This is a genomic window from Nocardia acidivorans NBRC 108247, from assembly GCF_001625085.1.
GTDB classification, from domain to species: domain Bacteria; phylum Actinomycetota; class Actinomycetes; order Mycobacteriales; family Mycobacteriaceae; genus Nocardia; species Nocardia acidivorans.
This window is the reverse complement of the sequence record NZ_BDAW01000034.1, coordinates 1-101,382: the sequence shown is the minus strand read 5'-3', so window position 1 is coordinate 101,382 and position 101,382 is coordinate 1. Positions and strand designations below refer to the sequence as shown.

Below are 101,382 nucleotides of genomic sequence, written 5' to 3'. Positions count from 1 at the left end.
AACAGATCCGCAGGTCGATGACCTACGGATCTGTAATGAAGTGGACCTGACGGACCAGCATACGAACCGTGCGGTGCTGGTGGACGGGCCGGACGTGATCATCCGGGCCGTGGGTGCCCGGCCGGTCGCGGGCGGTGGTGCCCGATGACCGGCCCCGATGACCGCAGGGCCGCGTTTGGGTCGGCGGATGGTGGTGCGGGTGGGTCGGCGTCTGCTCGGCGTCCTATAACCGCTACCCCAAACGCCGAACACGATGTCAGCATCCGCGCCGCTCGAATCCGGGGGTGGGGGCGAAATCCCAACTCAGTATCAATACTGGGACATACTCGCGCGCGGGGCGGCGCGGCGGCCGTGCCGTGCACTCCGGCGGGCATCCGGACGCGGGTCCGTGGTTTCGTCTGCTCGATCGTGACCGTCGTCTTCTCTCACTCCTGGCCGAACACAAGGTGTTCACTACCGACCAGATCGCCGCCCTGGAGTTCACCTCGATCCGCCGCGCACAAGACCGGCTGGCCAAACTACGGGAGATGGGCATGCTGTTCGCCTTCCGTGAATCGCTCTACGGCGGCGGCACCAGCCAAACCCGCCACGCCCTCGGCTATCTCGGCGCACGCCTGATCGCGGCCCAGCGCGCCGAACGGCCACCGACCCCGGCCGCGCACGCACTGATGCTCGAACGCCTGGCCTGCTCCCCGACCCTCGAGCATCGATTGGGCATCAACGGGTTTTTCGCCGCGCTGGCCGCGCACCGCAACCCAGCCCGATACCCAGACACGGCGGCACTGGAGGGCCTGACGCAGTGGTGGTCGGAACGCAAATGCGCCGACCAGTTCTGGACGTCAGTAGTGCCCGATCGCGATCCCCAGATCCGCCCGGACGGATACGGCTGCTGGGAGCACGATCGCCACACCGTGCGGTTCTTCCTCGAGTACGACACCGGCACCGAAACCTTGTCCACCGTCGCCGCCAAACTCGCCGACTACCAGGGCTTCCCGACCGACAGCTTCGGCATCCTGCTGTTCTCGCTGCACTCGTCCCGCCGCGAAACCGGGCTACGGACCGCACGCTGAGCTGTTCGGCTCCCGGCCTTCGATGGGAACCCGCACTGCGACGGCTGTTTAGCGCTGATACCTTTCTGGCTATGAGTGAAGAGGGGGGTTCGGGGAGCCTGTTCGTCGTTCCCGAGGATGTGCAAGCACTGGGTAGATCCGCCCTGGACATCGCCGAGACAATGCGTTCGGCGCTGAAATCGGCAGGGCGGGAGGTTGATTCGCTCACGACCACCGGCTGGACCGGAACGGCGGCCACGTCCTTCGGTACTGGCTGGGGCGAATGCTCCGACGGTGGGCATCGCATCATCGACGCTTTGACCACGATGGCCGACCAGCTCGGGGTGACCGCCGAGACCTACGTCGGCCACGACCTGCTGTCCGCGGACCAGTTCACCAACCTGGATCTGTCGTGAGCGACGAATACTCAGTAGACCTCACCGAGCTGGACTCGATCGTGACACGCCTCTCGAACCTCGCGAAATTCCTCGGTGACCATCTCACCGCCCTGGATCAACAGGTCACCACGCTGCGCGCCGACAGCTGGGACAGCGCGGGAGCAGCCGCCTATGAGGACGCGCACCGCCAATGGCTTTCCGGGGCACAGGAATTCGCGCAGGGCGTCACCGATATGAGCGTCGCCGCCCGCAACGCGCACGGCCAGTACACCGCGGCAATCGGAGCCAATACCCAGATGTTCGGCGGCAGGTGAACCCGTGGTCAGCGTCAACCCACAGGTGTTCTACGACAATTCCAAGAAACTCACCGATCTCGGTGTCGATATCGATGCCGCCACCACCACACTCGACAAAGCGCTCAACGGCACCGGGTCGATGGCCGGGTCCAGTAATGCAGCCAAGCAGTGGGCCACCAGTTACGACACTCGCGCCGGCGACACCATCGACAATGCCCGCAAACTCGCACAGACACTGAAGTACTTCGCCAGTCTGGTGAGCCTGGCGGGCTACAACCACGCCCTGGCCAACTATCATGCCGACACCAACCCCAGCAAGGGTGCCGGTCCCACCAAACCCGCCTCGGCGGACGTGCCGGTGGAATTGTGCTGGGTGGGTCCGCCGGCCTCCGGCGGTCCCGGCTCGGGATTACTGTGCGGGATCGCCCAGGTGATGGAGCAGATCCACATCCATATCCCCGACGGTGATACCGACAAACTCGGTAAGGCGGCCAGCGCCTGGAAGGACTTCGCCGGGACCGAGGCCATCGCCCACGCGGCTTCTGACATCAGCATCGTCAACAACACCCTGGCCAAGATCGATTCACCCGAGATCTACGACCTGATGGACCAGCTCGGAAAACTCAAGCGAGCCGGGCACAACCTGTACAAGTCCGCCGATCAACTGGCCACCGCCTGCGAGAACCTCAAAAAGCCCCTCGTCGAGCTGCGCAAAACCATCAAGACCGCGTTCGAAGAGCTCGAGAAGGCCATTATCATCTACCTGGCCATCGATCTCCTCGCCACCCTGGTCACCGCTGGCGCCGGTGTGGTCCTCACCGCTGTCACAGCCATGAAATTCGCGAAGAACATCGACACCTGCGCCACGACAGTCACCGAAGCCGTGACCGCCGCAAAAATCGACGACGCCCTCACCACTGCGGCCAAAGCAGAACGCATCCTCGCAAATACAGTTAAAGAACTCGACGAAGTCGCCAGCCTCGAAGCCAAAACGATCGAGCAAGAAGCCACACAGTTCTACTCTCGTGGTGGTGCGCTGTCCAGTAGCGAGGTCATGGCGGGCAATATCGGCTTGCCTCGAACCATGGAGACGGTGGAGTATTACGCCCGCCTGGCCGGTGTAGATTTCAAGGGAGCGAAGATCGAGATTATCGCCGATAGTGACGCCGATACGATCTCCTACATGGATTATCAACAGGCAGTCGCACGAACTGATGCGGACGGAGTAATGCTCGCACCGTCGGCGTTCCAGGACCCGGAGACTCTTGTGCGTACGCTAGGTCACGAGAGCGTGCACGTTGATCAATACCTGGACGGTGCAATCAACTCGCAGACGAAGGCGCTGGAAGAAGCGGCTTACGGAGCCGAGGATGATTTCGTGGCTACATGGCGGAGGAATGCAGAATGAGTCAGCCTGTTTCGCGGATGGTTGTCGAACGAGTCGATTACCTTCCGAGTCGTGCCAAATGGATATTTGTCACGGGAGAACTCTCCGGGGAACCAGTCAGCATCGGAGATGCGGTGTCGGTTCAGACTGGTGATCAGCTTACAACCACGACAATTCAATCCATCGAGATCCACAGTCCACCCGGAAAAACGACGATCATGTTGGATTCCGCCCTTCGGTCGGTTGTCATGACAGGAACTGTCATAAGCCGCTAACCTCGATCTCCTCAAGCGGGCGACTATCGCCCGGTTGCAGTTACCGAGTTATAGCCGCTAGCGTTCGTGTCCGAGGCTCGCAAGATATCGGATCGAGCTTCATGACCAAGGGGTTACCGATGAATACTGAACAGCAGGCTGCGCGACGTCAGCGTATCCAGAGTACGATATCGCAGGTTCGAGGTCACGCCCAAACATCCGGCGGCGAAGTGCTCGTTGAAGCCGATATGAATGGAACGATCACCAATCTCTAAATCTCACAGTCCGCAATGTCCGTCGATCCCGGACGACTGGCGAAGGTCATCTCGCAATGCCACGAAACTGCCAGGGAGCGAGCCCAGGCTGAGGCCACTAGGGTATTCGCGGAACTGGTAGATTCGCCTGAGCCGGCGACACCGAAAACCGAATCGAACTCGGCGGGCTGGGAGGATCTCACTCCGACCCGCATTACGCATACGATGTAACGTCAGTAAGCTGCTATACCACCGACTATCGCCGCGTGCGTCGGCGCATCCGCTGACTTGGCTCGTTCTCCGAGGGGTTCAAATCTGCCCCTCGATCAATCCGAATTCCTTGGTCATCGCCATGGCAGAGTCCGCGACACACGATCTGGTATGGCGCCGATTTGGTGAACGCTCGCTCTGAGGTTTCTACGGGGCTTACCCATGGTTGAGGTCGCCGTGAGCGAAGCCAGAGGGCAACGGGCTCGTAGGTTACGGGAGTCTCGGCGGCGTCAGACTTCGAGTCCGAGCACCGAGGCGAGTCGTTCGGCGTCTGCGCGGACCGTTGCACCACCGCCCTCGACGAGATCAGGCACCGCGGAGCGGGCGAACAAGGAGAACTCGAAGGTGTCCGGCGATTCCCGATTTGCCTTCGACAGCAGCGTCACCGTGGCGAGTGATTCATCGCGCATGTGGTGCGCGCGTGCGGTTTCGGAGGTGTGGAAGCTGCGGCGTGTGGCTGAGGGCATCTTGTTCAGGTCGACCCTGGCGGCCTGCTGTATCGCGTAGCCGCTGTGCATGAGGTCGGCTTGGATGGTGATCATGTAGGCGTCGACCATCGCGCGACCGAAGATGAGCCGCGGGTGCACGTGGTCCTCGCCGAGTGCTCGTGCGGCGCGGTCGGCCTCGTCCCAATGGCGAAGGGCGTCGCCTTCTCGGCCGATCTTCGCGTACGACAGCGCCATGGCCAGGTGCAGCAGTCCTCACAGCGCGAGGTCCGGGCCTGCTTTGTCGGGGCGCAGTAGCGCACACATCTGGTGTGCCAGCCCGACGCGCGCTTCGTGTTCCTCGCCCGCGTCGCGGTAGACGTGGTTGACGTACCAGGCCGCAGCGGCCATCGCGTGGGGGTCGTCGGCGTCCTGCGCGGCCGTCATGGCGCGGTCGCCGGACATCAGAACCAGTGCCGCTGGCGGTTGAAACGACAGATACAGCTGGGAGAGGTGGTAGACCTGCGCGAGGAGCGCCTGAGCCCTGCGGCGGTCCTTGCCCTCGAGCTGTCGCACAGCAACGCGCGTGTCGCACAACAGATTCGGCAGCAAGGTCGCGACGGCCGAGGGCTGGTGGGCCGCACCGTGCCACAACACCCACGCCTGTCGCACCCGCGCGGCGAGCGCTTCGGGCGACAGGTCGGCGTCTTCGGTGCCGGGCGTGACCGGATACGAGGCGAGTGCCTCGGTAACCTTGGGCAGGGCGGGGTGTGTTGCCTTCGCGTAGACCGAGCGGGCCAGTGGCTGTTCGCCGGTCAGCTCGGCCACCACGTCCTGCGCATCCTGCCCAACCGAACCTACCTTGGCGAGTTGACCTTCCGAGGTGCCACCGTCACCGACACCCACCCCGCGATCGTCGACACCGCCACCTTCGACCACGCCCAACAAGTCCTCGACGCGCGCGGGGAATCCCACGCCCACCGCGCTGCCAACTCCTCGGACTACCTCTTGACCGGGCGGTTGCGCTGCCCGCGCTGCGGACGCGCCATGGTCGGCACCCGCGCCACCGAACGCCACCGCACCTACCGGTACTAGACCTGCTTCACCCGCGTGCGCTATGACAGCACCAAAATGCGACTTCACCCGCCTCGACGCCGACGCCGTCGACACCGCTGCTGCACGCGCTCGCCCAGTTCTACCGCACCCGCCACGACCTCGTCGCCGCAGCGATCACCGCCGCCCAACAACGCCACCACGACACCAGCAGCGACACCCGCACCGAACTGGCCACCGTGACAGCCGAACTCACCAAAACCTAGCAATCAGTCGACCGCTACCTCACCGCCTTCGAAACCGGCACCCTCGCTCCCGAACTCGTCGGCCCCCGCCTCACCGAACTGCGCTCCAAGACAACACAACTCATGACCCGCCGCGACGAACTCACCCAAACACTGGCCAACGCCCCCACCACACCCCGCCCCGCTGCCCTGGACCGGATCGCCGATCACATCGCCGACATCATCACCAGCGGCAGCCACACCCAATCCAAAGCGCTGATCGAAACCCTGGTCGCCCACGCCAAGATCGCCGGACCCGACCGGCTCATTCCCACCTTCCGCATCCCCCAACCCGGAAACGACAACGGGGCCGGTACCGCAGACGCGGTACCGGCCCCGTTGGGATCGGTTCGTGCAATGACACGATTGGTGGAGCTAAGGGGAATCGAACCCCTGACCTTCTCGATGCGAACGAGACGCGCTACCAACTGCGCTATAGCCCCAGCCGCTGACCGTTACCGGCCTGCGGTGGAAAACTTTAGCAGGTGGGGGGCGGAGTCAACGAATCGGCTGGTTGGGGTGGGTTTCTAGGATGGGTGGGTGGATATGAGTGCGCATTCGGACCTGGTGACGGATTGGGAAGGGAGGGTTCGGGGGGCGCTTCGGGGGTCGGCTCGGCCGGGGTTGGCGGGGATGGGGATGCGGGTGTTGGGGGAGGGGCAGGAGAATGTGGCCGTTTTGGTGGGGGACGCCTATGTCGTACGACTGCCCAAGGATGAGGACGGGGCCGACGGGGTGGCGCGGGAGGGGCGATTGCTCGCGGAGTTGGCGGAGACCTTGACGATCAGGGTGCCTCGGTACGAGTTCACGATGCCGAATCCGCTCGGGCCTGGAGAGTGTGCCGGATATCCGCTGGTGCCGGGGGAGGTGCTGCCGACTCGGGAGTGGTATGCGCGGGGCCTACTCGAGAAGGATGAGACGGCGCGGGTGATTGCCGAGTTCATCGATGGGGTGCAGCGGTTTTCGGTGGATCGGGCTCGGGGGTTCGGGATCGAGGAGCCGGACTTTCGGGCGGATTTCGCGGCGGACTTGAAACGGGTTCGGGCACAGGTGATTCCATTGCTGCCCGGGGCGGCGGGGCGCGAGTTGGTGCGGCGGTGGGAGGGATATCTGGGTAGGGACGGCAACTTCGAATATTCGCCGGCGTTGATTCACGCCGATGTGAGCCTCGATCATCTGCTCGTGACGGGGGATCGGATTACCGGCGTCATCGACTTCGGTGATGCGCAGATCGGCGATCCGGACTACGACCTCAGCTACTTGTGGGCGGAGGCGGGGGCGGAATTCGTTCGGCGGGTACAGGATTGCCGCGGACTACCCCTCGATGAAAGGTTGATCAGGAAACTGAATTTCTGGGCGGTATCCGATGCCGCCGTCGATGTCCTGCACGCCATCGAACACGACATGCCGGAATTCCGGGATGACCGGGTGCGCGCGGTATGCGCCGCGCTGGAAACCTACGACGGATCGGTATAGGACTCGAGCACGCGCATAAACAGATCGACACGGTATTCGCGGACATCCGCGCTGTCCGGTTCGAGCAGACATTGCGCCATGGTGCCGTCATGCGCCGCGATCAATGCCCGGCCCAGCGCCACCGGATCGGGAACATCGCGGCCCACGCGCGCCAGCAGGCGCAGCAATACCGGGGTGAGCGCCGCGCGAATCGCCTCCTCGCGCGCCACCATCATTCGGCGCAGGTCCGGGTTGCGCAGCGCGTGCGCGGTGAACTCCGAGGTGATGCGAAACCATTTGTCGTCCACCGGAACCGCGCTCAGCACGAACTCGACCGCCTCGCGCTGATCCGGAATCGCGACATCGTTCTCCAGTACCGCGGACACTTCGGCCAGCATTGCCGCGGACCGCTGCTCCCACATGGCCAGGAACAACTCCTCCAGTGAGGTGAAGTTCGAATAGAATGCCCCGCGGGTGAATCCGGCCCGTTCGCAGATCTGCTCGACCGTGCACCGCCCCAGCCCGTCCTCCGCGAACGCCTCGAACGCCGCGTCCAACAGCCGCGCCCGCGTCTGTGCCCGCCGCCGCTTCATCGGCTGCGCGGTCTCGGCGCTCTCCGAAGCGCTATCGGCCCTGCTCACGCCCCGCATCGTAACTCGGACCGGGACCGGGACCGGGCACCCGTGCCGCTCCCCGCCGATCCGCTCAGCTCGCGGGCGGCGTGAGCCCGGCGGTGGTCGCGGCGTCGCGCAGCACCCGGGTGAGCATGGCGGGGGTGAGGCGGCCGGTGAAGGTGTTCTGCTGACTGGGGTGATAGGTCCCGAACAGGTGCAGCGGCGCGCGATCGGAACGGGCGGGGGCCAGTTCGTAGTGGGCGGCGTGCGTGAAGCGGGGTTTGGGTTTCGGTACGGCCCAGCCGGATTCGGCCAGGGCGGGCAGCAGCGCCTGCCAGCCCCAGCCGCCCAGCACGACGATCGACCGCAGGGTCGGGGCGAGCAGCCCCAATTCGGTGATCAGCCAGTGTCGGCAGTTATCGCGTTCCTCGGGGGCGGGCTTGTTGCCGGGCGGTGCGCAGTGCACGGGCGCGGTGAGCCGGGAGCCGATGAGGCGCAAGCCATCTCCCGGGTGCGTGCTGGTCGGCTGGTTGGCCAGACCCGCCTCGAACATGCAGGCAATCAGCACATACCCCGCACGATCCCCGGTGAACATCCGCCCGGTGCGATTGCCGCCGTGCGCGGCCGGGGCCAGGCCGACGATGAGCACCCGGGCATCGTCCGGCCCCAATCCGGGAACCGGTTTCCCCCAGTAATTTTCGTCACGAAACGCTGCCCGCTTGTCATGAGCCACCTGTTCCCGCCAGGCGACCAGTCGCGGGCACGCTCTACACCCCGTGAGCTGCGCATCCAGCTCAGCAATTGTGCGGCACACAAGGGAGATTCAACCGTATCCGGGGCACGACCGGGGCGCGTCGGTCCGGCGTGGCGGCGAGGCATACAGTGCCCCGGTAGCCGAGTGTTTGCGACAGAGAGGTGAACCGGCCCATGAGTAATCTCGTCGAGCTCGGCAACGCGGTCGGCACCGCCCAAAGGATCGGAAATATGGTGGGCGTGTTCGCATTCGGCGTCTCCGGTGCGCTGCTCGCGGTGCGGCGGGACTTCGACGTGGTCGGCATCGCGGTCCTGGCCGTCTGCACCGCCACGGGCGGCGGCATCATGCGCGACCTCATTATCGGCCAGACGCCCCCGACGGCGTTCGTGCACATCAGCTACGCGGGCACGGCCCTGCTGGCCGCCGCGCTCATCTTCTTCTGGCATCCGCCCAATCGCCTGATCCGCACGCCACTGCTGCTCGCGGACGGGGTGGGCCTGGGCATCTTCTGTGTCACCGGCACGGTTACCGCGTTCCAGCACGGACTTTCGGCCACCTCGGCCGCGGCGCTCGGCGTGGTCACCGCGGTCGGCGGCGGCGTGGTCCGCGATGTGCTCGCCGGCATCACCCCGAGCGTGCTGAGCGACGGCGAGCTCTATGCCGTCCCCGCGCTGCTGGGCTCCGCGGTGACCGCGGCGCTGCTCGCGCACGGCCAATACACCTACTGGACGGGCGGTTTGGCGGGCGCGGGTGCGGTGGCCCTCCGCTTCCTCGCGCTCTGGCGGCATTGGCGCGCACCCTTGGCGCGATCGCACCGGCGCCGAGATCGGACTTAGCCGAACCTCAGTCGTGTTGCCCGAGCACGTCTAGCTTGGTTGATAGCATGGCGAAGGTTGGCCAGCGGGCTGTGCGTCACACCCAGAGAGAGTTCCTACCAATGCAGTTTGAGATCGTCGAGCGGGACGAGACGTGGGTCGCCGGGCTGCCGGTGCGCAGCCCGAAACGCGCTCTCGGGGAGCTGCGCGACCATGATCTGGAGGTGGCCTGGGCCGCCGTCCTGCATCAGGAGCTCGGCGGTCCGCTCGCCTCGGCGTATACCGATTTCTCCGCCGAGCTCGGCACCTTCAACACCCAGATCGTCGGATACCAGTGCGAGTCCTTCGACGAGGTCACCCGCGGCCATATCGTGGCCCGGCTACCGCGCGGGACCTACGCCAGATTCTCCTCGGTCGGCAGCTTCCCGCAGGTGATGACCGACCTGTGGACGCAGATCGCGTACGCGGAGGAGCACAACCAGATCAAGCGCACGCACAGCGGCGACTTCGAGTGCTATCCCCACGCGTACAAGATCGAGCTGTACCTGGCGGTCGAGGCCTCATGACCTACTCGATTGTGGTGCGCCCGGGCGGGGTGTACGGCGGTCTCGTGGTGCCGCGGGTACGGCCCAGCTTCAAGGTCTCCAACAGTGAGCTCATCGAGTTCCTGCGCGATCGGCTCCGCGATCGCGGCGCGGAGAAACCGCTGGCCACGGTGTATGTCCCCGATCCGGCGGGCAACTACAACGTGCTCGTTTCCTATGAGTACTCCTCGCCCTACGACGCCCCGGTCGGCGATGTGCTGATCCGCGTCCCCAAGGGTGTGTACGCCCGCTTCCAGCCGAATGGGGATTATCACGATCCCGCGGAGGATGTGTGGGCGCAGGTGGACGATGCGACCGCCTCGGCCGAGATCACCCGGGCGTATCGAGAGGAGATCGAGATCTGGTCCGGCCCGTCGGAACTGGAACTTTTCATCTCCATCCTAATCTGATAGCCAAATGTTAACTAAATGAGAACCAACCAGTCTTGTGGTTGTGTTTCATGACTGATAGCAATGGTTTGACCAGGGGGGATTTCTAGACGTCCATTCGGGTTTCGGAAGATTTGCCGGACGCCTGGACAATTTCTCACGGCTGGCGGATACTCCCCTAGGTGCCTGTACCGGGCGCGGTTGATACATGACCGTATCGGACGGGGGCTTCGGTAGTCGCGCGGATCACGCGCAGCAACGGAGTAGGAACTGTATGGCTGTGGAAGTAGTCGCAGTCGTCCCGTCGGATTCGGCTGATGAGGACTTACTGCGATTCCAGGATGCGTCGTCGGGGTGCACCTTCTGGGTCGGCACACCGCACGCGCACCCGGGCCTGTGGCGCCGGAACATCATGGGTGCGTTGCGTGCGTATCGGCGCTATGGCGTGGATCCCGCTCTGGAATACGACAAGACGGTGGACGGACATTCGAGCGCGCTGTTCGTGGCCGCCATCGATCCCTTCGGTGATGTGGTGGCCGGACTGCGCGTGCAGGGACCCTACGCGCATGTCGACGAGGTCAACGCCCTGCGCGCCTGGGCGGGCCGGCCCGGTGAATCGGCCCTGCGCAAGCGGGTCGTCGACCGAATTCCCGAGGGTGTCGTCGAGGTCAAGGCGGTCTGGGCCGATCGCGGTCTGGACCGGGCGCAACGCCGTGCGCTGGGCGCGGCCCTGGATCGCTGCGTCGTGCACGTCACCACCCTGCTCGGTGCCCGCTACGGTTTCGTCACCGCGGGTGAGCATGCCGCGGAGGGTTATCGCACCAGTGGCGCGCGCTCGGATTGGTGGATTCCAGCCGTGCCGTTCCCCGATGATCGCTACCGGACCATTCCGCTCTGGTGGGATATGCGGACCTTTCGATCGGTCGCCGCGGAATCGCAGCTGGCCCTGATCGACTTGGAACAGAAGGCACTCTCGGAGGGCCGCAGCGCGCTGCCGGCCGACCTGACCGGCACCGGAGGACTCGGCTGACAATGAATTCCGACCATAACGCGGCCGCGGAATATCGACCGCTTTTTCTCGATGAATCCGATCCGGAGGATGCGCGCCGGATATCAGAATTGCGCGCGCAGAATGGTATTGAATTCACCGATCTTCGGGATTTGCTGCGCGCCGAATTCAATGATCTCGTAGCCCCGCCGGAATTGTCCGAAGGACCGGAATCTGACCGCTGGATTTATTATCCGTGGCGGAAATCCGCGGTAGCGCTGCCCGGACCGGAATTGCTGCGAACTGTCCGGCTGGACCGGAACCGCAACAAGCTCACCCGCGCCGAGCAAGAAAAACTGACAAATCAGACAATCGGGGTGGTCGGGCAGAGCGTCGGCCACGCTATCGCGCACACCCTCGCCATGGAGGGCATCTGCGGGCGGATAAAGCTCGCGGATTTCGACACCATCGAACTCGCCAACCTCAATCGCATTCCCGGCTCGCTCTTCGATATCGGCGTCAACAAGGCCGTGGTCACCGCCCGCCGCATTGCCGAGATCGACCCCTACCTACCGGTGGAGATCTACACCGCCGGACTCACCGACGAGAACGTCGACGACTTCTTCGCGGACCTCACCCTGGTGGTCGAGGAGTGCGATTCGCTCGATATCAAACTCGCCGTGCGCGAGGCCGCCAAGAAGTACGGCATCCCGTTGCTCATGGAGACCAGCGATCGTGGTCTGCTCGATATCGAACGCTATGACCTGGAACCGGCGCGGGAGCCCTTCCACGGCCTACTGGGCGGGGCCACGCGCGCCGATCTTCGCGGCCTCACCACCCGTGAGAAGGCGCCCTACGTGGTCCGAATCCTGGACGCGCACGGCCTTTCCGATCGTTTTGCCGCCAGCCTGGTGGAGATCGATCAGACCCTGGACAGCTGGCCGCAACTCGCCGGAGACGTGCAGCTCGGCGGTGCCACGGTGGCCGCCGCGGTGCGCCGCATCGGCCTCGGCGGTGCGCTGCCGTCCGGCCGCACCCGCGTCGATCTGACCGCCTGCCTGGACGCCGTCACCGAACCCGATCCGGTCGTCGAGCTGGCGTGGCCGGCCGATGTCGAGGTCGAGGCGCGGCAGAGCACCGAGGCGCGGGCGGTGCTGGCCGCCGCGCAGCTCGCACCCTCGGGCGGCAATGTGCAGCCCTGGTCGCTGCGCGAGGAGAACTCCGCGATCGTCATCGAGCTGGATATCGCGCGCAGTTCCGGAATGGATATCGGCTATCGCGGCAGTGCGGTGGCCGTCGGCGCGGCGCTGTACAACGCGCGGGCAGCCGCGGCCGCGCACGGTGTGCTCGGCGAGGCCGACCTCTATACCGGCGGCACCGGACGGCACAGTCGCACCGCGCCCCTCACCGCCGTGTTGCAGCTGAGTGATTGGAGCGAGCCGGAATTGGCTCGCGACTATCCGGATCTGCTCGATCGCGTCACCAATCGCAATCTCGGCACCGGCGAACCCATCGACCCGGCCGTCCTGGATATCCTGGCCACCACCGCGGCCAAGGCGGGCGGCGGTCTGCGCTGGATCACCGACGCCGAGGATCTGGCGACCGCCGCGACCCTGCTGGCCGCCTCCGACACCGCCCGCTATCTGACCCCGGTGCTGCACGCGGAGATGTTCTCCGAATTGCGCTGGCCCACAGACGATCTGCGCGCCGGTCTGGATCTGCGCACCATGGAGTTGGCCCCGGACGAACTCGCCAAACTCGATATCGGCGGCCGCGCCGATGTCATGGATCGCATTCGCGAATGGCACGGCGGTGTCGCGCTCGGTGAGTACACCCGGGACCGCGTGCTGTCCGCCTCCGCGGTGGTCGCGGTGACCTTCGCCGCCCCGCCCGCCGGCGACTCCGAGGAGTTGGCCGCCTACGCGCGCGGCGGTGAGACCCTGCAGCGGGTGTGGATCGAGGCGCAGCGGCACGGGCTCGCGGTGCAGCCGGTCTCCCCGGTGTTCCTCTACGCCCGACAGACCGGTGACTTGAACACGGTTTCCCCGGAGTTCGCCGATACACTAACGTCACTTCAAGGCCGTTTCCTGGACCTGTTGGGAGTGCCCGAGCACGAGACCGTGGCGTTGGTACTTCGCCTGAGCTATGCGGCGGAGGTCACGGCGAGAAGTCGGCGGCTTCCGATACCGGGTGCGGGAACCCGCTGATGGGATCGGAGACAAGGTGCCTCGGCAGACGCTCGACTCACTGGTAACCCAGGTTGCCTCCGAGTTGATGGGTGTCGACGCCACCACGATGGTGGCGGCGAGTGAGCGCGTGCTGTCCTGGCTCGTCGATCACTTCGACGTGGACTTCAGCTATCTGCGCCATACCGATCGGGAGCGGCGCGCCTCGGTGCTCATCGCGGAGTGGCCGCGGCGCGCGGTCACCATCGCACCGGATCCGCTGCGGGTCACCTACTTCGATCGCGCGGATTCGGTCTTCGCCAAGTTGGAGAACGCCACCGAACCGCTCATCGTGCGCCCGATTCCCGAGCACGCGGATTATCAGCACACGATTCATCTGTCCTCCGGGATTCCGACGGTCTCCATGGCGGCGGTGCCGCTGGTGTCGCGCGGGGAGTCGACCGGGGTGCTCGGTTTCGTCAAAGAGGGCGATCGTGAGTGGAGTACCCGAGAGCTGAATGTGCTCAAGGCGATTGCCGCGCTCTTCGCCCAGTTGCAGGCGCGCGTGGTCGCCGAGGAGCGGCTGCGCTATATCGCCATGCATGACGATCTGACCGGATTGGCCAACCGGCGCGCGCTGCTCGAGCATATGGAGGAGCGGCTGCGCGCGGGCAGTCCCGGACCGGTGGCGGCGTTCTTCCTGGATCTGGATCGGCTCAAGGCGCTCAATGATTTCCTCGGGCATACCGCCGGGGACAACTTCATTCGCACGCTGGCCACCCGCCTGCGCGATCATCTCGACCCCAATGATGTGATCGCCCGGCTCGGCGGTGACGAGTTCGTCATCGTTCCGGCCAAGCCGATGGATGCCAGCGCGGCCGATCTCGAGGCGACCAGGATTCAACAGCTCATCGCGCGGCGGGTCACCGTCGGCGGCGAGACCGTCAGTCGTGGCGCGAGTGTCGGTGTGGCCGTTGGCATTCCGGGTGAGACCACGGTCGCCGATGTGCTACGCAGGGCCGATCACGCACTGCTGTCGGCCAAATCGAGCGGCGGCAACGGCGTCGCGGTCTTCACCGATGCCATGCGCGCGCAGTTCGAACTCCAGGACGATGTCGAGCTGAATCTGCGCGGCGCGGTCTCGGATGGCTCACTGCTGCTGCACTATCAGCCCGAGGTGGATCTGCGCACCGGCCGGGTGGTGGCCCTGGAAGCGCTGGTGCGCTGGCAGCATCCGACGCGCGGATTGCTACCGCCCGGCGCCTTCGTCGGCGTCGCGGAGGCCACCAATCTCGCGGGTGAGCTGGGGCGCTGGGTGATTCGCTCGGCGTGTGAGCAGTTCGCGCAGTGGCGCAGGCGCGGATTGGCCTCGAGTGTGGTGATCCGGATCAATGTGTCCCCGGTGCAGTTGGTGAGCCTGGATTTCGTGGAGACCATGGAGGGGATTCTGCGCCGCTTCGGCATCGACGGCTCCTCGGTGTGTCTGGAGATCACCGAACATGTGGTGGTCCAGGATCTGGCCCGCACCCAGGTGACATTGCGCGGGCTCAAGCGCATGGGCGTGCAGATCGCCATCGACGATTTCGGCACCGGTTACTCCTCGCTCTCGCATTTGAAGGCGCTGCCGGTGGACGCGGTGAAGATCGACCGCGGTTTCGTGCAGCGCCTGGGCGCCAGCGCGGACGATCTCGCGATTGTGAAATCGATTGTGGGACTCGCCGGTTCATTCGGTCTCGGCGTGGTCGGCGAGGGTGTCGAAACGACCGTCGCGGCCCGTACCCTGGTGGCGTTGGGATGCTATCGCGCACAGGGATTCCTGATCGCGCGGCCGATGCCCGCCGAAGAGGTGGAGACGCATCTGGCGGCCGGGCGGATAGCCCTCGACCTGGACCTACCCGGAACCGGGCGGTCTGTAACCCCCTAGAAGTATGGGGCGGATTGGGGGGTTGCATTGCTCGCGATGGAGTTTGACCGCGTAGTAGGTTCGGTGGACAAATGGGGCAATCAAAGGGATGTGGACCGGCGTGCGAACCTTCAGCAGTAGGAAGACTCTGATCACCGGAGCCGCCAGCGGTATCGGGCGCGCCACCGCGCTGGCCGCGGCCCGCAGAGGCGCGCGACTGGTGCTCACCGATGTGAACTCCGACGGCCTGGACGCGACGGTCGCCGATATCCGCGCCGCGGGCGGGGTGGTGGAGTACGCCCAGGCCATGGATGTCAGCGATTACGACGCCGTCACCGCTTTCGCCGAGCAGGTGCACCAGCGGGTCGGTCCGCTCGATGTGGTGATGAACGTGGCCGGTATCTCCACCTGGGGCACGGTCGAGAATCTGGAGCACAAACACTGGAAGCGCCTGGTGGATGTGAACCTGATGGGCCCCATCCACATCATCGAGAATTTCATCCCGCCGATGATCGCGGCCGGCAACGGTGGCGCGCTGGTGAACGTCTCCTCGGCGGCCGGGCTGATGGCCTTCCCGTGGCATGCGGCCTACAGCGCCAGCAAGTTCGGATTGCGCGGGGTGTCGGAGGTGCTGCGCTTCGATTTGGAGCGGCACCGGATCGCGGTGCACCTGGTGGTGCCGGGTGCGGTGGACACGCCGCTGGTGCAGACCGTCGACGTGGTCGGCGTGGATCGGGAGGATCCGCGAATTCAGGCGTGGATCAAGCGATTCCGGCGGCATGCCAAGAAGCCGGAGGAGGTGGCGGAGTCGATCCTGCGCGGGGTCGAGAAGGGCCGCTACCTGATTCACACCCAATTCGACATCCGCTTCGGCTACTGGTGGGTGCGCAAGTTCGCGTGGCCGTACGAGTTCGCCATGCGCCGCGCCAACGACCTGTTCACCACCTTCCTGCCGCGTGAGCAGCCGCAGGTGAGGATCGAGACGCCCGCACCGGAGCCCGAGCTCGAGGCGGTTCGGCCGGTGGAACTCAAGACGTCTCGGCCAGAGGCATAGCGCAGCCCGTTTCGGGTTTGGCGCAGTTCTCCGCGGCATGCACGTCCAGGACGCGTGCGCCCGGCCCCGCATCGCCGAGATGGTCGTGCGCGTTCACGATTTTGCAGGTGCCCAGCGACAGGCAGCCGCAGCCGATGCATCCGGTCAGGCTGTCGCGCAGGCGAATCAGCTGTTCGATGCGCTCGTCCAGGTCCGAGCGCCAGGCGGTGGACAGCGCCTCCCAGTCGCGGCGGGTGGGGTTGCGGCCGTCGGGCAGATTGTCCAGGGCCTGGCGGATCTCGCCGAGTGGAATTCCGACACGCTGTGAGATGCGGATGAAGGCCACTCGGCGCAGGGTTTCCCGGGGATAGCGGCGCTGGTTGCCGCTGGTTCGGCGGGCTGTGATCAAGCCCTCACGTTCGTAGAAATGCAAGGCGGACACCGAAACTCCGGCACGTTGTGCCAGCTGGCCGGGTGTCAGTTCCTTGGCCTGCCAGGGCGCGGTCTGCATACCTGAAGGTTAGTCGAGGTTTTTCCCGGGCGCGAATTGCATGCCATCTCCGCTGCGGGCAACTACCGTCAGGATATGGGAATCAAGGCTGCGCCTCCGGCGCGACCGTTCTCCGTCACCTCGGAAGTCGGCGCATTGCGCACGGTGCTGCTGCACCGCCCGGGCGACGAACTGCGCCGGTTGACCCCGCGCAACAATGACCAACTGCTCTTCGACGCCATCCCGTGGGTGGAGCGTGCCCAGCAGGAGCACGATCTCTTCGCCGGAGTGTTGCGCGAGCGCGGGGTGGAGGTGTTGCTGCTGTCGGATCTGCTCACCGAGACCATCGGGGTGAGCGGGGCGGCGCGGATACAGGGCATCTCCGGTGCGGTGGACGCGCGGCGGCTCGGGCACGCGCTCGCCGATGAGCTGGCGGCGTATCTGCGTACCATGCCCGCCGCCGATCTGGCGCAGATTCTCATGGCGGGCATGACCTTCGACGAACTGCCGTTCGGGCCGGACCACACCTCGCTGGTGGTGCGCATGCACCACGGGCACGATTTCGTCATCGATCCGCTGCCGAATCTGCTGTTCACCAGGGATTCCTCGTTCTGGGTCGGGCCGCGGGTGGCGATCACCTCGCTCGCGCTGCCCGCGCGGGCGCGCGAGACCTCGCTGACCGATCTCATCTACGCCTTCCACCCGCGCTTCCTCGGGGTGCGGCGGGCCTACGAGTCGCATACCGCGCCGATCGAGGGCGGGGATGTGCTGCTGCTGGCCAAGGGCGTGGTGGCGGTCGGGGTCGGTGAGCGCACCACCCCGGCGGGCGCGGAAGCGTTGGCGCGCAGTCTCTTCGAGGACGATCTGGCGCATACCGTGCTGGCGGTGCCGATCGCGCAGAATCGCGCCACCATGCATCTGGACACCGTCTGCACCATGGTCGACGTCGATGCCATGGTGATGTACCCGAATATGCAGGATTCGCTGTGCGCGTTCACCATTCGCAAGGAAGTGGACGGCACCGTGACCATGCTCGGCCCGGATCCGTTCCTGCCCGCCGCGGCCAAGGCCATGGGCATCGGTGAGCTCCGCGTCATCGATACCGGATTGGACGGTGTGGCCGCCGAGCGGGAGCAGTGGGACGATGGCAACAACACGCTCGCGCTCGCGCCGGGCGTGGTCGTCGCCTACGAACGCAATGAGATGACCAATGCGCGGCTCGTCGACGCCGGAATCGAGGTGCTACCCATCCCCGGTTCCGAATTGGGTTCCGGCCGAGGCGGTCCGCGCTGCCTGTCCTGCCCGCTGTCGCGTGACGAGGTGTGAACAAACCATGCTCGACATCCCGGTCGACCACCACTCGGCGGTGCCGCCCTATGAACAACTGCGGCAGGGCATCGTGGCGCGCGTGCGCTCCGGTGAACTGGCCGCCGGAACCAAGATCCCGACCGTTCGAGCCCTCGCCGCCCAACTCAAACTCGCACCCAATACGGTGGCCCGTGCCTACCGCGAACTCGAACAGGATGGCGTCCTGGAAACCCGGGGCCGCCTGGGCTCCTTCATCGCCTCCTCCGGCGATCCCACCCGGGATGTGGCGGGCCGCGCCGCCACCGAGTACGTGGCGGTGATCAGACGACTGGGCTTGGACGACGAAGCCGCCGTTCGCTACCTCCGCGCGGCGCTGGGCGAAGCGCGACCCTGAACAGGCGAAGTCGGTGCCGATCGGGTTTGGGGCCGGAACCCCCCAAGACCTCGCGTCAGCGACCCCCTACCTCCAGCTGGGCAACCAGAGATGGTCGTGCCAGCTGCCCGGGGTGATGGGCATCCCCGTCAGAATCGGCCACAGCCAGATGAAGTTCGCGATCACCAGCGCCAGGTAGAGGCAGACCAGCATCAGGCCGAGACCTTGGCGTTCGCTCGGCGGCGCGACATGCTGCCAGCCCGGCGCCCCGGACAATCGCCGCCCGACCGCCGGCGCGTGCCCGAGCACATCGCCGAGCACCAGCGCCACCGCCATCATCAGGAAGGGCGCGAGCGGTACCGCGTAGAAGTAGTACATCTGCCGATCCAGTTGCAGGAACCACGGCAGCAGCCCGGCCCCGTACGCCACCAGCACCGCCGCGTACCGCCAGTCGCGGCGCACGAAACTGCGCCACAGCGCCCACCCGAGCACCGGGAGCGCCAGCCACCAGATGGCGGGCGTGCCGATCAGCATGACAGCCTTCACGCACTGGTTCCGCCCGCAATCGCCGGTGCCGCTGTCGGAGTAGTAATAAAGCATGGGCCGCAACCCCATCGGCCAGGTCCACGGTTTGGATTCCCAGGGATGGTGATTACCCGCCGAATTGGTGAGCCCCTCGTGGAAGGTGAGTACCTCGCCGCCGTAGTACCAGAGCGAGCGCAGCGCGTCCGGCACCCAGGAGAAATCGCCCCCGCGCCCGACGCGCACCCCGACCGCGTACCGGTCGTAGCTGGTCTCCCCGGCGAACCAGGCCCAGAAGCTGGCCAGATAGACCAGGACCGGCACCACGCCGAGCGCCCAGGCGGTGGGTCCGAGATCGCGGACCGCGGTCCCCGCCCACGGCCGCCGCACCCGGTATCCGCGCCTGGCCGCGAGGTCGAAGCCGAGCGAGAGCGCCGCGAACGCGACCACGAAATACATTCCGGACCATTTGGTTCCGCAGGCCAGGCCGAGCAGGACGCCCGCGCCGAACCGCCACCAGCGCACCCCGAATCGGGGTCCGTACTCACTGTCGTCGAGTCTGCCCTCGGCGGCGACGAGGGCGATGCGCGCGCGCATCTCATCGCGGTCGACAATGAGACAGCCGAACGCGGAGACCACGAACAGCGCCTGGAAGATATCGAGCATGCCGAGCCGGGACGAGACGAAGGTGAGTCCGTCCGCGATGAGCAGAATGCCCGCGAACGCCCCGATCAGCGTGGATCCGGCCATTCGCCGGGTTATCCGAATCACCAAGAGCACCAGCAGGGTTCCCGAGACCGCGGCCATGAACCGCCATCCCCACGGCCCGTACCCGAAGAGGGCCTCGCCGATGGCGATCATCTGCTTGCCGACCGGTGGATGCACCACCAGCCCGTAGCCGGGATTGTCCTCGACCCCGCCGTTGGTGAGCGCCTGCCAGCCCTGCGGTGCGTAATGCTTCTCGTCGAAGACCGGGGTGTGCCCGTCGGTCGGATATCCGAGCCGAATGAATCGCGTCAGCCCGGCCACCACCGTCAGGAACAGCGTGACCACCCACCCGCGCGCCCAATCGGTGGGCCCGAAATCCGGTGAGGGTCGCAGAGGCGCGGGACTGGACAGCGCCACCCCGGCCCCCACAGCCGGCGGTCGCGTCTCGGTCACCTGGGTCACGCCCCCGATGTTATGCGGTGCGGCCCCATCCGTCCCGCCCCGGTTGACCCCTGCCCGCCGAGAATCGGCCCCCACCGCGACGGCCTTCGCCATCAGGGCGCTCTCACCCTTCGTCATCCCGGCATGTTTTCGGCCGGGATACACACCGCCGGCACCCACCTATTTTCTCGGTGCATCCCAGCCGAAAACGCGCCGGAATGTCGAGCGCTCGTCCACCACCGCGGTGGCATTCGGCGCGCCCGTATGCTGGCACGGGTGCCGGACCGCCGAGGTGGTGCGGCGGCGATCAGTGTGAAACGCGCGGTGCGACCGCCGATGCCCCGGCGGCGATGCGAGGGCCGATGTCGCGGGGCGGAGTGCGGCGACGACAAGGAGTGGAATGAGCGGCGAGCCGGGGTCGATCGGACGATTGGTGCTCGCGGCTACGCCGATGGGCGATATCGGGGACGCGTCGCAGCGGTTGCGCGATGCGCTGGGGTCGGCCGATATCGTCGCCGCGGAGGACACGCGGCGGACGCGGTCGCTGGCCAAGGCCCTGAACGTGGAGATCACCGGGCGGGTGGTGAGTTTCTACGATCACGTCGAAACGGCGCGAATTCCCATGCTGCTGACGGAGATCGAGGGCGGGCGCACGGTGCTGCTGGTCACCGATGCCGGTATGCCGTCGGTGAGTGATCCCGGATACCGCATGGTCGCGGCCTGTGTGGAGCGCGATCTGCCGATCACCTGCCTACCCGGTCCCTCGGCCGTGACCACCGCGCTGGCACTGTCCGGTCTGCCGGTGGAGCGTTTCTGCTTCGACGGTTTCGCCCCGCGCAAATCCGGTCAGCGCAAGGAGTGGTTCCGCACCCTGGCCACCGAGCCGCGCGCGGTGGCGTTCTTCGAAGCCCCGCACCGGCTCGCCGACTGCCTCGCCGACGCGGTGCGGATCCTCGGCCCGGACCGTCGCGCCGCGGTCTGCCGGGAACTCACCAAGACCTACGAAGAGGTGGTGCGCGGTTCACTGGCCGAGCTCGCCGCCTGGGCCGTCGAGGGTGCTCGCGGTGAGATCACCGTGGTTCTCGAGGGCGCGCAGAAGGTTTCGGCCGATCCCGCCGATCTGGTGGACCGGGTGGAGGGTCTGGCGGCGGCGGGTCTGCGCCTCAAGGACGCCTGTGCAGAAGTGGCCGCCACCGGTGGCGTCTCCCGTCGCGAGCTGTACGACGCAGTCCTGGCCGCGCGCGCCGCCGCCGCCGAATAGTCTTCCGACTCGGCGTAATTGCCGACTACTCGATGGGAACCTTTGCCTCGGCCGGGGTTTCGCGCACCGTGGTGACGATCGCGCGCGACCGGAACGGCGTCCACCAGTTGGCGGGACCCATGAGTTTCACCAGTGCCGGGACCAGCAGCATGCGGACCAGGGTGGCGTCGATGATCAGTGCGATCACCATGCCCAGGCCCAGGAACCGCATGGGGGTCAGCGGCGAGAGCGTGAACGCGCCGGTGATGAGCACGAGAAGTGCCGCGGCGGCGGTGATTACGCGTGCGGTCCGCACCGTTCCGGTGCGCACGGACTCCTCGGTGTCGGCTCCGGCCTCGTGGGCTTCGACCATGCGGGAGAGCAGGAAGACCTCGTAGTCGGTGGAGAGTCCGAAGACCACCGCGATGATGAGCACCATCATGCTGGCCGAGATCGGACCCACGCTCACGCTCACAACGCTTGCCAGATGGCCCCTGTCGAATATCCACGTGAGGACCCCGAAGGTGGCGGCCAGACTGAGGAAGGCCATGAACACCGCTTTGAGCGGGAGTACCACCGAGCGGAAGGCCGCGCCCAGCATGAGCAGGGTGGCCAGCACCATGACGCTCAGCATGAGCGGCAGATTGTGCAGCACGGCGGTGACACTGTCCGCGGTGGCGGCGCTCTGCCCGCCGACTTCCAGGGTGAGGCCGTCGATGCGCAGCTCGCGCAGGTCACGCACGGTGTCCTGGGCGGCGGGGGAGCGATCCGGCGCGGTCAGCACGGCGTGTATGACGGCGGTGTTGTCCCGGGTGTCCAGTTGCAGAGCCTGTTTGACGCCGTGCACCGCCCCGAGTTCCCGCAGTGCGCCGGTAATGGCGGCGGAAGTCGGTGCGCTGCCGTCCGATTCGCGCACCAGGATGGTCGCCCCGCTGTTGGCGGCGGGGAATCGAACAGCCAATTCATCCACGGTGGAACGTATTTCATTGCCCACCGGCAATGCGGTGTGGTCGATATCGCCGAGTCGGACGCCGGTGAGCGGTGCGGCGAGCACCAGTAGTAGTGCGCCGACGGCGATCGCGACCGCACCCGGACGGCGCATGACGGCGGTGACCACCCGCCCCCAGAAGCGTTGCGCCCGCGCCTCGGATCGCTCGAAAGCGTCCGCCCGCCAACTCCATTTACCGATGCGCGGGCCGAGCAGGGTCAGTGCCGCCGGGAGCGCGGTCATCGACAGCAGGGCCGCGAGGCCGACCGCGGCGATGGCGCCGAAGCCGAGCGACCGCAGCACCGGTTGCGGGAAGACGAAGGTGCCCGCGAACGCGCACATGAGCAGCAGCGCGGAGAAGAGCACGGTGCGCCCGGCGGTATCGAGTGCGCGGCTGATCGCGGCGGCGGTGGATTGCCCGGCGGCGAGTTCCTCGCGGAAGCGCCCGACCACGAAAAGCCCGTAGTCGATGGCCAATCCGAGCCCGAGCAGGGACACCACATTCATGGCGAACACGCTCACTTCGGTGAACCGGGCGATGACGCCGACCGCGCCCAGCGCGCCGACCACCGCGAGACTGCCGACGAGCACGGGCAGCGACGCGGCCACCACACCGCCGAACACCAGCACCAGCACCACTGCGGTGAGCGGAATCGAAATCGATTCGGCCACCACGAGATCGTGCCGGGACTGCTCGCTGATCTCCTGGGCCAATGCGCTGTACCCGGTGAGCCTGGTCTCGACCCCCGGCACGCGCAAGTCCCGCGCCAGCTCGGGATACACGGCGATACGCCGATTGTCGTCCCCGGCGGCGAACACCACGGCCACCGCCGACCGGCCGTCCGCCGACCGCAAATACTGTGATCGCGCACTGTGCCAATAGCTTTCGACCGGCCGGTCCAGTAACGCCGGATCGATCTTCCCCACGGCCGCCAGCACCTGCGGCCCGATATCGGCCAGCGATCGACCCTCCGGCGCGGTGTAGATGGCGATCACATCCGGATTCTGCGACCCCAGCTGATCATGCACCCACTGATCGACCGCACCGGACTCACTTCCCGGATCGGTATACCCGGCCGCACTGACCTTCTGCGCCAGCCCGGTCGCGAACAACCCGCACGCCAGCGCGAACAGCACCGCCACCGCCAGCACGGTCTTCGGCCGCGCCACCACGACCCGCGCCCACGCCGTCATCATGCGCGCGGTCCTTTCGCCGAGGTACGGCCGCGCCCGGTCATCGGCCGACCGAATCCGTCCGGGGGAGTTCGCTTTCCAGGATCTTCACAATGCGATCCAGGAGGGCTTCCAGGCGGTCCGGAATACCGCGACCGCTGCGCGCGGAGACGGTGAGTTCGGTGCGACCGCCGCCCTCGGTGAGGCCCATGAGCAGCGGCATGGCGACGCTGTGCTGGGGCAGCACGCGGATGGAAGTGGGGGTGAAACCGGGGACCGCGAGTTCGTCGAAGTTGTAGCGGCCCATATGGGAGACGGTGGCGGAGGCCAGGTTTCGGCCCAGGCGCGCGCCCGCCCAGTTGAGGGAGCGGAGCAGGATCCGGCCGGGGGCCTGCGGCAGATTGGACATGCGCGCGGCCTGCATCTGATTGAGTTCGCGACGTTCCCGCAGGCCGATGCGCTTGTCCGCGTTGAGCTGTTCCCAGTCCACGCCGGGTCGCGCGTCGAGGAAGAGCGGGAGCGCGAGGTTGGCGGTCGAGCGCAGTTCGGGATCGTGACGGCGCAGATCGACCGGGATCATGATGCGCGAGAGCGGTCCGCCCTCCTCGGCGAGGATGGCCGCGACTCGCACCATCGCGCCGGGTCCGGTGGCGTGAATAGTGCGGTGGCGCAACAGATGTCGTGGCTCACCCGGATCCTGGCGACCGGGGCCGAGGGCGGAGCGGAAGCGCGGCACCATGAGCGCCGGGCGGCCGGGTGCGCCGACCTTGCGCACCAGTTCCTCATCGGCGATGGGATCCGCCGCACCGATCGGCTCCTGCCCGCGCAGCACCCGCAGCACATCGGTGGCCCACATGACCATGCCCATACCGTCCATGACACCGTGGAACACCCGGAACACCAGGGTGAACGGTGCGGCGGTGAGCATCAGCACCTCGAGGGTGGATTCCGGGGTCGGCCCGATCGGGCTGGTGAGCACCGGATCCGATTCCAGCTCCGGGTATCGCAGCGCATGATCCACCACCCGCACGGCGGGCGCGACCCCGCTGTCCACCCAGTACTTACCGTCCCGGACCAGTCGAGCACCCGGATTCGCCTCGGCCGCAATGGTTACCGCGCGCCGCAATTCCTCGGCGTCGATGCTGCCGGCGCCTTCGACAGCCAGCTGCATGAGGAACGGCGGCGCCAGATCCCGCATCGGGAAGTACATGAATTCGGTGGGGGAGATGGGTCGGCGAAAGGTGCTCATGCCTGCCTCTTATGCGCGGGTGACTGCGTTATCGCAGGTCTTTGGTCAATTCGACAATGCCGCCCTGGGTTTGCAGCCAGGTCAGGAATTCGCTGAGTCCGGCATCGCGGCCGACGACCGGTCGATAGCCGAAATCCCTTGCGGCGGCGCCGGTATCGTAGGTGGCGGTGCGGGTCATCAGAGCCACCACATACCGGGACAGCGGCGGTGACCAGCGGGTGGCGATGAACGGCACCCGCCACACGGTGTCGATGATCGCGACCGCGGCGTTCAGCACCCGGCGATTCGGCTGACGGCTGGGCGCGGCGTAACCGAGCCCGGTAGCGACCTCGCCGAGGAAGCCCCACACATCGGTCTGCTCCGCGTCGGCGACGAAATACGCCTTCCCGCCGACCTTTTCGGATCGGTCCGCCTGGACGCAGGCCGCGGCGATATTCTCGACGTGGCAGAGCGAGGCGTACACCTGCTTACCGAACGACAGGTCCGGCAGGCTGCCCGCGGCGGCGCGGCTCAGCAGTCGCACGATCGGCCCGGAGCGGTCGCCCGCACCCCAGATGGCCCGCGGTCGCAGCGCGCAGGTGCTGAACCCGTCAGCGTTCGCGGCCAGGACCGCGCGTTCGGCCGCGGCCTTGGTCTCGGAATACAGGTTCAGGTATCGGCGCGGGTACGGCACCGATTCGTCGATCTCGACCTGATCGCCGCCGTCCCGGTCCATGAGCGCGCTCGGGCTCGAGATGAAGACGAACCGCTGCGCGCCGTTGCTCCGCGCCGACCGCAGCAAATGCTCTGTCGCGGTGAGGTTCTCGGCAACAAACTGCACACGCGTGCCGCGCTCTTCGACCCGGGCCGCGCTGTGGAAGACCACATCGACGCCCATGGTGGCGCGTTCGAGCGAGACCTGATCGGTGAGGTCGCCGTGGCGCACCTCCACCTGGTCGATGACATCGGCCAGATCACGCAGATTACTGGTGGGGCGCACCAGAATCGCGACCTCATACCCGCCCTCGCGGATCAGGCGGCGCGCGATGGCGCCGCCCAGGAAGCCGGACGCGCCCGTGACCAGAGCCTTCTTTGTGCCTTCGGTCATCAGGCCGCCTCCTGTGTCTTCCACCAGGTGGCTCCGAAAACCTGGGTCAGCACGGCGGTTTCGATGGGCGAACGGTCACTGGACTCCGCCGCGCGCAAGGCGGCCGGAATCTGCGCCGCGTGCACCACGATGCTCAGGAAGGCGTCGATCCACCAGATGGCCCGCAACAGGCGATTTCCCGGCGCGCGGTCCATCAGTGCGGCGAGCAGTCCGACGGCCAGGTACAGCCAGCCGAGTATCGGAATCGCCCGCAGGGCCGCGGTCTTCAACGACATATCGCTCACCCGTCCTCTCCGAGCCGCTGTGCCGCCCAGACGGCGAGCTGCTCGCGACCGATCTTGGCATTGTGCCGAATGTCTACCGGAAACCTCGGATGGAAAAGGAATGTCGAGACCGTCGAGGTGACCTCGAATTCGACCGCCCGGCTGCGCAATTCGGCCGCCAGCAGCACGGTGTCGGTCCCGGGTTCGGCTTCCACGCACAGCACCGGCCGCTGCGACCCGCGTGCGCCCACGCCCACGAGGGCGGTGCGGACCACCCCGGGCAGGGTATTGAAGACCTGTTCCACCTGCACCGAGAACATGGGACCGGCCGCGGTGTGCACGCGCTGACTCTTGCGCCCGCAGAACCAGATTCGACCCTGTTCGTCGATCCAGGCCAGATCGCCGGTGCGATGCCAGACGGTATCGCCGTCGGCGATCTTGCCCGCTAGATTGGCTTCGCGCGGCCAGTAGTACCGGGTGCTCACATTCGGCCCGGCCACCACGAGTTCGCCGATACCGCGCGTGCTCACCAGTTCCGCTTCGCGCGCCTGCGCGTCGGCCCAGGTGGGCAGCGGGTCATCGGTAATGGCGACGAGCCGGGCGCGCACATTCTCGGCAGGGCGTCCGATACAGGTGCCCTCACCGTGATGCGCCCGTTCCACGAGTCCGCCGAGCAGTTCGCGGGATTCGATGGTCGACATGGGCAGCGCCTCGGTCGATCCGTAGCCCGCGTGCACCTCGGCATCGGCGGCGAGCACCTCGCGCAGACCGGCGATACACCAGTCCGGTACGGGTGCGCCGCCGGAGTAGATGCTGTGCAGCGTAGGAACTTTCGTCCCGGTTCGCTCCAGATGCCGCAGCAGCGGAATCAGCACGGCCGGTGAGGCGAACATGGTGCGCACCCCGAACCGATTCACCGCATCGGCGACGAAGGCCGGATCGGTGGACCCCACCTGACTGGGCACCAGCGGCGGCAGTACACACCGCGCCCCCAGCAGCATGTCCAGAATCCCGACCAGCGGCAGCGTGATCAGCGAGGTGTCGGGGGCGACCCGCCCGCGCGCCGCATCCACCTGGTCGACCATGGACGACAGATTCCCGTGCGTCATCTCCACGGCCTTGGCCGGGCCGGTACTGCCCGTGGTGTACGCGATCAGCAGCAGCTCATCCGCGGGTGCGGGCACCCGCTCCGCATGTGAGGCCGAATTGTCCACGGGGACAGCAGATCCCCCGGCGAACTGCTCCCACCGCCCACGTGCCCCGACCACGGTCTGCCGCAGTGTGCGCAGGCGCGAACCCGCGATCGGCCGCATGCGCTTCGGGCTGAATCCGCCTGCGCGAGCTTGCCCTTCGTCATCCCGGCATGCTTTCGGCCGGGATCGAGGCCGGGTCTGCTCCAGCGGGTCGCGATGGATCCCGGCCGAAGGCGCGCTGGGATGACGGGGAGACCTTTCGGCCTCACTCTCGTCAGTCGGTTGGGCGGCAAAGCCTGTCACCGCGGCGGGCGTACCCCAGCTCTGCAGCGTCTGCCCGCCCCAGAGCCAGCGCGGTCCCACGGTGATCTTCACCCGCACATCGCGGAAGTACTTGCGGAACAGCACGCGCGCGGCATGCGCCTGCGGAATGCCGATGAACGCCTGGGCATCGGCGGCGCGCAGGCAGTTGAGCATCTTGCGCAGTCCCATACCGGGATCGATGACGACCGGCACCGCGCCGATCTTCAACAGCCCCAGCATGATCGCGTACAGCTCCGGACTGGGCAGCACCAGCACGATGGTGCGGGTGCCGCGGCCGACACCGGCCGCGGTGAGATGCGCGGCGATGGTGTCGGACCAGGCGTCGAGCTCCCGGTAGGTCAGGTGCCGATACTCCGGGAGCCCGGCGTCGGTCCGCCCGTGCGGGAAGATGACGGCCTCCCGATCGGGCTGGTCGGCCACGACCGCGCGGAAGCGGTCGATGGCCTGCCAGTAGGTAGCGGTCGTCACGCCGCGGCCCCGACGGTGGCGGGGAGCCGGTAGAGGACGGCGGCGGCCGAGGGACCGGCGCCGGCGGCGACGAACAGCACATGGGTGAACGCGTCCAGCGCCCGATTCGCTACGGCCGCGTCGTAGGCGAGCGGCAGCGCCGCGGTATGCGGATCACCCTGGGACAGATCGGGTCCGAAGACCGCGTTGGGCGCGATGCCCAGGGTGGCGGCGAGCTGCTCCGGGAAGTCCGCGCTCGGGGTGGAGGCGATCAGCGCGGTGGTGGCCTGCTCCGGATCGGCCTCCGAGAGCGCCATCCGGGCCGCGTCGGCGGCGAGTTCGAGCAGTCGCTGCTCGGCATCGGGTTCACGAATGACGGTCATGAGCTCGCGACCGCGCGTGCCCATGGTCGCCACATCCACATACGATTCGATTCCGGGAGTGCCGCCACCGGCCACGGTGTGCACCCGCCCGAAACCCTCGTCCGCATCGGTGTGCTCCAGCAGCAGCGCGGCACCCGAAGTGGCATAGGGGAATTCGGCATCGGCCGCACCGCGCTTCAGCGACGGGTGGGTGTCACCGGAGACGATGACCACGTGTTCGGCGCTGCCGGTGACCAGGATCGACTGGGCCACCTGCACCGCGTTGAGCACGCCGACGCCGGCGTTCATCAGATCGAAGGAGAACGACCGCGGGTCCTGCTTGGTGTAGTCCAGCCCGATCCCGGCTTCCTTCTGAATCAGCGCCGACACAGCGGGTTCCACGGTGTTGGAATCGCGGAAGATGCCCGCGTTGATGAGTACGCCGACCTGATCGGGCCGCACCTCCGCCCGCTCCAGGGCATGCCGCGCGGCCGCACCGCTGAGCTCGACAATGCTGAAAGTGTCTCCGGCCCGGCTGATTCCGGTGGATTTGATACGTACGCCCATGTCAGACCTTCAGGGATGAAATCGTGGTGGACAGGAAGCCCCCGACGACGCCGGAGGCGGCCGGGACCATCAAGACCTTGGATCCCGATGCGATGTTCTGCTGGCTGAGCTGATCGTGCAGCACGATGAAATGCGAAGTGGTGGAGGTGTTTCCGTACTTCTCGATGACATTGAGATCCGGCGGCATCGGGCTGCCGAACTCGCGTGCGGCGATCGCGTTCATGAACGGAATCGCGCCCGCTCCGAACTGGTGGTGAATGATGTAGTCGAAGCCCTCGTCCTCGAACGTGGTGCCGCGATCCGCCATGAAGTTGCCCTGGGTGTCGGTCCAGAGCAGGAAGCGGGATTCGTTGTGCATCTTGCGGTTGTCGGTGTACAGCGACACCCCCTGTGACTTCTCACTGGGCATGCCCAGGCACAGGTGCGAGAACTCCGAGGCGGTCACCAGTTCGATGTAGTGGATCCGGTCGTCCTCGTCCACGGATTCATCGAGAACGACGGCCGCGCCGGAATCGCCGACGGTCAGTGACGCGAATTGCAGATCGTATTTCTCGGTGATCTCGTTCACCGCGGTTTCGGCAATGGGAGTAATGGCTTCACCACTGACCACCATGCCGCGTTTCACCGCGCCCGAGCGAATCATGCGATCGAGAATGTACGTGCCCGTCATCATTCCGGCGCAGGCATTGGAGAGATCGAATGAAATGGTGTCCGGACGCGCGCCGAGTTCACGAGCGAGGGAGCCGGCGAAAGAGGGCTCCATATACATCCGGGTGCCCTTGCTGCGCGTGATCGAGGTGGAGATGATCACGTCGAGATCCGAGGCCGCATACTGTGACCTGGACAGACAGTCCTGGGCCGCATTCATTGCGAGAATGTAAGAGTCTTCATGGTTTTCGGGGGAAGTGTCGCGGAAGCGCCGTTCCTTGACGCCCGTGATTTTTTCGAGATCGAAGCCCGGAGTCTCCTTCAATTGCGCGAGGAGCTCTTCGGTGGTGACGCGTTTGGATGGCAGATAGGCGCCTATCGACTCGAATCGAGAATGCGGCACGGGGACTCCTGGAAGTACGATGAAATGCAATCTGAATCGGTAACGGTCCTGACGCTACCCGACGGTAACTATGGCGGCGACCGGACGAGGTCCCGGTAGAGTGTCTGAGACATGGTGTTCGGCAAAGGTTTTCGCCGGTGAGAGCATCGTCCTATGAATGATCGCGAAGCCGCGCTGTGAGGGACTTCACGCCCGCTGCTGTGACCCTGTGATGTAACCCGAAGTAACACCTACTTCCAGATGAAACTGTCTGGGCGACAGTGGATTTCGCCGGGCGTGTACCGCTAGGTTGGGGCGATGCGCATAAGGAAAGCCCTGGTCGGCGGTCTCGTCACCGCACAGCTCGGCGCCGGGTTCGCCCTCGGCGCACCCGGAATAGCAACCGCCGCACCGGAATCCGCGTTCTGTACGGGCTGGGTCAAGTCCACCGTCGCCGCCGGCTTCGGCAGTCTGGAGAACCTCGCCTTCGACGGCCGAGGTGGCCTGCTGCTCTCGGAGATCTCCCTCGCCGGCAGCGGTGGCGGTCTGCGACGGCTCACCGCCGACGGCACGCGTTCGCTCGCCGCGGCGGTGGAATCGCCGGGTGGAATCATCGTCAACGGTGGCCACGCGTATGTGAACTCCGGTAATACATTCGCCAGCGGTGTGACGAATACCGCAGACGGCAAGATTGTCTCGGTCGATCTGGCCACCGGATCGACCGCCACCGTCGTCTCCGGCCTGCATATGCCCAATGGATTGGCGCAGCTACCGGACGGCGGCTTCGTGGTCAGCCGCGATCTCGGACCCGACGCCGTGCTCACCCGGGTGGCCGCGGACGGCTCCGGCGCACACACCCTGGCCCCGGAACTCACCTACACCAATGGCGTCGCCTATGACCCCGCGCGCCGCGAACTATTCGTCTCCACCACTTTCGACGCCACCACGACAATCGGGGTGATCGATATCGATCACCCCGATGCCGCGCCGCGCCGCATTTCCCTGCCGGGATTCGGCCCGTTCAATTCCGCCGACGATGTGACCGTGGGTCCGGACGGCGCGGTCTATGTCGCGCTCAATACCGCCGGTCAGGTCGTCCGCGTCGAACCGGTTACCGGCGCCTGGTGCACCATTGCCGACGGTCTCCCCTTCGTGACCTCGGTGCGTTTCGGCGCGGGACCCGGCTGGGATCCGAATTCCCTGTACGCCACCAGCTTTCTGGGAACCGTCACCCGGCTGACGCGATAAAGCCTGCCGGACAACGACGGCGGCACCGGAACCGATCGGTTCCGGTGCCGCCGTGGTATTTCGAGGCGTTCCCCGTTATGCCTTGGGCTCCACGTATTTCGGGAAGACGACCTCCGGCTCGGGCAGGGCGGTGCCCGGCACGATCGGGGTGGCCACGGCGGCGAAGTCACGATCGGCCTGGCCCAGTAGATCCAGGATCTTGGCGGCCGAACCCGGAATCACCGGCTGTACCAGCAGCGTCACGATTCGTACGACCTCCATGGTCACGTAGAGGATGGTGCCCTCGCGCGCCACATCCTCGGGCGTGCCCGCCTTGGCCAGGGTCCACGGGGCCTGCGCGGAGAAGTAGCGGTTCGCCTCGCGCAGCGTGTTCCACAGGTGTTCGAGGCCCAAATGGATTTGCTGCTGGTCGAATTCGGCGCGCACCTGATCGGGCAGCGCGCGGGCGAGCGCCAGCATGGCCTCGTCCTCCTCGGTGAAGTCACCGGGAGTCGGTACCGCACTGCCGAAATCGCGCGCGACCATCTTCAGGCAGCGCTGCGCCAGATTGCCGTACTCGTTCGCCAGATCGGTATTGATCCGGCTGACAATGCCCTCGTGGCTGTACGCGCCGTCCTGTCCGTACGAGATCTCGCGCAGCAGGAAGAAACGCACCGGATCCAGGCCGTAGGTGTCCACGAGTTCGGTCGGCGACACCACATTGCCGGTCGACTTGGACATCTTCTCGCCCTTGTGGAAGACGAAGCCGTGCGCGAAAACCCGCTTGGGCAGCTCGATTCCGGCCGACATCAGGAATGCGGGCCAGTACACCGCGTGGAATCGGGTGATGTCCTTGCCGATGATGTGCACATCGGCGGGCCAGAACTTCTTGAACCGATCCGATTCGACATTCGGGAAGCCGACGCCGGTGAGGTAATTGGTGAGCGCGTCCACCCACACGTACATGACATGCGCCGGATCGCCCGGCACCGGCACACCCCAGTCGAAGGTGGTGCGGGAGATGGACAGATCCTTCAGCCCGGCCTTCACATAGGAGACGATCTCATTGCGCCGGGTCGCCGGACCCATGAATTCAGGCTTGGTCTCATACAGTTCGAGCAGCTTGTCCTGGTACTTGGAGAGCCGGAAGAAGTAGTTCGACTCCTCGGTCCACTCGACCGGGGTCCGCGTTTCGGTGGAGACGCGGGTGCCGTCCGCGAGCAGCGTGGTCTCGTCCTCGTTGTAGAACGCCTCATCGCGCACCGAGTACCACCCGGCGTAGGTGTCCAGGTAGATATCGTCATTCGCGGCCATCAGCTTCCAGATGGCGACTGACGCGGCCTGATGATCCTCATCGGTGGTTCGGATGAACCGGTCGAAGGAGACGTCGAGGGCCTTGTCCATATTCTCGAAGACGTCCGAATTGCGCGCGGCGTACTCGGCTTCGGACTCCCCGGCGGCCTTGGCGGCCTGCTGCACCTTCTGGCCGTGCTCATCGGTGCCCGTCATGAAGAACACGTCGAATCCGTCGAGCCGCTTGAAGCGGGCCAGCGCATCGGTGGAGATGTACTCGTAGGCGTGCCCGATGTGCGGGACACCATTCGGGTACGCGATGGCCGTGGTGACATAGAAGGCGGGGCGGTCGGATGCGCTCATGGTGTGTCTACTCTATCTGCGTGCCAGAACAAGCTCGCGTGAATATCCCCGTGGCGGTGCTCGCCCATGGGTAGCCGCCGACCCGCGCCCGCACCGCCGGAGCCGCTGTTCCCGCTCATCGACGCGCACACCCATCTGGACGCGTGCGGCGCCACCGACGCGGAATCGGTTGCCGCCATTGTGGATCGGGCCGCCGCGGTGGGCGTGCGCGAGGTGGTGACGGTCGCCGACGATCTGGCCGCCGCGCGCTTCGCCGTGCGGGCCGCGCACTGGGATCACCGGGTGTACGCGGCGGTCGCACTGCATCCGACCCGCGCCAATGCCCTCGATGACGCCGCCAAGGCCGAGCTGGAGCGGCTGGCGGCGGATCCGCGCGTGGTCGCGGTCGGCGAGACCGGACTCGACTACTACTGGCCCGGCAAACTCGACGGCTGTGCCGATATCGAAGAGCAGGTGGAGGGTTTCCGCTGGCATATCGAGCTGGCCAAGCGGCTCGGCAAACCGCTGATGATCCACAATCGCGAGGCCGATCACGATCTGCTGACCGTCCTGCTGGACGAGGGCGCGCCGGAGACGGTGATCTTCCACTGTTTCTCCTCCGACGCCGTCATGGCGCAGGCGTGCGTGGACGAGGGTTATGTGCTGAGTTTCTCGGGCACCGTGAGCTTCAAGAATGCGCATGAATTGCGGGAGGCCGCGAAACTCGTTCCGCAGGATCAGATTCTGGTCGAGACCGACGCACCGTTCCTGACTCCGCATCCGTTCCGCGGCGCCCCGAACGAGTCGTACATGCTGCCCTACACTTTGCGAGCACTGGCCGATCTCCGGGAACAGGATCCGGTGACGCTGGCCAAGATCACCACGGCGAACGCACGGCGCGTCTACGGAATTTGATGCGTAGCGGTTGTCATTCCCAGACCCCCTCGTTATCGTACTGTGACCATGCCGGGATATCCGATGAAAGCCATGACGAAGATCAACTCGTCGCGGTCGCCGCTGCTGTACGGCGCCATCGCGGCGATGCTCGTCACGCTGATTGTCGGCGCGGGCCTGGCCATTGTGAACAAGAAGACCATCACCGTCGTGGTCGACGGCCAGAAGATGGTGCGCAACAGCATGTATCTGGATGTGCGCGGCGTACTCAAGGATGCCGGGTTCACCGTCGGCGCCCGCGATGACGTATCCCCTTCGCCCGGTTCACGAATCGGCGACGGCGCAACCATCACCCTCAATCGCGCGCGCGAGGTCTCGCTGATCGTGGACGGTTCGCCGAGCAAGGCGTGGACCACCGCGCTCACCGTGGCCGAGGCCATTGTGAAGCTGAATCTGCCCGGCGATGTGTACACCTCGCCCGCACGCCCCTCCCCGCTGCCGCTCGAGGGCGCGACGCTGCTCATCACCAATCCGCGCACCGTCGAACTCGCCGACAACGGCGGCGCGCCCGCGCTGGTCCGGTTGGCCGCGCCGACGGTCGGGGAACTGCTCCAGGCGCAGGGTCGCCCGCTGATCAATCAGGACACCGTGGAACCGGCCGCGAACACCGCCCTGCGCGACGGGATGAGGATCGTGGTCACCCGCCGGGTCGTACAGCAGCGCACCGAGCGGATACCGCTGGATCCGCCGGAGAACATCATCGAGGACGCCTCGCTCAATATGAGCCGGACCATTGTCGAGAATCCGGGCGTCCCGGGCACCCAGGACGTCACCTTCGCGGTCTCGATCGTGAACGGCCAAGAGGCGGGCAAGGATCCGATCAACTCGAAGGTGATCGTCCCCGCCGCGCCCAAGACCATCCGCAAGGGCGCCAAGCCCGGCACCGAGGTGCCCGAGGTCAAGGATGGCAATACCTGGGACGCCCTGGCCAAATGCGAATCCGGCGGCAACTGGGCCATCAACACCGGCAACGGGTACTACGGCGGCATCCAGTTCGACGCGGGCACCTGGGAACGCCAGGGCGGCACCCGCTACGCCCCGCGCGCGGACCTGGCCACCCGCGAGGAGCAGATCGCCATTGCCGAGGTGACCCGCGCCCGACAGGGCTGGGGCGCCTGGCCCGCATGCACCAGCCGCCTGGGCATCGGCTGAGAACGAACACCCGGTGTGGTGATCGCGTACCCCATGCGGATGGGGTGCGCGGTCACCAGACCGGGTACGCGACAGGTCTTTTCGAGACCTACATGAGTGCTCCGCCGTCGACCCGGAGTTCGGTGCCGGTCATATAGCGACCGTCGTCGGAGGCGGCCATGGCGACCACACCCGCGATGTCCTCCGGTTTGCCGAGCTGACCGCCGTCGATCCAGCCGGGCAGCCGGGCCATCAGGGACCAGTCGGCGTCGGCGGGCAGCGACAGGCCCGAGGTGATGCCCGTGCTGATACCGCCGGGCACGATATTCACCGCGCGCAGACCCTTTTTCACGTATTCCAGCGCGATGGCATGGGTGAGTGCGTTGACCCCGGCCTTCGACGCGGCGTAGGCGGCCATATACGGGTTGGAGCCGAAGGCGGCGGTGGAGGAGAAGTTCACGATGACGCCGCCGTGCTTGGATTCGATCAGCTGCGGAATGGCGGACTGGATCATCAGGAAGGTGCCGGTGAGGTTCACCGCGAGCACCTCGTTCCAGGTTTCCAAGGGCATCTCGTGGGTGTGCCCGGCGCGCATGATGCCCGCGGCGTTCACGAGAACGTCCAGGCCGCCGAGGGTTTCGAAGGCTTGGGCGCTGACGGTGCGTACCGAATCCCGGTCGGCCACATTCAGCACGACGGTGGTGAGCCGGTCGCGCTGATCGGCGGGCGCGGCCGCGCGGGTGGCGGCAAGGCCGGATTCGCTGATATCCGCGGCGACCAGTTGGGCGCCTTCGGCGAGCAGGCGCAGGGCAATGCCCTGGCCGATTCCGGAGCCCGCTCCGGTGACGATTACGCGGCGTCCGTCGTATCTCAACATGGCGAGAAATTAGAACAAGTTTCACTGGGCGTCAATGGTGGATTCCGCGGCGTCGGTCCACAGAGTTTTCTCATACTGGTCGGTTGATCTAATAGCTAAGCTCATTTCGCGTTCGGAATTGTTCGCGGGTCGGGTACTGATGGAGGATTGATGCGGTTGTTCGGTTGGCGCGCACGGATTTTCGCCGCCGTGATGATGTCGTCCGCTGCGCTGCTGGTGCTGCCGGGAGTGTCGGCCCGAGCGGACGCGCCGGGCGAATTGATCGCCGCGGCGGCCGCTCCCGACGGTTTTCGCGGGATGTCCGGCGGCGCCATCGTGGACTACTGGACCACCCGCTCCAATGGCGAACCGGTCAAGGCCAGCGGTGCGCTCTTCGTCCCGCCGGGGCCCGCGCCCGCCGGGGGCTGGCCGATCATGGCCTACGACCACGGCACCGCCGGGCTCGGGCCCGCGTGCGGCGGCCAGACCGATACCACGCACCTGAGTCGGCCCATGGAAGACAATGTGCTGCAGTACTTTCTGGGCAAAGGTTTCGCCGTCGTCGCCCCCGATTACCTGGGCAGCGGCCGCTTCGACACCGGTCCGCATCCCTACCTGGAATTGCGCACCGAGGCGACCGCCACCATCGATCTGGTCAAGGCCGCGCGCCAGGCCCGCCCCGAACTATCGCGCACCTGGGCTGTGACCGGCTTCTCACAGGGCGGTCACTCTGCCCTGGGCACCGGTTATATCCAGCGGACCGAAGCGCCCGACCTGGACTTCCGCGGCACCATCGCCCTCGACCCCGCTTCCGATATCGAGAAGGTCGCTCCGCTGGTCGGTCCCTACGTACCCGCGATTGCGGGGCAGGCGGGTGATGCCGTCGACGGCTTCGTGATCAGCATGCTCGCGGGCCTGCGCGCCACGCATCCGGAGATCGACCTCGACGCCAACTACCTGAGCCCGCGCGGTCGCGAAATCCTGGATCAGGCGTCGAGCCTGTGCTTCAAGGACATTATGAAAATCGCCGGCGGCAGTTCGATCGGCGAGCTGCTGTCCCGTCCGCTGAACGATGACCGCTTCACCACCGCGTTCAATGACTATCTGGCGGTACCCACCAGCGGCTATGACGCGCCGATCCTCCTGTTGCTCAACACCAATGACATCACCGTCCCCTCACCGTTGCACGCCGCGCTGGCCGCCCAGTTCGCCGCCAATGGCGTCGACTTCCAGACCGTGGTCGGCACCGGCTCGCACACCCAGCTGAATCCGCAGATGTGGTCGGCCATCGACGCCTTCAGCGCGCGGATACTGGCCACCCCGACCAAGTCCTGAGTGCGCCGCCGGTTTGTCTGGCAACCCGATGGCAAATAGGTCTTCGGCAACCGCGTGCTGGACACTCCGGTCCGGTCCCGACCGCTGCCCGCCCGGTGCGGTCCGAGCGGATCGCATCGCGCGGGTGCGTGTCGGGCGCGGGGCGAGGCCGGACCGGCGCGCACGAGTTGATAGGTTTCGCAGAGTGTCCGAACCTGAAAACGCTGGTCGTGGAGAAGCCGCCCTGCTGGGCCCCGCCGAAGTGCGGGTGCTCGCCGAGCGGTTCGGGGTGCGCCCGACCAAGCAGCTCGGACAGAACTTCGTCCACGATGCCAATACCGTGCGCCGCATTGTCGCGGCGGCGGGTGTCACCCGTGATGACGTGGTGCTCGAGGTCGGTCCGGGTCTCGGGTCGCTGACCCTGGCCATTCTCGACGTCGCCGATCGAACCATCGCGGTCGAGATCGATCCGAATCTGGCGGGGCACCTGCCCAATACGGTGCGGGACCGGGCTCCCGGCCTGGCCGACCGGCTGACCGTCGTACTCGCCGACGCCTTGCGCGTGCAGGCCGCCGACCTGCCCGCCGCCCCGACGGCGCTGGTCGCGAACCTGCCCTACAACGTGGCCGTGCCCGTACTGTTGCATCTGCTGGCCGAATTGCCAAGCATCCGAACGACTCTCGTCATGGTGCAGCTCGAGGTCGCGGACCGGCTGGCCGCCACCCCCGGCGGCCGTATCTACGGCGTCCCCAGCGTGAAAGCGGGCTTCTTCGGCACCGTCCGCCGCACCGGCACCGTGGGCCGCCAAATCTTCTGGCCGGTACCGCAGGTCGAGTCCGGTCTGGTTCGCATCGACCGCTATACCGAAGCGCCGTGGTCCATGGACGAGGATCACCGCAAGAAGGTTTTCGAGGTGATCGACGCGGCCTTCGCCCAGCGCCGCAAGACGCTGCGCGCCGCGCTCTCGGGTTGGGCGGGTTCACCCGTCGAGGCCGAAAGGCGTTTGGTGGCAGCGGGAATCGCCCCGACGGCGCGCGGGGAAACCCTGGATACCGCCGCCTTCGTTCGTTTGGCCGCCCAAGCCTGACGGCGGGCCCGGTGCCGCCCCGGGAACAAGGGCGATTAGACGCGGATCTCCAGGCCCTCCAGCAGCCCGGCCTCGATGCCGTCACCGTCGGCGCGCGCGGTCACGGTGAGCTGGACCAGGTACTCGTAGTCGCCGATGGCGACGATCACATAGCGGGTGTGCACCCACAGGATCAGGGCGTCTACGGAGTAGGTGCCGGTGACGGCCGCCGACGGAAAGCCTTGGTAGTCACCGATTTCCGCGTTCAGCTCACGCCAATCCGGCAGCTGCCGCGCATCGGCGAAGGCGGACTCCAGCAGTTCGGCCGGATTGCAGGGCTTGGACAGCCGCCCCACCAGCAGCACCACATTGTCGGCCCACCCGTTCTCCGGCGGGCGGGTGTACACCCCGTACGCGCCGGGGAACATGGCGGCGTCCACCGCCTGCCACCCCTGCGCCAGCGGCAGCGAAACCTCGGGCGCACCGGCCTCTCCCGGCTGCACCGGCGTGATCTCGATCTCCGCCGCGACCAGGTACTCGGCAATAGTCGTCACGAACTCTGCTCCTCCGGCATAACGGGCGAGGCGGTCCCCACCGCTCGCCAGACATTGAACACGACCCGCCGCTACGACGACCGACCGCACCCCGTCGGGGTGCGGTCGGAGCGGGGATCCGCCGAGACGGTGCCTCAGCCGCGGAAGCGGCGCAGGCGCAGGCTGTTGCTGACCACGAAGACGCTGGACAGGGCCATGGCGGCACCGGCGAGCATGGGGTTCAGCAGGCCCGCGGCGGCCAGGGGGATGGCTGCCACGTTGTAGCCGAAGGCCCAGAACAGGTTGCTCTTGATGGTGCGCAGGGTGGCCCGGGACAGTTTGATCGCGGTGGGGACCGAGCGTAGGTCGTCGCGGACCAGGGTGAGGTCCGCGGCCTGGATGGCGACATCGGTGCCGGTGCCCATGGCCAGGCCGAGATCGGCTTGGGCGAGGGCCGCCGCGTCATTGACGCCGTCGCCGACCATGGCGACCACTTTGCCCTGCGCCTGCAACTTCTTCACCACGTCCAGCTTGTCGCTCGGCAGCACCTGCGCGATGACCTGCTCGATGCCGACCTGATCCGCCACGGTGCGGGCGGTGGCGGCATTGTCACCGGTCAGCAGTACGGGGGTGAGTCCGAGTGCCCGCATCTCCGAGATCGCCTGTGCGCTGGTGGGTTTGACGGCATCGGCAATGACCAGCACGCCGCGCGCCACCCCGTCCCAGGCCACCACGATGGCGGTTTTGCCCGCCTCCTCTGCCTGGATCTTGGCCTCCGCCAAGGCATCCGGCAGGGTGATCGACCAATCCTCGAGCAGTTCGGTGCGTCCGATGATCACCGCCCGCTCACCGACCAGACCCTGCACGCCCTTACCGCCGTGGCTGACGAACTGCTCCACCTGCTCGGCGTACTTCGAAGGCGCAGTCAGTCCGCGATCGGCGGCACCCTTGACCACTGCCTTGGCGACCGGGTGTTCGGAGCCGTGCTCCACCGCCGCCGCCACCGCGAGCAGTTCATCCGCATCCACATCGGCGGCCGGAATCGCTTCGGCGAGCGTCATTTTGCCGGTGGTGACGGTGCCGGTCTTGTCCAGCACCACGGTATCGATGCGTCGCGTCGACTCCAGTATCTGCGGACCCTTGATCAGAATCCCGAGCTGCGCACCGCGGCCGGTACCCACCAATAGCGCGGTGGGCGTGGCCAATCCGAGGGCGCACGGGCAGGCGATGATCAGCACCGCCACCGCCGCGCCGAACGCGGTCGACACGGCCGCACCGGTGCCGAGCCAGAAGCCCAGCGCCGCGACGGCGATCCCGATGACGATCGGCACGAAGATTCCGGCCACCTTATCGGCGAGCCGCTGCACGGGAGCCTTCCCGTTCTGCGCCTCCTCGACCAGGGCGGCCATCTGCGCCAGTTGGGTATCCGCGCCGACCCGGGTGGCGCGCACGGTCAGCAGACCGCCCGCGTTCACCGTCGCACCCACCACGGCATCGCCGAGGCCGACCTCGACCGGCACCGATTCACCGGTGAGCATGCTCATGTCCAGCGCCGAATTACCCTTGACCACAACACCATCGGTGGCGATCTTCTCGCCGGGCCGGACCAGGAATTCCTCGTCGACCCGCAGTTCGCCCACGGGGATGCGGGTTTCCACCCCGCCGCGCAGTACCGCCACATCCTTCGCGCCCAATTCCAGCAGGGCCCGCAGCGCGGATCCGGCCTTCTCCTTGGATCGCGTCTCGAAGTAGCGGCCCGCCAGAATCGCGGTGATCAGCGTCGCCGCCACCTCGAAGTAGAGCGCCGAGGACGAGTCACCCCGCGAAATCGCAAGGCTGAACGGATGTTTCATCCCCGCCATACCGGCATCGCCGAAGAACAGCGCGTACACCGACCAGCCGAAGGCCGCGAGGGTGCCCAGTGAGATGAGCGTATCCATGGTCGCCGCACCGTGTTTGGCGTTCACCCAGGCGGCGCGGTGGAATTGCGCGCCGCTCCACACCACGATGGGTGCGGTCAGCGTCAGCGAAAGCCACTGCCAGTTGGTGAATTGCAGCGCCGGAATCATGGCCATGGCGACCACCGGCACGGCCAGCGCGAGGGTGACCAGCAGGCGATGGCGCAGCAGCCGGGTCGCGCTAGGGGCCGAATCATTCTCGGTGTCAGCCGATTTCGCCGGTTCGGTGCTGTGCACGGCGGCGGTGTATCCGGTGTCGACGACCTTGGCGATCAGATCATCGGTGGTCACCGACTCCGGGAAGCTGACCTTCGCCTTCTCGGTGGCGTAGTTCACCGTGGCGGTGACGCCGTCGATCCGATTGAGCTTCTTCTCGATGCGGGATGCGCAGGAGGCGCAGGTCATACCGCCGATTTCCAGCTCGATGGACCGCTCCTGCGTGGGGGCGCTCATCAGTGACCTCCTCCGTGCTGCGAGTGCGCGTCCGAAGCGGATGCGGCGGTGGTTGTCTCATTGGTGAATTCGGCGGTGTGCACCGTGCCACCGTGCTGGAAGTCCAGGTACAGCCGATAGGCGCCGTCACTGGGCGCCTGGGCGTGGAAGGCGACTTCCGGGCCGGGAGCGGTCTTTCCGACCTCGCCCTCGGGGTGCACGTGCAGGTAGGCCAGATCATTGGCCCGCAGTGCGACCAGGTGTGCGTATGCGCCCAGGTAGGGCTGCAGATCGGTGACGGGCTTACCGTCGCGGGTGACGGTGAACTTCAATTCGCTTCCGGCGGTGGACAAATCACCGGTCAGCGTGACCTGGTAGCCATCCACCTGCGCGGTGTTGGACACCGGCGGCAACGGCTTGGCCGCCGCATTGCCCTCCACCTGAACGGTTCGGCTGAGCGTCAGTTCGCCCGGGCCGTCGGTGGGGGAGAAGTCGGTGAAGACCCGGTAGTTACCGGGCTCGGCCCACTTCCAGTCGATGGACCAGCTGCCGTCCGCGGTGAGGGTGGGATGCACATGCCGGAACTGGCTCGCATCCGACCGCACCACGATCAGGTGCAGATTCTGCTCGTGCAAAGTGTTGTATCGGGTGACGGTGCCCTGCGGTCCGGTGATCCGGAAGCGCAGTGCCCCTTGCTGATTCGCGGCGGTCGGGGCGGTGACATCGGTGAGGGCGTAACCCTTTTCGCTGTCCGCGAGCCCGGGGGCCGCTTCGGTGGGATGGGCGGAGTGTGCGGAGGTCGTGCCGGAGGCCGACTCGGTCGGATCGCCCACCAGGGCGCCGATGCCGAGTGCGGCCCCGAACAGTACGACCAGTCCACCGCCGAAGGCGGCGAACTTTCCTCGATCGTTCATTCAGCTCGCCACCTCGTACCCGGCTTCGTCGACGGCGGCCACGACAGCGGCGTCGGCGATCGGAGCGGCGGATTCGACCTTGACCAGACCCGAGGCCAGATCGACATCGACGCTGGTGACACCGTCGATCTTGCCGATCTCCTTCTGGACCGATCCGACGCAGTGGCCGCAGGTCATGCCGGTGACGGTGTAGGTGCTGGTGGCCATTTCGACTCCTCGACTCGCGCTATACGGTGTGGGGGTATCCCCGAACACCTCTGAAACATACCCCCCATGGGTACCTGACGCAAGCGGTTCGACCGGGAGAATTCAGCCTTTCGCGGGCCTCGGGTTCGGCCATGCCTGTAGCGCCAGCTCGGCGACCTGTTGCAACTCCGCCCGGCTCGCGCCATCGCGTGCGGACTGTGACATGCCCTGCATGACCACGCCGATATAGCGTGCCAGCACCCGAGCATCGGTCTTCGCGGGCAGTCGCCCCGCGGTGATATCGGCCTCGATGCGCTCGGCGAAGGCGGTCACATTCGCGGTGCGCATAGCCTCGAGCATGGCCGCGACCTCGGTGTTCGTGGTGTTGATCCCGGCGCTGATCACCATGCAGCCGTTCGGAAGTCCCGGTTCGGTGTATTCCACCGCCGCCTCGCGCAGGGTCCGGGCGACCGCGTCCCAGGCCGTCGGCTCCTCGGCGAGCGCGCGCGCCGCGAAGCCCGCGTACTGGTTCACATACACCCCGATGGACTCGTTGAACAGCTGCTGTTTATCGCCGAAGGCCGCGTACAGGCTGGGTGCGCCGATGCCGAGTTCGCCGGTGAGGTCGCTGATCGAAGTGGCCTCGTAGCCCTGTCGCCAGAACAGCCGCAGCGCCTTGTCCAGCGCGGCGTCGCGATCGAATTTGCGGGGTCGGCCCCGGGTGGGTGTGGCCATATCCGCATTTTATAGCGCTCGCTAGATAATGTGCTACGGTCCCATTCTGTAACGATCGCTAGATAAAAGGAGCCCAGCTCATGAGCACCCTCGCAGGCAAGACGGCACTGGTCACCGGTAGTGGACGCGGTATCGGACGCGCTATCGCACTTCGGCTGGCGCACGACGGCGCCCGGGTGGCCGTGCACTACAACGGCAATACCGCCGCCGCCAAGGAGACCGTCGCCGCCATCGAGAGCGCGGGCGGTTCGGCCTTCGCCATCCAGACCACGCTCGGCGTTCCCGGCGATGCGCAAGCCCTGTGGAGCGCCTTCGACGCGCACGCCGACGGGCTCGACATCCTGGTCAACAACGCGGGCACCGACGGCATCCGCGAACCGATCACCGGCACCGATGAGCAATCCTTCGACCGCGTCTTCGCCGTCAACACCAAATCGCCGTTCTTCGTGACCAAGCTCGGCCTGGATCGCCTGCGGGACAACGGCCGCATCGTCAATGTCTCCACCGGCCTGACCCGAGGCGCGTATCAGCCGCAGCTGCTCGCCTACACCATGACCAAGGCCGCCATCGACGCGCTGACCAGCATCCTGGCCAAAGACCTTGCCTCCCGGGGTATTACGGTCAATGCCGTCGCCCCCGGCGCGATCGACACCGATATGAACGCCGATTGGCTCCGTACGCCCGAGGGGCAGGCCGCCACCGCCGCCCGCTCCCCGCTGAACCGCGTCGGCCAGCCCGCCGACGTCGCGGATATCGTCGGCTTCCTGGCATCGGAGGATTCGCGCTGGGTGACCGGCCAGTGGATCGACGCCACCGGTGGCGCGCTGCTGTAGGGAACTGCAACTAGGCTGTCCCGCGTGCTGTCTGTTGTGCCCAGCCCCGTCGTCGTGCGCGCGCCCTCGAAGGTGAACCTGCACCTCGGGGTGGGCGATCTTCGCGAGGACGGATATCACGACCTCACCACGGTTTTCCAAGCCCTGTCGCTGAGTGACGATCTGGAGATCTCGCCCGCCGCCGCCCTCACCGTGCGGGTGACGGGCGAGAGCGCCGATCAGGTGCCCACCGATCGCGGAAACCTGGTGTGGCAGGCCGCGGTCCGCCTGGCACCGCTCGGCGGGCGCGCGCCCCTGGTCGAAATCGCCATTGCCAAGGGCATTCCGGTGGCGGGCGGTATGGCGGGCGGCAGCGCCGATGCCGCCGCCGCCCTGCTCGGCCTGAACGATCTGTGGGAGCTGGGGCTCTCGCGCGGTGAATTGTCCGATATCGCAGCCGAACTCGGCAGCGATATCCCCTTCGCCCTGCACGGTCAGACCGCGCTGGGCCGAGGTCGCGGCGAGGAACTCCTTCCGGTGTTGTGCCGCAACACCTTCCACTGGGTCCTCGCCCTGGCCAAGGGCGGGCTGTCCACCCCGGCGGTCTTCGGTGAACTCGACCGCCTGCGCGAGGTCGGCGAACCGCCCCGCCTCGGCAGCCCCGAAGCCCTGCTGCAGGCCCTGGCCTCCGGCGACCCGCAACAGCTCGCACCCCTGCTCGGCAATGATCTGCAAGCCGCCGCGCTCTCCCTCAAGCCCGAACTCCGCCGCACTCTGCGCGCGGGCGTCACCGCGGGCGCGCTGGCGGGCATAGTCTCCGGCTCCGGCCCCACCTGCGCCTTCCTCTGCGAATCCGAGGACGCCGCGGTCGCGGTCGCCGCCGAACTCTCCGGCGCGGGCGTCTGCCGCAGCGTCCGCACCGCCTACGGCCCGGTCCCCGGCGCCCGCATTCTCAGCAGCCCGGCCGATACCGCGAAGCGGTGACGCGACGACTGATTTCGCGGGGTCGGGGTAACTCCTCGGGGACGGGCGCGGGTGCCCAGGTACGTGGCCGCCGGTCCTCGACGCGAGGTGAGTAGGCTCTTACAGTTCGGCTGAAGGCGCGGAGAGGCGGCACAGATTTCATGGCCAACCTGATCAATCTGGAACAGGTCAACAAGAGTTTCGGGATCAACCCTCTGCTCGAGAACGTCTCCCTCGGCGTGCAGGAGGGGGAGCGGATCGGGGTCGTGGGTCTGAACGGCGGCGGTAAGACCACGCTGCTGGAGGTGTTGACGGGGCTCGAGCCACCGGACAGCGGGCGGGTCAGCCGAGTGGGCGGCCTGCGGATGGCCGTGGTCACCCAGCGCGGTGTGCTGCCCGAGGGCGCGACCGTCGGCGAGGTGGTGCTGGCCGGACTCGCCGAAGACCAGATGACCGATGGTGTCGCCGAGCACGAATGGGCCTCCAACACCCGCATTCGCACCGTGGTGGAGGGCATCGGTATCGCCGACCTCGGGATGGATTCGCTGGTCGGCAATCTCTCCGGTGGTGAGCGCCGCCGTACCGCGCTGGCCGCCGCGCTGGTTCGCGATCTGGATCTGCTGGTCCTGGACGAGCCCACCAACCACCTCGATGTCGAGGGTGTGCAGTGGCTCGCCGAACACCTGGTCGCCCGGCGCAGCGCGCTGATCGTCGTCACCCACGATCGCTGGTTCCTCGACACCGTCGCCACCCGCACCTGGGAGGTGCAGGGCGGCAAGGTGGAGACCTACGAGGGCGGCTACAACGATTGGATCTTCGCCCGCGCCGAGCGTTCCCGGCAGGCCGACGCCAGTGAGGCGCGCCGCCAGAATCTGGCCCGCAAAGAGCTGGCCTGGCTGCGCCGCGGCGCACCGGCGCGCACCTCCAAGCCGCGCTATCGCATCGAGGCCGCCGAGGCCCTGATCGCCAATGTGCCCGCCCCGCGCGACAGCGTCGCGCTGGCCTCGTTCGCGCGTAAACGCCTGGGCCGCGTGGTGATCGAACTCGAGGACGCCACCCTGGCCACCCCGGACGGCCGGGAGCTGGTGCGGGACTTGACCTGGCGGCTCGCACCCGGTGAGCGCGTGGGCCTGGTCGGTGTGAACGGCTCCGGTAAGACCACGCTGCTGCGCGCCCTCGCGGGTGAGCAGGAGTTGAAGTCCGGCAGGCGGATCGAGGGCCAGACCATCCAGATCGGCTGGCTGCGCCAGGAACTCGACGATCTGCCCCTGGATATGCGTGTGCTGGAAGCGGTTCAGGACGTCGCCATGCGAACCATGCTGGGCGATAAGGAGATCAGCGCCAGTCAGCTGGCCGAGCGGCTGGGCTTCACCCCCGCCAAACAGCGCACCCCGGTCGGCGATCTCTCCGGTGGTGAGCGCCGCCGCCTGCAACTCACCCGAATCCTGATGAGCGAGCCCAATGTGCTGCTCCTGGACGAGCCCACCAATGACCTGGATATCGACACCCTCCAGCAGTTGGAGGACCTCCTGGACAATTGGGCGGGCACCATGGTCGTCATCTCGCACGACCGGTACCTGGTGGAGCGCATCTGCGACACCACCTGGGCGCTGTTCGGCGACGGCAAGCTCACCAATCTGCCGGGCGGTATCACCGAATACCTGAAGAAGCGCGCCGTCATCGCGTCCGCCGCCGCGCCGAAGTCCGCCACCGCGAATTCCTCGGCCGCCGCGACGGATTCGGCCACCTATCGCGCTGCCCGCAAGGAGCTCTCCAAGCTGGAACGCTCCATCCAGAAGCTCGACGAGCGCGAAGCGAAGCTGCACGCCGCCCTGGCGGACGCCGCCGCCACCCCGGACGAGCTCATCGCCCTGGGCACCGAACTCGAGCAGGTCCAAGCCGAAAAGGAAGCCGCCGAGGAGCGCTGGCTCGAACTCGCCGACCTCTGACCGGCCCGGCCCGTCATCCCGGCGCGTTGGCCGGAATCCACACCCGCAGCGCGGCAACGTCTCTCGGTGGATCCCGGCCAATATCATGCCGGGATGACGAGAGGGCTATTTACCCGTGCTGCTCCATGCGAGCGGGGTGGTCCAGCGATGGAATCGGCAGACAGGTGCGGACGAATCCCGCGCCGAACGAGGTGAGTTCGATGGTGCGGTACAGGACTTTGGTGCCGAAGCCCGCGCGCTTCAACAGGCGCCGCACCTCGGGCTGCGCTTCCAGCAGCTGATAGCGGTTGGGATTGCCGAGCGGCTCCCGGGTCACATCGGCCAGCCCGAGCCGGTCGAGATTGGTGAGGTACTCCTCGACCCGATTCGGGTAGCGCAGTCCCGCGTCCTCGCCGAGCAGGTTGAACTGGCCGCCGTTGGCGCCACGCCCGCCGCGCACTTCGAGCAGCGGCTGCGGTCCGTCGAGGTACAGGTATCGGATGATGCGGGCCTCATCGGGCGCCAGCTCGCCCAGGATCCGGGCGTAGGCGGGATGTCGATGGGCGTCGTCGTCATGGTGGAATTCGGCTGAGCGGCGCAGCAATTCGGCGCCGCGCGCCCGCAGCACCGTACCGGAGGAGGGTTCGGCGGCGGTCTCGGCCGACACGGGCGCGGGTACGCCCAGCGCCTGCCGCACCGAATGCCGTACCTGCGCACCGGCTTCGGAGAGAATCTCGCGCGGGACCTGACCGGCCATACTGCCGCGCACCACCACCGAGGTAACCCCGAGCGCGGTGCTCACACCCCACACCCCGGCCTCGACCGCGGCCGACATGGCAACGCGCATCACACCCGTGGCCGCGCGCACCGGTCCGGCCGAACCCCTCGGCGCGACCACCGGAACCGGCAGCGGTGCGGCGGGCCGACGCACCAGCTCGGCGGAGGTATCGGCGGGTTCCCCTTCGCCCGAATCGGTTTCGGTCATATCCATGAGGTAGCCACTCCTGTTCCGAAGATCAGGAGGTGAGCGTAACCGGCTATGAGCCCCAGCACACCGCCATGGACAAACAAGAGCCATTCATCTTGTTTGATGGCCGAACGCAGCATGTCCACGAACTCCGGCGGCGGCAGTGCCGACATTTGTTTGGCGATGTACTCCTGCACCTGCTTGCCCTGGCGCACGTTGAACGCCGGGTCCGCGAAGGCGATCGGGGCGATCTTCATGGACTCGGCGGTGAAACTGTCCTGCAGCGAGTCGTATTCGCGATCTCCCAGGAAGAACTTCACCGCCCCGCGGGCGGGTCCGAGCGCCTGGTCCGCGGCGGGCTTGAGGGTGTCCGCGAGCATCTGCATGGTGCGGTCCGAGCGCGGACCGTTCAGCAGCTCGTCACCGATATTGGCGACGGTCATGATCTGGCTGGCCACCATGTCCGCGTAGCCCTCGGTGATCTCGGGCTGCCGTTTGACCAGCAGCCCCTGCCGCCACGGCGCCCACCACTTCGGATAGGCGGGCGCGAAGATCATATTGATGCCGACCCAGTTCACCACCCAGCCGATGACGATCCCGCCGATCGGCAGCACCGCCAGCGCGGACCATCCGGTCCAGTGCAGAATCCCGACCAGCACCAGGCCCATGGGCGCGCCGAAGTAGAAACCGAAGTTCTGCATGAATCGGAGTTCTTTGGCGCCGAGCACCTGGAACAGGCTGTTGAGCAACTGCGGTCGCGCCTGGAAGTAGCGAATCACCATCTGCTTGACGTCCAGCAGTTGATCGATGTTGTTGCCGAGTTCATCGGTGAGTTCGCGCAGAATTGTCGGCAGCTGTTCGGCGACGCGGGCGTGCACCATCTCCCGAACGCCATTGGGCAGGTTGTACCAAAGTTGCGGATGTTCGCGCCGCAGGATGTCTTCCACGATGTCGCGTATCTGGAGTTCCGCTATTTCAGTCAGATGTTCCGCGAGCTTGTCGGGTTCGAGTTCGCGATAGAAGTCCGCGACACTGCCCAGTTTCGCCAATCCTTTGTCGACCGCGATACTCGCCATCTTGTCCGCCCGCGAGGGAACAATGCCCTGCCAGCCCATCCGCCCGTCGTACTGGAGCAGCGGCAGCACCTGAATTCGCTTGGGCAGGAAGGGAAACAGGGCCGCGAGACCGGGCATGCGAAACCCGTGGAAGGCGATCGGCTTGAACAGCATGAGCACGCCGGTCCAGTTGGTGATGTAACCGATAACCCCTGTGAACAACGGAATCGTGATCAGTTCCAGCAAAATTGTCGGGTGGACTCCGAAGACACTCTCTAGCAACGTCACCCTCCTGCCGACCACGCACCGGTACCACCGCCGGCGTCAACCCCATCGGCATCCCGGACCTTACTTCGGATTCCGGAAGCGAGTCCAGTGAGAGAGTGTCTGGGTCGGAGATCTGTGTCACAGTGGTTGCCCCGGTGTTCCACTCATTCGAGTTCACCAACGAGAATGGCGGGGGTTCGCCGAACCCGTAGGTCTGTCGGGGGCAATAATCTGTGGACGAATCAGTTCACCTGGCAATATTCGGAGATGGACGTGACAGACGACAGGACCGGGCAGTCGCAGGGGGGTGCAGGCGAGGTGGTCCGTCCGGGTCCCCGTGCCGTGGAACGCAGTTCGGACGTCGAGCAGCGCCAGATCAGCAATGAGGCCCGACTGATTCGCGGCGTCTTCCGGGCGGCGGGGCTCGCGGTCGGCACCGCGGCGCGCTCGGGCCAGTGGGCGGTCGAGACGAGCTTCGATATCACCAAGCAATTGACGCAGGCGGCCCTGGACGGGGAATCCTCGGCCGATATCGCCGAGCGGACGGGGGCCGCGCTGCGGTCCATCGCGCGCAGCGCACTCGGCGTCACCGAGGGGTCGGTGCGCGAAATCGTCAGTTACGTACCGACTCCGGTGGGCGGGCCGAGTCAGCAGGCCATCGGCGTCGGGGGACTGCTGCGTTCGGCCTCCAGCGAGGAACTGCGTCGCCGCGGTGACGCACTGCTCGCGCGCTCGGCCGATGTCTACTTCAACGAGGATGTGCACCCGGCGTACGACCGCATTCTCGATCAGCTCGCCCCGGATGAGGCGCGCATCCTGCGTTTCATGGCCCTGAACGGCCCGCAGCCCACCGTCGACGTGCGGACCAATCGCCCGCTGGGCATCGGCTCGGAGCTGGTCCAGGGCGATCTCACCTCGGTGCCCGAGCAGGCGGGCGTGCGCTATCCGGACCGCGCCCGCCACTATCTGATCAACCTCAACCGCCTGGGCCTGACCACCACCTCCGACGATCCGGTGGTGCTGTCGCGCTATATGGTGCTGGAGGTGCAGCCGGTGGTGGAGTCGGCCCTCAAGAAGGCGGGCCGCGCGCCCAAGATCGTCCGAAAGAGCCTGCGCCTCACCGAGTTCGGCGAGGACTTCTGCACCACCTGCTTCAGCATCGGAAATTAGCGGCGCTCGCACCCCGGTGCGGACCGGGGTGCCCAGTGGCGGAACGGTAGCGATACGGTACAGATCTGCTCTAAATGCCGCAGTATCCCGCACCTCTGATGGGATTGTGGGTGTTATGGATTCCGATGCGGTCGCCGCGATAAGCCGGTTGAAGTTCCGGTATCTGCGTGCCCTCGACACCAAGTCGTGGGAGGAGTTCGCCGACACCATGATCCCGGAGGCGACCGCCACCTACAGCGAGTACCTCCAGTTCGAATCCCGTGACGCGTTCCTGGCGTTCATGCGCAACACCCTCGGCCCGCACGTGATCACCGAACACCGCTGCGACCACCCGGAGATCGATATCACCGGCGATACCGCCGTCGGCACCTGGTACCTCGCCGATACGGTCCTGATCCCGGGCCACAATATGCTGCTGCGCGGCGCGGCCTTCTACTCCGACCAGTACGTGAAGTGCGAGGACGGCAACTGGCGCATCGCGCACACCGGCTATGAGCGCACCTACGAGGTGGTGCTCTCGCTCTCGGATCTCCCCAGCCTGCGCCTGACCTCCAGCCGCTGGGGGCTCATCGCCCGCGATCCGGCGGACACCCCGCGCACCGACCCCATGCCCCCCGACGCGACGGGGACCATGGGCTGATTCGACCCCCGTCATCCCGGCATGCTTTCGGCCGGGATCCACCCCGCCGGTGAGCATGCGCCCGGCTGCTAGTCCGCGGTGGCGACCAGCGGTTCCAGCGTCAGATCCGGGTGTTCCTTCTGCACATACGCCAGCTTCCACTTGTCACCGAAGAGCGCGAGCATGACACCGTCGGTGCGGGTGAAGACCTCCACGCCGCGCTGGCGTCCGAGCTCGACCGCGGATTCGGCATCGGTGCGGCGGGCCAACTGGTACGGAAGGAAGTCGAGCTGGGTCTCGACGTTGTACTCACCGAGCATGCGCGCGGTGACCACCTCGAACTGCATGGGACCGACGGCGGCCAGCACCGGTGACGCGTCACCGCGAATGTCATTGCGCAGCACCTGCACAACGCCTTCGGAGTCCAGCTGGTCGATGGCCTTTCGAAACTGCTTGTACTTACCGGCGCTCTGCGCGCGCAGGGTGGCGAAATGCTCCGGCGCGAAGGACGGGATCGGCGGGAACTGCACCTTCTTCTCGGCGTACAGCGTGTGACCGGGAGCCAGGGCGGTCGCGTTGACCAGGCCCACCACATCGCCCGGGTACGCGGTATCGACGGTGGAGCGCTCGCGGCCGAAGATGGTCAGCGCGTATTTGGTGGCGAACGGGCGACCGGTCTGCGCGTGCGTCACCACCATGCCGCGCTCGAATTCCCCCGAGACGATGCGCATGAATGCCAGCCGGTCGCGATGCGCGGTGTCCATCCCCGCCTGCACCTTGAAGATGACGGCGCTGAACGGGTCCTCGGTCTCGCGCGGGCGGTCATTGATGTCGATGCGGGCGCGCGGTGCGGGCGCGAGCTCGATGAGCGTCTCGAGGAGTTGGCGCACACCGAAATTCAGCATGGCGGAGCCGTAGATCACCGGCGAGGTGTGCCCGGCCAGGAACAGTTCCTGATCATGATCCTGGCCCGCGGCGGAGAGCAGTTCGCTCTCCTCGACGGCGGTGATCCAGGCTTCGCCCTCGCGTTCGGCGGCCTGTTCGGGGGTGAGGTGTTCCTCGGGCGCGATGGTCGCGCCACCGGCGGTGCGGGTGAAGTGGATGTACTCGGCCGGTGCGCCCTCTTCGCCGCGGCGCAGCAGTCCGCGGAAATCACCCGCGATGCCGACGGGCAGGAAGAGCGGGGTCGGGGTGAGGCCGATGCGATCGGTGATCTCATCGAGGAGTTCCAGCGGCGCCTGGCCCGGCCGGTCCCACTTGTTGATGACGGTGATGACCGGAATTCCGCGATCGCGCGCGACCTGAAAGAGCTTGAGCGTCTGCGGTTCCAGGCCTTTGGCGGCGTCGATCAGCATGACCGCGGCGTCGACCGCGGTGAGCACGCGGTAGGTGTCCTCGGAGAAGTCGGAGTGACCGGGGGTGTCGACCAGGTTGATGACGCAGTCGCCGTATTCGAATTGCAGGGCCGTGGAGCTGACGGAGATACCGCGCGCCTTCTCCATCTCCATCCAGTCCGAGACGGTGGATTTGCGGCCGGCCTTGCCGTGGATCGCGCCCGCCTCGGAGATCACCTTGGCGTGCAGCGCCAGCGCTTCGGTCAGCGTCGACTTACCGGCGTCGGGATGGGAGATCACCGCGAAGGTGCGCCGCCGGGCCACCTCGTCGGCCAACCGCCCGGTCCGGGGCGTGGTCGCACTGGTAGTCGGGGAACTCACGGGGGACTCCTTCACAGACGAGGCAACCGAACCAGGGTACGCGAACACCCTCACCTGGGCAGGTGGTGGGTGATGGCGGCGGTGACCGTCGGTCGGCGTCGAAGCCGGGGGCCATGGCCTCGCGGCTGCGATTGGCCACCGGGGTCGCCACCCCGTGCAGGCTGGTCCAGCGGCTGAGCGCGATTTCGTCGGCGTCAGGGGGGTGCCGCCGGCGGCCTGGGGAGTGCTCGCGGTGGCGACGAGATCGCGCCAGCGCCGGAACATGGGCGGTGTGGTGGTGGCCCGCAGGTTCTCGCCCGCGCCCTCGAGGAGGTCGTGCCGGAACATCAGGGTGAACACCTCCGGGCGCTCGACGGCGAATTGCGGCGGAAGTTGGGCATGCCCGCACCCGGCAACTGTGCGACGGGCACGTTGGACAAGCCGGGCGGCGGGCGGCCACATTCGCCGCGCGGGCCGAGGCCGCCTAGTTCGCCCGCGACGCGCGTATAGCTCGAGGTGGGGGCGGTGTGGGGCATCTATGACCGCGTGTTAGAGTCTTCAGGTTGTCTCGGCGAGGGTGCGGCACCCCAAAAATGTCCACCGTGATCGACGGGTTTCGGCTTCCGGCCGTCCCTGTTGGTCTTCGCCAGGCGAATCGACCAACATCGCGCCAGGGCGGCAAGTTCCCCTGGCCGGCACACTGACATCAGCCCGGACGAGCCGTAGGAGTAGACAGTCATGTCCGACGCCAACCTTCTCGAAGCCACCGTACGCACCGAGTTCGGCAAGGGCGCGGCCCGCCGCACCCGCCGCGACGGCAACGTCCCCGCCGTGCTCTACGGCCACAACACCGAGCCGCAGCACCTCGCCGTGAACGCGCGTGACTTCGCCGCCATCCTGCGTGAGCACGGCACCAATGCCGTGCTGAACCTGAACATCGCGGGCGAGAAGCACCTGGCGCTCACCAAGTCGGTTGTCGTGCACCCGATCCGTCGCTACATCGAGCATGCCGACCTGCTGGTCATCCGTCGCGGTGAGCGCGTCGTCGCCGATGTGCACGTGAACCTGGTCGGCGAGGCCGCCTCCGGCACCCTGGTCACCTCCGATGTCACCGTGATCTCCATCGAGGCCGACGTCATGAACCTGCCCGAGTCCATCGATGTCTCCATCGAGGGCGTCGAGGCCGGCACCCAGATCAACGCGGGCGACATCACCCTGCCCGAGGGCGTCACCCTGGCCGGTGACCCGGAGTCGCTGATCGTCAACATCATCGCCGCCCCGGCCTCCGCACAGGAGACCGAAGAGGCCGCCGAGGCCGCTGCCGCCGGCGAAGCCGCCGCCGAGTAATACCGCCCCCCAACGGTTCTCGTGACCGAGGCGTCGGCCGGGCCCGCGCTCGTTGTCGGACTGGGCAATTCCGGAACCGAATACGAGCGCACCCGGCACAATGTCGGATTCATGGTCGCCGATGTGCTCGCGGAGCGCGTCGGCGGCCGTTTCACCGTGCACAAGAAATCGGGTGCGGATCTGCTCGAGGCGCGCCTGGACGGGCGCAAGGTGCTGATCGCGAAACCGCGCAGCTTCATGAACCTGTCCGGTCGCCCGGTCGCGGCGCTGGCGAAATTCTTCTCGGTGCCCGCCACCGAGGTGATCGCCATCCACGACGAACTGGATCTGCCGTTCGGCGTGATCCGGTTGAAGCAGGGCGGCGGTGAGGGCGGGCACAACGGGCTGCGCTCGATGTCGCAGGCGTTGACCACCAAGGATTATCTGCGCGTGCGGTTCGGCATCGGCCGTCCGCCGGGCCGCCAGGATCCCGCCGACTATGTGCTCAAGCCGTTCTCGGCGGCCGAGCGCAAAGAGGTTCCGGTGATCGTGGAGCAGGCCGCGGACGCGGTGGAGATGCTGCTGCGCGTGGGCCTCGAGCCCGCCCAGAACCAGCTGCACTGAGCTGTCCAACGGAGAGTCTCACGCCCCGTTCGGAATTTCCGGACGGGGCGTTCTCGTCTCAGCCCAACTGCGCCGTGGTCGCCGAGCGCCGCAGCTTGCCCGAGGAGGTCTTCGGCAGCGCGCCCGGACCCAGGATGGTCACACTGCGCGGGCGGACGCCCACCTCGGAGAAGACCGCGTGCACGATATCGTGCTCGATGCGTTTGACCTCGCCCGGATTCTGAAAGTCGTTGCTCTCCACCACCACCGCGAAACTCTCGCGTTTCTGGCCCGCGTCCAGCCGCACCGCCACCGCATTGCCGGGGCGAACCCCCTTGATGCGCAGGGCCGCTCGCTCGATATCGGTGGGGAAGATATTGCGGCCGCCCATGATGATGACGTCCTTGATGCGGCCGCAGACCACCACCAGACCGTCCTCGGTGAAATAGCCGATATCGCCGGTATCGAGCCAGCCGTCGGCGTCCTGGGCGGGGCGGAAGCCCTCGACCGTCACATAGCCGGAAGTCACTGCGGGACCGCGTAATTCGATCACACCGACACTGCGGACCGGCAGCGGCTGTCGATCCGCGTCCACCACCCGGCCCTCCAGATTGTCGACCAGGTAGCCCAGGGTGGGCAGACGGCGTACCGCGCTGTGATGGTGTTCGGGATCGCGCACCGGTACCGCCTTGCCGATCGCCTCCAGCAGATCGGCGTCGACCACATCGAGGATCTGGCCGAGCCCGGGATCGGGAATCGAGACGGCGAGCGTGGTTTCGGCCATGCCGTAGACCGGGGTGAGCGCCATCGGGTTGAGCCCGAAGCGTTTTCCGGCTTCGGCGAGCGTGTCCATGGTGTCGGCGTCCACCGGCTCCGCGCCATTCCACATATAGCGGACACTGCTCAGATCGAAAGCGCCGTCATCGGCATTGCGAAGTCTGCGAGCGAGCAGGGAATAGGCGAAGTTCGGTGCGGCGGTGACGGTTCCGCGATATTTGGAGATGAGCTCGGCCCACAGAATCGGGCGCACCAGGAAGTCCAGCGGGGTCACGCAGACCACCTCGGCGCCGAACTGCATTGGCACGCTCAGGAATCCGACCATGCCCATATCGTGGAAGAGCGGTAGCCAGCTGATCATCACGTCGTCGTCGAGGTGGAATTTCACCCGATCGAACATGGCGTAGGCGTTCACGAAGAAGTTGCCGTGCGTGATCCGCACCGCCTTCGGGGAGCCGGTGGAGCCGGATGTCAACTGCTGCAGGGCGATATCGTCCTCACCCGTCGGCAGCGGATCGATCGCCGTGCCCCGGCGCATCTGCTCGATGGTCACCACGGCGATTCCGCGCTCGGCGAGCAGGGGAGCGGCGGCCTCGAACGGCGCGCCCAAAACCACTGCGCGCGCCTCGATCATGCGCAGCACCGTCTCGGTGTCATGCGCCCACATCTGTAGGTCGGTGCGCGGGGTGGGCTGGTGCAGCATGGTGATCGACCCACCGCGCATCCAGACGGCTTGGCAGGCCGGGGCGATATCGACCGGCATACCCGCCAATACGCCCACGGCATCGCCGTGCCCGATTCCGGCGTCGGCGAGGCCACCCGCCATTTGCCTTGCGATGCGGTGGATCTCGCCCCACGACTGCCGCATCGGGGCTTCGGGTTCCCCCGTCACCAGCCCATGCGTGGATGTGCGCGCGGTGGCATACATTTCCTCGGTGAAGCGGCTCACGATCGACTCCTCAAACGCTGGCCAACTCCTCAACTATCCCGCCGCCACCCACCCCGCGTTAACCGTTTCGGAATAGTTGCCGGGGTGCACAACCTTCGCAACAAGATCGTCAGGGCAGTGCCGTCACCGCGTCGGCCAGGCGGTCGAGATCCTCGAAGGTGAGGAAGGCGTGCGGGGAGGCGCGCACCACCGAATCGAGGTCGCGGTCGGTCATATCGAGCAGTGTGGAGGAGCGGTGGCTCACCGTCACCGTGATGCGGTCGCGGGCGAGCAGGTCGCGGACGTCCACTGGGGCGAGGCCGTCGACGGTGAAGGAGACGATGCCGGCGTGCTGGGTGCCGCGGTCGCGAACGGTCACCCGGGGGATCTCCTGGAGGGTTTTGCGGAGGTATTCGGCGCGCTCGGCAATGGCCTGATAGATCTGCGCGGGGCCCTGCTCCAGCAGGTACCGCACGGCCGCGCCCAGGCCGAGGCGGCCCGCGATGTCGCACTCCCAGAATTCGAAGCGCCCGGCATCGGGGGCGAGGGTGTATTCGGCGGGGCCGGTCCAGGCGGCGCCGTGCAGATCCAGCCGGGTCGGCTCCATGGTGGCGGCCAATTCCGGGCGCACGTAGAGGAAGCCGGTGCCGCGCGGGCCGCGCAGCCATTTGCGGCCGGTCGCCGAGAGCGCGTCCACACCCAGTTCGGCGATGTCCAGGGGTAACTGGCCCGCGGATTGGCAGGCGTCCAGCAGCACCAGCGCACCGGCGCGGCGGGCGATGCGGGCGGCCTCGGCCACCGGATTCACCAGCCCGCCATTGGTCGGAACATGTACCAGTGAAACCAGTTTCACGCGTTCGTCGACCATGGATTCCAGGGCGTCGAGATCGAGTTGCCCGCTGCTGTCGCTGGGAATCGTCTCCACCACGGCCCCGGTGTGCCGGGCGCGTTGCAGGGCGGCGATGGCATTGCTGGCGTAGTCCGCGCCGGAGATGAGAATGCGGTCGCCGGGGGCCAGCGGGACCGAGTAGAAGAAGTCGCTCCACGAGCGGCTGGCGCTGTCGCTGAGCGCGATGGCCTCGGCGGGGGCGTTGATGAGCTGGCCGATCGCGGTCTTGACGGCGTACAGATCATCGAGGCGTTCGTTGGCGGCGCGATAGCCACCGATCTCGGCTTCGCGGCGCAGGTGAGCGATCGCGGTCTCCACGACGATACTCGGGGGCAGTGAGGAACCGGCGCTGTCCAGGAAGACCTGGCCCTCGCAACCCGGGGTATCGGCACGCAAACGGGCAATATTCACCATGGGATCGACCATATCGGTTGGGGTGTTCCCCAATTCGTAAGTTTTGTTGTCGGTGTTCCTCGCTACCCTGGATTGATCGCCCGGTGCGCCGGGCGGTCGAAGTTCACTCGAGCGGAGGTTGGCATGGCGGTTTCGACATCCCTCACCGATTTGCCGCGAGTTGCCGGGCATGCGGGGCAGACCACCGCCGTGCAGACCGGGCGGGTCGCGCGGGCTCCGGGGAGTGAGTTCTCCAGCCGGGCCGCGGCGGAGGCCTATATCGGTAAGGTCTGTTTCAAGCAGGGTCCACCCGCGCTCATCGGCGCCGAATTGGAGTGGCTCACCGCGCAGGGGGAGCCTTCGGCGTCGGCCCCGCGTCCACAGTTGACTGTGCTGGCGGACGCACTGGGGCCCTATGCGCCGCAGTCCATTTCACCAGATTCCCCGGCGCATCCACTGCCGGGAGGTAGCCGGGTCACCATCGAACCCGGCGGCCAGATCGAACTCTCCAGTGCCCCGTTCGGCTCCGCCGCCGAACTGTGTGAGCGCCTGCGCACCGATACGGTGCGCCTGCGGGAACTCCTGGAATCCCGCGATATCCACACCTTCTCCGCCTCCGCCGATCCGGCCCGCGGACCCCAGCGCCTGCTCCAACTCCCGCGCTATCGCGCCATGGAGCGCTCCTTCGCCGGAATCGGTCCCTTCGGCGCACTCATGATGTGCAATACGGCGGCCACCCAGGTCAGCATCGACGCCGGAGCGGACGATGCGGACATCACCGCCCGCCTCACCGCCCTCTACGCCATCGGCCCCGCCCTGCTGGCCGCCTTCGCCTGTTCACCCACCCTGAGCGGTGCGCCCCCGGGCGCCTGGGCCTCCCAGCGCATGCGCACCTGGCTCCGCCTGGACCACCTCCGCACCCGCCCACCCGTCCACGACTGGCCCGATCCGGTCGCCGGTTACGCCCGCTGGGTCCTGGACGTACCCCTGCTCTGCGTACGGCCGGACGCGCACGGCAATGGCTCCGGTGTGCCCGCGTCCACCGCGGATTGGTCGGCTCCCCCCGGTGCGACCTTCGCCGACTGGCTGTGCGGTGCGCTGGACGACGAAATCGGTCGCCGCCCAGACCAATCCGACCTGGACTACCACCTGACCACGGTCTTCCCTCCGGTCCGGGCCTCCGGCCATCTGGAAGTCCGCTACCTGGACGCCCAGCCGGGCGACAGTTGGACGGTCCCGGTGCACGCCATCGACGCCCTGGTCTCCGCACCGGCGGTGGTGGCCGAAGCGACCGCACTCGCCGCTTCGACCGCCGGACTCTGGTCCGAGGCGGCCCGCTACGGCCTCGCCGACCCCGAAATCCGTGCCGCCGCGGTAGCTCTCCTGGACCTGGCCACCGCCCACGCCGCATCTCCCACCGCCGCGGCGGAATTGGCGGCCGCTGCCGACCGATGTCGCCGGGGCTCACCACCCACCACCGATCCAGAATCCGGGCCCGGCGTATGAGCGCGCCCACGGCGGCGCGCATCAGCAGCGGCCGCCGGGCTTCGGCGCGCGGTGACAAGGGCCGGGCGCTTTTCATTCTCGAATCGAATTCGGAGTTTTCTCATGACTATTCAGCTACCGGGCACTGATCGGGGCGAGACGGAACGGCTGCGGGAGCGGATCGCGCGGGTGTTGGAGCGGTCTCGGGCGCGGACCGCGGGGTTGACCGATTGCCTGGATGAGGCCGAGTTGGTGGCGCAGCATTCGCGGATCATGAGTCCGCTGGTGTGGGATCTGGCGCATATCGGCAATCAGGAAGAGCTGTGGCTGGTGCGGGACGTGGGTGGGCGGGAAGCCGTGCGCTCGGATATCGACGAGCTGTATGACGCGTTCAAGCACGCCCGGGCGCATCGGCCCGCGCTGCCGCTGTTGAATCCGGGGCAGGCGCGGGAGTATGTCGGGCAGGTGCGCGCGAAGGTGTGGGATGTGCTGGAGCACAGTCCATTACGCGGTGCGGAGCTGGTCACCGACGGGTTCGCGTTCGGGATGATCGCCCAGCATGAGCAGCAGCACGACGAGACCATGCTCGCCACGCACCAACTGCGGCAGGGGGAGGCGGTGCTCGGCGCACCCGCCCCGCCGACCGGGACGCATCCGGTGCGCGGCGAAGTCGTCATTCCCGCAGGCGAATTCGTCATGGGCACCGATAGCGATCCGTGGGCGCTGGACAATGAACGGCCCGCGCACCCGGTGCACGTGCCGGGTTTCGCCATCGATATCGCGCCCATCACCAATGCGCAGTATCTGGAATTCATGGCGGACGGCGGTTACGACCGTCCCGAACTCTGGTCCGAGCGCGGTTGGGCGCATCGCACCGAGGCCGGTCTGATCTCCCCGCAATTCTGGGAGCGGGACGGCGGCGGCCATTGGTGGCGCAGGGTTTTCGGCACCATGGGGCCGCTGCGCCCGCACCAGCCGGTCCTGCACGTCTGCTATTTCGAGGCCGAGGCGTACGCCGCCTGGGCGGGCAAACGCCTTCCCACGGAAGCGGAATGGGAGAAGGCCGCCCGCTTCGACCCCGCCACCGGCCGTTCCCGCCGCTACCCCTGGGGCGATGCCGACCCCACCCCGGAAACCGCGAATCTCGGTCAGCGCCACCTGGAACCGGCCGACGCCGGGGCCTATCCGGCGGGCGTGTCCCCGCACGGCGTGCACCAGTTGATCGGCGACGTCTGGGAGTGGACCTCCTCGGACTTCACCCCCTACCCCGGCTTCCGCCCCTTCCCATACCGCGAATACTCCGAGGTCTTCTTCGGCGGCGACTACCGAGTCCTGCGCGGTGGCTCCTTCGGCGCGGACGAGGTCGCAGTCCGCGGCACCTTCCGCAACTGGGACCACCCCATCCGCCGCCAGATCTTCGCCGGCTTCCGCCTGGCCCGAGACCTCACCCCGGCGGACCTCTGATGTGCCGCCACCTCGCCTACCTCGGCCCGCCCGCCCCCGTAGCCGACCTCCTCACCCGAGGCCCCCACTCCCTCCGCACCCAATCCTGGGCTCCCCGCGATATGCGCGGCGGCGGCACCATCAACGCCGACGGCTTCGGCATAGCCTGGTGGACCCCCACACCCCCCACCGAAGCCACAATCCGGCCCGCCCCCACCGATCAAAGCCCGCCGCCCCCGGACCCGGCCGCCGCCGACCCCCGACCGGAATCAACCGGCAGGCGGAATTCCGCATCGAACCTCGGTACGCGGGAGGCCGGGCCGACCCGCTATCGCAATGCGGCTCCGATCTGGACCGATCCGGCCGTGGATGAGGTTCTCCCACAGATCCATTCACCCGCGGTGTTGGCCGCGATCCGCTCGGCGACGGTAGGCATGCCGGTGGAGCGCACCGCGTGCGCCCCATTCACCCACGGCCGCTGGGCTTTCAGCCATAACGGCGTGATTCCCGACTGGCGCGGCACCCTCACCGCCGTCGCAACGAAGTTCGACTCACCGTCTCTCCTGGAGGCCGAGTCGATGACGGATTCCGCCGCCCTCTGGGTGATCCTGCGCGGTCGGCTGGAGAGCGAATCGTCGCCGGAGGCCGCACTGCGCGAGGTTGTTCGGGCGGTGGCGGGGTTGTCGCCGGGGGCTCGGCTGAATTTGCTGGTGGGGGATGGGGAGACGGTGTGGGCCACTACGTGGCGGCATGCGCTGTCGGTGCTGGTGGGGGATGAGTTCGTGGTGGTCGCCTCGGAGCCCTATGACGACGATCCGCGGTGGCAGGCCGTCGGGGATCGGCAGATCGTCGTGGCGCGGCCGGGGTGGCTGTCGGTGCAGGACCTGGATATCGAAATCGGAAGGGCTGGTTCATGAGTGCCGCATCGCTGGACATTCATTTGACGGACGAGGATTTGACCGCCGCCCTGCGCGCGGATGTGCGCGCGGGGCTGACGGCGGAACCGAAGTGGTTGCCGCCCAAGTGGTTCTACGATGCACGCGGGAGCGAACTGTTCGAGCTCATTACCGAACTCCCGGAGTATTACCCGACCCGCACCGAGCGGGCCCTGCTGGAGCGGGTGGTGGGGGAGATCGCCCGGCTGGCGCAGGCCGAGGTGCTGGTGGAGCTCGGCGCGGGTTCGGCGGCCAAGACCCGGCTGCTGCTCGACGCGCTCACCACCGAGGGACCGCTGAAGACCTATGTGCCGCAGGATGTCTCGGTCTCGGCGCTGACCGCAGCGGCCGATCAGGTCGCGGCCGAATTCCCGGGGCTGAGCGTGCACGGTGTGGTCAGTGACTTCACCGCCACCCTGGACAATCTGCCGCGCGGCGGGCGGCGCATGATCGCCTTCCTGGGCGGCACCATCGGCAATCTGGCGCCGCGCGAGCGCGCGGAATTCCTGGCCGGTGTGCACGATGTGCTGGAGCCGGGCGAACAACTGCTGCTCGGTGCGGGACTGGTGATCGATCCCGCGATTCTGGTGCCCGCCTACGATGATGCCGCCGGGGTGACCGCCGAATTCAATCGCAATGTGCTGCACGTGCTCAATTCCCGGCTGGACGCGAATTTCGAGCCGGAGAAATTCGCGCATATCGCGCTCTGGGATGCCGAGCACGAGTGGATCGAAATGCGTTTGGAGGCAACCGAAGCGGTCACCGTCACCATCGCCGAACTGGATCTGACGGTGGACTTCGCGAAGGGCGAGCAACTGCGCACCGAGATCTCCGCCAAATTCCGCCGCGCGGGTCTGGAAAAGGAGCTGGCCGCGGCGGGATTCGCGACCGAGCGCATTTGGACCGATCCGGACGGCCGATTCGCGCTGGTGCTGGCCGAACGCCGCTGACTCAACCCGTCACGGCGGCAAGCCATTCCATGGTCGGGCGCATGGCTTCCCACGCGGCGCGAATCTCCTTCGCCGCGCGGGGAGTCTCCAACCAGGGGGGAGCCCCGAAATCCTTACTGATGACCAGGGATTTGTGCCGGAGCAGTTCGATCCGCGGATGGTCGGCGGCGTACCCCTTGGGTTTGGTGGCGAGTTTGTCCCCGCCGATCGTGTACCCCGCCTTGACCATTCCGGCCAGCAGCCGCTCCAGTTCCGGCCCGCGCACCTCATTGTCGATGGTGCTGCGCAACTGAGCGAGCTGCGCCGGTGAGGGCCCGTAGATCCCCGCGGCGACGAATAACCCGCCCGCCCCGATCTGCACATACCACCCGCCCCCGGAGGTGGCGTGCACCGTCGCGCCCTGATGATTCTTATAGGGCGTCTTATCCTTGGAGAACCGGATATCGCGATACGGCCGAAAGAATTTGGCCGTCCCGAAATCCGGTTCCAATTCGGCGAGCAGGGCCTGCATGGGATCCCGCACCGCCGTCTCCCACACCTTCTTGTTCGCGGTCCAGAAGGCTTTGGAGTTGTCGGCCTCGAGGTCATCGTAGAAGTCGAGTCCGGCGAGCGGGAATCCGGTGAACGTGGTCATGGCTCAGTTCAGGCTCGAGCCGTAGATGGCGAGTCCGATAATGAAGCCGAGCACCATGCATACGCCCGCGGCGATGGCGGCCCACTTGCCGAGCGGCTCACCCTTGTTGTTGCCGATAATGCCGAGCACGATTCCGGCGATGCCGAATCCGGGCGGGCAGAACAGCAAAGCGATTGCGGCGCAGACGAATCCGATAATGGAGAAGACCTGCGTGCCGGAGCGCGGCGGCGGTGCGCCGTACGGCTGCGCGGGAAACGGCTGATATCCCGGCTGCCCGTACGGCTGTTGTCCGTAAGGCTGCTGCTGCCCGTACTGCTGCTGACCATAGGGCTGCTGCGGATACGGCTGCTGCGGATACGCCGGATACCCGGCCTGCTCACCCTGCGGCTGTCCGCCCATCGGCGGATAGTTGTACATCCCACCCGCCGGATATTCGCCCTGCGGCGGCTGCGATCCCGGAGCGCCCGGGTTGTACTGCGTGGTCGGCGCGTCCTGCCACTGCCCGGCCGCGGGCTGCGCCGGATCGCTCCACTGCCCCGCGGCGGGCGCATCCTGCGGCTGACCCGAAGGCGCGGGCGTCGAGCTTTCCGGAGCCGAGCCTTCCGGTGTGGCGTCGGGCTTCTTCTTGAACATGTCGCCCGGATCGGACTGGGGTTCGTGCGGCGGCGTGCTCATGTCGCGCCTTCCTTGGAGGTCGGTGTGAACGCTTTCCATGGGTATCACACTGCGGGCCGTCCCGCGTAACAGCGCGGCCCCCGCAAAATGCGCTAGTCGCCCAATTCGTCGACGATTTCCATGGCGGCGAGCTCCGCGGGCCGGTCATCCTCGGCCTTGTTCTCATCGCGCCGGCGGCGGCGGGTCCACTCCTGGTCGAGTTCGGCTTCGATGCCGAGCCTGCCGTTATCCTCGTTCTCGCGGTTGCGGATGACGAGTTCGTCCGGTGGGTCGGCGATATAGCGCTCGTATTCGCGCACCTCGTCGGCCTGGTCGTCATCGCCCATGTCGTAGTCGAGGTCTTCGATGTCCTCGGTGTCGAGCACCTCGTCGATGAGCTGATCCTCGTCATCATTGCGCCGGTCGTCCATACGGAACCACACCTCTCCGCGCGTCAGCGCACCCGTAGCAAGTGGCATACGGGTGCAACGCTACCGCCGCCGCGCCTTGGAACGCGACAACTGATTTCGTGAGGGCGGATAACTCGCCGGGTACGCCCAAAACTTGGGGCGCACCCGACGGTGGGCACGCGAATGGGACTTCAGGGGCTCTTGGCCGTGCGCTGAAGATCCGGGGAGGCGGTCAAGCGTTGCCGTTGAAAAGCCCTGTCACAGAGCCGTTTTCGAAGACCTCGCGGATGGTCTGCGCCAGCAGCGGCGCGATCGAGAGCACCGTCAGCGTCGGGAACTTCTTGTCCTCGTCGATGGGCAGCGTATTGGTGACCACGACCTCTTTCGCGCCGCAATTGGCCAGGCGCTCGGCGGCCGGATGGCTCAGGATGCCGTGCGTGGCGGCGATGACGACATCGCCCGCGCCAGCCTCCTTCAGCACCTTGACCGCACCGGCGATGGTGCCACCGGTATCGATCATGTCGTCGATCAGGATGCAGGTGCGGCCCTCGACCTCGCCGACCACGCGGTTGGCCACGACCTGATTGGCCACCAGCGGATCACGGGTCTTGTGGATGAACGCCAGCGGCGCATCCGAGAGCGAGTTGGCCCACTTCTCGGCGACCTTCACGCGGCCCGCGTCCGGGGAGACCACGGCGATATTGTCCAGCGCGTAGTTATTCCGAATGTGCTCGGCCAGCTGCACCTGCGCGTGCATGTGATCGACCGGGCCGTCGAAGAAGCCCTGGATCTGATCGGTGTGCAGGTCGACGGTGATGATGCGGTCGACGCCCGCGGTCTTGAGCAGATCGGCGATCAGGCGGGCCGAGATGGGCTCGCGACCGCGGTGCTTCTTGTCCTGGCGGGCGTACGGGTAGAACGGCAGCACCGAGGTGATGCGCTTGGCCGAACCACGCTTGAGGGCGTCGATCATGATGAGGTGCTCCATGACCCACTGGTTCAGCGGGGCCGGGAAGCTTTGCAGCACGAAGGCGTCGGAGCCGCGAACCGATTCCTCGAACCGGACGAAGGTCTCGCCGTTCGCGAAATCGCGCGCGGTCTGCGGGGTCACATGGACGTTGAGTTCCTTGGCCACCGCCTCGGCGAGCTCGGGATGAGCGCGTCCCGAGAACAGCATCAGGTTCTTGTGGTTTTCGGTAGAGAACGCGGTCACGGACGTTCGCCATCCTTTTGCTCGTTGGATATCTCGGTCTTGCTCGGTTCGTCCGAGTTGCCCGCGAGAGCCGACTCGGCCGCGCGGGCGGCATCGGTGCCGGGGCGATTGCGCTGCACCCAGCCGTCGATATTGCGTTGCGCTCCGCCCGACACCGCCAGAGCCCCCGGTGGAACGCTTCTGCGCAGTACAGTACCTGCCGCCGTATAGGAGCCGTCACCCACGGTGATCGGTGCGACGAACATGGTGTCGCTGCCCGTGCGGACATGCGATCCGACCACGGTGTGATGCTTGCGCACGCCGTCGTAGTTGACGAAGACGCTGGACGCACCGATGTTGCTGTGCTCGCCGATGGTGGCGTCGCCCACATAGGTCAGATGCGGAACCTTGGAGTGCGCGCCGATTTTCGCGTTCTTGGTCTCCACGAACGCGCCCAGCTTTCCGGCCTCGCCGACCGAGGTGCCGGGGCGCAGATAGGCGAACGGGCCGATATTCGCGCCCGGGCCGATATTGGCCTTCTCGCCGTGCGTGCGCACCACCTTCGCACCCTCGCCGACGACCACATCGGTGAGCGTGGAATCGGGTCCGACCTCGGCGTCCTCGCCGATGATGGTGTCGCCCAGCAGTTGTACGCCCGGTTTGATCACCGCATCGCGGCCGATGACCACGCTGCCGTCGATCCAGGTGGTGGCCGGATCGATGATGGTGACCCCGGCGCGCATATGCCGCTCCACGATGTACCGGTTCAGCGTGCGCGCGGCATCGGCCAATTGCACGCGGTCATTGACCCCGGTCACCTTGGCGGAGTCCAGAAGTCGCGCACCGTGCACCGGATGTCCGGCCTCGCGAGCGAGTTTCAGCACATCGGTGAGGTACAGCTCGTAGCGCGCGTTGTCGGTGTCGATGCGGGTGATCATCACGCGCAGCACCGCGGCGTCGAAAACGTATACGCCGGAGTTGACCTCGCCGATGGCGGCCTGGGCCGGGGTGGCGTCGGCGTGCTCGACGATCTCGAGCAGATGGCCCTCGGCATCGCGCACGATGCGGCCGTAGCCGTTCGGATCCTCGGGTGCGAAGGTCAGCACCGTGACCGCGGAGCGCTCGGTATAACTGCGATGCTCGTCCAGGAGCGCGTTCAGGGTGTGCCCGTCCAGCAGCGGCACATCCGCGTAGGTGACCAGGACGTCCCCGGTGAAATCCTCCGGCAGCGCGGTGAGCGCGCACTGGACGGCGTGCCCGGTGCCGCGCTGTTCCTCCTGTACCGCCAGGATGATCTGGCGGCCGAGCTCTGCGCCCACCTTGCCCACCGCGTCGCCGACCTGTTCGCGGTCGTGGCCGATCACGGTGATGAGGTACGTCGGGTCGATCTCGTTCGCCGCATGCAGCGCGTGCGCGAGCATGCTGCGGCCGGACATCCGGTGCAACACCTTGGGGGTCTTGGACCGCATTCGGGTTCCGGCTCCGGCGGCGAGAACGACGACGGCGGTCTGCTGTGGCATGGATCTCCCTCGGCTGCGCGTCATCGTGCTGAGTTCTTTGTTGCGCTGGGCCACAGTTGTGCTGCGTCAGCGATGTGCGGGGCCAACCATAGTGACCCCGTTCGCGAGCTCCGCCGCCAGGACTCGAACCTGAACTAACTGAACCAAAATCAGTGGTGCTGCCATTACACTACGGCGGATTGCAACCCGGCGGACCGTTCGGTTCGCCGAACCTGCGTTTCTATGGCATGCGCGTAGATACTCGCACATGCCCCCGCCTTCACGCGATTTTTGCTGGACCGCCTCCGCGAATCTTTTGCCGAGCACTGGGTGAACAGGGATTTTTCCGGCGGGTCGTCGGTGGGGACCTGGTCGATTTCGGATGTCCCCGCCGGGTTACCCCGATCTCACGGGAGCAGTCGTGACGTTCGCATCGGCGGGTGTTCCAGCCGACAGATGACGGCGGGGCGCTCTGAGACAGTTTGTTTCTCATCTGGTTGAGTTGTAGGACGTTCGTACGGCATACAGGGAGGCGGGGCGATGACTTCGGGTGATGGCAGCCGGGTGTCGCGTCCGCGGATGACGGGGACGCAGCGGCGGCAGCAGCTCATCGAGATCGGCCGGGCGCTGTTCGCCGAGCGGGGGTACGACGCGACATCGGTGGAGGAGATCGCGCAGCGGGCGCAGGTGTCCAAACCCGTGGTGTACGAACACTTCGGCGGCAAGGAGGGTTTGTATGCCGTCGTGGTGGATCGGGAGATGTCCACGCTGCTGGAGATGATCACCGCGTCGCTGTCGCAGAACCGGTCGCGGGTGCGGCTCGAGCAGGTGGCGCTGGCGTTGCTCACCTATATGGAGGAGCGCACCGACGGGTTCCGCATCCTGGTGCGAGATCAACCGGCCTCCGCCGCCGAGGGCACCTACTCCAGTCTGTTGAACGAAGCGGTAAATCAGGTGGCGCACATACTCGCCGGTGATTTCGAGCGTCGCGGTTTGGATATGAGTCTGGCGACGCTGTACGCACAAGCGCTGGTGGGGATGGTCGCAACGGCGGCGTCGTGGTGGCTGGACGTGCGATCACCCTCGAAGGAAGTGGTCGCCGCGCACCTGGTGAACCTGTGCTGGAACGGCCTCACGCATCTGGAGGCCGACCCCAAGCTGGCGTCGGAATGGCCCAGTGGCAAAGGCGTACGAGACCTATAGGTCTGAAAATGGTGTGGCACAGCGGCGGAACTGGAGAGTTAACCAGTGAATTGCGATGGAGGACGGGTCGAATGCTCGAATCGACTGGCATACGGCAGCCGGGTGGTACGGTTCACCCATCCTTCGAGTGCTGTTCGAACTGTGATGTCGGTCAACTTCGGGATGTCGGTCTACTTCAGGATGGCTGGTTTGATGACAGGCGGATCTGATGGCTAGGCAAGCGCGTGCGGAGATCACTCGCGATTCCGTGCTCGCGGGCGCGGCCGATGTCTTTCTCCGATTGGGGTACGCGAACGCGTCCCTGTCCGAGATCATCGCACAATCGAATGTGACCAAGGGCGCCTTGTACTTTCACTTCGGCTCCAAGGAGGAGCTGGCCCGCGCCGTGGTCGATCAGGGCAATGAGCGACTGATCAGCGCGTGTCAGGGCTTCTTCGATCCGCGCGTGCCCGCGCTGGAGGCGTGCATCGGAATCACCTATGTGGTGGCCGATTTGACGATGAACGATCCGATGGTCGGGGCGATGCTCAAGCTGACCCATCAGATCGGCGACTACCGCGGGGCCACCGGTGAGAACATCGCCAAGACCTGGGGTGAGACGCATCGGCTGCTCGCGGAACGCGCTATCGCACAGGGCGATTTGCAGCCCGACCTGGATCCGGAGACCATCGGCCTGCTGCTGCAGGAGGTGACCACCGGCGTCCATATGGTCGCGGTCAGCACCGAGACCATCGATCAGATGGCGACGTGAATGGAACGGGCCTGGTACTTCCTGCTCCCGTCCATCGTCCCGGACGAAAAGGTCGCGTACTTCAGGGAATTCGCCGCCAGGCGTCTCCGCCGCTACGTGCAGTGACAGCGGCGGTTACCGGGGGATATCCGGATTCTCGCGTTTGAGTCGTCGCCAGCCACCCGCGCGGTTGTTGGCGACGATCTGTTTGAACATGGCGAGAAGGGCTGGGGCGTTGAGCGTTTCGCCCTCCTGGACGGCGATCATGCGGGCGGTCTTGTTCTCGTGGCCGCCGGTGATGATGCCGTGCGGGTCGGGAACTATGCCGCCGTCGTAGAGGAAGATGTCCACGGCCTTCCTGGCGCCCAGCAGGGCGCAGATATTTCCGTCGAGGACGAAATACGGTTGGACCGTCCGCTTGATCGTCTCCTGGACCGCCGGGTCCGCCGCGTGCACCAGCTCGCGCACTTCTTGGCAGATGGTGCGCTGCCATTCGGGTAGCCCCTCTATATAGGCGTCCACCCGAGGGTCGGCCAAATAGGACATACAGCCATGAAAGCACGTGGAGACAGCGTCTGTGTGAAAGCCGTCAGTCCCCGTGATTAAACTCGGGTGGTTGTCCGAACCGCTGATCTGCGTCCAGGAGTCTGCCTCATGTCGAGCCAACGTCCACCTCTCGCGGGACTGGCCGCAGTGGCCGCTGCCGACACTTCGTTGCAGCAGGTCAAGGGCCTGATCGGGCGGGAGTCGGCCATGCTGGTCGCGCCCTCGGCGGTACGGCCGTTCGTGGCGGCGACCATCGCGGGGGAGCGACCGCTGGTGGTGGTCACGGCCACCGGGCGCGAGGCCGACGATCTCACCGCCGAGCTCACCGAGATGCTCGGCGCGGGGGTGGCGGTCTTCCCGTCCTGGGAGACGCTGCCGCATGAGCGGTTGTCCCCGGGCGCGGATACCGTCGGCAAGCGGTTGCAGGTGCTGCGACGGCTCGCCCATCCCGAGGATCCGGTGTACGCGGAGCCGCTGCGCGTGGTGGTGACCACGGTGCGCTCGCTCATGCAGCCGATGGCGCGCGGGCTCGGCGATCTGGAACCCATTGTGCTGCGTGTCGGCGCGGAGTTCGATTTCGACGAATTGCTCGCCCGGCTGGTGGAATTCGCGTACGAGCGCGTCGATATGGTCGGCAAGCGCGGTGAGTTCGCGGTGCGCGGCGGCATTCTCGATCTCTTCCCGCCGACGGCGGATCATCCGGTGCGCGTGGAGTTCTGGGGCGACGAGATCAGCGAACTGCGCGCCTTCGCGGTCGCCGATCAGCGCTCCATCCACGATGTGCCGATCGAACTGGCGGTGGCCCAACCCTGCCGGGAACTGTTGCTCACCAATGAACTTCGCGACCGCGCCGCCGAGGTGGCCGCCGAGAATCCCGCCGACGCGGCCCTGGTGGAGATGCTGGAGAAGATCTCCCAGGGCATTCCGGTGGAGGGTATGGAGGCGCTGCTGCCGGTGCTGCAACCGGGTGAGCTACAGCTGCTCACCGAGGTGCTGCCCGCGCATACCCATGTGCTGCTGTGCGATCCGGAGAAGGTCCGCACCCGCGCCGCCGATCTGGTGCGCACCGGGCAGGAATTCCTGGAGGCGTCCTGGACCGCGGCCTCGTTCGGCGGCGCCGCACCGCTGGGCGCGCACGGTCTGGACCTGGCGGCTTCGGCCTATCGCGGCCTGGACGTGGTGCACGCCGATGCGGAAAAGCACGGCCTGCCCTGGTGGACGCTGAGCCCGCTGATCGCCGATCATCCGGACGAGATCGTGCTGCCGGTGCAGTCCGCGCCCTCGGCGCGCGGCTCGGAGGAGTTGATCGCCACCATCTTCGCCTCGCTGCGCGCGCACGTGTCCACCGGTGGCCGCGCGGTCATCGTGGTGGCGGGACACGGTACGGCACAGCGCATTCTGGAGCGCCTGGCCGATGCCGAGGTGCCCGCGGCCGCGCTGGAGGCCGGGGCCGAACCGGTGCGCGGACTGGTCGGGGTGCTCTGCGGTTCGCTGCACGACGGCATCATGTTCGACGATGCCGGACTGGTGGTGATCGCCGAATCCGATCTCACCGGCAATCGCGTCACCGCACCCGGCGAAGGTAAGAAACTCGCGGCCAAGCGGCGCAATCAGGTCGACCCGCTGGCGCTGCGCGCCGGGGATATGGTCGTGCACGATCAGCACGGCATCGGCCGCTTCGTAGAGATGATCGAGCGCACGGTCGGCGGCGCGCGCCGCGAGTACCTGGTCATCGAGTACGCGCCGAGTAAGCGCGGTCAGCCGGGCGATCGCCTGTTCGTCCCGATGGATTCGCTCGATCAGCTCTCCCGCTATGTCGGCGGTGAGATGCCGAGCCTGTCCAAGATGGGCGGTTCGGATTGGCAGAACACCAAACGCAAGGCGCGCAAGGCCGTTCGCGAGATCGCCACCGAACTGGTCCAGCTGTACGCCGCCCGCCAGGCCGCGCCCGGGCACGCCTTCGGCCCGGACACCCCGTGGCAGGTGGAGATGGAGGACGCCTTCGCCTTCACCGAGACGGTCGATCAGCTCACCGCCATCGCCGAGGTGAAGGCCGATATGGAGAAGGCGGTCCCGATGGACCGCGTCATCTGCGGCGACGTCGGCTACGGCAAGACCGAGATCGCGGTGCGCGCGGCGTTCAAGGCGGTGCAGGACGGTAAGCAGGTCGCCGTGCTGGTGCCGACAACCCTGCTGGCGCAACAGCACTTGCAGACCTTCACCGAACGACTCGCCGGCTTCCCGGTCACCGTGAAGGGGCTGTCCCGCTTCACCGATGCCGCCGAATCGCGCGAGATCATGGAGGGGATGGCCTCGGGCGAGGTCGATATCGTGGTCGGCACGCACCGGCTGTTGCAGACCGGTATCCGCTGGAAAGACCTGGGCCTCACCATTATCGACGAGGAGCAGCGCTTCGGCGTCGAGCACAAGGAGCACATCAAGGCGCTGCGCACGCACGTGGACATGCTCACCATGTCCGCCACGCCGATTCCGCGCACGCTGGAGATGAGCCTGGCGGGCATTCGCGAGATGTCGACCATCCTCACCCCGCCCGAGGAGCGGCATCCGGTGCTGACCTATGTCGGCGCGTACAACGACAAGCAGGTCGCCGCCGCCATTCGCCGTGAGCTGCTCCGGGACGGCCAGATTTTCTATGTCCACAATCGGGTGTCCTCGATCGAGAAGGCCGCCAAGCGGATTCGCGATCTGGTGCCCGAGGCGCGGGTGGCGATCGCGCACGGGCAGATGAACGAGGACACGCTCGAGAAGACCGTGCAGGGTTTCTGGGAGCGCGAATTCGACGTGCTGATCTCCACCACCATCATCGAAACCGGTTTGGACATCTCCAATGCCAATACGCTGATCGTGGAACGCGCTGACGCGCTGGGCCTTTCGCAGCTGCATCAGCTGCGCGGGCGCGTGGGCCGCAGTCGCGAGCGCGGCTACGCGTACTTCCTGTACCCGCCGGAGAAGCCGCTCACCGAGACCGCCTACGACCGCCTGGCCACCATTTCGCAGAACTCGGATCTGGGCGCGGGTATGGCGGTGGCCATGAAGGACTTGGAGATTCGCGGTGCGGGCAATGTGCTCGGCGCGGAACAGTCCGGACATGTCGCGGGCGTCGGTTTCGATCTGTACGTACGCCTGGTCGGCGAGGCGGTGGAGGCCTATCGCGCCGCCGCCGACGGTCGCCCCATCACCGTCGATGAGGAGATCCGCGAGGTACGGATCGACCTTCCGGTGGACGCGCACATTCCGCCGGACTACATCGCCTCGGATCGGCTGCGGCTGGAGGGCTACCGCAAATTGGCCGCCGCCCAGGATGATTCGGGCCTGGCGGCCGTCGTAGAGGAGCTCGTGGACCGCTACGGCCCGCTGCCGGTGGAGGTCGGCCGCCTGGTCTCGGTCGCCAAACTGCGGCTGCTGGCGCGCGAGTACAAGATCGCCGAGATCGGGGTCACCGGCACCACGTTGAAGGTCGCGCCGCTGCAACTGCCGGACTCGAAACAGTTGCGGCTCAAGCGGCTCTACCCGAACGCGACCTACCGCCCCGCCACCGGCATCGTGCAGTTGCCGCTGCCGCGGGTGGAGGACAGTGTCGGCGCGGCCCGCGTCCGCGATGTGCAGGTACTCCAGTTCGTCGCCGATCTGCTGCTGGCCCTGGATGGAAAGGCCCCCGGTGCGGTCGATGTCAGGATCGCGCCCGAGGCGGCCGCGGCCCGATGAGCCCGTCGGACAGCAACGGCGGTGGCCGGTTCGCGTCGGGGTATCGAGCCGCCGGTTCGTCGGGAGGGAACCTGGGAGCCGATACCGCTCGCATGGCGGAGGCGCTCGGGGAAGCTGTCGAGGTCATGGATCGGCTGTGGAAATTCGGCGGCTGGGAGGTCACCCAAACCCACGATTCGCTGCGGCCGTATCTGCTGGAGGAGACCTATGAACTCCTCGACGCGATCCAGGCCGGTGATGCCGGAACCATTCGCGAGGAGCTCGGCGATCTGCTCCTGCAGGTGCTGTTCCACTCCCGAATCGCCGAGGCCGCAGGCGAATTCACCGTTGCCGAGGTGGCGGCCGCGCTGGTCGCCAAGCTGACCCATCGCAGTCCGCACCTGCTCGACGACGGTATCGATCCGGCCGCCGATATCGAATCCAAGATCGCCGCGCAGGAGGCGGCGTGGGAGGAGCGCAAGACCTCCGAGAAGTCGCGCCGCTCCTGTCTGGACGGTATCGCCATGGCGCAGCCCGCATTGGCGCTGGCGGAGAAGGTGCGCTCGCGCAGCGGTAAGGCCGGGCTGCCGGACGAGTTGATTCCGATGGCGCTGCGCGTGGTCGACCTCGGCGGTCCGGGGAGCGCCGAGGAGCGCCTGCGCAAGGCCACCCTCGCCTTCGCCGCCGATATTCGCGCCGCCGAGGATGCGGCGGAAGTCGCTCGCGGCGAACGTCTTCCTCTCACCGCGGCGCAGTGGCGCGAGTTCTGGCCGGGGGCCTGACGCACCGACCGCCCGGCACTTCGCCGTAACCCGATCGCCGCCTATCGGCCGGGCGGTTCGTGGTCGCCGCCCGCTATGCTTCTGCTGTTTCGGGTTCAGAGGAGGGGCAATGCGGGGGCGTGCGGTCGCCATCGGTCTGGCGCTGTTGTTCACGGTGACGGGCTGCGGCAAAGTCGTGAGCGGTGTGGCGTCCCCCGATCCGGTGGTGGTGAAAATGGCCCGCCTGACGCCGGACAAGATCTCCGACGTCATGCTCTCGCTCGACGATGTCGGCAAGATCGTCGCCTCCACCGCCCTCACCCAGCGGTTCGAGAACACGGTCCCGACCGTTCCGAACTTCACCTATTCGCCCGCCGAGTGCGCCCCCATGATGTACACCGCCGATCTGGACACCTACGGCGAGAAGTGGAATGGCTTCCGGCTGCGCTCATTCCGCGAGGCGGACGACAACTATCAGCACGCGATTTACCAGACCGTCTCCACCTATAAGAACTTCCTGGTGGCCGAATCCATGGTCGGCCACTACCGGGACGTGCTCGCGCAGTGCAAGGACAAGGACGTGACCAATACGCCCAAGGACTCCAAGGACAAGCCGAGCGTCCTGCGCGTCACGGCCGTCTCGCACAACACCGACCCCGCCGCCGTCTCGGTCGATTGGACCGTCTCCTCCAGCGGCAGCACCTGGGTCTGCTCGGACACCATGCGCACCCAGGGCAATGCCCTCATCGAGGTCTCCAGCTGCTCCTACGCCGACGCCCGCACCTCCGCCGCCGTCGCGGACCGCATAGCCGCCAAGATCCGCCAGCTCAACTGACCGCGGCTACACCCGGGTGACGGTCTCATAGGTGGTCAGTCGGCTGCTGTCGATGGGCGCGTGATCCGGCCAATGGTGGGCGGCGGTGAAAGCCTCGCTCTCGAGGAACGCGGAATACGCTGCCTCATCGGTGAACTCGAGCACGGAGAGATATCCGCGCCCGTCCTGCCTCGGCCGTAGCAGTCGAGCGGCCGTCAATCCCGGTACGCCGGTGAGTGTTCCGTGCATGGACGCGGCGAAATTTCGTTCGAACACGGGCTCGTTCGCCTGCGCCACGAACAGCTCATTGATCACGACGAACATCAATTCTCCCGAAGTTGTGAGTCGATCCCCACCGCGCGCTCGACGAAAGCCATGGTGAGGCGCCGCACATGCCGGAAATCGGCCCCGGCGTCGAGTCGATCGATGGCCCGCCCGATCGCCCCGTCGATCAGATCCGCCGTCAGGGCCGGATCAGGATCCCCGCGTTCGGCCAGCGCCTCCCGAAGCGGTTCGGCAAGCATCCGATGCGCTCTCGCGATGCGCTCCCGCGCCCCCTCGTCGCGCGGCACCCCACCCCCGAGCACCGCGACCCGATGCGCCCCGGACCCCGCCAGCGCCAACGAAGTTCGCACATAAGCCGCAACTCGCCGATCCGCTCCGTCGACCGCGTCGACGGCCTCCCGAACGACCGCCGCCCAATCCGCGAACGCATTGCCCACAATCCGCTCCAGAATCTCCTCCCCGGAGCGGAAGTACTTGTAAACGCTGCTTCGAGCCAGCCCGGCCGCGGCCCCGACCGCGGCGGGCGTAACCGCCCCGCGGCCCTTACTCAGCAACAGTTCACGAGCCGCCCCCAGCAGCGCATCCTCCTGATTGGCCCGATGCTCGGCCACGGTCGCCGCATCGATCTTCGGCATTGACTCTCCCGCGAACTTGGAAACTCTGTGTCGCCAAACTAGCATAGTTGGCGACACAGCGCCGCTATATTCTCAGGGTTCGAGGAGTTCTGCGCGCAGGCGGAGTATGGAAGAGCAAGTGGATCCCCCTATCCTGATGTCTTCATTTTTAGGACACATTAGGGGCAATGTGTCTCTAAATTTAGGACATCAGGACAGGGGTAATCCGCTCTGATCAGACGTTGACGCCGTAGTCGCGGGCGATGCCGGCCAGGCCGGAGGCGTAGCCCTGGCCGATGGCGCGGAACTTCCATTCCGGGCCGTGCCGGTAGAGCTCACCGAAGACCATGGCGGTTTCGGTGGAGGCGTCCTCGGTGAGGTCGAAGCGGGCCAGTTCGGAGTTGGTCACGGCATCGACCACGCGAATGTAGGCGTTGCGGACCTGTCCGAAGGACTGGCTGCGGATATCGGCCTCGTGGATCGATACCGGGAAGAAGATATTGGTGATCGTCGGGGGCATGGCTGCCAGGTCGACATTGATCACCTCGTCGTCACCGTCACCGGCGCCGGTGAGATTGTCACCGGTGTGCTCGATGGTGCCTTCCGGCGAGCGCAGATTGTTGTAGAACACGAAATGCGCATCCGACAGCACCCGCTGGTTCGGTCCGCAGGCCATCGCGCTGGCATCCAGGTCGTAATCCGCGCCGGTGGTCGTGCGAACGTCCCAACCCAGGCAGACGGCGACCTTGGTGAGGTTCGGGGCCTGTTTGGAGAGCGAAACGTTTCCACCCTTGGCCAAGCTGACAGACATGATCTCCTTCCCCGCGGCGCATTCACACCGCATCCCTTCCCGATTATGGTCGATCCGGGGACCCGCTGTGCGCGTTCATTTCGCCGCGAGCGTTGCGGTTCCGACACCATGTCTGGAATGTCTGAATTGAGAGGGAAGTCGGACCGCTCAGTTGCGTTCGGCGGCCATGGATTTCAGCGTCGCGACCCGTTTCTCCAGATACCGCAATTCTGTCGGATCGATCACATTGCGCTGGATTCCGGCCGCCACCGCGAACGCGGACTGCCGATGATCGTCGATCACCTCGACCTCGAGCGCCACCGCGGTGTAGTCGTCCGCACCGGGCATCGGGTCCGCGAGAATCTCCGCCTGCCCGCGCGCGCAGAGCGCCACATTGCCGCCGCCCAGAATCAGCAGCGCCACCGCCGGACGCTCGCGCAGGCGCGCCAGGGAACCGCGATCGGACTTGAGGCTCAACAGGATCCGCCGATCCCCGGCGCGCACCGGCCACGAGACCGGAATGGCGTGCGGGCTCGGATCGGTGGTCACCAGGACCGCGATGGTGTCGAGCGGCCACTCGGGCAGGACGCTCAGTTCGGGGTGTTCCGTCTCCGGGCCTTCCGTTGAAGACTCTTGCCGTTCCCGCGCTTCGGCTACCATCCGTCTCACCTCACGATCGGGTACCACACAGCGGGCTGGACTGTGCTGCCAGCAAGTGTATGCGGTTGCGGCCGTTACGCGCTCGCGTCCGAAGTGCCGCCCGAAACGTATGATCGGTCACTCTTGTCGGGTTACGGCTGTGAAAATCCCTCCGGACCTGCGGGGTGATGGATTGACTAGCAGCGATAACGGTTGCATCATTCGTTACAGTCCCTCGTCCAAACGAGGTCTTGCGAGTAACCGGCCGATGACCGTCCGGTGAAGGATCGTCCGCCACTCGGCGTCGACGAACGCAGCGGCAACGAAAACCCGGCGCACAATGGATTTCGCGCCCCCGGCCCCAGCCGGGCGTGTTGCTGCGGTGCAGGGGTGACAGGTGTGAGGTGATAGCGCGAGAGAGCGGAGATCGGTGATGGTGGAAATTGGTTCGGGGCAGCAGCCGGACATGGTGGCGATGGTGGGCGGCGCGAGCGTGGCGAATCTCGTGGCCTCCGACGCGGTGATCGACGATCTGCGCTATCTGCGCGCGGAGCTGAGCGCCGCCGGGGTGCCCTACCTGCTGGTGCGTGACTCCGATCACCGACTGGTGCTGGCGGTGGACAATGCGCACCGGGGTGCGCTCAGACGGGTGCTCGGGGCCGCCGTGGTCGCCGGCTTCTCCTGCAATGAGAAGCAGCACAATGTCTTCCGGCTCGGCCGGGATCTGGACACCGCCCATCACGTGGATATCGAGCTGTGGGAGTACCACGGAGATACCGTGGAATGCCCGCGTCCGAATGCCCTGACCCGCAATGTCTTCGACCTCGCCGATGTCGAACAGGGCACGGTGCTGCTGTTTGACACCAGCTGGCCGACCCTGGAGGGCATGTTCGCCCCGCATCCCACCGATGTCGGCTTCGATATCGATATCGTCTTCTCCTGGGTGGACGGCACCGATCCCGAATTCCGCGCTCGCCGTGCGGGAATGATGGCGCAGGTGGTGGTCGGCGAGGGTGATGAGGCCGATGCCCGCATCCGCCAGATCGACGAACTGCGCTACGCACTGCGGTCGGTGTACAAGAATGCGCCGTGGATTCGGCGCGTCTTCATCGCCACCGATTCCCGGGTACCCGATTGGCTCGCGGCCGATCCCCGGGTGACGATCGTGCGCGCCATCGATCACTTCGCCGATGCGAGCGGCCTGCCGGTCTTCAATTCCCATGCGGTGGAAAGCCAATTGCAGCATATCGAGGGGTTGTCGGAGCATTTCCTGTACTCCAATGACGATATGTTCTTCGCCCGCCCGGTGCGCCCGTCCATGTTCTTCACCCCGGCGGGCATCAGCCGCTATATCGAGGCCGGAACGCGAATCGGCCCGGGCGCCAACAATGAACGCCGCAGCGGGTTCGAGAATGCCGCCCGCATGAATCGGCAGCTGTTGACGCGCAGGTTCGGGCATATCATTACCCGGCATTTGGAGCACACGCCGGTTCCCTTGCGGCGCAGTGTGCTTCATGAGATGGAACGCGCGTTCCCGGAGGATTTCGCGCGCACCCGCACCAGTCGTTTCCGGGCCGCCACCGATATCTCGGTGACCAATTCGCTGTATCACTATTACGCGCTGCTCACCGGTCGCGCGGTACCGCAGGAGGCGGCGAAGGTCCGGTACGTGGACACCACGCTGTACACCGGGCTCGCACTGCTGGACGGGCTGCTGCGCCGGCGAAATGTGGATTTCTTCTGCCTCAATGACGGCAGTTTCCCGGAGGTCCCCGAGGCCGAGCGGGTGCGCGCGGTCTCGGAGTTCCTGGAGACCTACTTCCCCGAGCCCGCCCCCTGGGAGAAGCCGGATTCGATCACCAGCGGACTGGCAGCCCTCGAATCCGGCGCTGCCTGAACGGCTCTCCGTTGCTCGCCTGACGGCTCGCCGGTGATTCAGCCCGCCTCGGTCGCGGTATCGCGCCGCCGCAGTACATGCGGGATGCCCCCGGCGGGCGGAATCACGATCCCGGCGTCGGCGAGCCGCTGCGCCGCCTGCTCCGGGGTCTGCGGTTCGCCGACCGTGGCCCCCGCGCCGAGGGGCACCACCGAGTGCACCACGGTGTCGGGGTAGATGTGCACGTAGTTGAACGCCTGCGCCGCGTCCCGGCCGCGAATCCCGCCCTGCCGCACCGCCAGATCCTGGCTGTAGCAGGTCGCCGAGGCGACCGAGACCGGAATTCCGGCGAAGGTGGCGTTGGTGGAGAAGTGCAGATGGCCCGCGAGAATCGCGCGCACATCGGTGCCGTCCAGCACATCGGCGAGGTGGCGCTGATCGCGCAACTCCACCGTCACGGCCGGATCCAGCACGCACGGGATGGGCGGATGGTGCATGGCCACAATGGTGCCGAACGGCGCGGGTTCGGCCAGCACCTCGCGCAGCCACGCCAGCTGCGCCTGGGTGATCTCGCCGTAGTGGTGCCCGGGCACGGTGGTGTCGAGGGCGATGACGCGCAGCCCGTCGAACATGTGCACCACGTCCAGCGGTGCGGCCGAACCCTTTTCGTCGAGCATGTGCACGCGCAGCGCGGCGCGATCGTCGTGATTGCCCGCCACCCAGACCACCGGTGCGCCGATGCGATCGGCCCACGGCTGGACGAGTGCGCGCAGCTTGCGGTACGCGTCCGGCTCACCCTGGTCGGTGAGGTCGCCGGTGAAGACGATTGCGGTCGGTTTGATATGACTCGCCTCGGCCTCGCCGAGCAATTGGCCGAGTCGGGCCTCCGCGTCGACGTCCCCGTAGAGATCGGCGTCCGCGGCGATCAGATGGGTGTCGCTGAAGTGGAACAGCACATGGTCTGCCCTCGGGTACTCAGCGACTCTCGCGATGTACACGGACATCCTCCCCGGATGGTGTGTGCCCTCGGCTTGCCGATTTCCGTTCGCCAGACTAGCGAAGCCGTTTCCTCCAGCTTGCCCGCGGCCAGTGACGGCATGCTTGCGAGTAGGTGAGATTTATGTGTCGGCTCAGTGCCCGAGGCTACCGGCCAGCACCCGTGGATGTTCCTGCTCACGCGCGTGCAGCAGCGTGAAGTAGCGCCGCAGCATCAGGGCAGCCGTGGTGGCCAGACCGGCGGTCAAGCCCCACCACACACCCGCGGCCCCGAGATGCAAGGGGAAAGCGAGCAGCAATGCCGTGGGCAATCCCACAATCCAATACCCCACCAGGGACAGTCGGAAACCGGCCCGGGTGTCCTTGAGCCCGCGCAGCAGGCCGACGCCGATGTTCTGTGCGGCATCGCAGAATTGCAGCACGATCGCTATGAGCAGCAGCGTATGCGCGAGTGCGACGGTGGCGGCGTCGGTGTCGTCCAGGAAGGGCAGCAGCACCCAATCCGGTGCGGCCACATAGGCGATGCCGGTGACCGCGGCGACGATGCCCGCGTAGCGCAGCGCCAGCCAGGCCACCGAGCGCGCGTGCCGGTACTCCTCGCGCGCCACGGCCTTACTCACCAGGATCGACGCACCGTGCGAGAGTCCGATCGCCACCTGGAAGACGATGTACACGATCTGATAGACGACATTGTGCGCCGCCAGCGCCGCCGCGCCGAGGCTGCCCATGACCAGCGCCAGCACCGAGAACATGCCCGCCTCGGACCCGTAGGTCAGCGCGATCGGCGTGCCCAGGCGCAGCTCGTCGCGCACGGTTGCCCATCGCACCGGCCACAGGCGAATCGGCAGTGTCGCACCGAGTTCGGCATCGCGGTACACCATGGCCCAGAAGACCCCGAAGGTGATCAGGAAGACCAGCGAGGTGGCCACGCCGATACCGGTCAGCCCGAGTTCGGGCAGGAACGCCCAGCCGTGCATGAAGCCGAGGGCCAGCACCACATTCAGCGCGACGGAGCCGAGCGTCACCAGCAGCAGCGCCTGCGGCCGCTGCATCCCCACCGAGTACTGGCGCAAGACCTGGAACCACAGACAGGGCAGCAGTCCCGGCGCGAGCGCGACCATCATCGGCCGCGCCTCCGCGAGCACCGTCGCGTCCTGTCCGAGCCATCGCAAGGCCCAGCCGAGCCCGATAAGCACGGCGCCGCCGCACAATCCGGCAATGGTGGCGATCATGAAACTCGACCGCACCACCTCCCGCACCTCCCGGTCGACACTCCGCCCGCCCTTGCCGCCCCGGCTCACCACGGTCGCGACCTGATTGCCGGTCCCGGTGATCAGTCCGACGCACATGGTCCGAATCTGGTTGAACAGCACCAGCGCCAGCCCACCGGCGGCCACCTGCCGCACCCCCAGGGTGCCCATCAGCGCGATATTGGTGGTCGACACCGCGACCTGCGCGAGTTGCGTCAGCGCGATGGGCGTGGCCAGCGAATACAGCTGCCGCCCATCGGATTGCCGAGGGCCGTAACTCATTTGCCCGCGGCCCCCGCCGCGTAACCGGGCATCGTCGCGGAGTCGGCGATGCCGGAGTCCGTCGCGGGCTGCCCGGCCGACGGGATCACGATGGTGTGTGTTCGGGTATCGCACTCCCGGGGATTGAGCGCTGGCGAGTAGCGGTCGAGCATGCGGGCGACTTTACTTTCGGTATCGGAATCGAGCAGATCCCGGTCGTTCATCCATTCGTCGTCGAAGACGGTGTCCAGGTACTTCTCGCCGCCGTCGCCGATGATCGTCACCACCGTGGACCCGGCCGGGAAGTCGTCCATGCGGTCCAGCGCCGCGAAGACCGATCCGCCCGCGGAGCCGCCGATCATGAGCCCCAGCTTCGAGGCGATCACCCGTGCGGTCGCGAACGCCTCCACATCGGAGACCTTCACGCCCTCCTTGAGCAGGCTCATATCCTCATCGACGGTTTTGCCGGGATCAGCGCCCTCCGGGGTGCCGGTGCCCGACTGCCAGTACGGCCCCGCCGGACCGCCGAAGGCGATGGACCCCACCGGTTCCACGCCGTACATCAGCGGTTCCAGTCCGAGATCGCGCAGCCGCCGACCGGTGCCGAAGAGCGATCCGCCGGTGCCGACCGCGGAGATCAGCGCGTCCACCCGGCCCAGATCGGCGAGCAATTCATCGGCGAGAACGTAGTAGCCCAGCGGATTCGCGTCATTGTTGTGCTGTTCGGTGAAGTAGGTGTTCGGCTCGAGTCCGGCGCGTTCGGCCGCCTCGCATTCGTCCCGCGTCATTTTCTCGGCGAGTTCCTCACGGGCCGAGGTGGAGAGGCTGTCGTCGTCGCCGTCGGAGACGAATACCAGTTCCGCGCCCATTGCCCTCATGGTCCGAAGTTTGTCGCGGCAGGCATGGTGATCGACCACCGCGGTGAAGCGATACCCGCGTTCGGCCGCGATAACCGCGAGCCCCAAACCGGTATTCCCGGAGGTGGATTCGATGATGTGCCCGCCGGGTCGCAGCAGTCCGCGCGCCTCGGCATCGTCGATCATGGCCTTGGCCATCCGGATTTTCGCGGCTCCGGTCGGGTTCATGTTCTCGAGTTTCAGGAACAGCCGGGTGCCCGTATCCGTTGCCGCCAGCTCGAAGAGCGGGGTGCGGCCGATGAGGTCTGTCACTCGAGAGGTGACAACCGGCATGAACGTATCTCCTTGTGATCGGTGAATATGCGGATAACTGCTGTTCAACGCATTCGATCGAAGCTCAGGCAAACAGTAGTGCACCGGGCTCGCGGTCGGCGCGGCGAAGCGGGAAACGCACGGCGGCCGGTCAGGGGCCGTCAGGCTCCCAAATGAATGGTCGTTCCCCGTCGCCCGGACGTAACACGACTTTGGGGGGAATCGGAAGTTCGTGGAATTCCGACTCATTACTGTCCATCTGATACCCGGCGGTATTGGGGTAAATGAGCAGATCGTCCTTTTCCGCCGGGCGGGGGAGCGGGATGCGACGCCAGCTGATCATGTCGTCCTCGAGGCAGCTGGCTCCGCCCACGCAACTCGGGGTCACCGTGCCGGGTAGCTCGGGCCAGAGCACCGGATCCGGCAGGTATTCGGTGCCGAACCACTGTTCGGACACGCTCAGGCTGGTGCCGTTGACGGTCAGGATGCGGTACGGATGGCCTTCGGCGGTACGGGTTTTCACGCCCTGGACGGCGAAGACGGTGCTGCCCGCGCGGTCCAGCAGGGCGCGGCCGGGCTCGATGGCGAGCCGAATTCCGGCGGCGCGCAGGTGTGCCGCGAGATCGCCGTGATCGAGGATGGCCGCCAGCATCGCCGCGCCGGGGACCGGGCAGTGATAGGGGTAGTAGGAGTCGGGGCGTGGGGCGTGCCCGGCATGGAACCACTCCGGATTCACCCCCGCGCGGAAGGTCTTCCAGGCCGCGGCGGGCACATAGTCCACCCCGAAGCCGCCGCCGATGGACAGCGTGGTGACCGGATGGCCGAGCACCCGCGCCTCGCGGCAGCGGCGGATCAGGTCGGCGGCCAGTTCGGCGCGCGCGGCCACCTCATAGCCGCGCAGGTGAAAGCTGTAGCCCTCCAGGCGAATCCGGCTGTTGTGCACGAGAGTCAGTGCCGCCAGGTCGAGTTCGTTGCCGGTCATGCCGAAACGGCTGGTGGAGTGCGGCGGTAGCGCGCGCAGCACAATGCGCGCGGGCAGTCCGAGGGCGGCCAGGTGCGCCAGCTCGTCGAGGTCGCCGATGGCGATCACGGCCTCGTGGCGGGCCGCGAGCACCAGCAGCTCATAGGATTTCGCCGGACCGGTGACCATGAGGTCGCGGCCCGCGACGCCGCCGCGCAGCGCCGCGCGTAATTCCCCCGGACTGGAGACGTCCACGCCCACACCGGCTGCCACGCAGGCGCGCACGATCGCCGGTGATTTATTGGCCTTCTTGCCGTAGTAGATGGCCCCCACCACGCCCTTGTGCGCGAACACCCGTTGGAAGCTCCGAATGTTCCGCGTGACCCGTTCGGGGTAGAGCAGATGGAACGGCCCGTCAACGTGTTCGGCGATCTCGCGCAGCAGTCGCGGATGCGCGAGGACCCGGTACTCCCACTCATCGCGATGGGCGGGCATGGGCGCGGCCGTGATGGCTTCCAGGCCGGGCGGCACGGTCAGGGGCTCAACGGTGTCCGTCAGGGCTGTCTCCCTTGTTCGGCGGACCTGATGCGGTTCAGTCCCACAGCGGTACCTCCGTGCCGCGGCCCTCGGCGATGGCACGGGTGGCGAGGGCGTGGGCGACCGCGATATCGGTCAGCACCAGGCCGCTGTTGTAGACGAAGACGCGTTCGTCGTCGGTGCGGCGGCCCACGGCGCGGCGGTTCAGGATCTGCGGCAGTTCGGCGTCGACCGGGCGTAGTCGGCCGTCCGGACCCGCCATATCGGTGCCGGTGAGCGCCATTTGCTCGGCGCTGGTGGCGATTACGCGATCGGCCTCGGTGAGGGTCGAGGGGGCCAGGCCGTAGCCGACCAGCACCACGGTCGCACCGGGGGCCAGATCCTTGGCCTCGATGGCGACGTGGGTGCCCGGTCCGGCGGTGGCCAGAATGACATCGGCGCCGCGCGCGGCCTCGTGCGGATCGCTCACCAGTTCCAGTTCGGCACGCGGATCGTGGTCCAGCAGTTGCCGTCGCACCGATTCCAGTCCCTCGGGATGGGTGCCGTAGAGCATCAGCCGGTTCAGCCCCGGATTCGCGGTGAGCAAGTGCGGCAGCGCGTTTCGGCCCTGGGTGCCGGTGCCGATGAGCAGTACGCTGCGCGCCCCCGGTCGTGCGGTCTCGCGCACCAGCAGCGCCGAAACCGCGGGCGTGCGCAGTGCGCCCACCCGCGCGCAGTCCATCATGGCCACCGGCATTCCGGTGGCATCGTCGTAGAGGGTGATGGTGGTGTAGTACCGCTTGGTGGAACGATCGTGATGCGGATCGAATTTGTACGAGGTCTTCATGGCCACCACGCGCCGCCGCCCGTCGCGGCCGAGCATGGCGTACGCCACCGACCACCCGTCCGGATGCGCGACGCTGAGTTTGCGCGGATTATCCGAATCCCCCGCGGCGAAGGCGAGATACGCGTCCTCGACGGCGCGCACCACGTCGGCGGGGCTGATCGGCACATCGGCGAGATCGCTGCGACTCAGGACGCGCAATGGGGTGGGTCGGGTATTCACCTGCGGTTACCTCGGATCGTGTGGAACGGGGCCACCACCCGCTGGCCGTATCCGGTCTCCGCGGCTTCGGACGCATCGCGGTGGCGCTGGGCCAGCCGGATGTTCACTCGCTTGAGCCAGCGATCGGTGCCGTTGTAGCGGGGGGTGAACGGCACTCGTCCGTGTACCACTACGTCATTGTCCACCAGCAGCAGTTCTCCGGGGGCCAAAGCGGCGGTGATGCAAACCCTTTCGAGCTCCTCGGCCAAATGGTCGTAGGCCGAGCGGAATTCGGGGCCGGCGTCGTCGAGCGGGGTGTAGGCCGGATCGAAGCGCAGGGTGAGCTGTCCCTGATCGCGGCCGAGAGTGGCGACCGGCGGGGACGGCTGATTCGGGAACCCGGTGCCGTAGGAGACGTCCGGCAGAATCGGCAACTCCCGCCGGGAGAGCCGATCCCGTTGTGCCGCAGTCAGTTCCACGCGCCGGACGGAGGAGACGGTGGTGCCGACCAGGTCCGGATTGCGCAAACACCCCAGCATGAGCAGATTCGCGCGCAGCGGATGGAAGGCGTCCTCGGTATGCGGGCTCAGCAGGGCGGTGCTGCTGGCCCCGGACTGCTCCCGCTCATGCCCCGGGGTGGGCACGATATTGTTGACCAGCCGCCCGCCCTGCTGTCCCTGCCAGCCGAAAGGCTCACCGGCACAACGCGCGAGCAACAGCATGGTGATATCGAGCGCGAAGGATGACGAGGTGCGTCCGGGCTCACCGGCCCAGGCGGCGGCCTGGCGCCAGTCCATCGGCGTCTGCCCGAGTTCGGTGTCGCCGAGAGGTAGCCGGCCGATGACTGTCACGCCCGCCGCGGTGGCCGGTGCGCGCATGGCGTGGTGCACATCCTCGGGTAGTTCGGTGTAGCGGGTTTCGATGTGTTCCAGCAGTTCCGGATCGCCGAGCGTGGTGGCAATCGCCCGGCTGGGTCCGACTGTGACGGCGATCTCATTCGCCAGGGTGCGAACCGCGGCGCCGGCGGCCGGTGGCAGTTCGCGTCGTTCGAGTTCCGAAGGGTGAAACGTCTTACGTTCGGAGAGAACGCTTTTCACCAAGGGGATGCCTTCCTGGCCTCGGAGGTGACGTGGTGTTTCTCGGTACCCGTGGGAAGTTAGCGGCCGCCGCCAAATTTGGCAAGGCTTACCTAAAGGGTATGTTGGAAAGATAGCTGAGAGGTATCAAAGGCTAGCGGCGAGGGTAACCGACGCGTATCGATCCGGGCGACTCGAGCAAGCGGCCGTTCACGTTCATGGCTGGAACAGCGAACTATCTGGATGATGAGAAGGGTGCGTCCCCGCAAAGCCGATGTCGGCCCCACCGTGACCCGCGTCGGCCTCTTCGGCACGGCGATCGCTCTCGTGCTGCTGACAGGTTGCGGCACAACGAATCTCACCCCCGTGCCGGACTCCATGCCGCCGGGGGCGGGCGCGCCGCTGCCGGTCATCGACCTGGATGCCCCCGGCCGCAGCGCGATTCAGCTGAGCACCTGGGCGAAGGGGCAATCGGACGCACTGGGCATTTCCCAGGTGGCCCTGGAGGCGTACGGGTATGCCGCCGCGGTCATGGCCCGTTCGCGTCCCGAATGCGGTATCGGCTGGACCACCATCGCCGGAATCGCCAGCGTCGAGAGTCGGCACGGCACCTACCACGGTGCGAAAGTGGCCGCCGACGGCAAGGTCTCACCCCCCATCCGCGGTATCGCCCTCGACGGCGGTCCGGACGTAGCCCACATTCCGGACACCGACGGCGGTAAATACGACGGCGATCCGGTCTACGACCGCGCCATGGGCCCCTTCCAGTTCATCCCCGAAACCTGGCAGCACTGGGGCGTGGACGCCAACGGCGACGGCATCGCCGATCCGGACAATATCGACGACGCCGCCCTCACCGCCGCCCGTTACCTCTGCGCCAGCGGCGGCGACCTCACCGGAGCCCCCGGCTGGCAACAGGCCCTCATGACCTACAACCAATCCACCGCCTACATGAACAAGGTCCGCTACCGCGCCGCCGCCTACAGCGTCGGCCGCGAGGCCTGAGGCCCAAGCACAATCCCGCCCGCCCCCAACGGGGTTCAGTTGCGGATTTCCCGCAGCGCATTGACCGTCGAGGTTGGCGGCCGTCCCGGTTCTGGACTGAGTGGAGCGGGGGAGCGCAGCGGGGGAGCGGAGGGAGGGAAGAACCGGGACTTCGGGGCCGCGAACCCCGCCCGGAGCGAAGCGAAGGGCAGAAAACAGAGCACCCGCTCGCAACGGGGTTCAGTTGCGGATTTCCCGTAGCGCATTGACCGTCGAGGTTGGCGGCCGTCCCGGTTCTGGACTGAGTGGAGCGGGGGAGCGGAGGGAGGGAAGAACCGGGACTTCGGGGCCGCGAACCCCGCCCGGAGCGAAGCGAAGGGCAGAAAACACAGAGCGCCGAAGACCCAGTAGGCTCGGCTGCGCACGGGAATGCCGTGCGACCTGCCGTGTCAGCAGCCGAAGGAGTGTCGTTTCGTGGCCATCATCGAACAGGTCGGAGCTCGCGAGATCCTGGATTCGCGTGGCAACCCCACTGTCGAGGTCGAGATCGCTCTCGACGACGGCACCCTCACGCGCGCGGCCGTGCCGTCCGGCGCCTCCACCGGTGAGCATGAGGCCGTAGAGCTGCGCGATGGCGGCGACCGCTACAACGGCAAGGGTGTGCGCAAGGCCGTCGAGGGTGTCCTCGACGAGATCGCGCCCGCCGTGATCGGTCTCGACGCCGTGGAGCAGCGCACCGTCGACCAGACCCTGCTGGACCTGGACGGCACCCCGGACAAGTCCCGCCTGGGAGCCAATGCGCTGCTGGGTGTTTCGCTGGCCGTGGCCCGCGCCGCCGCCGAATCCTCGGGCCTGGAACTGTTCCGCTACGTGGGCGGCCCGAACGCCCATGTGCTGCCGGTTCCCATGATGAACATCCTCAATGGTGGCGCGCATGCCGATACCGGTGTCGACGTTCAGGAATTCATGATCGCCCCGATCGGCGCGCCCACCTTCAAGGAGGCGCTGCGCTGGGGCGCCGAGGTCTACCACTCGCTCAAGTCGGTGCTCAAGGCACAGGGCCTGTCCACCGGTCTCGGCGATGAGGGCGGCTTCGCCCCCGATGTCGCGGGCACCAAGGCCGCGCTGGACCTGATCGCCATCGCCATCGACAAGGCGGGCTACAAGCTCGGCACCGATGTGGCGCTCGCGCTCGATGTCGCCGCGACCGAGTTCTACACCACCGGTTCGGGTTACAAGTTCGAGGGCAGCATCCGCAGCGCCGCCGAGATGAATGACTTCTACGCCGAACTGCTCTCGGCCTACCCGATCGTCTCGATCGAGGATCCGCTGTCCGAGGATGACTGGGACGGCTGGGTCGCGCTCACCGATTCCATCGGCGACAAGGTGCAGCTGGTCGGCGACGACCTGTTCGTCACCAACCCCGAGCGCCTGGAGGAGGGCATCGCCAAGGGCGCGGCCAACGCACTCCTGGTGAAGGTCAACCAGATCGGCACCCTGACCGAGACCCTGGACGCGGTGGATCTGGCGCACCGCAACGGCTACAAGACGATGATGAGCCACCGGTCCGGCGAGACCGAGGACACCACCATCGCCGATCTCGCGGTGGCCGTGGGGTCCGGTCAGATCAAGACCGGCGCACCGGCTCGCTCGGAGCGGGTCGCCAAGTACAACCAGCTGCTGCGCATCGAAGACGCGCTCGGCGACTCGGCGCGCTACGCCGGTGATGTCGCCTTCCCGCGTTTCGCGTTCGAAGGCTGAATAATCGGTACCTCCGGCCCTGACGGACGGGGGTAGGGGTTTCAGGGGCCAAGCCCCTGAAAGCCTCCGAGAGTTGGGCATTCCAGCGGCTGATTTTCGAGGTGTGAGATGACGGAGCGACGGGCGCGCGGAACCAGTCCGGCAGGACGCGGTGACCGCCGCCCGTCGCGTACCGCCAAACCTCGCGCGGGTGCGGCGAAGCCGAGGTCGGGTGCGGCCAAACCGCGCACCGCGGCCAAGCGCACCGAATCGCGCTCGGCGAGCGGCAGCGGTAAACGTCGTTCGGCCGCGGGCGCCGCCACCGCCAAGCGTTCGGCGCGGGCGAAATCCGATCGGCACGAACGCAAGATCCTGGGCCTGTCCACCGGTCGCGCGATCCTGCTGGCCGCGGTGCTCTGCGGTCTGGCGCTCACGCTGGCGGTGCCGCTGCGCACCTACTTCAGCCAGCGCGCCGAAGCCGCCTCGCTCGCCGCCCAGCGCGAACAACTCCAGGACGATGTCGCCCGCCTGCGCGATCGTCGTGCGCAACAACAGGATCCGGCCTACATCAAGGCCGAGGCCCGGGACCGTCTGCGCCTGGTGATGCCCGGGGAAACCCCGTACATCGTGCAGGTGCCCGGTATCGAACAGCCCGCCGTACCGGCCGCGCCCGTCAAGACGCGGGAACCGGACCCCTGGTACACCGAGCTGTGGCGCAGTATCTCGCTGCCGCAGCCCAGTACCGCCCCACCCGCGAATCCGATGCCGCCCGCATCGAATCCGCCCGCCCCCGTCGAGGAAGGACAACCCAGGTGACAGCGTCCGAGAGCCACCGCACACCCAGCGAGCGGGATCTCGAGATCGTCGCCAAACAACTCGGGCGTGAGCCGCGCGGTGTACTGGAGATCGCGTATCACACCCCGGATGGGTTGCCCGCCGTGGTGAAGACGCAGCCGAAGCTGCCGGACGGCACCCCGTTTCCGACGCTGTACTACCTGACCGACCCCCGGCTCACCGCCGAGGCGAGCCGGTTGGAGACCACCGGCATCATGCGCGAGATGACCGAACGCCTCACGCACGACGCCGAATTGGCGGCCGGATATCGCGCGGCGTACGACAGCTATCTGGCCGAGCGCAATGCCATCGAGGATCTGGGCACCGATTTCGCCGGCGGCGGTATGCCGGATCGGGTGAAATGCCTGCACGTGCTGATCGCGCACTCGTTGGCCAAGGGGCCGGGGGTGAATCCGCTGGGTGACGAGGCGGTGGCGCTGGCGGCCGAGCACGGGTTGCGCGGCACCGCGATTCCGGCAGACTGGCCCGAGTACGAGCAGCACGCGGAGGGCGAGCAGTAGATGAGTGACCGGATTGCCGCGATCGACTGCGGTACCAACTCCATTCGACTACTGATCGCCGATGTGGTGCGCGAGGGTGACACCCCCAAGCTCACCGATGTGCACCGCGAAATGCGGATCGTCCGGCTGGGTCAGGGCGTGGACGCGACCGGTGCGCTGGCCCCCGAGGCCATCGAGCGCACCCGCGTGGCCCTGCACGACTACGTCGATCTCATGATCGAGGCCGGGGTGACCCGGGTGCGGATGACCGCCACCTCCGCCACCCGCGATGCGAGCAATCGCGAGGACTTCTTCAGCATGACCGGCGTCGAACTGGGCCGCGCGGTCGAGGGCGCGTACGCCGAGGTGATCACCGGCGATGAGGAGGCGCGCCTGTCCTTCGCCGGAGCGGTCGGCGAATTGTCCAGCGAGGCAGGGCCTTTCGTGGTGGTGGACCTGGGCGGGGGTTCCACCGAGGTGGTGCTCGGCGACAGCGACGGCGTGCGGTCCGCCTACTCCGCCGATATCGGCTGCGTGCGCATCACCGAACGCTGTCTGCACGGCAATCCGCCCACCCGCGAAGAAGTCGCCTCGGCCCGCTTCTTCGCCTCCGAGCGGCTGGCGCAGGCTTTCGGCGTGGTGCCGGTCGAGCGCGCGCACACCTGGGTCGGCGTCGCCGGAACCATGACCACGCTGGCCGCGGTAGCCCTGGACCTGCCCGAATACGATTCGGAGCGGGTGCATCTCACCCGGCTGTCGCTGACCGATCTGCGCAAGGTCTGCGATCGCCTGATCGCCATGGATCACGATGAGCGGGCCGCGCTGGGGCCGATGCATCCCGGGCGGGTCGATGTCATCGGCGGTGGCGCGGTGATCGCCGAGGTGCTCGCCGATGAGCTCGCCCGCCGCGCGGGAATTGCCGAGCTGATCGTCAGTGAGCACGACATCCTGGATGGAATCGCCCTCTCCATCGCGTGATCCCTCGGGTGGGGTGATTCCCTGGCAAACTGAGGGTCCTTGTCGAGCCCGCTTTCACCAGTGTGTTCGCTGTGAATTTGTGACGCAGGTCAACAGTTGAGGTTGCTGTCAGATTGCCCCATATGGGAAGGTCTGCTCTATGTCAGAAGTAGCCCAGCATGCGAAACCGGTCTCCGAACGGACCCTGTTCGGACATCCCATCGGTCTCGCGAATCTTTTCGGCGTCGAGTTGTGGGAACGGTTCTCGTTCTACGGCATGCTCACGATCCTGGGCTACTACCTCTACTACACCGCTTCCGAGGGTGGTCTGGGGCTGGAGAAGTCCACCGCCACCGGCATTGTCGGCGCGTACGGCGGTCTGGTCTATCTCTCCACGGTGCTCGGCGGCTGGATCGCGGACCGGGTGCTGGGGATGGAGCGCACCGTCTTCTACGGTGGCGTGGTCGTCATGGCGGGCCATATCGCGCTGGCCGTGATTCCGGGGCTGGCCGGCGTGGGCGTGGGTCTGGTGCTCGTCGCGCTGGGTTCGGGTGCGCTCAAGGCGAATGCGTCCTCACTGCTGGGCACGCTCTACGCCAAGGGTGACGCGCGCGCGGACGGCGGCTTCACGCTGTTCTATCTGGGTATCAATCTCGGTGCGTTCGCGGGTCCGCTGATCACCGGTCTGCTCCAGGATCATGTCGGCTTCCACTACGGCTTCGGCGCGGCCGCGATCGGTATGGCCCTGGGTCTGACCCAGTACGTGGTGTTCCGCCGCAATCTCGGCGGACACGGTCGCGAGGTGCCGAATCCGTTGCCGCGCACTGCGATTCCCAAGACGGTGGCGTTCGTCGGCGCGTTCGCGGTGCTGGTCGCGGTGGCGGGGCTGACCGGTCTGCTGACCCTGTCGAACCTGCCCGATGTCACCACGGGCGTGATCGCGGTGGCCTCGATCGCGTACTTCTACATCATGCTCACCAGCCCGAAAGTCGATGCCGTCGAACGCGTTCGGGTGCGCGCCTTCATACCGCTGTTCATCGCCAACGCGGTGTTCTGGTCGCTGTTCCAGCAGATGTTCACCGTGCTCGCGGTCTACTCCGATGAGCGTGTGAACTGGGATGTCTTCGGCTGGACCGCACCGTCGAACTGGATCGGCTCGATGGAGCCGGTGTGGATCATCGCGCTGTCCCCGCTCTTCGCGATCATGTGGACCCGCCTGGGCGACCGCGCCCCCAGCACCCCGCGCAAATTCGCGCTCGGCGTTTTCGGTATGGGCGCGGCCTTCATGCTCTTCGCGCTCTTCTCCGGCACCGAGGGCAAAGCGGTCCCGATCCTGTTCGTCTTCGCCGTGCTGGGCGGCTTCGCCATCTCCGAACTCCTGCTCTCCCCGATCGGCCTGGCGGTCACCACCAAACTGGCCCCCAACGCCTTCCGCGCCCAGATGATGGCCCTGTACTTCTTCTCGGTCGGCATCGGCACCTCCATGTCCGGCGTCCTGTCCAAGTTCTACGACCCCTCCCACGAACTCGCCTACTTCGGCCTCACCGGCCTGATCACCATCGCGGTCGGCGGCATGGTCTGGGCCATCGCCCCCTGGGTGACCCGCCACATGGAAGGCGTCCACTGACCACCCACCCCCACCGAACCAGGCCCGTCCCCCCTTGAGACGGGCCTGCTTCACTTTTCGACCCCCCACCCCCCACCAAGAAATCCACCCTCGGGTTGATTACGGCACGACCGTACGGCTCGGTAGTCTGACCCAACGCCCCCGTAGCCCAATTGGCAGAGGCAGCGGACTTAAAATCCGCACAGTGTGGGTTCGAACCCCACCGGGGGCACGTACAGCATCTACAACAGCCGCGCCCGGCCTATTGCCGGGCGTTTCTGTTGTTGCGGTATCGGCGTCGCCGATGATCGTGGCCGCCTGGGCGATGTCGGGGACGTGGTCGGCGGGCAGCGTGATGGTGATGGTGGCGCGGGTGGCGTTGTCGTGCAGCTGAATTGAGAGCTGGGTGATCTCGAACAGGCGCTGCAGCAACTTCTCGGGTGCGGTATCGAGGTTGAGCCTGAGGTGCGGCAAGGCGTCGAGCAGTGCGATATCCGCGTCGGCGGGGCGACCGGGCTTGGTCTTATCGGCCGCGTCGAGTTGGGCGATGTCACTGACAGCGGCCGATTTCTCGTTCTCCAGTTCGTTGTAGGTGTTGCGGAGGGCCTTGGTGAACGGGTCATCGGGATCGCCGTCTTGTGCTTGGCGCAGAACGGAATTCTGACGGCGGGTCAGGTCCTCCACGATTCGCTGGAGCCGTTCACGCTCGGCTTGTCGTCGTCTGGTGGCTCGGTCGTCGATCCCGGCGATATCCGCGGCGAGCAGCTCCTGACGGAGTGCGCCGAAGACGCGGTCGGCGTAGAACTGCGACACCGCGTCGAGGACGGCGTCTTCACGGATGTAGATCGTCTTGGGGTGACCGGCGTAAGCGTCGGGGCGTCCCCGGTTGTTTCCGCGTGGCCAGCATTGGTAGTAGACGTGCCCACGGCGCGGGGCGCCTTGCATGCGCCGTGAGCATTCGCAGTGCAGCCGGCCTCGGAATGCGTAGCTGTGGATGGTCAGAGGGTGGGAATTCTTGTCGCTACCGTCCCGAGATCCGCGTCGAGCTTGGCGGCGGCCGATCAGCTCGTCATACATCCACTTGGGGATCAGGGGTTCATGGGCGGGTTCGGTGGACCACACCCACTTCACCGGATCGTTGACTTTGCCCCTGCGAGAACGACTTGCGCGGCGGTTGAACACCTGGAATCCGGTGTACTTCGGATTCGACAAGATCTCGTACACGCTGGTCTTGCCCCACGCCCGGCGTGCCCGGCTCGCGACCGTCGGCTCCGGTGGCGGGTATTTGGCCGGGTCGGCATTGAGCCTCTCAGCGATGGTGTCGTAGCCCAGGCCTTCGTAATAGCGCCACACCGCGATCTGTGTCACCGTCTCACCGCGAACACCATCCGGTTCCAGCCGCGACTTGGTTTGTGCGCGAGCGGCTTTCGTGGGGTTGGGATGCCGATAGGACTTCGCTTTGTATCCATAGGGCGGCTTGCCGATATTCCAGCCCTCGCGGACATGGGTGCAGAGTCCGCCCCAAGACTGCTCGAGGGTGTTGAGGACCTCGTACTCGGCCACCGACTGATTGATACGCCGCTGCAGGATCCGCTGCGCGCGACTGCCACTGATCGTGATCGGCTCGTTCGCCGCGAACAGCGGCACCTCGCCCCTCTCCAACTCCCGCTCGATCGACAACCCCTCATAGGTGCGACGAGCGACACGTGAAACGGACTCGCAGATCACAACGTCGAACCTGCGATTGGGGTATGTGGCTTCCTCGAGCAGATCGGCGATGCCGCCGTCGCGAGCGATCGGTATGTCGAACCGCTCGTAGTTGGTTCCGTGTCCGCGGTCTTCCAACTCCATTCGGCCGGACTCGACGTCATAGAAGTGCGCCACGATCACCCAAGACTCCGGGATCGCGGTCTTGGAGTTGCCGAGCTGGCGCAGCATCGATTGGCGCGGGTCCTGCTGGTCCTCGGTGGAGGTCCGCCCAAGGAAGGCGACCCGCACTTCATCCCGGAGCAGAGCGACCGGCATACCGAGTGGGGAAACTTCGTAATCCGACAGCCCCGACGGTCCCGACGCCGCCGCCGCGCCCGATGACAGCGTCCGCCGCGTCAGAGCCGGTGCCGGTGGATTGACCGTGATGTCGTCCTCATTCATGCCGCCTCCCCATCCTCCAGAAATTGTCCACCATCGTGCTCAGCGGCCGCCCATTCAAGTAATTCACGGATAATATCGGCGAGCTCATCACGTAACCGATCGGCTTCAGATCCATGAACACTTTTAACGCGACCAGAAAATTGACAGTGGTGCCGATGATTTTTCAATTTCCGATCGTATATCCACACCGAACCCGAATCCGATGTTCGCGCGATACGGTCATGGTCGTCGCTGGCGGCACCTTCCGAGCAATGCAGTCGATCGTCTCCCGCCTTCCCGTTGTGGTCGGTGCCGCCGAGACGGACGGGGCGCGGCGTCGGTGCTTCGCCTGTGTTCATTGGTCACTCCCGAGGGCGCAAGAGCTGATCGCAGATGATCCGGACACGCCCCTACTGCACGCACACCCCCAAAATGCGACATCTGCATCACATCTTCACGACATGGGACGGCGGGCTCCGCGCGGGCAGCTCGTAAGCCGCGACCTGCACGATCTCTAGATCATGGGCCAACTGGAAGCAATCCTGGACATGTCATGATGTGCCGCCGCGCCCGTTCGTGCGGGTCAGCGGAATCCCAGCCGTCCGTAGCGTCGGTGCGGACCCAACGGTATCGAGTGGATACGTCCCGTTGTGATGCGAAATTCCCCCATGACCAGCGATCTCGTACCGCACAATCGATCGACGATCGAGATGCTTTCCGACATCGCGACGCCTGCGAATCCGGCCATGGCGGCAGTGCGGCCGTTCCACCGCGATTCATTGCGCCACGGCCGGTGTACGCCGTGCGATCGCGGCTGGGACGTTCATGGCAGGCCTCTGCCCACATTCGGGACGGGGCGACCGCCCGCCGTAGGAACGGGACAAACGGGACCGAAACGCTCAGGGACAAGAACCTTCCCGCCAATGTTGGCTCGCCAGGCGGCGCGGCCCGCAGAGCTCCCGTGGCGTCGTCGTCTACTTCGTCGGCAAGTAAATGCCTTCTCTCGTGATGCCTAGGTATTTGTCCACCCAAGTGGGTGCTACCACTGGCGCATCCGGCAAGTCATTACCGGAGTTTACATCCAGCGAGACGGCCTGCTTTCGGTTTCCGCCTGTGGTTCCATAGATTATCCCATGAAACGCGCCGGTGATTGCGGGCGCCGTCCGGTTTTCGTCCGAAGAGAACTGCCAGACTGTTTCACTGGGGGAGCGAGTGTCGATGGAAATGATTCGACCGTTAACGATCTTTTCCTGGCAGATCAGTGCGGTGGATTTGTCGAAGAAGCAATCCCAGCCGGGAGTCAGGTCGGCCCTCGTCTTTGCCTTATCGGAATACAATGCTGTTCCGGTGGCGGGATCGAGAAGATTGAGATCAACTGTTCCGCAGGTACTCGTCACTATAAAGTCGGTGATTTCGGGTCGGAGAAAACCTGTCACGCCATGATTGGGGGTCGCCGTTTCCCATAGGGCATTTCCATCCGAGTCCGAGAGGCCAGTCAAAGCGGTGTACTTGACGTTATTCTTCTTCGTCATAATATTGCCCGATACCACCCCCTTGCCGACATTGCCTGCCAGGAAGCCGTCCTTCTTCCAGCGGATTTGCTTGGTCTGCAGATCCACTACCCACGTCGCCGTCATGGTGTCGACCCAGTCGCAAAAGGTGGTTTCACCCGCTGAAATGACAATCGAGTCGGCACTGATCCCGACGATCCTGAGATGGTCCACCAGTGCCGAGCCGACGTCGAGCACGTTGTTCCACCGCTGTTTCCCCGTCGACGCATCCACGGCGAGGATTTCGAGCGATCTTCGATCCTTCGATGTTCCGCTGCCTTCTGTCACGCCACCAAATGCTGTGATCGCCAGATCATCGGTTCGCACCGGTGCTGCTGCACTCCATCCCGCACCCGGGCCCGCATTCTTATTGGGCGACAACTGCGTCTTGGTCGTCCATTTCTGCTTATCCCCGGACGGATCGATCGCCGAAATGGTTCCGGCGCCGGATGCACAGTACAAGAGGCCGTCACCGGATGAGCACTCACCCAATCTGCTCGCGGGATTCAGCGGGCTCTTCTGGGAGATCGGCGAAGCATTGAACACCCGCGGCGGATCGAACGGCTTCTTGTTTCCTGCACTAGCCACCGGCGAACTACCCGGATGCTCGGACGGCCCGGTGCCGCTCCCGCTGCTTCCGTTCGAGCAACCAGATGACAAAGCGAGCAATATCGCAACTATTGCCACGCGCTTCTTCGAGACCACTCTCGCCACTCTCTATCCCCGACAACTGCCGATCCGGCAATGCGAACCACACTATGTGCAGAGGTGATCTCCCGCAACATGAGATATCAAGGCGGGCAACGATATTGACCACTCCTCATGAGGAGGTGGAGCTGCCGGCCAGTGAGAGAGCCTCTGGGAGCATCTCCTCAATCCATCCGACTGTGGCCTCCGCCGATGCTGCGTCGAGGCACGCCGTCTCGGTGAAACCGTTCTCGGCTGCGACGTTGCACACCTCCGCCACTGGTACGCCCGCGCTTCGCCACCGCTCAACGACCGCGTGTTCGACGGCGAGCGCATCGGTCCGGGGCAGCAGCCATCGGCACTGTCTTCCGTCCAGTTCGACGACTCGCCACCCACGTCGGCGATGGGACTTCAACCTGGTCGATACCGCTCCAGCCACACCGACTTTGAGCGCTCGGCGGCGCTCTGACCAGACTAGATAAAGCACAGTTGGCTCGGTCGCCCGGCGTTGGAGGGCACAGTCGAGGCACCGCACCTCAGTCTCGTCGTGCAGATCGTAATCGGCCGGCAAGAACCAGCCCTCGGCATTCGCCATGGCACGCAGGGCTGCGATAGCAGCAGTGTCAGCTGCCGTCTCGTCCTTCGGGCCGTGTACGCGGATAGTGACTTCGACCTCGCGGAAGACGCGACCACAGGTGCCGCAACCCGGCAGCCACGCCTTCAAATACCTTGCCATGACGCCGATTGTCCGTCCTAGCCTACGACTGTGGATTCACTTTCGGATGTGACGAGATGCCTGACCCCGCCTTGCCGCAGCGCGCCGGATCACGACATCCGCGCACCGCCTTCGCGGCCGCGACCTCGAAGGATGGATGAGTACCGACGATCTGCAGCGTCAGCTTCTCGTCGGGCATCAACGGATGGATTTCATCGTGTACGAGCCCATCGCGCTATTCGACATGGTGCCGAAAAGCGGCTTGAGCCACCAGAAGCCGAAGCCTGGCCGCTTCGCGGTCCCGGTCGTACGTCAGGATGCGAGCGAGCCGGGCCTCCTCGCGGCGCTGTGATTCAGCCTTCCAGGTCCGCTCCCGCTCCTCCGTCCACGCGTCAATGTCGGCGGCGGTGCGCGGCTTGAAGTCCGGCTCCGCACGGATCCACTGCTTGAAGATCTCCCCCACGCGGCCGCGAGTTCATCAGCCCGGTCGTCCATCACCCACGGGTCCCAGTGACTGTCCCTGTGTATCGAAGCCATGAATGCCCTGGCTTGGATGAACTGCTCCACCGTTGCTGTGGCGTCTTGGCTCCACGCTCGGTCGGCCCTACCTTGGCAGCCGTGATTGCACATCAATCGAGCCCAGTGCCACCAAATCCCAGTATTCACTGAGGGATAGCTGAGCTCAGCGGCGCCTCTTTGCGGCCGGAGGTCGACTGCAACCAAGTCGCTTGCGAAGGCTCCTTCGCACGGGATTGGTGCTAGTGTGGCTCTCGTCCAACAGATCCCGCATCGCCCCGTGGAGATTGCCGTCAGCGCGGGGCGATGCGGACCGACCCGCTTAGCAACAAAGCAAGCAGGAAGACGGTAGGCGATGGGAATTGCCCACTTCAACAGTTCATGGTATCTGCCCCGCCGCGACAGACGTGCCGCCTGGTGCGGGGTGATCGTCGTGGTGCTCGTCGTTGTAATCGGTTTCGCCGCCGGGTACGGCGAAGCGGTGGCAGGAGCGCTCGTCACGGTCGCGGCCAGCGTTACAGCATCCGAGCTAATCAAGATCAACCTTCGCAACAGGCCACGTAGCGCTTAAACCGACAGGCAGGGCCATGGCGACGGTCGCCATGGCCTTCGCCCTGTCGACCGAGGAAGTCAGGTGTACATCGTGATCAAGGATGAGCACGTCGCCCTCAGGGATCTGGTGGAGATCACGCCCGGCCCTTCTGGATCACTGCTGGGCAAACTGGACAGCGAGCCTGATGGCGTCCCCGTGGTGAGTCCCTCGGACATCGCCGGATGGAACCAGGTGAACTGGCGGAAGCTACGCCGACTACCCGAAGGTGAAGCAACACGACTGGAACGGTTCCGACTTCAGCGCGATGACATCGTCCTTGTTCGCCAAGGCTCACTCGGCAGATTGGCGCTGATCGGTCCAAACCTAGAACGGGCGCTATACAGCTCCTCGTGCGCCCGAGTACGCCAGCGCGACAGCCGGGTACTGCCCGAATACCTTTCCTTCTACCTGTCCTCGCCGCCAATGCAGGAGGAAATGCTCAAGCGTGCGGGTCGAGGAACTGTCCCATCCATCAACGCCACAAACTTGGGCAGCCTACCGGTCGTCGTCCCGCCACTGCACCGCCAGCGCGAGGTGGTCACGGCGATCAGCGACATCGATGAACTCGCCCTCATACACCGCGAAACCGCGGACCGGCTCGATATCCTCAAATTCGCGTTGTTCGATGACTTACTGGACAGGCGGTAAGAATGCACACCACGGATCTCGCGCAGAAGGTGTTCAAGGCCGCCGACGTCCTTCGAGGCGCGATGGACACCGCACAGTACATGGGCGTTATCTCGGTTGTACTTTCCCTCAAGTGGGCATCCGAGCACCCCGATAGGTTGACGGTCCCCGAGGAAGCACAGTGGGATCGGGTGGTCGCGGCCATGGACCGCTCACCGTCTGATGCGCTGAATAAGGCTGTGACAGCATTGGTTTCGCGCAATCGGGATGTATTCACCGACCTGGTTGTCGAGATCGCGCCCCGCACAGGTCTGAGCGACGCTGCGGCTCGGCAGTTGGTATCGATCGTGGACGAGATCCCCTTCGGAACGAGCGACCCTAAGCCCGACGACGAAGCCGGTCAAGTGTTCGAGCAAATTCTCGACGCTTTCGCAGATAGGGACAGGCGTGTTGAGTTCTATACGCCGCGCTCACTGGTCCAGCTCATGGTTCGACTGGCTGATCCCCAGCCGGGCGACTCAATCTACGACCCGTGCGTTGGTACCGGTGGCCTACTGACCGCCGCCCACACCTATCTCTCGGAACGGTCCGGACAAAACAGCGAGTCTCTGACATTCTTCGGGCAGGACATAAACCTCGAGACGTGTGCCATCGCGAAGCGCAACCTGATGCTGCACGGGATCACCAACGCATCCATCTTGCGCGGCGACGCACTTATCGACCCGCGCCACCTCAATGACAGTGGAAGCATGAAGCGCTTCGACCGCGTGCTGGCCGACCCCCCGCTCGGTTTGCGATACCAACAGCAGATGCTGAGGGTCTCTCAACAAACGCAGTACGGTCAGAGTGGGAAGGCGGACCTGATGTTCGTCCAACACGTCCTGGCCTCACTGGCACCCGCTGGCACGGGTGTCATGGCTGTTCCATACGGCGCTCTGTTTCGCGGCGGGGCCGAAGGACTGATCCGTCGCGGAATCGTCCAGGATGGCAGAATCGCAGCCGTCATCGGGCTTGGACCCAACTTGTTCAACCGGACATCGATTCCCATTTGCCTTCTTGTTCTGCGAGGAACCGCTGGCGCAGAGTCTAGCGAGCGCGAGGTGCTATTCATAAATGCCCAGCAGGAATTCGCTGTGGATCGTTCGAAGAACCATCTGGCACCCAGCCACATAGAAAAGATCGCGACCGCCTTTCGCGAACGTCGAGAGATAAGCAACTTTGCGCGATTGGTGCCGATCGAGGAGATCGCAGCCAACGATTTCAACCTCAACGTCGGCCACTATGTCGATTCTCAATCTCTGACCCATACGAGACCGAGCATTGACACCTTGCTGACCGGCGGCGGAGTACCCGTCGGAGACATCCAGGCGCAGCACAGCAAGTTCGCCGCGTTTGGGATCGACCTGCGAGATCTCTTCGTGCCCGGCAAACCCGGACATCTCGATTTCCCACTCCAGGGGTGCGATACAACTGCCGCAACCATACCGACGCTCACCGCGGCGACTGAGGCCACGTTCGCAACCGCTGTCAGCTACTGGTTTCAGGAGTTCCAGCGAGAGCAGAGCGTGCTCGTCAGCCAACAACCAGCAGATGCTCAAACCTACTTCGCCGAAAGATTTCGCCACGCACTGATTACCTGGAAGATCCTGGACGACGAACAGCTCAAGGGCCTGTTCGTCGACTGGTGGACACGCAATCAGAAGGACCTCGATCAACTGCCAAGCGAGACCGTAACCAACGCTGACAAATCCAAAGACGCCGTGGAGGCGCTGATCCCCGACAGGATCGGCGTAGATCTCGTCACTGGGGTCATGAGGCTAGTGGCGCACAAACGCAATCAACTGATCGACACGTACCTGGCGTGGGGTGACCAGTACAAGACATCGCTTGAGCAACTGGAACGTAGGCGAGAGCAAGTATCTTCGCGCCTCGCGAAGCACCTGCACAAACTCGGCTACCAGTGGCCGGTCTAGTAGCAACCGAGCTACCGAGCTCTGGGGTGCAAGCGGGCCTGACCGGTCCCCGATGACGAGCCATG

General features: G+C 66.3%; 93 protein-coding genes, 3 tRNA genes and 2 pseudogenes. 50 read left to right on the top strand and 48 right to left on the bottom strand.

Annotation, left to right across the window (positions count from 1 at the left end; translation table 11 throughout):
• Positions 1 to 284: 284 nt before the first annotated feature.
• The 4 genes from NA10_RS19840 to NA10_RS19825 all read left to right on the top strand — a co-directional run bounded on the left by NA10_RS19840 (position 285) and on the right by NA10_RS19825 (position 3,151).
• Entirely contained in the window at positions 285 to 1,070 is a 786-nt protein-coding gene (locus NA10_RS19840) for a replication-relaxation family protein (RefSeq protein WP_307188403.1), read from the top strand.
• A 71-nt stretch (positions 1,071 to 1,141) separates the two neighbouring features.
• Positions 1,142 to 1,465: a WXG100 family type VII secretion target gene (locus tag NA10_RS19835; RefSeq protein WP_067570112.1), complete on the top strand. Its 324-nt coding sequence runs from the start codon at positions 1,142 to 1,144 to the stop codon at positions 1,463 to 1,465.
• Entirely contained in the window at positions 1,462 to 1,761 is a 300-nt protein-coding gene (locus tag NA10_RS19830) for a WXG100 family type VII secretion target (RefSeq protein WP_067570110.1), read from the top strand. Before NA10_RS19835 ends, NA10_RS19830 begins: the two co-directional genes overlap by 4 nt.
• A gap of 4 nt (positions 1,762 to 1,765) precedes the next feature.
• Positions 1,766 to 3,151, top strand: coding sequence for a hypothetical protein (locus tag NA10_RS19825; protein WP_067570108.1), 1,386 nt, complete (start codon positions 1,766 to 1,768; stop codon positions 3,149 to 3,151).
• Positions 3,152 to 4,138: 987 nt separating this feature from the next.
• Here the strand turns inward: NA10_RS19825 and NA10_RS36885 are convergent.
• Entirely contained in the window at positions 4,139 to 4,591 is a 453-nt protein-coding gene (locus NA10_RS36885; protein WP_067570106.1) for a hypothetical protein, read from the bottom strand.
• Between the two features lie 18 nt (positions 4,592 to 4,609).
• A complete protein-coding gene (locus NA10_RS38235; RefSeq protein WP_067570104.1) occupies positions 4,610 to 5,164 on the bottom strand; it encodes a hypothetical protein in 555 nt (184 codons plus the stop codon).
• A gap of 39 nt (positions 5,165 to 5,203) precedes the next feature.
• Between NA10_RS38235 and NA10_RS38230 the strand changes: the two genes are divergently transcribed.
• Positions 5,204 to 5,428 (top strand): recombinase zinc beta ribbon domain-containing protein, encoded by a 225-nt coding sequence (locus tag NA10_RS38230; RefSeq protein ID WP_067570102.1) that lies wholly within the window; start codon positions 5,204 to 5,206, stop codon positions 5,426 to 5,428.
• A gap of 227 nt (positions 5,429 to 5,655) precedes the next feature.
• On the opposite strand, the gene NA10_RS38225 is transcribed toward NA10_RS38230, so the two are convergent.
• Both NA10_RS38225 and NA10_RS19800 read right to left on the bottom strand, forming a co-directional pair.
• Positions 5,656 to 5,910 carry a hypothetical protein gene (locus NA10_RS38225; RefSeq protein WP_218021555.1) on the bottom strand — a complete coding sequence of 85 codons (255 nt, stop codon included), beginning with the start codon at positions 5,908 to 5,910 and terminating at the stop codon, positions 5,656 to 5,658.
• A 127-nt stretch (positions 5,911 to 6,037) separates the two neighbouring features.
• Positions 6,038 to 6,113 (bottom strand) — tRNA-Ala (locus tag NA10_RS19800).
• Between the two features lie 196 nt (positions 6,114 to 6,309).
• Here NA10_RS19800 and NA10_RS19795 point away from each other — a divergent pair.
• Positions 6,310 to 7,146, top strand: a complete 837-nt coding sequence (locus tag NA10_RS19795) for a phosphotransferase (RefSeq protein ID WP_067570098.1) — start codon at positions 6,310 to 6,312, stop codon at positions 7,144 to 7,146.
• Here NA10_RS19795 and NA10_RS19790 read toward each other — a convergent pair.
• Together NA10_RS19790 and NA10_RS19785 are read right to left on the bottom strand one after the other, a co-directional pair.
• Positions 7,128 to 7,718, bottom strand: a complete 591-nt coding sequence (locus NA10_RS19790) for a TetR/AcrR family transcriptional regulator (protein ID WP_084514996.1) — start codon at positions 7,716 to 7,718, stop codon at positions 7,128 to 7,130. The genes NA10_RS19795 and NA10_RS19790 overlap by 19 nt on opposite strands.
• Positions 7,719 to 7,830: 112 nt before the next feature.
• A complete protein-coding gene (locus tag NA10_RS19785) occupies positions 7,831 to 8,553 on the bottom strand; it encodes a uracil-DNA glycosylase (RefSeq protein ID WP_084514995.1) in 723 nt (240 codons plus the stop codon).
• 113 nt (positions 8,554 to 8,666) lie between these two features.
• On the opposite strand from NA10_RS19785, the gene NA10_RS19780 reads away from it, so the two are divergent.
• The 7 genes from NA10_RS19780 to NA10_RS19750 all read left to right on the top strand — a co-directional run bounded on the left by NA10_RS19780 (position 8,667) and on the right by NA10_RS19750 (position 16,391).
• The gene (locus NA10_RS19780) at positions 8,667 to 9,329 is read left to right on the top strand and encodes a trimeric intracellular cation channel family protein (RefSeq protein ID WP_067570093.1); all 663 of its coding nucleotides are present in this window, start codon (positions 8,667 to 8,669) and stop codon (positions 9,327 to 9,329) included.
• A 101-nt stretch (positions 9,330 to 9,430) separates the two neighbouring features.
• Positions 9,431 to 9,874: a GyrI-like domain-containing protein gene (locus NA10_RS19775; RefSeq protein WP_067570090.1), complete on the top strand. Its 444-nt coding sequence runs from the start codon at positions 9,431 to 9,433 to the stop codon at positions 9,872 to 9,874.
• On the top strand, positions 9,871 to 10,302 hold the full coding sequence (locus tag NA10_RS19770; protein ID WP_067570089.1) for an effector binding domain-containing protein: 432 nt from the start codon (positions 9,871 to 9,873) through the stop codon (positions 10,300 to 10,302). Before NA10_RS19775 ends, NA10_RS19770 begins: the two co-directional genes overlap by 4 nt.
• Positions 10,303 to 10,555: 253 nt before the next feature.
• Positions 10,556 to 11,311, top strand: a complete 756-nt coding sequence (locus NA10_RS19765; RefSeq protein WP_067570087.1) for a hypothetical protein — start codon at positions 10,556 to 10,558, stop codon at positions 11,309 to 11,311.
• Positions 11,312 to 11,313: 2 nt separating this feature from the next.
• Complete coding sequence (locus NA10_RS19760; protein ID WP_067570085.1) at positions 11,314 to 13,476, top strand: Rv1355c family protein; 2,163 nt, start codon at positions 11,314 to 11,316, stop codon at positions 13,474 to 13,476.
• Between the two features lie 16 nt (positions 13,477 to 13,492).
• Positions 13,493 to 15,358, top strand: a complete 1,866-nt coding sequence (locus NA10_RS19755; protein WP_281180206.1) for a putative bifunctional diguanylate cyclase/phosphodiesterase — start codon at positions 13,493 to 13,495, stop codon at positions 15,356 to 15,358.
• 100 nt (positions 15,359 to 15,458) lie between these two features.
• Positions 15,459 to 16,391, top strand: coding sequence for an SDR family oxidoreductase (locus tag NA10_RS19750; protein ID WP_373862392.1), 933 nt, complete (start codon positions 15,459 to 15,461; stop codon positions 16,389 to 16,391).
• On the opposite strand, the gene soxR is transcribed toward NA10_RS19750, so the two are convergent.
• Positions 16,366 to 16,881 (bottom strand): redox-sensitive transcriptional activator SoxR, encoded by a 516-nt coding sequence (soxR, locus tag NA10_RS19745; protein ID WP_067570081.1) that lies wholly within the window; start codon positions 16,879 to 16,881, stop codon positions 16,366 to 16,368. The two genes, NA10_RS19750 and soxR, sit on opposite strands and share 26 nt — an antisense overlap.
• A gap of 75 nt (positions 16,882 to 16,956) precedes the next feature.
• Between soxR and arcA the strand changes: the two genes are divergently transcribed.
• Together arcA and NA10_RS19735 are read left to right on the top strand one after the other, a co-directional pair.
• A complete protein-coding gene (arcA, locus tag NA10_RS19740) occupies positions 16,957 to 18,186 on the top strand; it encodes an arginine deiminase (protein ID WP_067570079.1) in 1,230 nt (409 codons plus the stop codon).
• Positions 18,187 to 18,193: 7 nt separating this feature from the next.
• On the top strand, positions 18,194 to 18,562 hold the full coding sequence (locus NA10_RS19735) for a GntR family transcriptional regulator (protein ID WP_067570077.1): 369 nt from the start codon (positions 18,194 to 18,196) through the stop codon (positions 18,560 to 18,562).
• A gap of 66 nt (positions 18,563 to 18,628) precedes the next feature.
• On the opposite strand, the gene NA10_RS19730 is transcribed toward NA10_RS19735, so the two are convergent.
• A complete protein-coding gene (locus NA10_RS19730) occupies positions 18,629 to 20,233 on the bottom strand; it encodes a dolichyl-phosphate-mannose--protein mannosyltransferase (RefSeq protein WP_067570144.1) in 1,605 nt (534 codons plus the stop codon).
• Between the two features lie 379 nt (positions 20,234 to 20,612).
• On the opposite strand from NA10_RS19730, the gene rsmI reads away from it, so the two are divergent.
• Entirely contained in the window at positions 20,613 to 21,473 is an 861-nt protein-coding gene (gene rsmI / locus NA10_RS19725; RefSeq protein WP_067570075.1) for a 16S rRNA (cytidine(1402)-2'-O)-methyltransferase, read from the top strand.
• A gap of 25 nt (positions 21,474 to 21,498) precedes the next feature.
• Here rsmI and NA10_RS19720 read toward each other — a convergent pair whose 3' ends face one another.
• The 7 genes from NA10_RS19720 to NA10_RS19690 are packed head-to-tail and all read right to left on the bottom strand — an operon-like array spanning position 21,499 to position 30,156.
• Positions 21,499 to 23,634, bottom strand: coding sequence for an MMPL family transporter (locus NA10_RS19720; RefSeq protein WP_067570142.1), 2,136 nt, complete (start codon positions 23,632 to 23,634; stop codon positions 21,499 to 21,501).
• A gap of 40 nt (positions 23,635 to 23,674) precedes the next feature.
• Positions 23,675 to 24,862: a peptide synthetase gene (locus tag NA10_RS19715; RefSeq protein WP_067570073.1), complete on the bottom strand. Its 1,188-nt coding sequence runs from the start codon at positions 24,860 to 24,862 to the stop codon at positions 23,675 to 23,677.
• 28 nt (positions 24,863 to 24,890) lie between these two features.
• Positions 24,891 to 25,949: an NAD-dependent epimerase/dehydratase family protein gene (locus tag NA10_RS19710; RefSeq protein WP_067570071.1), complete on the bottom strand. Its 1,059-nt coding sequence runs from the start codon at positions 25,947 to 25,949 to the stop codon at positions 24,891 to 24,893.
• Positions 25,949 to 26,224, bottom strand: a complete 276-nt coding sequence (locus NA10_RS19705) for a hypothetical protein (RefSeq protein ID WP_067570140.1) — start codon at positions 26,222 to 26,224, stop codon at positions 25,949 to 25,951. Before NA10_RS19705 ends, NA10_RS19710 begins: the two co-directional genes overlap by 1 nt.
• A 5-nt stretch (positions 26,225 to 26,229) precedes the next feature.
• Positions 26,230 to 28,197: an AMP-binding protein gene (locus NA10_RS35755; protein WP_157556619.1), complete on the bottom strand. Its 1,968-nt coding sequence runs from the start codon at positions 28,195 to 28,197 to the stop codon at positions 26,230 to 26,232.
• Complete coding sequence (locus tag NA10_RS19695; protein ID WP_067570069.1) at positions 28,194 to 29,105, bottom strand: beta-ketoacyl-[acyl-carrier-protein] synthase family protein; 912 nt, start codon at positions 29,103 to 29,105, stop codon at positions 28,194 to 28,196. Before NA10_RS19695 ends, NA10_RS35755 begins: the two co-directional genes overlap by 4 nt.
• A gap of 1 nt (position 29,106) precedes the next feature.
• A complete protein-coding gene (locus NA10_RS19690) occupies positions 29,107 to 30,156 on the bottom strand; it encodes a 3-oxoacyl-ACP synthase III family protein (protein WP_067570067.1) in 1,050 nt (349 codons plus the stop codon).
• A 297-nt stretch (positions 30,157 to 30,453) separates the two neighbouring features.
• Here NA10_RS19690 and NA10_RS19685 point away from each other — a divergent pair, with 297 nt between their 5' ends.
• On the top strand, positions 30,454 to 31,383 hold the full coding sequence (locus NA10_RS19685; protein WP_067570065.1) for an SMP-30/gluconolactonase/LRE family protein: 930 nt from the start codon (positions 30,454 to 30,456) through the stop codon (positions 31,381 to 31,383).
• A 75-nt stretch (positions 31,384 to 31,458) separates the two neighbouring features.
• Here the strand turns inward: NA10_RS19685 and metG are convergent, their stop codons facing one another.
• On the bottom strand, positions 31,459 to 33,018 hold the full coding sequence (metG, locus tag NA10_RS19680; RefSeq protein WP_067570063.1) for a methionine--tRNA ligase: 1,560 nt from the start codon (positions 33,016 to 33,018) through the stop codon (positions 31,459 to 31,461).
• A gap of 66 nt (positions 33,019 to 33,084) precedes the next feature.
• Between metG and NA10_RS19675 the strand changes: the two genes are divergently transcribed.
• Together NA10_RS19675 and NA10_RS19670 are read left to right on the top strand one after the other, a co-directional pair.
• On the top strand, positions 33,085 to 33,912 hold the full coding sequence (locus NA10_RS19675; RefSeq protein WP_067570061.1) for a TatD family hydrolase: 828 nt from the start codon (positions 33,085 to 33,087) through the stop codon (positions 33,910 to 33,912).
• A gap of 63 nt (positions 33,913 to 33,975) precedes the next feature.
• Positions 33,976 to 35,103, top strand: a complete 1,128-nt coding sequence (locus NA10_RS19670; protein ID WP_067570138.1) for a resuscitation-promoting factor — start codon at positions 33,976 to 33,978, stop codon at positions 35,101 to 35,103.
• Between the two features lie 88 nt (positions 35,104 to 35,191).
• Here the strand turns inward: NA10_RS19670 and NA10_RS19665 are convergent, their stop codons facing one another.
• Positions 35,192 to 35,959, bottom strand: coding sequence for an SDR family NAD(P)-dependent oxidoreductase (locus NA10_RS19665; protein WP_067570059.1), 768 nt, complete (start codon positions 35,957 to 35,959; stop codon positions 35,192 to 35,194).
• Positions 35,960 to 36,109: 150 nt separating this feature from the next.
• On the opposite strand from NA10_RS19665, the gene NA10_RS19660 reads away from it, so the two are divergent.
• Together NA10_RS19660 and rsmA are read left to right on the top strand one after the other, a co-directional pair.
• The gene (locus NA10_RS19660) at positions 36,110 to 37,273 is read left to right on the top strand and encodes a lipase family protein (protein ID WP_067570057.1); all 1,164 of its coding nucleotides are present in this window, start codon (positions 36,110 to 36,112) and stop codon (positions 37,271 to 37,273) included.
• 184 nt (positions 37,274 to 37,457) lie between these two features.
• Positions 37,458 to 38,339, top strand: a complete 882-nt coding sequence (rsmA, locus tag NA10_RS19655; RefSeq protein WP_067570055.1) for a 16S rRNA (adenine(1518)-N(6)/adenine(1519)-N(6))-dimethyltransferase RsmA — start codon at positions 37,458 to 37,460, stop codon at positions 38,337 to 38,339.
• Positions 38,340 to 38,374: 35 nt separating this feature from the next.
• On the opposite strand, the gene NA10_RS19650 is transcribed toward rsmA, so the two are convergent.
• The 5 genes from NA10_RS19650 to NA10_RS19630 all read right to left on the bottom strand — a co-directional run bounded on the left by NA10_RS19650 (position 38,375) and on the right by NA10_RS19630 (position 43,076).
• Positions 38,375 to 38,872 carry an LpqN/LpqT family lipoprotein gene (locus NA10_RS19650; protein WP_067570053.1) on the bottom strand — a complete coding sequence of 166 codons (498 nt, stop codon included), beginning with the start codon at positions 38,870 to 38,872 and terminating at the stop codon, positions 38,375 to 38,377.
• 134 nt (positions 38,873 to 39,006) lie between these two features.
• Positions 39,007 to 41,262, bottom strand: coding sequence for a heavy metal translocating P-type ATPase (locus NA10_RS19645; RefSeq protein ID WP_067570051.1), 2,256 nt, complete (start codon positions 41,260 to 41,262; stop codon positions 39,007 to 39,009).
• The gene (locus tag NA10_RS19640; protein ID WP_067570049.1) at positions 41,262 to 42,155 is read right to left on the bottom strand and encodes a DUF8832 domain-containing protein; all 894 of its coding nucleotides are present in this window, start codon (positions 42,153 to 42,155) and stop codon (positions 41,262 to 41,264) included. The genes NA10_RS19645 and NA10_RS19640 overlap by 1 nt, the downstream gene beginning before the upstream one ends.
• Positions 42,156 to 42,362, bottom strand: coding sequence for a heavy-metal-associated domain-containing protein (locus NA10_RS19635; RefSeq protein ID WP_067570047.1), 207 nt, complete (start codon positions 42,360 to 42,362; stop codon positions 42,156 to 42,158). It abuts the gene before it with no gap.
• 102 nt (positions 42,363 to 42,464) lie between these two features.
• Entirely contained in the window at positions 42,465 to 43,076 is a 612-nt protein-coding gene (locus NA10_RS19630) for a TetR/AcrR family transcriptional regulator (protein ID WP_067570045.1), read from the bottom strand.
• A gap of 80 nt (positions 43,077 to 43,156) precedes the next feature.
• On the opposite strand from NA10_RS19630, the gene NA10_RS19625 reads away from it, so the two are divergent.
• The 3 genes from NA10_RS19625 (at position 43,157) to NA10_RS19615 (ending at position 46,800) form a co-directional block, all read left to right on the top strand.
• A complete protein-coding gene (locus NA10_RS19625) occupies positions 43,157 to 43,909 on the top strand; it encodes an SDR family oxidoreductase (RefSeq protein ID WP_067570043.1) in 753 nt (250 codons plus the stop codon).
• Between the two features lie 24 nt (positions 43,910 to 43,933).
• On the top strand, positions 43,934 to 44,872 hold the full coding sequence (locus tag NA10_RS19620; protein WP_067570041.1) for a 4-(cytidine 5'-diphospho)-2-C-methyl-D-erythritol kinase: 939 nt from the start codon (positions 43,934 to 43,936) through the stop codon (positions 44,870 to 44,872).
• Positions 44,873 to 45,012: 140 nt separating this feature from the next.
• Positions 45,013 to 46,800 carry an ABC-F family ATP-binding cassette domain-containing protein gene (locus NA10_RS19615; protein WP_067570039.1) on the top strand — a complete coding sequence of 596 codons (1,788 nt, stop codon included), beginning with the start codon at positions 45,013 to 45,015 and terminating at the stop codon, positions 46,798 to 46,800.
• Between the two features lie 109 nt (positions 46,801 to 46,909).
• Here NA10_RS19615 and NA10_RS19610 read toward each other — a convergent pair whose 3' ends face one another.
• Both NA10_RS19610 and NA10_RS19605 read right to left on the bottom strand, forming a co-directional pair.
• Positions 46,910 to 47,770: an Abi-alpha family protein gene (locus tag NA10_RS19610; protein WP_245677606.1), complete on the bottom strand. Its 861-nt coding sequence runs from the start codon at positions 47,768 to 47,770 to the stop codon at positions 46,910 to 46,912.
• Positions 47,761 to 49,023, bottom strand: coding sequence for a DUF445 domain-containing protein (locus tag NA10_RS19605; RefSeq protein WP_245677605.1), 1,263 nt, complete (start codon positions 49,021 to 49,023; stop codon positions 47,761 to 47,763). Before NA10_RS19605 ends, NA10_RS19610 begins: the two co-directional genes overlap by 10 nt.
• Positions 49,024 to 49,335: 312 nt before the next feature.
• Here NA10_RS19605 and NA10_RS38745 point away from each other — a divergent pair, with 312 nt between their 5' ends.
• The gene (locus NA10_RS38745) at positions 49,336 to 50,238 is read left to right on the top strand and encodes a DUF4393 domain-containing protein (protein WP_084514985.1); all 903 of its coding nucleotides are present in this window, start codon (positions 49,336 to 49,338) and stop codon (positions 50,236 to 50,238) included.
• Positions 50,239 to 50,353: 115 nt separating this feature from the next.
• Positions 50,354 to 50,878, top strand: coding sequence for a nuclear transport factor 2 family protein (locus NA10_RS19595; protein ID WP_067570037.1), 525 nt, complete (start codon positions 50,354 to 50,356; stop codon positions 50,876 to 50,878).
• A 68-nt stretch (positions 50,879 to 50,946) separates the two neighbouring features.
• Here the strand turns inward: NA10_RS19595 and NA10_RS19590 are convergent, their stop codons facing one another.
• Positions 50,947 to 52,572 (bottom strand): peptide chain release factor 3, encoded by a 1,626-nt coding sequence (locus NA10_RS19590; RefSeq protein WP_157556618.1) that lies wholly within the window; start codon positions 52,570 to 52,572, stop codon positions 50,947 to 50,949.
• 717 nt (positions 52,573 to 53,289) lie between these two features.
• Between NA10_RS19590 and NA10_RS19585 the strand changes: the two genes are divergently transcribed.
• Together NA10_RS19585 and pth are read left to right on the top strand one after the other, a co-directional pair.
• The gene (locus NA10_RS19585) at positions 53,290 to 53,898 is read left to right on the top strand and encodes a 50S ribosomal protein L25/general stress protein Ctc (RefSeq protein WP_067570033.1); all 609 of its coding nucleotides are present in this window, start codon (positions 53,290 to 53,292) and stop codon (positions 53,896 to 53,898) included.
• Positions 53,899 to 53,919: 21 nt separating this feature from the next.
• A complete protein-coding gene (gene pth / locus NA10_RS19580; protein WP_067570031.1) occupies positions 53,920 to 54,501 on the top strand; it encodes an aminoacyl-tRNA hydrolase in 582 nt (193 codons plus the stop codon).
• 58 nt (positions 54,502 to 54,559) lie between these two features.
• Here the strand turns inward: pth and NA10_RS19575 are convergent, their stop codons facing one another.
• On the bottom strand, positions 54,560 to 56,206 hold the full coding sequence (locus NA10_RS19575; protein ID WP_067570029.1) for a fatty acyl-AMP ligase: 1,647 nt from the start codon (positions 56,204 to 56,206) through the stop codon (positions 54,560 to 54,562).
• 109 nt (positions 56,207 to 56,315) lie between these two features.
• Positions 56,316 to 57,488 (bottom strand): aminotransferase class V-fold PLP-dependent enzyme, encoded by a 1,173-nt coding sequence (locus NA10_RS19570; protein WP_067570130.1) that lies wholly within the window; start codon positions 57,486 to 57,488, stop codon positions 56,316 to 56,318.
• 189 nt (positions 57,489 to 57,677) lie between these two features.
• Between NA10_RS19570 and egtA the strand changes: the two genes are divergently transcribed.
• From egtA to egtD, 4 genes are all read left to right on the top strand, one after another.
• Complete coding sequence (gene egtA, locus NA10_RS19565) at positions 57,678 to 58,973, top strand: ergothioneine biosynthesis glutamate--cysteine ligase EgtA (RefSeq protein ID WP_067570128.1); 1,296 nt, start codon at positions 57,678 to 57,680, stop codon at positions 58,971 to 58,973.
• Between the two features lie 102 nt (positions 58,974 to 59,075).
• The gene (egtB, locus tag NA10_RS19560; RefSeq protein WP_067570027.1) at positions 59,076 to 60,416 is read left to right on the top strand and encodes an ergothioneine biosynthesis protein EgtB; all 1,341 of its coding nucleotides are present in this window, start codon (positions 59,076 to 59,078) and stop codon (positions 60,414 to 60,416) included.
• Entirely contained in the window at positions 60,416 to 61,312 is an 897-nt protein-coding gene (locus NA10_RS19555) for a class II glutamine amidotransferase (RefSeq protein WP_084514981.1), read from the top strand. The genes egtB and NA10_RS19555 overlap by 1 nt, the downstream gene beginning before the upstream one ends.
• Positions 61,309 to 62,280 carry an L-histidine N(alpha)-methyltransferase gene (egtD, locus tag NA10_RS19550; RefSeq protein WP_067570023.1) on the top strand — a complete coding sequence of 324 codons (972 nt, stop codon included), beginning with the start codon at positions 61,309 to 61,311 and terminating at the stop codon, positions 62,278 to 62,280. The genes NA10_RS19555 and egtD overlap by 4 nt, the downstream gene beginning before the upstream one ends.
• A gap of 1 nt (position 62,281) precedes the next feature.
• Here the strand turns inward: egtD and NA10_RS19545 are convergent, their stop codons facing one another.
• The 6 genes from NA10_RS19545 to NA10_RS19520 form a co-directional block, all read right to left on the bottom strand.
• Complete coding sequence (locus NA10_RS19545) at positions 62,282 to 62,914, bottom strand: DUF2461 domain-containing protein (protein WP_067570021.1); 633 nt, start codon at positions 62,912 to 62,914, stop codon at positions 62,282 to 62,284.
• Positions 62,915 to 62,917: 3 nt separating this feature from the next.
• Positions 62,918 to 63,589 (bottom strand): hypothetical protein, encoded by a 672-nt coding sequence (locus NA10_RS19540; RefSeq protein WP_067570019.1) that lies wholly within the window; start codon positions 63,587 to 63,589, stop codon positions 62,918 to 62,920.
• 92 nt (positions 63,590 to 63,681) lie between these two features.
• Positions 63,682 to 64,047: a hypothetical protein gene (locus NA10_RS19535; RefSeq protein ID WP_245677604.1), complete on the bottom strand. Its 366-nt coding sequence runs from the start codon at positions 64,045 to 64,047 to the stop codon at positions 63,682 to 63,684.
• Positions 64,048 to 64,210: 163 nt separating this feature from the next.
• Positions 64,211 to 65,191 (bottom strand): ribose-phosphate diphosphokinase, encoded by a 981-nt coding sequence (locus tag NA10_RS19530; RefSeq protein WP_067570015.1) that lies wholly within the window; start codon positions 65,189 to 65,191, stop codon positions 64,211 to 64,213.
• On the bottom strand, positions 65,188 to 66,690 hold the full coding sequence (glmU, locus tag NA10_RS19525; protein WP_067570013.1) for a bifunctional UDP-N-acetylglucosamine diphosphorylase/glucosamine-1-phosphate N-acetyltransferase GlmU: 1,503 nt from the start codon (positions 66,688 to 66,690) through the stop codon (positions 65,188 to 65,190). The genes NA10_RS19530 and glmU overlap by 4 nt, the downstream gene beginning before the upstream one ends.
• Before the next feature lie 108 nt (positions 66,691 to 66,798).
• Positions 66,799 to 66,869, bottom strand: a tRNA-Gln gene (locus NA10_RS19520).
• 379 nt (positions 66,870 to 67,248) lie between these two features.
• On the opposite strand from NA10_RS19520, the gene NA10_RS19515 reads away from it, so the two are divergent.
• Positions 67,249 to 67,872 (top strand): TetR/AcrR family transcriptional regulator, encoded by a 624-nt coding sequence (locus tag NA10_RS19515; RefSeq protein WP_067570011.1) that lies wholly within the window; start codon positions 67,249 to 67,251, stop codon positions 67,870 to 67,872.
• Positions 67,873 to 68,080: 208 nt separating this feature from the next.
• A pseudogene (locus tag NA10_RS19510) lies at positions 68,081 to 68,728 on the top strand (TetR family transcriptional regulator).
• Positions 68,729 to 68,737: 9 nt separating this feature from the next.
• Here NA10_RS19510 and NA10_RS19505 read toward each other — a convergent pair.
• Positions 68,738 to 69,148: a DUF1801 domain-containing protein gene (locus tag NA10_RS19505; protein ID WP_067570009.1), complete on the bottom strand. Its 411-nt coding sequence runs from the start codon at positions 69,146 to 69,148 to the stop codon at positions 68,738 to 68,740.
• 108 nt (positions 69,149 to 69,256) lie between these two features.
• Here NA10_RS19505 and mfd point away from each other — a divergent pair, with 108 nt between their 5' ends.
• From mfd to NA10_RS19490, 3 genes are all read left to right on the top strand, one after another.
• On the top strand, positions 69,257 to 72,874 hold the full coding sequence (mfd, locus tag NA10_RS19500; RefSeq protein WP_067570007.1) for a transcription-repair coupling factor: 3,618 nt from the start codon (positions 69,257 to 69,259) through the stop codon (positions 72,872 to 72,874).
• A 92-nt stretch (positions 72,875 to 72,966) separates the two neighbouring features.
• Entirely contained in the window at positions 72,967 to 73,635 is a 669-nt protein-coding gene (locus tag NA10_RS19495; RefSeq protein ID WP_067570126.1) for a nucleoside triphosphate pyrophosphohydrolase, read from the top strand.
• Between the two features lie 109 nt (positions 73,636 to 73,744).
• The gene (locus tag NA10_RS19490; protein WP_067570005.1) at positions 73,745 to 74,449 is read left to right on the top strand and encodes a sensor domain-containing protein; all 705 of its coding nucleotides are present in this window, start codon (positions 73,745 to 73,747) and stop codon (positions 74,447 to 74,449) included.
• A gap of 6 nt (positions 74,450 to 74,455) precedes the next feature.
• On the opposite strand, the gene NA10_RS19485 is transcribed toward NA10_RS19490, so the two are convergent.
• The 4 genes from NA10_RS19485 to NA10_RS19470 form a co-directional block, all read right to left on the bottom strand.
• On the bottom strand, positions 74,456 to 74,752 hold the full coding sequence (locus NA10_RS19485) for an antibiotic biosynthesis monooxygenase family protein (protein WP_067570003.1): 297 nt from the start codon (positions 74,750 to 74,752) through the stop codon (positions 74,456 to 74,458).
• Positions 74,752 to 75,348 carry a TetR/AcrR family transcriptional regulator gene (locus NA10_RS19480; RefSeq protein ID WP_067570001.1) on the bottom strand — a complete coding sequence of 199 codons (597 nt, stop codon included), beginning with the start codon at positions 75,346 to 75,348 and terminating at the stop codon, positions 74,752 to 74,754. Before NA10_RS19480 ends, NA10_RS19485 begins: the two co-directional genes overlap by 1 nt.
• A 214-nt stretch (positions 75,349 to 75,562) precedes the next feature.
• Positions 75,563 to 76,138, bottom strand: coding sequence for a TerD family protein (locus tag NA10_RS19475; RefSeq protein ID WP_067570124.1), 576 nt, complete (start codon positions 76,136 to 76,138; stop codon positions 75,563 to 75,565).
• Between the two features lie 147 nt (positions 76,139 to 76,285).
• Complete coding sequence (locus tag NA10_RS19470; RefSeq protein ID WP_067569999.1) at positions 76,286 to 76,777, bottom strand: pyridoxamine 5'-phosphate oxidase family protein; 492 nt, start codon at positions 76,775 to 76,777, stop codon at positions 76,286 to 76,288.
• A gap of 445 nt (positions 76,778 to 77,222) precedes the next feature.
• Here NA10_RS19470 and NA10_RS19465 point away from each other — a divergent pair, with 445 nt between their 5' ends.
• Positions 77,223 to 78,653, top strand: a complete 1,431-nt coding sequence (locus NA10_RS19465; RefSeq protein WP_067570122.1) for a stealth family protein — start codon at positions 77,223 to 77,225, stop codon at positions 78,651 to 78,653.
• Positions 78,654 to 78,691: 38 nt separating this feature from the next.
• Here NA10_RS19465 and NA10_RS19460 read toward each other — a convergent pair whose 3' ends face one another.
• From NA10_RS19460 to NA10_RS19435, 6 genes are all read right to left on the bottom strand, one after another.
• A complete protein-coding gene (locus NA10_RS19460) occupies positions 78,692 to 79,630 on the bottom strand; it encodes a phosphodiesterase (RefSeq protein ID WP_084515008.1) in 939 nt (312 codons plus the stop codon).
• 132 nt (positions 79,631 to 79,762) lie between these two features.
• The gene (locus NA10_RS19455; RefSeq protein WP_067569995.1) at positions 79,763 to 81,160 is read right to left on the bottom strand and encodes an MATE family efflux transporter; all 1,398 of its coding nucleotides are present in this window, start codon (positions 81,158 to 81,160) and stop codon (positions 79,763 to 79,765) included.
• Positions 81,157 to 82,329 (bottom strand): PLP-dependent cysteine synthase family protein, encoded by a 1,173-nt coding sequence (locus NA10_RS19450; protein WP_084514973.1) that lies wholly within the window; start codon positions 82,327 to 82,329, stop codon positions 81,157 to 81,159. The genes NA10_RS19455 and NA10_RS19450 overlap by 4 nt, the downstream gene beginning before the upstream one ends.
• A 130-nt stretch (positions 82,330 to 82,459) precedes the next feature.
• Positions 82,460 to 83,800: a type III PLP-dependent enzyme domain-containing protein gene (locus NA10_RS19445; RefSeq protein ID WP_245677603.1), complete on the bottom strand. Its 1,341-nt coding sequence runs from the start codon at positions 83,798 to 83,800 to the stop codon at positions 82,460 to 82,462.
• Between the two features lie 61 nt (positions 83,801 to 83,861).
• A complete protein-coding gene (locus NA10_RS19440; protein WP_174562533.1) occupies positions 83,862 to 84,851 on the bottom strand; it encodes an ornithine cyclodeaminase family protein in 990 nt (329 codons plus the stop codon).
• On the bottom strand, positions 84,848 to 85,927 hold the full coding sequence (locus tag NA10_RS19435) for a TauD/TfdA family dioxygenase (RefSeq protein WP_067570116.1): 1,080 nt from the start codon (positions 85,925 to 85,927) through the stop codon (positions 84,848 to 84,850). The genes NA10_RS19440 and NA10_RS19435 overlap by 4 nt, the downstream gene beginning before the upstream one ends.
• A 225-nt stretch (positions 85,928 to 86,152) precedes the next feature.
• Between NA10_RS19435 and NA10_RS19430 the strand changes: the two genes are divergently transcribed.
• From NA10_RS19430 to NA10_RS38210, 9 genes are all read left to right on the top strand, one after another.
• Positions 86,153 to 86,911, top strand: a complete 759-nt coding sequence (locus NA10_RS19430; RefSeq protein ID WP_245677602.1) for a lytic transglycosylase domain-containing protein — start codon at positions 86,153 to 86,155, stop codon at positions 86,909 to 86,911.
• 453 nt (positions 86,912 to 87,364) lie between these two features.
• A complete protein-coding gene (gene eno / locus NA10_RS19425) occupies positions 87,365 to 88,651 on the top strand; it encodes a phosphopyruvate hydratase (RefSeq protein ID WP_067569993.1) in 1,287 nt (428 codons plus the stop codon).
• Between the two features lie 108 nt (positions 88,652 to 88,759).
• The gene (locus NA10_RS19420; RefSeq protein WP_067569990.1) at positions 88,760 to 89,446 is read left to right on the top strand and encodes an FtsB family cell division protein; all 687 of its coding nucleotides are present in this window, start codon (positions 88,760 to 88,762) and stop codon (positions 89,444 to 89,446) included.
• A complete protein-coding gene (locus tag NA10_RS19415) occupies positions 89,443 to 89,985 on the top strand; it encodes a DUF501 domain-containing protein (protein WP_067569988.1) in 543 nt (180 codons plus the stop codon). The genes NA10_RS19420 and NA10_RS19415 overlap by 4 nt, the downstream gene beginning before the upstream one ends.
• Entirely contained in the window at positions 89,986 to 90,942 is a 957-nt protein-coding gene (locus NA10_RS19410; RefSeq protein ID WP_067569985.1) for a Ppx/GppA phosphatase family protein, read from the top strand.
• Positions 90,943 to 91,081: 139 nt separating this feature from the next.
• Entirely contained in the window at positions 91,082 to 92,548 is a 1,467-nt protein-coding gene (locus NA10_RS19405; protein ID WP_067569983.1) for a peptide MFS transporter, read from the top strand.
• Positions 92,549 to 92,685: 137 nt separating this feature from the next.
• Positions 92,686 to 92,759, top strand: a tRNA-Leu gene (locus NA10_RS19400).
• Complete coding sequence (locus NA10_RS38215; RefSeq protein ID WP_218021554.1) at positions 92,735 to 92,926, top strand: hypothetical protein; 192 nt, start codon at positions 92,735 to 92,737, stop codon at positions 92,924 to 92,926. The genes NA10_RS19400 and NA10_RS38215 overlap by 25 nt, the downstream gene beginning before the upstream one ends.
• A 66-nt stretch (positions 92,927 to 92,992) precedes the next feature.
• On the top strand, positions 92,993 to 93,481 hold the full coding sequence (locus NA10_RS38210) for a hypothetical protein (protein ID WP_067569981.1): 489 nt from the start codon (positions 92,993 to 92,995) through the stop codon (positions 93,479 to 93,481).
• A 156-nt stretch (positions 93,482 to 93,637) separates the two neighbouring features.
• Here NA10_RS38210 and NA10_RS39545 read toward each other — a convergent pair.
• From NA10_RS39545 to NA10_RS19380, 4 genes and pseudogenes are all read right to left on the bottom strand, one after another.
• Positions 93,638 to 94,378, bottom strand: a pseudogene (locus NA10_RS39545) (recombinase family protein); the annotation flags it as partial.
• Between the two features lie 296 nt (positions 94,379 to 94,674).
• Positions 94,675 to 95,016, bottom strand: coding sequence for a hypothetical protein (locus NA10_RS36875; protein ID WP_157556617.1), 342 nt, complete (start codon positions 95,014 to 95,016; stop codon positions 94,675 to 94,677).
• Between the two features lie 615 nt (positions 95,017 to 95,631).
• Positions 95,632 to 96,912: an outer membrane protein assembly factor BamB family protein gene (locus tag NA10_RS35740; protein ID WP_169812612.1), complete on the bottom strand. Its 1,281-nt coding sequence runs from the start codon at positions 96,910 to 96,912 to the stop codon at positions 95,632 to 95,634.
• 115 nt (positions 96,913 to 97,027) lie between these two features.
• Positions 97,028 to 97,630: a hypothetical protein gene (locus NA10_RS19380; protein ID WP_067569975.1), complete on the bottom strand. Its 603-nt coding sequence runs from the start codon at positions 97,628 to 97,630 to the stop codon at positions 97,028 to 97,030.
• A 136-nt stretch (positions 97,631 to 97,766) separates the two neighbouring features.
• Here NA10_RS19380 and NA10_RS36870 point away from each other — a divergent pair, with 136 nt between their 5' ends.
• From NA10_RS36870 to NA10_RS19365, 3 genes are all read left to right on the top strand, one after another.
• Positions 97,767 to 97,961, top strand: a complete 195-nt coding sequence (locus tag NA10_RS36870; protein ID WP_157556616.1) for a hypothetical protein — start codon at positions 97,767 to 97,769, stop codon at positions 97,959 to 97,961.
• Between the two features lie 798 nt (positions 97,962 to 98,759).
• Positions 98,760 to 99,365 (top strand): restriction endonuclease subunit S, encoded by a 606-nt coding sequence (locus tag NA10_RS19370; protein WP_067569971.1) that lies wholly within the window; start codon positions 98,760 to 98,762, stop codon positions 99,363 to 99,365.
• Between the two features lie 2 nt (positions 99,366 to 99,367).
• Positions 99,368 to 101,317, top strand: coding sequence for an N-6 DNA methylase (locus NA10_RS19365; protein WP_067569969.1), 1,950 nt, complete (start codon positions 99,368 to 99,370; stop codon positions 101,315 to 101,317).
• The last annotated feature ends 65 nt before the right edge of the window (positions 101,318 to 101,382 follow it).

Bases quoted from the DNA above. Each gene is read 5' to 3' on its own strand.
- NA10_RS19645 (WP_067570051.1), bottom strand. From the start codon at position 41,262: ATGAGCGCCCCCACGCAGGAGCGGTCCATCGAGCTGGAAATCGGCGGT.
- NA10_RS38745 (WP_084514985.1), top strand. From the start codon at position 49,336: ATGGACGTGACAGACGACAGGACCGGGCAGTCGCAGGGGGGTGCAGGC.
- NA10_RS19595 (WP_067570037.1), top strand. From the start codon at position 50,354: ATGGATTCCGATGCGGTCGCCGCGATAAGCCGGTTGAAGTTCCGGTAT.
- soxR (WP_067570081.1), bottom strand. From the start codon at position 16,881: ATGCAGACCGCGCCCTGGCAGGCCAAGGAACTGACACCCGGCCAGCTG.
- NA10_RS19505 (WP_067570009.1), bottom strand. From the start codon at position 69,148: ATGTCCTATTTGGCCGACCCTCGGGTGGACGCCTATATAGAGGGGCTA.
- NA10_RS19780 (WP_067570093.1), top strand. From the start codon at position 8,667: ATGAGTAATCTCGTCGAGCTCGGCAACGCGGTCGGCACCGCCCAAAGG.
- NA10_RS19685 (WP_067570065.1), top strand. From the start codon at position 30,454: ATGCGCATAAGGAAAGCCCTGGTCGGCGGTCTCGTCACCGCACAGCTC.
- NA10_RS19670 (WP_067570138.1), top strand. From the start codon at position 33,976: ATGAAAGCCATGACGAAGATCAACTCGTCGCGGTCGCCGCTGCTGTAC.
- NA10_RS19480 (WP_067570001.1), bottom strand. From the start codon at position 75,348: ATGCCGAAGATCGATGCGGCGACCGTGGCCGAGCATCGGGCCAATCAG.
- NA10_RS19735 (WP_067570077.1), top strand. From the start codon at position 18,194: ATGCTCGACATCCCGGTCGACCACCACTCGGCGGTGCCGCCCTATGAA.
- NA10_RS19760 (WP_067570085.1), top strand. From the start codon at position 11,314: ATGAATTCCGACCATAACGCGGCCGCGGAATATCGACCGCTTTTTCTC.
- NA10_RS19635 (WP_067570047.1), bottom strand. From the start codon at position 42,362: ATGGCCACCAGCACCTACACCGTCACCGGCATGACCTGCGGCCACTGC.
- NA10_RS19610 (WP_245677606.1), bottom strand. From the start codon at position 47,770: ATGGATATGACCGAAACCGATTCGGGCGAAGGGGAACCCGCCGATACC.
- NA10_RS19475 (WP_067570124.1), bottom strand. From the start codon at position 76,138: ATGTCTGTCAGCTTGGCCAAGGGTGGAAACGTTTCGCTCTCCAAACAG.
- NA10_RS19420 (WP_067569990.1), top strand. From the start codon at position 88,760: ATGACGGAGCGACGGGCGCGCGGAACCAGTCCGGCAGGACGCGGTGAC.
- NA10_RS19640 (WP_067570049.1), bottom strand. From the start codon at position 42,155: ATGAACGATCGAGGAAAGTTCGCCGCCTTCGGCGGTGGACTGGTCGTA.
- NA10_RS19465 (WP_067570122.1), top strand. From the start codon at position 77,223: ATGGTGGCGATGGTGGGCGGCGCGAGCGTGGCGAATCTCGTGGCCTCC.
- NA10_RS19835 (WP_067570112.1), top strand. From the start codon at position 1,142: ATGAGTGAAGAGGGGGGTTCGGGGAGCCTGTTCGTCGTTCCCGAGGAT.
- NA10_RS19455 (WP_067569995.1), bottom strand. From the start codon at position 81,160: ATGAGTTACGGCCCTCGGCAATCCGATGGGCGGCAGCTGTATTCGCTG.
- NA10_RS36875 (WP_157556617.1), bottom strand. From the start codon at position 95,016: ATGAACACAGGCGAAGCACCGACGCCGCGCCCCGTCCGTCTCGGCGGC.
- NA10_RS19470 (WP_067569999.1), bottom strand. From the start codon at position 76,777: ATGGTAGCCGAAGCGCGGGAACGGCAAGAGTCTTCAACGGAAGGCCCG.
- NA10_RS19695 (WP_067570069.1), bottom strand. From the start codon at position 29,105: ATGGGCGTACGTATCAAATCCACCGGAATCAGCCGGGCCGGAGACACT.
- NA10_RS19765 (WP_067570087.1), top strand. From the start codon at position 10,556: ATGGCTGTGGAAGTAGTCGCAGTCGTCCCGTCGGATTCGGCTGATGAG.
- NA10_RS19495 (WP_067570126.1), top strand. From the start codon at position 72,967: ATGGCGGAGGCGCTCGGGGAAGCTGTCGAGGTCATGGATCGGCTGTGG.
- NA10_RS19775 (WP_067570090.1), top strand. From the start codon at position 9,431: ATGCAGTTTGAGATCGTCGAGCGGGACGAGACGTGGGTCGCCGGGCTG.
- NA10_RS19545 (WP_067570021.1), bottom strand. From the start codon at position 62,914: ATGACCACGTTCACCGGATTCCCGCTCGCCGGACTCGACTTCTACGAT.
- arcA (WP_067570079.1), top strand. From the start codon at position 16,957: ATGGGAATCAAGGCTGCGCCTCCGGCGCGACCGTTCTCCGTCACCTCG.
- NA10_RS19570 (WP_067570130.1), bottom strand. From the start codon at position 57,488: ATGGTGAATATTGCCCGTTTGCGTGCCGATACCCCGGGTTGCGAGGGC.
- NA10_RS19625 (WP_067570043.1), top strand. From the start codon at position 43,157: ATGAGCACCCTCGCAGGCAAGACGGCACTGGTCACCGGTAGTGGACGC.
- NA10_RS19380 (WP_067569975.1), bottom strand. From the start codon at position 97,630: ATGGCAAGGTATTTGAAGGCGTGGCTGCCGGGTTGCGGCACCTGTGGT.
- NA10_RS19485 (WP_067570003.1), bottom strand. From the start codon at position 74,752: ATGTTCGTCGTGATCAATGAGCTGTTCGTGGCGCAGGCGAACGAGCCC.
- NA10_RS19720 (WP_067570142.1), bottom strand. From the start codon at position 23,634: ATGACGGCGTGGGCGCGGGTCGTGGTGGCGCGGCCGAAGACCGTGCTG.
- egtD (WP_067570023.1), top strand. From the start codon at position 61,309: ATGAGTGCCGCATCGCTGGACATTCATTTGACGGACGAGGATTTGACC.
- NA10_RS19555 (WP_084514981.1), top strand. From the start codon at position 60,416: ATGTGCCGCCACCTCGCCTACCTCGGCCCGCCCGCCCCCGTAGCCGAC.
- NA10_RS19585 (WP_067570033.1), top strand. From the start codon at position 53,290: ATGTCCGACGCCAACCTTCTCGAAGCCACCGTACGCACCGAGTTCGGC.
- NA10_RS19665 (WP_067570059.1), bottom strand. From the start codon at position 35,959: ATGTTGAGATACGACGGACGCCGCGTAATCGTCACCGGAGCGGGCTCC.
- NA10_RS19540 (WP_067570019.1), bottom strand. From the start codon at position 63,589: ATGAGCACGCCGCCGCACGAACCCCAGTCCGATCCGGGCGACATGTTC.
- NA10_RS19705 (WP_067570140.1), bottom strand. From the start codon at position 26,224: ATGTCGTTGAAGACCGCGGCCCTGCGGGCGATTCCGATACTCGGCTGG.
- NA10_RS36885 (WP_067570106.1), bottom strand. From the start codon at position 4,591: ATGGCGCTGTCGTACGCGAAGATCGGCCGAGAAGGCGACGCCCTTCGC.
- NA10_RS19490 (WP_067570005.1), top strand. From the start codon at position 73,745: ATGCGGGGGCGTGCGGTCGCCATCGGTCTGGCGCTGTTGTTCACGGTG.
- NA10_RS19715 (WP_067570073.1), bottom strand. From the start codon at position 24,862: ATGAGCACCTTTCGCCGACCCATCTCCCCCACCGAATTCATGTACTTC.
- NA10_RS19450 (WP_084514973.1), bottom strand. From the start codon at position 82,329: ATGCCGGTTGTCACCTCTCGAGTGACAGACCTCATCGGCCGCACCCCG.
- NA10_RS19410 (WP_067569985.1), top strand. From the start codon at position 89,986: ATGAGTGACCGGATTGCCGCGATCGACTGCGGTACCAACTCCATTCGA.
- NA10_RS19515 (WP_067570011.1), top strand. From the start codon at position 67,249: ATGACGGGGACGCAGCGGCGGCAGCAGCTCATCGAGATCGGCCGGGCG.
- NA10_RS19790 (WP_084514996.1), bottom strand. From the start codon at position 7,718: ATGAAGCGGCGGCGGGCACAGACGCGGGCGCGGCTGTTGGACGCGGCG.
- NA10_RS19770 (WP_067570089.1), top strand. From the start codon at position 9,871: ATGACCTACTCGATTGTGGTGCGCCCGGGCGGGGTGTACGGCGGTCTC.
- NA10_RS19615 (WP_067570039.1), top strand. From the start codon at position 45,013: ATGGCCAACCTGATCAATCTGGAACAGGTCAACAAGAGTTTCGGGATC.
- NA10_RS19660 (WP_067570057.1), top strand. From the start codon at position 36,110: ATGCGGTTGTTCGGTTGGCGCGCACGGATTTTCGCCGCCGTGATGATG.
- NA10_RS36870 (WP_157556616.1), top strand. From the start codon at position 97,767: ATGAGTACCGACGATCTGCAGCGTCAGCTTCTCGTCGGGCATCAACGG.
- NA10_RS19710 (WP_067570071.1), bottom strand. From the start codon at position 25,949: ATGACCGAAGGCACAAAGAAGGCTCTGGTCACGGGCGCGTCCGGCTTC.
- rsmI (WP_067570075.1), top strand. From the start codon at position 20,613: ATGAGCGGCGAGCCGGGGTCGATCGGACGATTGGTGCTCGCGGCTACG.
- egtB (WP_067570027.1), top strand. From the start codon at position 59,076: ATGACTATTCAGCTACCGGGCACTGATCGGGGCGAGACGGAACGGCTG.
- NA10_RS19630 (WP_067570045.1), bottom strand. From the start codon at position 43,076: ATGGCCACACCCACCCGGGGCCGACCCCGCAAATTCGATCGCGACGCC.
- mfd (WP_067570007.1), top strand. From the start codon at position 69,257: ATGTCGAGCCAACGTCCACCTCTCGCGGGACTGGCCGCAGTGGCCGCT.
- metG (WP_067570063.1), bottom strand. From the start codon at position 33,018: ATGAGCGCATCCGACCGCCCCGCCTTCTATGTCACCACGGCCATCGCG.
- NA10_RS19795 (WP_067570098.1), top strand. From the start codon at position 6,310: ATGCGGGTGTTGGGGGAGGGGCAGGAGAATGTGGCCGTTTTGGTGGGG.
- glmU (WP_067570013.1), bottom strand. From the start codon at position 66,690: ATGCCACAGCAGACCGCCGTCGTCGTTCTCGCCGCCGGAGCCGGAACC.
- NA10_RS19675 (WP_067570061.1), top strand. From the start codon at position 33,085: ATGGGTAGCCGCCGACCCGCGCCCGCACCGCCGGAGCCGCTGTTCCCG.
- NA10_RS19405 (WP_067569983.1), top strand. From the start codon at position 91,082: ATGTCAGAAGTAGCCCAGCATGCGAAACCGGTCTCCGAACGGACCCTG.
- NA10_RS19365 (WP_067569969.1), top strand. From the start codon at position 99,368: ATGCACACCACGGATCTCGCGCAGAAGGTGTTCAAGGCCGCCGACGTC.
- NA10_RS19430 (WP_245677602.1), top strand. From the start codon at position 86,153: ATGAGAAGGGTGCGTCCCCGCAAAGCCGATGTCGGCCCCACCGTGACC.
- NA10_RS19535 (WP_245677604.1), bottom strand. From the start codon at position 64,047: ATGCCACTTGCTACGGGTGCGCTGACGCGCGGAGAGGTGTGGTTCCGT.